Source organism: Pseudovibrio exalbescens DSM 16456, assembly GCF_000422785.1.
Taxonomy (GTDB): domain Bacteria; phylum Pseudomonadota; class Alphaproteobacteria; order Rhizobiales; family Stappiaceae; genus Pseudovibrio; species Pseudovibrio exalbescens.
Genome location: NZ_AUGS01000017.1, coordinates 1 through 87,347 on the forward strand (window position 1 = coordinate 1; position 87,347 = coordinate 87,347).

75 protein-coding genes are annotated in these 87,347 nt (G+C 53.3%); 36 read left to right on the forward strand and 39 right to left on the reverse strand.

Going from position 1 to position 87,347, the window contains the following annotated elements:
• Together G512_RS20955 and G512_RS0112055 are read left to right on the forward strand one after the other, a co-directional pair.
• Window positions 1–405: IS5 family transposase (locus tag G512_RS20955; protein WP_028481941.1), on the forward strand; the 405-nt coding region annotated here is incomplete at its 5' end.
• A gap of 36 nt (window positions 406–441) precedes the next feature.
• A complete protein-coding gene (locus G512_RS0112055) occupies window positions 442–1,323 on the forward strand; it encodes a Dyp-type peroxidase (protein WP_028481942.1) in 882 nt (293 codons plus the stop codon).
• A gap of 42 nt (window positions 1,324–1,365) precedes the next feature.
• Here G512_RS0112055 and G512_RS0112060 read toward each other — a convergent pair whose 3' ends face one another.
• The gene (locus tag G512_RS0112060) at window positions 1,366–1,929 is read right to left on the reverse strand and encodes a hypothetical protein (RefSeq protein WP_028481943.1); all 564 of its coding nucleotides are present in this window, start codon (window positions 1,927–1,929) and stop codon (window positions 1,366–1,368) included.
• A 740-nt stretch (window positions 1,930–2,669) separates the two neighbouring features.
• Between G512_RS0112060 and G512_RS0112065 the strand changes: the two genes are divergently transcribed.
• From G512_RS0112065 to G512_RS20965, 7 genes are all read left to right on the forward strand, one after another.
• Entirely contained in the window at window positions 2,670–7,244 is a 4,575-nt protein-coding gene (locus G512_RS0112065; protein WP_028481944.1) for a beta strand repeat-containing protein, read from the forward strand.
• A 78-nt stretch (window positions 7,245–7,322) separates the two neighbouring features.
• A complete protein-coding gene (locus G512_RS0112070) occupies window positions 7,323–9,266 on the forward strand; it encodes a hypothetical protein (RefSeq protein ID WP_143181360.1) in 1,944 nt (647 codons plus the stop codon).
• Window positions 9,267–9,484: 218 nt separating this feature from the next.
• Window positions 9,485–11,290 (forward strand): type I secretion system permease/ATPase, encoded by a 1,806-nt coding sequence (locus G512_RS20960; protein ID WP_051269295.1) that lies wholly within the window; start codon window positions 9,485–9,487, stop codon window positions 11,288–11,290.
• Entirely contained in the window at window positions 11,287–12,627 is a 1,341-nt protein-coding gene (locus G512_RS0112080; protein ID WP_028481946.1) for an HlyD family type I secretion periplasmic adaptor subunit, read from the forward strand. Before G512_RS20960 ends, G512_RS0112080 begins: the two co-directional genes overlap by 4 nt.
• A 229-nt stretch (window positions 12,628–12,856) precedes the next feature.
• Complete coding sequence (locus tag G512_RS0112085; protein WP_081657469.1) at window positions 12,857–15,313, forward strand: heavy metal translocating P-type ATPase; 2,457 nt, start codon at window positions 12,857–12,859, stop codon at window positions 15,311–15,313.
• A gap of 62 nt (window positions 15,314–15,375) precedes the next feature.
• Window positions 15,376–15,762: a Cu(I)-responsive transcriptional regulator gene (gene cueR, locus G512_RS0112090; RefSeq protein WP_028481948.1), complete on the forward strand. Its 387-nt coding sequence runs from the start codon at window positions 15,376–15,378 to the stop codon at window positions 15,760–15,762.
• Between the two features lie 166 nt (window positions 15,763–15,928).
• Window positions 15,929–16,639 (forward strand): hypothetical protein, encoded by a 711-nt coding sequence (locus G512_RS20965; protein WP_051269288.1) that lies wholly within the window; start codon window positions 15,929–15,931, stop codon window positions 16,637–16,639.
• A 9-nt stretch (window positions 16,640–16,648) separates the two neighbouring features.
• On the opposite strand, the gene G512_RS0112100 is transcribed toward G512_RS20965, so the two are convergent.
• The 3 genes from G512_RS0112100 to G512_RS0112110 all read right to left on the reverse strand — a co-directional run bounded on the left by G512_RS0112100 (window position 16,649) and on the right by G512_RS0112110 (window position 19,983).
• A complete protein-coding gene (locus G512_RS0112100; protein ID WP_028481949.1) occupies window positions 16,649–17,908 on the reverse strand; it encodes an Hsp70 family protein in 1,260 nt (419 codons plus the stop codon).
• A gap of 168 nt (window positions 17,909–18,076) precedes the next feature.
• Window positions 18,077–19,258, reverse strand: coding sequence for a glycoside hydrolase family 108 protein (locus G512_RS22160; RefSeq protein ID WP_081657470.1), 1,182 nt, complete (start codon window positions 19,256–19,258; stop codon window positions 18,077–18,079).
• A 71-nt stretch (window positions 19,259–19,329) separates the two neighbouring features.
• Complete coding sequence (locus G512_RS0112110; protein WP_028481950.1) at window positions 19,330–19,983, reverse strand: TetR/AcrR family transcriptional regulator; 654 nt, start codon at window positions 19,981–19,983, stop codon at window positions 19,330–19,332.
• Between the two features lie 244 nt (window positions 19,984–20,227).
• Between G512_RS0112110 and G512_RS0112115 the strand changes: the two genes are divergently transcribed.
• From G512_RS0112115 to G512_RS0112130, 4 genes are read left to right on the forward strand one after another with little or no spacing between them, the layout of a single operon-like run.
• The gene (locus G512_RS0112115; RefSeq protein ID WP_028481951.1) at window positions 20,228–21,016 is read left to right on the forward strand and encodes a 3-ketoacyl-ACP reductase; all 789 of its coding nucleotides are present in this window, start codon (window positions 20,228–20,230) and stop codon (window positions 21,014–21,016) included.
• A gap of 26 nt (window positions 21,017–21,042) precedes the next feature.
• Window positions 21,043–21,894, forward strand: a complete 852-nt coding sequence (locus G512_RS0112120; RefSeq protein WP_028481952.1) for a sugar phosphate isomerase/epimerase family protein — start codon at window positions 21,043–21,045, stop codon at window positions 21,892–21,894.
• A 14-nt stretch (window positions 21,895–21,908) separates the two neighbouring features.
• Window positions 21,909–22,688: an enoyl-CoA hydratase/isomerase family protein gene (locus G512_RS0112125; RefSeq protein ID WP_051269290.1), complete on the forward strand. Its 780-nt coding sequence runs from the start codon at window positions 21,909–21,911 to the stop codon at window positions 22,686–22,688.
• Window positions 22,689–22,714: 26 nt separating this feature from the next.
• Window positions 22,715–24,244 carry an acyl CoA:acetate/3-ketoacid CoA transferase gene (locus tag G512_RS0112130; protein WP_028481954.1) on the forward strand — a complete coding sequence of 510 codons (1,530 nt, stop codon included), beginning with the start codon at window positions 22,715–22,717 and terminating at the stop codon, window positions 24,242–24,244.
• Between the two features lie 68 nt (window positions 24,245–24,312).
• Here G512_RS0112130 and G512_RS0112135 read toward each other — a convergent pair whose 3' ends face one another.
• Window positions 24,313–25,776 carry a Na+/H+ antiporter family protein gene (locus G512_RS0112135; RefSeq protein WP_081657471.1) on the reverse strand — a complete coding sequence of 488 codons (1,464 nt, stop codon included), beginning with the start codon at window positions 25,774–25,776 and terminating at the stop codon, window positions 24,313–24,315.
• Window positions 25,777–26,022: 246 nt separating this feature from the next.
• Entirely contained in the window at window positions 26,023–26,370 is a 348-nt protein-coding gene (locus tag G512_RS0112140; RefSeq protein WP_028481956.1) for a RidA family protein, read from the reverse strand.
• A 238-nt stretch (window positions 26,371–26,608) separates the two neighbouring features.
• Here G512_RS0112140 and G512_RS0112145 point away from each other — a divergent pair, with 238 nt between their 5' ends.
• Genes G512_RS0112145 through G512_RS0112160 form a run of 4 tightly spaced genes read left to right on the forward strand, consistent with a single transcriptional unit; the run spans window position 26,609 to window position 30,711 of the window.
• The gene (locus G512_RS0112145) at window positions 26,609–27,388 is read left to right on the forward strand and encodes a glycosyltransferase family 2 protein (protein WP_028481957.1); all 780 of its coding nucleotides are present in this window, start codon (window positions 26,609–26,611) and stop codon (window positions 27,386–27,388) included.
• 5 nt (window positions 27,389–27,393) lie between these two features.
• The gene (locus G512_RS0112150; protein WP_028481958.1) at window positions 27,394–28,218 is read left to right on the forward strand and encodes a hypothetical protein; all 825 of its coding nucleotides are present in this window, start codon (window positions 27,394–27,396) and stop codon (window positions 28,216–28,218) included.
• Window positions 28,208–29,116 carry an ATP-grasp fold amidoligase family protein gene (locus G512_RS0112155; RefSeq protein WP_028481959.1) on the forward strand — a complete coding sequence of 303 codons (909 nt, stop codon included), beginning with the start codon at window positions 28,208–28,210 and terminating at the stop codon, window positions 29,114–29,116. Before G512_RS0112150 ends, G512_RS0112155 begins: the two co-directional genes overlap by 11 nt.
• The gene (locus G512_RS0112160; protein WP_028481960.1) at window positions 29,113–30,711 is read left to right on the forward strand and encodes a glycosyltransferase family protein; all 1,599 of its coding nucleotides are present in this window, start codon (window positions 29,113–29,115) and stop codon (window positions 30,709–30,711) included. Before G512_RS0112155 ends, G512_RS0112160 begins: the two co-directional genes overlap by 4 nt.
• 50 nt (window positions 30,712–30,761) lie before the next feature.
• Here G512_RS0112160 and G512_RS0112165 read toward each other — a convergent pair whose 3' ends face one another.
• The 7 genes from G512_RS0112165 to G512_RS20975 form a co-directional block, all read right to left on the reverse strand.
• Window positions 30,762–31,601, reverse strand: coding sequence for a glycosyltransferase family 2 protein (locus G512_RS0112165; RefSeq protein ID WP_028481961.1), 840 nt, complete (start codon window positions 31,599–31,601; stop codon window positions 30,762–30,764).
• A gap of 11 nt (window positions 31,602–31,612) precedes the next feature.
• Entirely contained in the window at window positions 31,613–32,665 is a 1,053-nt protein-coding gene (locus G512_RS0112170) for a glycosyltransferase family 4 protein (protein ID WP_028481962.1), read from the reverse strand.
• 165 nt (window positions 32,666–32,830) lie between these two features.
• Window positions 32,831–34,048 (reverse strand): serine hydrolase, encoded by a 1,218-nt coding sequence (locus tag G512_RS0112175; RefSeq protein WP_028481963.1) that lies wholly within the window; start codon window positions 34,046–34,048, stop codon window positions 32,831–32,833.
• 153 nt (window positions 34,049–34,201) lie between these two features.
• On the reverse strand, window positions 34,202–34,540 hold the full coding sequence (locus tag G512_RS0112180) for a TIGR01244 family sulfur transferase (protein WP_028481964.1): 339 nt from the start codon (window positions 34,538–34,540) through the stop codon (window positions 34,202–34,204).
• Between the two features lie 137 nt (window positions 34,541–34,677).
• Window positions 34,678–35,082: a YeeE/YedE family protein gene (locus G512_RS0112185; protein WP_028481965.1), complete on the reverse strand. Its 405-nt coding sequence runs from the start codon at window positions 35,080–35,082 to the stop codon at window positions 34,678–34,680.
• Window positions 35,083–35,085: 3 nt separating this feature from the next.
• Entirely contained in the window at window positions 35,086–35,562 is a 477-nt protein-coding gene (locus tag G512_RS0112190; protein ID WP_228130508.1) for a YeeE/YedE family protein, read from the reverse strand.
• A gap of 67 nt (window positions 35,563–35,629) precedes the next feature.
• On the reverse strand, window positions 35,630–36,826 hold the full coding sequence (locus tag G512_RS20975; RefSeq protein WP_051269291.1) for a benzoate/H(+) symporter BenE family transporter: 1,197 nt from the start codon (window positions 36,824–36,826) through the stop codon (window positions 35,630–35,632).
• 135 nt (window positions 36,827–36,961) lie between these two features.
• Here G512_RS20975 and G512_RS0112200 point away from each other — a divergent pair, with 135 nt between their 5' ends.
• The gene (locus tag G512_RS0112200) at window positions 36,962–37,288 is read left to right on the forward strand and encodes a hypothetical protein (RefSeq protein ID WP_028481967.1); all 327 of its coding nucleotides are present in this window, start codon (window positions 36,962–36,964) and stop codon (window positions 37,286–37,288) included.
• On the opposite strand, the gene G512_RS22575 is transcribed toward G512_RS0112200, so the two are convergent.
• The 5 genes from G512_RS22575 to G512_RS0112225 all read right to left on the reverse strand — a co-directional run bounded on the left by G512_RS22575 (window position 37,285) and on the right by G512_RS0112225 (window position 40,720).
• Window positions 37,285–37,422 (reverse strand): hypothetical protein, encoded by a 138-nt coding sequence (locus G512_RS22575; protein ID WP_155943657.1) that lies wholly within the window; start codon window positions 37,420–37,422, stop codon window positions 37,285–37,287. The genes G512_RS0112200 and G512_RS22575 overlap by 4 nt on opposite strands.
• Window positions 37,419–38,909, reverse strand: coding sequence for a BCCT family transporter (locus tag G512_RS0112210; RefSeq protein ID WP_028481968.1), 1,491 nt, complete (start codon window positions 38,907–38,909; stop codon window positions 37,419–37,421). The genes G512_RS22575 and G512_RS0112210 overlap by 4 nt, the downstream gene beginning before the upstream one ends.
• 141 nt (window positions 38,910–39,050) lie before the next feature.
• Window positions 39,051–39,512: a preQ(1) synthase gene (queF, locus tag G512_RS0112215; protein WP_028481969.1), complete on the reverse strand. Its 462-nt coding sequence runs from the start codon at window positions 39,510–39,512 to the stop codon at window positions 39,051–39,053.
• A 26-nt stretch (window positions 39,513–39,538) separates the two neighbouring features.
• Window positions 39,539–40,108, reverse strand: coding sequence for a VUT family protein (locus G512_RS0112220; protein WP_028481970.1), 570 nt, complete (start codon window positions 40,106–40,108; stop codon window positions 39,539–39,541).
• 165 nt (window positions 40,109–40,273) lie between these two features.
• A complete protein-coding gene (locus G512_RS0112225) occupies window positions 40,274–40,720 on the reverse strand; it encodes a MarR family winged helix-turn-helix transcriptional regulator (RefSeq protein WP_028481971.1) in 447 nt (148 codons plus the stop codon).
• Window positions 40,721–40,797: 77 nt separating this feature from the next.
• Between G512_RS0112225 and G512_RS0112230 the strand changes: the two genes are divergently transcribed.
• On the forward strand, window positions 40,798–41,331 hold the full coding sequence (locus G512_RS0112230) for a cytochrome b (RefSeq protein WP_028481972.1): 534 nt from the start codon (window positions 40,798–40,800) through the stop codon (window positions 41,329–41,331).
• Between the two features lie 47 nt (window positions 41,332–41,378).
• Here G512_RS0112230 and G512_RS0112235 read toward each other — a convergent pair whose 3' ends face one another.
• Window positions 41,379–42,146, reverse strand: a complete 768-nt coding sequence (locus G512_RS0112235) for a hypothetical protein (protein ID WP_028481973.1) — start codon at window positions 42,144–42,146, stop codon at window positions 41,379–41,381.
• Between the two features lie 122 nt (window positions 42,147–42,268).
• Window positions 42,269–43,303, reverse strand: a complete 1,035-nt coding sequence (gene gntR, locus G512_RS0112240; protein ID WP_028481974.1) for an HTH-type transcriptional regulator GntR — start codon at window positions 43,301–43,303, stop codon at window positions 42,269–42,271.
• A 160-nt stretch (window positions 43,304–43,463) separates the two neighbouring features.
• On the opposite strand from gntR, the gene G512_RS0112245 reads away from it, so the two are divergent.
• The 4 genes from G512_RS0112245 (at window position 43,464) to G512_RS0112260 (ending at window position 48,312) form a co-directional block, all read left to right on the forward strand.
• Window positions 43,464–44,495, forward strand: coding sequence for a TRAP transporter substrate-binding protein (locus G512_RS0112245; RefSeq protein WP_028481975.1), 1,032 nt, complete (start codon window positions 43,464–43,466; stop codon window positions 44,493–44,495).
• 82 nt (window positions 44,496–44,577) lie between these two features.
• Window positions 44,578–45,141: a TRAP transporter small permease subunit gene (locus G512_RS0112250; RefSeq protein WP_028481976.1), complete on the forward strand. Its 564-nt coding sequence runs from the start codon at window positions 44,578–44,580 to the stop codon at window positions 45,139–45,141.
• The gene (locus tag G512_RS0112255; protein WP_028481977.1) at window positions 45,141–46,463 is read left to right on the forward strand and encodes a TRAP transporter large permease; all 1,323 of its coding nucleotides are present in this window, start codon (window positions 45,141–45,143) and stop codon (window positions 46,461–46,463) included. Before G512_RS0112250 ends, G512_RS0112255 begins: the two co-directional genes overlap by 1 nt.
• 37 nt (window positions 46,464–46,500) lie before the next feature.
• Window positions 46,501–48,312 carry an IlvD/Edd family dehydratase gene (locus tag G512_RS0112260; RefSeq protein ID WP_208975013.1) on the forward strand — a complete coding sequence of 604 codons (1,812 nt, stop codon included), beginning with the start codon at window positions 46,501–46,503 and terminating at the stop codon, window positions 48,310–48,312.
• Window positions 48,313–48,425: 113 nt separating this feature from the next.
• On the opposite strand, the gene G512_RS0112265 is transcribed toward G512_RS0112260, so the two are convergent.
• From G512_RS0112265 to nrdD, 6 genes are all read right to left on the reverse strand, one after another.
• On the reverse strand, window positions 48,426–49,169 hold the full coding sequence (locus tag G512_RS0112265; protein WP_028481979.1) for an amino acid ABC transporter ATP-binding protein: 744 nt from the start codon (window positions 49,167–49,169) through the stop codon (window positions 48,426–48,428).
• Complete coding sequence (locus G512_RS0112270) at window positions 49,166–49,840, reverse strand: amino acid ABC transporter permease (protein WP_028481980.1); 675 nt, start codon at window positions 49,838–49,840, stop codon at window positions 49,166–49,168. Before G512_RS0112270 ends, G512_RS0112265 begins: the two co-directional genes overlap by 4 nt.
• A 53-nt stretch (window positions 49,841–49,893) precedes the next feature.
• On the reverse strand, window positions 49,894–50,637 hold the full coding sequence (locus G512_RS0112275) for an amino acid ABC transporter substrate-binding protein (protein WP_036489704.1): 744 nt from the start codon (window positions 50,635–50,637) through the stop codon (window positions 49,894–49,896).
• Window positions 50,638–50,947: 310 nt separating this feature from the next.
• Window positions 50,948–52,927, reverse strand: coding sequence for a hypothetical protein (locus tag G512_RS0112280; protein ID WP_036489706.1), 1,980 nt, complete (start codon window positions 52,925–52,927; stop codon window positions 50,948–50,950).
• Between the two features lie 99 nt (window positions 52,928–53,026).
• A complete protein-coding gene (nrdG, locus tag G512_RS20980) occupies window positions 53,027–53,587 on the reverse strand; it encodes an anaerobic ribonucleoside-triphosphate reductase-activating protein (protein ID WP_208975012.1) in 561 nt (186 codons plus the stop codon).
• A gap of 21 nt (window positions 53,588–53,608) precedes the next feature.
• Window positions 53,609–55,729: an anaerobic ribonucleoside-triphosphate reductase gene (gene nrdD, locus G512_RS0112290; RefSeq protein ID WP_028481983.1), complete on the reverse strand. Its 2,121-nt coding sequence runs from the start codon at window positions 55,727–55,729 to the stop codon at window positions 53,609–53,611.
• Between the two features lie 584 nt (window positions 55,730–56,313).
• Here nrdD and G512_RS0112300 point away from each other — a divergent pair.
• Entirely contained in the window at window positions 56,314–57,477 is a 1,164-nt protein-coding gene (locus tag G512_RS0112300) for a helix-turn-helix transcriptional regulator (RefSeq protein ID WP_028481984.1), read from the forward strand.
• A gap of 320 nt (window positions 57,478–57,797) precedes the next feature.
• Here G512_RS0112300 and G512_RS0112305 read toward each other — a convergent pair whose 3' ends face one another.
• From G512_RS0112305 to G512_RS0112315, 3 genes are all read right to left on the reverse strand, one after another.
• Entirely contained in the window at window positions 57,798–59,807 is a 2,010-nt protein-coding gene (locus tag G512_RS0112305; protein WP_028481985.1) for a BCCT family transporter, read from the reverse strand.
• Window positions 59,808–60,185: 378 nt separating this feature from the next.
• Complete coding sequence (locus G512_RS0112310; protein WP_028481986.1) at window positions 60,186–61,124, reverse strand: DMT family transporter; 939 nt, start codon at window positions 61,122–61,124, stop codon at window positions 60,186–60,188.
• The gene (locus G512_RS0112315) at window positions 61,121–61,708 is read right to left on the reverse strand and encodes a TetR/AcrR family transcriptional regulator (protein WP_028481987.1); all 588 of its coding nucleotides are present in this window, start codon (window positions 61,706–61,708) and stop codon (window positions 61,121–61,123) included. Before G512_RS0112315 ends, G512_RS0112310 begins: the two co-directional genes overlap by 4 nt.
• 596 nt (window positions 61,709–62,304) lie before the next feature.
• Here G512_RS0112315 and G512_RS0112320 point away from each other — a divergent pair.
• The 3 genes from G512_RS0112320 to G512_RS0112330 all read left to right on the forward strand — a co-directional run bounded on the left by G512_RS0112320 (window position 62,305) and on the right by G512_RS0112330 (window position 65,369).
• Entirely contained in the window at window positions 62,305–63,336 is a 1,032-nt protein-coding gene (locus tag G512_RS0112320; RefSeq protein ID WP_028481988.1) for an ABC transporter substrate-binding protein, read from the forward strand.
• Window positions 63,337–63,919: 583 nt separating this feature from the next.
• The gene (locus G512_RS22580) at window positions 63,920–64,132 is read left to right on the forward strand and encodes a hypothetical protein (protein ID WP_228130507.1); all 213 of its coding nucleotides are present in this window, start codon (window positions 63,920–63,922) and stop codon (window positions 64,130–64,132) included.
• 238 nt (window positions 64,133–64,370) lie between these two features.
• Window positions 64,371–65,369 (forward strand): alpha/beta hydrolase family protein, encoded by a 999-nt coding sequence (locus G512_RS0112330; protein WP_051269292.1) that lies wholly within the window; start codon window positions 64,371–64,373, stop codon window positions 65,367–65,369.
• 734 nt (window positions 65,370–66,103) lie between these two features.
• Here the strand turns inward: G512_RS0112330 and G512_RS0112335 are convergent.
• Entirely contained in the window at window positions 66,104–67,009 is a 906-nt protein-coding gene (locus tag G512_RS0112335) for a LysR substrate-binding domain-containing protein (protein ID WP_028481991.1), read from the reverse strand.
• Between the two features lie 256 nt (window positions 67,010–67,265).
• Between G512_RS0112335 and focA the strand changes: the two genes are divergently transcribed.
• Entirely contained in the window at window positions 67,266–68,741 is a 1,476-nt protein-coding gene (gene focA / locus G512_RS0112340) for a formate transporter FocA (RefSeq protein ID WP_036489708.1), read from the forward strand.
• Window positions 68,742–69,140: 399 nt separating this feature from the next.
• Here focA and G512_RS0112345 read toward each other — a convergent pair whose 3' ends face one another.
• The 5 genes from G512_RS0112345 to G512_RS22425 all read right to left on the reverse strand — a co-directional run bounded on the left by G512_RS0112345 (window position 69,141) and on the right by G512_RS22425 (window position 73,076).
• Entirely contained in the window at window positions 69,141–70,109 is a 969-nt protein-coding gene (locus tag G512_RS0112345) for an SLAC1 anion channel family protein (protein WP_028481993.1), read from the reverse strand.
• Window positions 70,110–70,254: 145 nt separating this feature from the next.
• A complete protein-coding gene (locus tag G512_RS0112350; protein WP_143181359.1) occupies window positions 70,255–70,896 on the reverse strand; it encodes a hypothetical protein in 642 nt (213 codons plus the stop codon).
• Window position 70,897: 1 nt separating this feature from the next.
• A complete protein-coding gene (locus G512_RS0112355; protein WP_028481995.1) occupies window positions 70,898–71,392 on the reverse strand; it encodes a hypothetical protein in 495 nt (164 codons plus the stop codon).
• Window positions 71,389–72,561 carry a hypothetical protein gene (locus tag G512_RS0112360; protein ID WP_143181358.1) on the reverse strand — a complete coding sequence of 391 codons (1,173 nt, stop codon included), beginning with the start codon at window positions 72,559–72,561 and terminating at the stop codon, window positions 71,389–71,391. Before G512_RS0112360 ends, G512_RS0112355 begins: the two co-directional genes overlap by 4 nt.
• A 104-nt stretch (window positions 72,562–72,665) precedes the next feature.
• Window positions 72,666–73,076: a helix-turn-helix domain-containing protein gene (locus G512_RS22425; protein ID WP_073833071.1), complete on the reverse strand. Its 411-nt coding sequence runs from the start codon at window positions 73,074–73,076 to the stop codon at window positions 72,666–72,668.
• Between the two features lie 398 nt (window positions 73,077–73,474).
• Between G512_RS22425 and G512_RS0112370 the strand changes: the two genes are divergently transcribed.
• From G512_RS0112370 to G512_RS0112395, 5 genes are all read left to right on the forward strand, one after another.
• Entirely contained in the window at window positions 73,475–73,825 is a 351-nt protein-coding gene (locus tag G512_RS0112370) for a TM2 domain-containing protein (RefSeq protein ID WP_051269294.1), read from the forward strand.
• The gene (locus G512_RS23145) at window positions 73,822–74,253 is read left to right on the forward strand and encodes an NINE protein (protein WP_028481998.1); all 432 of its coding nucleotides are present in this window, start codon (window positions 73,822–73,824) and stop codon (window positions 74,251–74,253) included. Before G512_RS0112370 ends, G512_RS23145 begins: the two co-directional genes overlap by 4 nt.
• Window positions 74,254–74,452: 199 nt before the next feature.
• Window positions 74,453–75,184: a SpoIIAA family protein gene (locus G512_RS0112385; protein ID WP_028481999.1), complete on the forward strand. Its 732-nt coding sequence runs from the start codon at window positions 74,453–74,455 to the stop codon at window positions 75,182–75,184.
• A 359-nt stretch (window positions 75,185–75,543) separates the two neighbouring features.
• Complete coding sequence (locus tag G512_RS0112390; protein ID WP_028482000.1) at window positions 75,544–78,222, forward strand: TonB-dependent receptor plug domain-containing protein; 2,679 nt, start codon at window positions 75,544–75,546, stop codon at window positions 78,220–78,222.
• A 51-nt stretch (window positions 78,223–78,273) separates the two neighbouring features.
• Window positions 78,274–79,254: a ChaN family lipoprotein gene (locus G512_RS0112395; protein WP_036489712.1), complete on the forward strand. Its 981-nt coding sequence runs from the start codon at window positions 78,274–78,276 to the stop codon at window positions 79,252–79,254.
• A gap of 117 nt (window positions 79,255–79,371) precedes the next feature.
• Here the strand turns inward: G512_RS0112395 and G512_RS0112400 are convergent, their stop codons facing one another.
• From G512_RS0112400 to G512_RS0112410, 3 genes are all read right to left on the reverse strand, one after another.
• Window positions 79,372–80,316 carry a hypothetical protein gene (locus G512_RS0112400; protein WP_028482002.1) on the reverse strand — a complete coding sequence of 315 codons (945 nt, stop codon included), beginning with the start codon at window positions 80,314–80,316 and terminating at the stop codon, window positions 79,372–79,374.
• 496 nt (window positions 80,317–80,812) lie between these two features.
• Window positions 80,813–81,826 carry a 2-oxoacid:ferredoxin oxidoreductase subunit beta gene (locus G512_RS0112405; protein ID WP_028482003.1) on the reverse strand — a complete coding sequence of 338 codons (1,014 nt, stop codon included), beginning with the start codon at window positions 81,824–81,826 and terminating at the stop codon, window positions 80,813–80,815.
• Window position 81,827: 1 nt separating this feature from the next.
• Window positions 81,828–83,717: a 2-oxoacid:acceptor oxidoreductase subunit alpha gene (locus G512_RS0112410; protein WP_028482004.1), complete on the reverse strand. Its 1,890-nt coding sequence runs from the start codon at window positions 83,715–83,717 to the stop codon at window positions 81,828–81,830.
• Window positions 83,718–84,210: 493 nt separating this feature from the next.
• Between G512_RS0112410 and G512_RS0112415 the strand changes: the two genes are divergently transcribed.
• On the forward strand, window positions 84,211–84,420 hold the full coding sequence (locus G512_RS0112415; protein ID WP_028482005.1) for a cold-shock protein: 210 nt from the start codon (window positions 84,211–84,213) through the stop codon (window positions 84,418–84,420).
• A 100-nt stretch (window positions 84,421–84,520) separates the two neighbouring features.
• Here G512_RS0112415 and G512_RS0112420 read toward each other — a convergent pair whose 3' ends face one another.
• Window positions 84,521–85,180 carry a type 1 glutamine amidotransferase domain-containing protein gene (locus G512_RS0112420; protein ID WP_028482006.1) on the reverse strand — a complete coding sequence of 220 codons (660 nt, stop codon included), beginning with the start codon at window positions 85,178–85,180 and terminating at the stop codon, window positions 84,521–84,523.
• Window positions 85,181–85,287: 107 nt separating this feature from the next.
• On the opposite strand from G512_RS0112420, the gene G512_RS0112425 reads away from it, so the two are divergent.
• Together G512_RS0112425 and pdxY are read left to right on the forward strand one after the other, a co-directional pair.
• Window positions 85,288–86,184: a LysR family transcriptional regulator gene (locus G512_RS0112425; RefSeq protein ID WP_028482007.1), complete on the forward strand. Its 897-nt coding sequence runs from the start codon at window positions 85,288–85,290 to the stop codon at window positions 86,182–86,184.
• 126 nt (window positions 86,185–86,310) lie between these two features.
• Window positions 86,311–87,168 (forward strand): pyridoxal kinase PdxY, encoded by an 858-nt coding sequence (gene pdxY, locus G512_RS0112430; protein ID WP_028482008.1) that lies wholly within the window; start codon window positions 86,311–86,313, stop codon window positions 87,166–87,168.
• Window positions 87,169–87,347: the final 179 nt, after the last annotated feature.

The window sequence follows — 87,347 nt, forward strand, 5'->3', positions numbered from 1 at the left end:
ACGAAAATCCACGCCCGAACGGACGGTCAAGGACGCCCTCTCGGCTTTGTCCTGACAGGCGGTGAAGCATCCGACTACAGCGCCGTTCCCGCCCTACTGGATATGCCTTTCCGCAAGCCACGGCTGTTCCTGGCTGACAAGGGATACGATGGCGATGCAGTGCGCCAAAGCCTGCTGCTGGCTGGCATCAGCCCTGTCATTCCGCCAAAGTCAAACCGCAGGGAACCGATACCTTGCGACTTCCGGGCCTACAAGGACAGGAACCGGATCGAGCGCATGTTCAACAAGGTCAAACAGTTCCGCAGGATCGCTACACGATACGATAAAACCAAAGTGTCCTTCGAAGCTTTCCTCAATCTCGCGGCTGCACGTCTCTGGCTACGAAACTTTGTCAACAGAGCCTAGGGAAGGGCAGAAACACCCGCAGAGAAGAACACAGTAATGAATACCTGCCAGCCTGGCATCGTTGCACCCTTGCCTGAACACGCAATTTACAGTGAATTCCGTTTGGAAAAGGACGCGACGGTGTCCGCCGGGCTGGATGTGCTCGCGGTCCTTCGCATTGATCATGGTGTTATGGCCGGTTTGGGATCCAAACTTATGGCAAACGCGCGATGTGGACTGATCTTATGCCTCTTTCGGCCTCAGACTGGGACCGGAGCATCTGTTCCTGAAACTCAGGAGGATTTGTGGGTTCGGGTGTGCGGCGCGAACCAAGAACAGTTGGCCGATCTGCAGCAACGCGTTTTGCATCACCTTTCCGGGACCTTTCGACTAATCCGCTCAACCTCTGCGTTTTTGCGCGGTGGAGAGCGTAATCTGGCAAGCCATAACGAGATGGCTTCAAGTTCTTTAGATCATTCTTCCGTATCGCGGGTGTTGGTATCTAGCCTCAACCCGGCTTTGGACCGAGGTAGTTTCGTGGCTGTTCAAAGTTGGCTTTACACTGGTTCGCGACAGAATGGGCGCTCGATAAAGAATATGGATGGTATCTTTGCAGGCCGGTTGACGACCGAGAGGAGCGGTCCGAAGAGCACGATTGAAATTGACATTGAGCGCATTGGCCTAGTCACCAAGCCGGAGGAGGGCTACATGCTGCGGCGTTGCCTCGCGTTTGGTGAAAGGTATGGAGAAGCAGGCCTTTATTCTGTCGCCTATGGGAACTCACTTCTGCTCTATGAAGCTACACTGAAATGCATGGTTGGTCAGACTGATGGTGTTTTGGATCCGCTGTTTCAAGTTTCCCGACCCATAACCGGCGGATATTACTGGTGTCCGCCCATCAAGCCAAATGGTCAGCTCATCCTATCCGCGCTCAATTAAGCGTTGTAGCTCTTTTTGGGGCGACATTCTTAGGCTTCCCCCTTATGTGCATTCCGTGTCATCCATCGCCTGCCGCAGCATGGGAAGGAACTGCCAAATTTCTCGATTGAGCTTGACCATCTTCTTTATGGCCGCGCCCATGGCCTCAATTCTTTGTTGGTCTACCGGCTTCAACTCTCCCAGATGCAGTTGACCATTGCGGCGCTGAATGCGCATAGAATGAGTGTGAGTAATCGCTCCTTCAGAGTCTGTCTTGAAAACAGAATGATTGAACTCATTGCGTAGTTTTGTGCATTCGTTGAAACGCCGAATGATACGCCGAAGCTGCGTTGCTGCGTCTTTGTCGGCCAATTTGGCTTCAGCCAGTCTCTCCACCAAATCTATTCTGGCACGGGTAGTGTTCAAAGTACCAAATATTATCGTTGCTGTTATCTCGTCTGTGCGTATCAGGTACTGCAACACGTATATGAACATGCTTTCATTGTTGGACCAGCAATAACTCATGTTCCCGATCAGGGCGAACAACAAATTTCTTTGACCTGCTTTCTCCTGAGCTATGCGCTCAAGAGCCTCAAAATCAGGTTGGACTGGATCGTCTGCGCTCATAATAATCCATGGTTAGTATGATTAGAGTGCAGTTTAGACGATTTGTCGCCACGGAACGCTCCCTGCTTTCGTCGGGCTGCGAGTCAAATCCCACTGACTAGAACCACGTTTTGGCATCAGCAGTGCGTTCGCCGGAATAAAATATTGGGTCAACCCGCTAGATTTAATGTGAAAAGTTGGAGCTAGCGTTGTCCGGATATGTATGCGTCACTACCAGGAAAATGTAGTCGTTTGATCAATGCCTTTTATAGAATTTGATGTATGAAGCATCAATTGAACTATGTTTTGATAATATTGGACGCGCTGAGAATTTTTGAGTTATTTGTTTATTTTTAAGTGCGTGCCCTTCTAAAGGGTGATTTCGCAAGAAAATACATAAAACACCTACAGATAAATCGCCCAATATTAGTTGTGGGTCTGTTTTTGGAGTTTGTCTGGCACCCCAACTATTGTGTTTATTGAGGCCGCTTCGGTGCCAACGCGCCTTTCTGCCGGGGCCGTCCTTCGTGGCGCAATCAAAACAAAACCAAGTGCACCAAAAAACAACTGTTTCCACCTCGATCCTTGGATGGATTGAGGCATGGGAACGTGTGTTTGGAAAGTGGAGTTGGTTTTGGAACATGACGAAAGGCCACTTGCAACGACTGTTGCAGGGAACCCGCGGTGCAGGACAGCTGATCCGACGACGTAGATGATCGTTGTTTTAGCCGATCCGACGCCGCACGTTTGGAGAACACGTGATGTCAGTGAATTCAGATATCAATGATCTGAAAACGCAGATCGATAATGCGATCGATGCGAATGATAATGGAACTCCGATTCCAACGCCGGGCAGTTCAGGAAATGACAGTGGGATTCAAGCTGCGCAAAACAACAGCTTGGGTGACCAAGACCGGCTTGTTACCCCGTCTGTCAATAACGCAGCCGACCCATGGCAAGAAGTTCAGGTTGATGGCGGTTCAGCTGCAGCAGGGAACGGCATTGTCGATGTAAACCTGGCGCGGGGTGCGGGAGACGATGCTAGCTTCTCGGGTACCGCTGAGGCATCCGCGGACGCTGTCGGCCGTGCCGACATGTTCACCCAGAACCTAGAGATGGGTAACAATACGCAGTCCAATAGCATTTCAGGGTCCGTAACCGCCGGTGATTATGACGCAGCTGCCTCCAGCGGACAGGGCGCCAATTTCAACAATGGACAATCTTCGCTAGCGCAAGAAAGCGTAAATGGTCTTGTTTCCGCAAGCCAGGGGAACACTCTTCAAGAGACCGATAGTCTCCGTGAGCCGACGATTGTGAGTGAAAGCAACATCGCTCGCCATCCAACGCAAAAGGTGGACGTAAATCAAAGTGACCCAGCCTCATCTAGTGCCGGCGATGGCATCAATGGCACGGCTGGCGGATCTGGTTCCCTCGGCGCAGGTGGCCGCGTTGGCGATGATTTGTCAATAGATGGTGCCTCCGTGGCAGGATCAGATGCGTCGGGGGTCGCCTCGGCTGCCAATCAGGTGCTTGCGACTGGTGATAACGTGCAGTTGAATGTTGCTCAGCTTGATGTGACGGGCACGGATGTCAACACGGTATCCGGCGGCGGAGCTGGTGCAGCTGCAGGTGGTGCGGCTTCGTTGGCGTCGACGGTTTCCCCTGCAAATGGCGAAGTAAACGCTCAAGTTGCTGTCAATCAAGGCAATGCCCTCAATGATGGTGGTGGCCAAGACGGTGTCGAACTGGTCGATACCCCAAGCGTTACCAATGCTAGCCAACTCACTCAGGGTGTGAATGTTGATGGGGGTACGGCAAGCGCATCTGATGGTATAGACATCAATGGTTCTGTTGGTGGTAACAGCCGTGTTGATGGTGATGCCTCCATTGTCGGCAGTGCGAAGGCTTCTGCAGACGCGGAGGGTATGGCCGTGGCTTTTACCCAAGACGTGTCCATGGGGGGTAATCAACAGGCCAATGTTGCAGATGTGGCGTCCGTAGCAGGGTCCGTTAATGCTGCCAGTGCAGCTGAGAACCTCGCGAGCATTGAAGATGGTGCGGGGAATCTGACGGCTCCAACTGGTAGCTCCGATCAGGCCATCGGTGTGCGTCAGACCAACTCCATGGATGATGTTGATCGCATCAAAGATGCAGCGGTCACAAATGATGGCACGGCACGGGCGAGCGAGGGTATCGCAACGCAGTCGGTCAACGTAAATGGCGGCACTGCTGAGGCCGGTAACGGTCTGGCCGCTGATGGCGTTGTAGGCAACGGCCGGGTTGGCAGCGACTCCGATGTTGAAGGAAGCACAACGGCTTCCGCAAGTGCATCAGGCCTTGCCTCCGCTTTTAACCAGGCTCTCGGAGCAGGCGGCAACCTGCAACTGAATGAGGCTGGTGCCGAAGTTATCGGCGGCAGCACAGCTACGGCTACGTCCGGAGAAAATGGCGCTGGCGTTGGTGACTTGGCTGATACGGCTTCTGGTGCAGAAGTATCAGCGGAAATCGATGTGAAGTCGGCCAACGTTTTGGACGATACGGATGCAATCCTGTCGCCAACCGTGACCAACAACCCGTTTGCTGGAACAACACCTGATCCAATCACGAATGTTGATCAAGATGTAACTGTTGATGGTGGAACCGCAACGTCTGGCAACGGCATTTTCCAAGATGATGGCGTTCTTGGAGATGTATTAAGCGTTGGTGACGATGCCTCTATTTCGGGGCTCTCATCAGCTCAAGCCGATGCGTCAGGTACTGCATCTGCCTTCAATCAAAGCTTGGCCATGGGCGGCAATACTCAGCTGAACCAAGCTGAAACCTCGGTGACCGGTGGCCACAGAATTTCTGCCAGCGCAGGTGAAGATGCGGCCGTTGTAGGGGCCTTGGATGCAGATGCAGATGGCCTCGCGGACATTAGCGCTGACATTGGTGTGGATCAGGACAATACAGCGTTTGATGGTGATAGTCTCAACAATCCGCAGGTCACGAATGCTGATGGTGGCATTGTTGAACAGACTGTTGCCTCATCAGGGGGCACTGCTTCAGCTGGAAACGGCATCCAACAGGATAATGGTGGTGCCATCGGTGGTAATGCCCTGATCAAGGGTGATGCATCGTTTTCAGGTGAAGCTTTTGCATCTGCGGACGCGACAGCCAAGGCATCTGTCTTCAATCAAGCAATTGAAACCGGTAGCAACGCTCAGTTCAATCAGGCAGATGCGAAGGTTACTGGTGGACATGCCGTTTCTGCTGTCTCTGGCAGCAACGATGCCGTGATTGACGCATCGGACGGTGCCGGAACAACGCCAAAGATTGATCCAGTTGTTGCTCTCGATCAGGACAACCGGCTGGATGATGCAGATAGTGTCAGTGCAGCTTCTGTCTTGAACAATGGGTCAGTCAACCAGGATGCGACTGCCTCTGGCGGTTCTGCGCTTTCGGAAGATGGCATCAGCCAGGTTGACGGTGGAACGCTTGGTGCCGCCAATGTTGCCGGTGATCATTCGATCGCAGGTTCGGCTATTGCATCAGCAGATGCAGCTGCAGGTGCCTCCGCTTTCAATCAAACTATCGATACCGGTTCGAATGTTCAGGTGAACGAGGCGTCTGCCTCCAGCGTCGGCGGAGATCGGATCACAGCTGTGGCCGGTGAAAATGATGCTACGATAGGCGCGTGGGAAACTGCTCCATCCGACATTGCTGCAGATTCAGATGCGCAGATTACCCTGAGCCAGACCAACGATCTGCTTGATGATGCTGATCTGGTAACCAACGCATCGGTTGTAAACAACGGTAGTGCTACCCAGAATGTGAGTGCAGACAATTCGGCCTCACAGGCCATCAGTGGGGATGGTATCGATCAATACTACACTGACCCCGATGGTGCAGATCTTGGGGGTTCAGGCGTCGGGGATGACTCTGAGATTGCCGGTGCTTCAAGTGCCTCGTCTCAAGCAACCGCTGCTGCAGGTGCTTTTGATCAAAGCATCGAAGTGTCAGGAAATGGCCAGCAAAATACACTTGAGGCTTTGGCAACAGGTGGGGATTCCTTGGTAATGGCGACGGGAGAGGATAATTCCGAAGCTCTCGGTGGCAATATTCCGGCGTGGCAATTGGCAGGTGCTCCTGCAACGCCGCCGCTCTCGGCTGAAACCACGATCGACGTATCCCAACGCAATGACCTGGATAATAAAAGCGATCGCATCACTGACGCTACGGTACTCAATGATGGGACCTTCTCTCAAAATGTGTCCGCGCAAGGTGGCGCTGCAACATCTGGGTCTGGTGTCGTCGGCGATGGTGGGTCTGGTTTGTACATGGACGGCCCCGATAGTGTCGGTGATGATTCTTCGATTGCAGGATCAACAAGTGCCGAAGCCGACGCGGTTGCGCAGGCTTCTGCATTCAACCAGTTCATCAGAACTGGCAATAACGTGCAGATCAACAACGGCACTATTGAAGTCACGGGCTCCAACGCCAATACGGTGTCCGTTGGAGAGGACGCAAGTGGTCTTGGTGGAACACTTGCCTCGGGATATCTTGCCGGCAATGCGGACACTTTGATTTCCGCAAGCCAGCGTAACACCATTGATGACGAAGGTGACCAGATCCTGGGCGCAACAGTCACCAATGCGTCTGGCAGCAACGTTGAGCAATCTGCCAACGCTGTCGGCGGCTCTGCTACAGCTGGTAACGGCATTGAAGATGCTGGTGCTAGCTACTTCAGTATGGGTGGTACAGTCGGCGACGACTATAGCGTTACGGCCGAGGCGCTCGCCTCGGCAGATGCCGCAGCTGAGGTTTCTGCTTTCAACCAGACCTTGTTGTCTGGTGGTAATACGCAGGCCAACGCCATGGATGTGGATGTTGTTGGGGGCAATGACACGCTCCTCTTTACTGGCGAAGACGACAGTATGGAGCTGCAGGTCACACCAACTGGCGGACAAGTCGCAGGCAGCTCTGCCTTTAAGAACGGTAGCGATACTGTCTTCACAGTGGAGCAGGCAAATAGCCTCAGCGATCAGGACTTGATCTCCAATCCTCAGGTCATCTCTGCCAACGGTACCAACATGGATCAATCCGTTACGGTTGATGGTGGGTCTGCGAGCACGGGAGATGGCATTCTGGATGCTGAAGACCTGTTTGACTTCTCTGCCGGTGATGATCTGTCAATCGCTGCAGCGACTTCTGCAACTGCGGATGCCATGGGCGTTGCATCGGCCTTCAACCAGACCATTGTGATGGGGGCCAATGTTCAGGCCAACTCTCTGGATGTCTCGGTTGTTGGTGGATCTTCAACCGTCGCGGTCATTGGCGAAGACGACATGGCTTGAGCCCAAAATTGATAGTGAACCTGCGCGGGCCCGCTCGCGCAGGTTTTCGCATTTCCGGCAGAACCCAAGGCGATTTTCATGCTGTCCCAATCCATTAATGAAATCACATGGCATTTTCTAGGTTATTTGAAACTAAGGGAAGACTTGGCCACTACAGCTGTGCGGTACGAGCACGCACCACAGGGGAGTAACGATGCGCTCGTAGAACAGATGGTCGATGTAAAGCCCCGACGCGACGAGGAGCCTGAAACTCAGTCTGATATGCGTCTGGACGCAGTGTCCCTGAATTCTGGAGATGCGGACTATTCATTCAAGCTTCCCCTTTGGAGCTTTCCCGCCCCCAACACCGCTCTTGGCCCGCTGTCTCAAGCGTCACAAGCGCCCCTTGGCACCTTGGGCAACCCTTCGCCTGGAGACGTCAACATCCAGATTCCTCCGCCTGTATTGATTTGGGAGTATGACGTCATAGCCAATTACTCGGAGATCAATGCTCCCGAGAGCTTCGGCATTATCCATCAGCATAACACCATGATGGACGATGATACTTTAATTCAGGAACATGTGGCTTGGGAACAAACAGGCAGCGAAATGCCTGCGCCGATGATCCTGGAAACCATGCTGGATGTTGCGAAGGGTGTGACGGCGCTGGACCTGCCGCCTGAAAATTTTCTGGCGCAAGAGGAGTTTGCCAAAGAGGTAGCAGCTGCGCAAGGCAGCCGATCGCAGGAGGGAAGCAGCAAAGTATCTTTGCAATTTGGAGAAAACACCGGGGCTTATGATCCAGAAGAATTCGAGAACGAGCAGGATGATGATAAGGCCGAAGAAGCGCATGGTGCGATGGTTCCGGAGCATATGGTTTCGTTGGGCGACAACGAGGCGACCAACGTTGCGGTCATTGCGGACCTGATTGAGGCTGAAACCTCGGTTGTTGTCATGGGTGACTACTACGCTACCAACGCGATCTTTCAGACCAATATTTTCATGGGTTCTGGCAATGATGTAGCGCAGTTTGCGGGGGGAGCGACGCAATATCCGCAAGATACATTGATCAACACAGGTGGGACCGAGAAAAGTGGCGAGGTGTTGATCCCTTCTTTCGTGTCAGGTGCAACCAGCCTTTACAGTTTCGACGTGGATGTTGCGCATGGTGACTACTTTAATGTCACCGCACTACAACAGTTTAATTATCTTTCCGACAACGATCATATCCAATATGAACTCAATACCGGTGGCAGTTTCATCTCGCTGGGTGACAACACCCAGGTCAATGCGGCTCAGGTGATCAAAGACGTTTCCGAATACGATATGATCATCACGGCAGGCGATTATTTTGATTTCAACTACATTTCCCAGAAAAACATTCTATTGGATGCGGATGAAGTGCTTTGGGATGCAGAGGCTTTGACAGGCTCTGGTGAAGGTAATGCACTGATCAACGATGCCCGCATCTCCAACGTGGGCGGTGGTACGCTTTTCAAGGCAATGGGGTCAGGTGAGCAGGCCTTTTTTGAGGCGCTCAAACAACAGGATGAGAGTTTTAGCTTTCGGCCATCCGACTATGAAAATGGATTTCCTCAGATTGGTTCATCCGAGTTCAAAGTACTTTACGTAACTGGCAACAGCTATCACATGAATGCCATCGAGCAGATCAATGTGTTGAGCGATTTGGATAGTGGCCGTGTCGTTGGCAATGATCCTTCTTTGATCGAAGACGAAGACATTGAGAATTTTGGCTCGGGTGGAGGCAATCTCGCGCGCAACAAAGCGGAGATTATCGATTATGACAGCCAATCTGCCTTTCAGTATCTGGGTGGTAGCTACTCAGAAGAAGAACTTCAAATACAAGTAAACCTCAACATGGATGATGATCGCTCCGTACTGCAACACGGCAATGCTGCGAGTGATCTGGTGGCCGAACTGGTCGCGTTCACTCAGCAAGATAGTGAGGCCGGCCCTCAGTTTGATGGCGTTGCTCTGGCTTCGTTGCAGACCGGCGACTTGTTTACCGACTTGTTGACTTAAGGTGGCTCGAAGTAGCCAAAGCAGGTTTTATGACTTTTTTAAGTGTTGGAAACGGTTTTTCATCTGCTCGCCGTCGAGTACCAGGTGGCCGATTGAGAGCGTTTCGGTTGCGTCTCAGGGTGATGGCGCGACGGAACAATAAGTGGCGCACCTTTCAGACGACATGGTTCGTGCGTTGGTGGAACAGTGTAAAGCTTCCGGCTGCAGTGAGCCGATGGATGCCTTGGCTACGCTCGCCGAACGCCTCGCGTGCACTAGGTGAGGCTGGTGACAATGCAGATCTGGACTTTCGCCAAGTGCTTCACTCGGTTCTTAGTCGCGCAAAGTTCCACCTGCTGATTGTTGCTTTCTTTTCCTTCGCCTCAAGCATTCTGGTCCTTGCGCTTCCCATTTACCTCTTCCAGATTTCAGATCGGGTGCTGACCAGTCGTAGTGTCGACACGCTCGTCATGCTGACGATAATTGTCGTGGGGCTCATCCTTGCACATGTTCTGCTTGATATGTTCAGACGCTATATGTTGATGCGCGTCGCCGTGGATCTTGAAACGCGTCTCGGTGCACCAGTACTCAGCGCTGCGGCGCGGGCGTCACATCACGGATCCAGTCGCGAGTTTCAGGCATTAGGTGACTTACAGCAATTGCGAAGCTTTTTGACCGGCTCCGTCCTGTTGACCATGCTGGATGCACCGGTGGCGCCGATCTATTTGCTGGCTGTCTATCTGGTACACCCGCATTTGGGATTGATCGTGACGGGGACAATTCTTGTCTTGCTGGTAATAGCTCGCATCAATCAACGCTTTACCGCCATACCGTTTAGTCAGGCTGGTGCGTATAGTGCGCGGGCCAATCTGCAGGCGGACGCAATGGCACGGAATGCCCAGGTGATCAATGCAATGGGCATGATCCCTGAGAGTGTCAGGCTTTGGGGCAGAGAAACAGCGTCATCTTTGAAAGCCCATGTAGCTGGTCAGGATCGAAATGTTGTCTTTGCCGGCATTTCAAAGTTCATCCGGCTGTGTACACAAATAACGATGCTGGGATGGGGGGCGTGGTTGGCGCTCAATAACGAGATTACCGGTGGAATGATCATCGCTGCTTCCATCATTGGCGGCCGAGCGCTTGCACCGGTAGAGGGCACCATCGAGGGCTGGAAGAGCTTTATCGCGGCAAGGGCATCTTTTGGACGAATTCGTACGCTGCTGCAAACCTCTCAGCTCAATGTCCGGCGCCTGCAGTTACCGGCTCCCAAAGGGGCATTGAGCGTTGAACGGATCCTTTATGTTCCGCCACCAGATAAACGTGTGATCCTGAATGGCGTGTCCTTTTCCCTGGAGCCGGGCGAGGCCCTCGCAATTGTGGGCGCTTCCGGTTCTGGCAAGTCCACGTTGGCGCGCATGTTGGTGGGCTCCATTTCGCCAACGGCCGGAAGTGTTCGGCTTGATCACATGGACCTGCGAAATTGGGATCCCCGGCAACTTGGAGAAAATGTGGGATACCTGCCACAAGATGTTCAGCTGTTCCCAGGAACAATCAAGGCAAATATCGCCCGTATGCGGGAGGATGCGTCCGACGCGGAGGTATTTAGGGCTGCTCAAATGGCGGACATTCATGAAATGGTCTCGCAGTTCTCACAGGGCTATGAGACAGAAGTCGCGATGGATGGGTCGCCCCTTTCAGGAGGGCAAAAGCAAAGGATAGGACTTGCGCGCGCGTTTTTTGGTGCGCCGCGCCTTGTCGTGTTGGATGAACCGAACTCGAACCTTGATACGGTGGGGGAGCAAGCGCTTGGAGAGGCCATCGCACGCGCCAAGACTGAAGGGATCACAGTGGTTGCCATCACCCAAAGGCCCCAGCTTTTGAGATGCGCCGACCATATACTGATGTTGAAGGATGGTAGCGTTCATGCCTTTGGTGTTCGTGATGAAGTCCTTCCGTTAATAACAGGTCGCCGGCCACCGAGCGCACTTGCCCAGACGCTGGATCAAACTGTCGCCAAGAAACCGCAGCTGGAGCCCACATCATGACGACTCGTAGCCTTATACTGGACAGCAGTTGGTACACGGATGTGCCGCGCAGCACGATTTTCCCTGTGGTGGCCAGCTTGGTCGTTGTTGTCGTCACGTTTGTTGGTTTTGGGGTCTGGGCCGGGACCGCGCCCATGGCAGGTGCTGTTGTTGCGTCCGGATCATTTGTTGCGACCGGCCAGAACAAGATCATTCAGCACCTTGAGGGCGGCATCATCGAGGAAATCCTGGTTGAGGAGGGCGATATTGTCGAGCCCGGTGATGTTCTCGTTCGATTGGATGCCACGGCACCCAAAGCCAATCTGGCGCGCCTGCAAATTCGTGAGGCGCGTTTGCAGGCTGTGCAAACACGTTTGCTCCACGAGGGGCAAGGCATGACGAAAATCGCATGGCCGGAAACGCTGGAGAGCCGACGGGAAGAGCCGCATATACATCGCATTCTGCTCAATCAAGGTCTGACGTTTCAGGCGCGCGCCAAAAAACTGGAGAGCGAAATCGATATTCTTCGGCAGTCCATTGATGCCCTCAAGGAGAAAATCCGCGGTGGCAAGACTCAACGAGTGGCTGTTCAGGAACAGATGGCGTTGTACAAGGAGGAGTTGGACACAAAGAAAACCATGATGGAGCGCGGGCTAATAAAGAAGTCCGAAGTATTGCGGCTTGAGCGAGCGGTAGCGAACCTTCGTGGTGAAGTGGGAAGGATAACCGCTGAAATTGGCGATGCGACCGAACGGGTCGCGCGTACTCGTGCGCAGATCACCCGTGCGCGCAATGAGGTATCACAACGTGCTGTCGATGAACTACAGGCAGTGAATGCGGATCTTGATGATGTGCGCGAACAGATATATGCCGCACGAGACGTGCTCAAGCGGATTGAGATCAAAGCGCCCGTGCGCGGGGCGGTCGTTCGCATGCGATATCATACGCCGGGAGGTGTTGTTGAGAGCGGCAAGGATTTGATGGAAATTTTGCCCCTGCAGGATGACTTGCTGCTTGAGGCCAATATTCACCCCGCCGACATTGACAATGTGCGGGAAGGCCAAAAGGCAATGGTTCGGTTGAACGCCCTGAACCAACGGATAACGCCGATGTTGCCCGCAAGGGTGGTTTATGTTTCGGCTGATGCGCTTCCAGATGAGCGTCCTAGTCTTGCGTCTACCGATGTTTATGTCGCGCGCGTCAAGCTGGATCCTGAAGCCGCGGCGCAAGCGTTGGAATATCGGCCAACACCGGGCATGCCGGCGGAGGTTTTCATTACGACACGCGACAGAACGTTTTTCGACTACCTAACCGAACCCTTGAGAGACAGCATGGCCCGGGCTTTTCGAGAACCGTGATGACATGCGTGCGATAGGCGAGTCGGGCTGATCGGGTGGCGCTGGTGTTTGTGCTATTCTTAGCGGAAAGGCAGGTACGATTGATCCCGTCCGAGCCTGCGGTTAAAGCATTCACTTACCTATTGAAAAGCGCTGCGCTACCGATACAGCTCCAGCTGCTATTAATCTCTTGACCTTCCAGTGACTGGAAGGATTAGGCTCGCCTTCAACTACGCAAATGAGGTGTGCCATGAATAAAAAACCTGAGACGACACCCGCTGTTGATCAGCCGCATGAAGCTTGTTGTCACGGATCCAGCGATACCAGCCAGAAGAATCCCGCCGCTGAGGCGAAGACAACGAGCAGCAACTGCTGTGGATCGGACCATGGGGCGCCCGAGAGCACTGACCATGACGACACGGCAGTTGATCCGGTCTGCGGCATGACCGTGAATGTGAACGCGGGCAAACCAAGTCTTACGTACAAAGGTGAAACCTATCACTTCTGTAATCCCAAGTGCCATGATCGCTTTGAGGCAGATCCGTACTTTTATCTCTCTGGCAATAAGGCCAAACTAGCCGAGAAGCAGGACACCAATTCCCTTTATACCTGCCCGATGGATCCCGAAATCGTTCAGGAAGGGCCGGGAACTTGTCCCATTTGTGGCATGGCGCTTGAGCCAATGGACGGTGTGTCTGATGAACCAAACCATGAGCTGATCGATTTTACTCGGCGCTTTTGGGTCAGTGTAGGAGCTGCCATTCCGTTGTTGGTTTTAACGATGGGGCCCATGATTGGGTTGCCAGTTCGGGATTGGCTGGGCGAAACGGTGGCTATCTATCTTGAGCTGTTCTTGGCGGCCCCTGTGGTTTTATGGGCGGCGCTTCCGTTCTTTCAACGTGGCTGGACATCCATAAAGACGCGCCATTTCAACATGTGGACCCTGATCATGTTGGGGGTAGGGTCGGCCTTTACTTATAGCGTCGTCGCCACGTTGTTTCCTGGCCTGTTTCCCCAATCACTACAGATGGCCAGTGGGCACGTCCCGGTTTATTATGAGGCGGCTGTGGTGATCATCGCACTGGTGTTTCTGGGTCAGGTTCTGGAGCTACGTGCTCGTGAACGCACGGGTGATGCCATACGGGCGCTGATGGATTTGGCGCCCAAGACTGCCCGTCGTGTACTGCCAGATGGTGATGAGTACGATGCACCTTTGGAGAACATAGTCGAGGGTGACAGGCTGCGTGTGCGTCCCGGCGAAGCGATCCCCACCGATGCTGTGGTGATTGAAGGAACGACATCGGTTGATGAGAGCATGATAACTGGCGAACCGGTGCCTCAGGAAAAAGGTGCTGGAGATCATGTTACCGGCGGTACCTTGAACAAGTCCGGTAGCTTGATTGTTGAAGCAGAGGCTGTCGGAAACGATAGCGTTTTGGCGCAAATCGTTGGGATGGTTGCAAATGCGCAGCGGTCCCGTGCTCCGATCCAGGGGTTGGCGGATCGCGTTGCATCGTGGTTTGTGCCAGCGGTTGTGCTGGTTGCGATTATCGCCTTTTTCACCTGGTTGTTTGTCGGCCCCAGTCCCGCGTTGGCCTATTCAATCGTTGCGGCCGTTTCGGTTCTTATAATTGCCTGTCCGTGCGCACTGGGGTTGGCAACACCAATGTCGATTATGACTGCCACCGGGCGTGGGGCACAAGCCGGTGTATTGATCAAGGATGCCGAGGCGCTGGAGCGCATGGCGAGAGTGGATACGTTGGTTCTTGACAAGACCGGCACGATAACCGAAGGCAAGCCCAAGCTTACGGATGTTGTTCCATTGGATTTCAGGGAAAAGGCAGACGTACTTCGGTTGGCGGCCGCATTGGAGCGGGCATCTGAGCATCCATTGGCCGAGGCCATTGTAGCCGGTGCGCGCGAACGAAACCTTGATGTTGCACAAGTTGATGGCTTCCAGGCGATCACGGGTAAGGGGGTTGCGGGCCGTGTTTCCGAAAATGACGTCCTGCTCGGGAACGCTGCACTCATGGAAGCTTATGGTGTTGATGCGGCTGATGCACTTGAAAAAGCGGAGGATCTGCAACAGGACGGTAAAACCGTGATGCTGCTGGCTGTTGACCAAAAGGTGGCCGGCCTCGTGGCTGTCGCTGATCCCATCAAGGAATCCAGTGTTGAAGCTATCAAGAGCCTGCATGCCGCAGGTTTGAAAATCATCATGGCAACGGGCGATAATGAACGTACGGCGCGCGCGGTTGCCCGCACTTTGGGTCTTGATGATGTGCGCGCAGGTGTACTTCCGGCAGACAAGAAAGCCCTTGTCGATGAGCTGCATGCCCGAGGGCACAAGGTGGCCATGGCAGGGGATGGAATAAATGATGCTCCCGCCCTTGCTGCCGCGGAAGTTGGCATTGCCATGGGGTCTGGTGCGGATGTGGCTGTCGAAAGCGCGGGAATCACTCTGTTGCGTGGGGATTTGTCTGGCGTCGCTCAAGCGCGTACCTTGGCATTGGCAACACTGAGGAATATCAAACAAAACCTGTTTTTCGCCTTTGTTTACAACTCCGCAGGTGTCCCAATCGCTGCTGGTATTCTGTATCCGGTCACGGGTGCATTGTTGTCACCAATGATCGCGGCAGCGGCCATGAGCCTATCCTCCGTTTCGGTTATTTCAAATGCATTGCGGTTACGGCAATTAAAGCTGTAAACTGAAGGTAAGGCTCGCAAGTTTGCGAGCCTTCCAAAGATTCCCGTAGGAGGCGTAGCAACATGAATATCGGAGAGGCATCGCGCCGTTCTGATTTGGCGGCCAAAACAATTCGCTACTACGAGGACATCAATCTGATCAGCCCGGTGCGTGCAGAAAACGGGTATCGTGATTACTCGGAGCGAGATATCCAGCGTCTGCAGTTTTTGCAGCGGGCGCGCAGTCTTGGTTTCTCAATTGATGAGTGCCGATCTCTTTTATCGCTTTATGATGATGACGAGCGTGATAGCGCCTCCGTCAAATCCATGACGTTAGAGAAGATTTGCGAAGTGGACGAGAAAATCAGGTCGCTTCAGGGATTGCGTGCGACATTGTCGGAGCTTGCTGATACGTGCCACGGTGATGGGCGACCGGAATGTCCCATCATTGATCAGTTGGCTCGCCCGTAAGTTTTTGGGTGGAACGGCCCGAATCTTTGGAAACTCGCAGATTTTGGGGGACCACAGCCCACACCTGAACTGGTAGCTCTACTATATCTGTTTGCCTCGGTAAGGCAGCTGTGGGTGGAGGAGCAGGGCAATCGGGATCCCAAGACGGAGCCGCTATCCGATAGGTATGGAGATCTGTCGTCTGATCAGATCGGCGGTCCTTGCTTCTTGCCTGTTTTTCGCCGCTCCAAGCAATGTTCTATCCGCGGACAAGCAGACAGATGCATCGGATCAGGATGGCAGTCAAACCGAGGGGGCTTTGCCGCCGTCAGACTTTGGTCTGCGCTGGTATGGTGTGTTTACACCCTGTGCGGGGCGCTGTGCCATATCGGTATACAATGGATCCTATGTCAAGGACGGCATGTATCAGATCTTTACAGAAGGGCATCCACCCCACACTTGGGACTACGATGACGATTATATCGTCGCAGGAGCTGCCTCCAAACGTATCTTGTCGCTTTGGGACATGTTCCATATCGAGCCGGAAATAGGTATTGCCCGCCGCTATGGGCAACAGCACGTTACAGAGGTTTGGGCGGCCGCGTATTTGCGGTTCGATGGCTTTCCTTGGAACAAGTATCTGTATACCTCCATCGCTGTCTCCACGGGTGTCAATTATGCTGACAAGATTACGGAGCGCGAAGAAGCGCGAGGGGGAGAGGCGGGGGGCGACAGGCTGTTACATTTTCTCGCGCCTGAAATCACCTTTGCATTACCTGACTATCAAAACATCCAGTTGATGTTCCGATTTCATCACCGGTCAGGCGCTTACGGCTTCATCAGCGATACGGATGGGGGCGCGCATTATGGCTCTGTGGGTCTGCGTGTCTGGTTCTAGCCTAGACATTCAGTTTCCGAATTTGCGATGAGCATCCAGAGCCAGACCTGTACCCACTGCACCAAAAACATCACCCTCAATGACACGCGCGTTCGGAAACTTTTTTCGAAACAAGGATTGCAACAACGGCACCCGTGTTGTGCCACCGGTCAGAAACACACAATCCACTTGGTGTTTGGCAATCTGGGCCATGGAGAGAGCAACATCTATTTGCGCCGTCAAGCGATCTGCCGCCTTTACAATAGCGGCGTTCAGTTCCTGACATGTGACCGTCAACTCCAGAGCGCTATCTGTCAACGGTAGTTGAAACTGAACGCAATTTTGTTCGGAAAGGTCGATCTTCGCTTGCTCACACTGTCCTGCCAATGCATGCCCTTTTCGGTGAGTGACAATATCCATGAGGCGATTGATGCGGTCAGGCATTGCTGCTTCTCGGCGGACTTCCGTTAGTTCACGCAGGGTTTTGGCGTCATACAAGCGGTTGATGCTATGCCAGGTTGCAAGCTCGAAAAAGTACTTGGACGGAAGCACGCGGGACTTGTCTTTCGTCAAGGTTTTGTAGCCCAACTCCGGCATCACCTTGGCCATCGAAAGCAACTGGTCAAAATCCGTTCCGCCTATGTGAACGCCAGTGGTTGAGAGAATGTCGTCAAAACGTTCAGAGGCGCTCGCGCGCTCCGGAGACACCCGCACGATGGAAAAGTCTGAAGTACCGCCCCCAATATCGACCACCAGCACAACCTCCTCTCGGGCGACGTGCTGTTCATAAGCCAATGCTGCGGCAATTGGTTCATACTGGAAGGAGACGTCGGCGAACCCCTGTGCTCGCGCCATTTCCTCAAGTGTGTTCTGCGCTTGACGGTCGGCTTTTGGATCATCATCGACGAAGAAGACCGGCCGCCCCATAACTACGCTCGAAACATCACCCCCTGCATGGTTTGAGAGTTTGCGTTTCAAATGCCCCAGAAATATGCCGATTATTTCCTTGAACGGAACAGACCTATGAAGAATGGGAGTGCGTTCCTCAATCAATGCGGAGCCCAATACGCTTTTCAGTGAGCGCATGAAACGTCCCTCAAAGCCATCCATATAGTCGGCTCTGGCCTGACGTCCGAATACGGTTTCCTCTTCCTCAAAGTTGAAGAAAATAGCGGTCGGGATGTCCAAAGCGTTGCCTTCAAGAGGCACCAGCTTCGGCCCATTTCCTGCGTGGATACCAACGGTGGAATTGGACGTGCCGAAGTCAATTCCGGCGCAAGAAATCGTCATGGAGCCTCGCAGGGTCATGGAAGGGTGGCAGAGAGGGGTAAGCGTGCCTACACAATTGTGACCATCTGGTCCAGAGGCGCTTCTGATATTTGACTATTACAAAGGGCAAAGAGAGCAAAGGGGTCCGGGAGCCTCTGAGAACCCCGGACCTTTTGCGCGCTACGTACTTCAGCGGATCATGTTGATTGCAGCACGACGTGTAAGCTCTGTGCGACGTTTCCATCCATTCCCGAAGCTCTGGAAATGAGGAAGTTGCTCATAGTACCGAAGCCGTGCAGTGCTGTAGCGATCAATGAGTGTCGGTATCGGTTGCTCCTCAACAGCTGCGATGGTTTCGGGTCCGATGACACCATCAACTTGCGTCCCAAGCAAACGTTGAAGCATTTTGGGGGCGCGTGAGGGGCCTGCATTCACACCAAAGTCAAACACAACAAGATCCATTCCTGCTGGAAGCGCATCGCAGTTCATTGCTTGCCAATAGCGGGCGCGGTAGATGCTTCGTGCTTCTTTGGCGGTGAGGTCTCTTACGTCCTGCGCTGTTATACTGGCATCGTCTCGCCAAGCGCGCAGGGTCTCCAGCGTAATGCCGAAGTTGGTTGCTCCGCCCGGATCGTCTGGGTGATTTGCAAAGCCGCCCTCGTGTTCAAATACGATATCCATACAGGCATCGAATCTCGAAGGATTCAAATCCATGGTGTTTGTACCTTGTGGTCCCGTCGGCAGGGGAGGCGATGGATTCATTGGGGTTGGCTGTGGGGCGCCGGGGTAAGCGGCCAGACTGGCATCTTTTGCTCGAGAACCTTGGGAGGATCCAAGCCAAAAACTAATGACAGTTGCGAAGCCGGCGGTCAATGCACCGATAGCAATGTTCAAGAGTTGAAAGGCTTCACGATTGCTGGCCTCCATGGGAGTGCGCCATAAAACGAGAAGCCCTGAAAGAATGCCAAAAAAACCGAGTGTTACAATAAGAGAAACCACAACGGGGCCCCATGCGAAAGGACTGTTCAGAGCTGCCAGAGACGAAAATGCAGTTCGCGCCTCCCGCTGATCCTTCAAGTGCCGATCAAGCTTGGACAAGGCAGCTTGTTGGCTTTCTTTCGCGTGGTTGACTTGTGCCGTGAGGCGCTCTCGTTCCAGATCTGTTTGCAGCGTTGCCAAGGCCAGCTTCAAACGTGCTTCTAGTGCCATGTCTGCCTGAAGTGCCTGACGGATGGACTGTGGCTCCGCACTACCGGATACGCTTTCGACCACCCTGGCGATTTTCTTACTGGTGGTTGTATCCGTGGTGTCATCTAAAAGCGAAATTAGGTCGGGTAGTGTCGATAGCCCTATGGAGACCAATGGATGCATGACGCGCCTTTCTGACCTGAGAACAAGGATCAGTTCAGTCTATGGGCGACGAGCAGGAGCGGGGATAGCCCTTAGTGTTGCCGAACGACCCAACACCGGATCGTATCCTTCATCACCCGTAGCCGCTCTGCCAACTCATCCGGGCTCATAAGATCTCGCTGATAGACGGTCGATAGAGTGTGTTGGTTGATGAGATAGAAAAAGCCGAGCGCCGCTATTGAAATGTTGAGTTGCACCGGATCAATATCGTCTCGCAATGTGCCGTCCGTGGCCCCCCGTTTCAGTATCTCTCTCATTCGATCCAAGTGTGTTCGGTTGATGTCGTTCGTCTCTGCCGATGATTTGACGTGACGCCCTTTTTGCTGGTTCTCCGCGTTGAGCAAGCGGATGAACTCAGGGTGTTTCAGGTAGTAATCCCAAGAGAACTCAACCAGTGCCATAACAGCCTCTGGTGCTGGCAGGTGATCGAGCTCCAGGGCCGCTTCATTCTGGCGGATGTCCCGGTACGCGTCATCCAAAACCTTGGAGAATAGCGAATCCTTACTGCCGAAATAGTGGTAGAGCATATTTTTGTTTACGCCTGCTCGGTCGGCAATGCGGTCGACCCGCGCTCCTTCAAACCCGGCTTGGGCAAATTCTTCTTTCGCAGCGGAGAGAATTTTGCGGCGTGTCGCCGCAGCATTGCGGCGGGGCTTTTTTTCTTCGTTCTGGGGCTCTTGGGTCATGGATCTGGGTCGAAACGTCTCTTTTTTGTCGTGTCCGTTTAAGATGTTAGCGTCTGGTCATGGTTTTGCGTAGGCGCCATGGGGGACCGCTTCCATATGCACCTCTATCGATCCCGACAGCTCCTCTGAAAAGCTGGGGCATCCTGAGTGAACACCCTTTGAACGGCTATTCGTAAAATTCCTGCTTGAACTAACTAACCAGATAGTTAATTAATTGGCAATAGAGATTAGTGGAGTATCACCGATGACTGTTTCCGATCGTCCCGTCGCTCTAATTACAGGTGCCGCCCGTGGCATAGGCAAGGGGTGCGCGTTAGCTCTTGCAAAAACGGGCTATAATGTCCTGCTCAATGATCTGGACGGAGCAGAAGATGTCGCGCTTCTTGAGAAGGCCGCCGAAGAGGTGCGCGCCTTTGGTGTTGAGGCCCATATTTTCCCGGCTGATGTGGGCGACTTGGACAAACATTGTTCGCTTGTTGCCGCTGCCATTGACACGTGGGGCCGGTTGGACGTGCTCATGAACAACGCGGGTGTTTCAGTGAAAAGCCGCGGTGACCTCCTTGATGTGGAAGTGGACAGCTACGATCGCAATTTGGCCGTCAATACTCGCGCGGTCTTCTTCCTGACCCAACGTGCCGCAAAATACATGGTTACGCAGGGCCAGATTGGTGACCAACATCGCGCAATCATCAACGTTACCTCTTGCAACGTTGTCGCGTTTGCCTTGAACCGCGGTGAGTATTGTGTGTCAAAGGCTGCGTCCAGTATGACAACCAAGCTGTTCTCTCTGCGTCTGGCCGAAGAGGGCATTGGTGTTTACGAGATTCAGCCCGGCATCATCGAAACCGAGATGACACGGCCGTCTAAAGCCAAATATGACAAGCTTATTTCAGAAGGCCTGGTGCCGATGAAACGGTGGGGACAACCGGACGACATTGCGCGCTATGTCGTCAGCATGGCGGAAGGTCAAATGCCTTATTCCGTAGGACAAGCGGTTCTGATTGATGGTGGTTTGACAATGCCGGCGTTCTGACGCAGGCCGCTTTGGAGGTGAGGGGCATGCGTACCCTTAAGAAAAATAGTGCTCTTTTGAGCCTGAACACCGCTACTTTGGGTCACCGTAGTCCCCTTGAAAAGGTTGTAGACGCTGCAGCACGTAAGGGCTTCGGCAGCATTGTTCCATGGCGTCGGGATCTGGAGGGGCGTAGTGTCGAAATGCTAGCGCGCCATATTCGCGATGCCGGATTGAACGTCAATGCGTTGTGTCGGTCCACCTACTTCCCACAGCCGACGCCGGAACTGCGCAAAGACGCTCTGGAAGACAACAAGAGAGCTTTGGAAACAGCAGCAATACTGGGCGCCGATTGCTATGTTCTCGTGGTTGGGAGTTTGACAGGGGGCAGCAAGGATTTGGCAGGCGCGCGTCAACAGGTCAAGGATGGGGTGAGTGAGCTTCTGGATACAGCTGAGAAGCTGGGCGTGCCCTTGGCGCTTGAGCCGTTGCATCCGATGACTGCGGGCGACCGCTCTTGCCTGAATACGCTTGGACAAGCATTGAATTGGTGCGATGAGCTTGATCCTGACAATCGTGGATGCCTCGGTGTTGCCGTTGATGTCTATCACCTCTGGTGGGATGAAGGTTTGGAGCGGGATATTGCTCGAGCCGGTATGAATAACCGCATCTTGGGCTATCATGTTTCGGACTGGCTTGTTCCAACCCTCGATCTGGTCACAGACCGCGGCATGATGGGAGATGGCGTAATCGATCTGCCCGGCATTCGGCGCTGGGTAGAGCAGGCGGGATATCAAGGATCTGTCGAAGTCGAAATTTTCTCAAGTGAAAACTGGTGGCAACGGGACGAAGAGCAGGTACTTGAAACCTGCATAGACCGTATAACCCGGTTGTGCTGACCGGGAGGTGATACATGAAACTGAGTGACCAAACCCTTTGGGTGCGCCATGAAGCGCATGGCGAAATAATCTTGAACCGGCCGGATAAAGGCAACGCGTTAACCTACGAAATGTTGGAGGATATCTGGCAGATTTGTGAGGTGGCACGTAAAGACCGGGACCTACGGGCTATTGTTCTGCGTGGGGCAGGGGAACGTTTTTTCTGCACGGGTGGAGATATTGAGGCGTGGGGCAGCCTAACTCCGCATGATATGGGACGGGACTGGATTCTGTTCGGTATTGAGGTTTTTGAACGACTGCGGAAACTGCCCCAACCAATCATTGCTGCAATTAATGGCCACTGTCTTGGTGGTGGTCTCGAGCTGGCAATGGCTGCAGATTTGCGTGTGTGTACTGCCCGAGCCAAGTTTGGAACGCCGGAAGTGACACTTGGCATGATCCCAGGTTGGATGGGGGTGCGCCGCTTAGCCGAAATCGCCGGTGTTTCCCGTGCCAGACATTTGACGTTGCTGGGTGCGCCCATCACCTCGGATATTGCTGAGCATTGGGGATTGGTGACTGCTGTTGCTGAAGATCAGGCGGCGTTGGATGTCAAGGTTGCCGAATGGCTGGATCGACTGGCGGGCAACGGCCCATCGGCAATGGCTATCGTCAAGGGCTTGCTTGAATCCATGCATGAAGACATGGCTCAGCACCATGCCAGCGCTGTCGCTCAGGCTGCAGGCACAGAAGATTGCAAGGAAGGCGTTCAGGCCTTCATTGAAAAACGCAAACCTACCTACAACAACCGCTAGGGCGGTCTCATTCGGGATCTTGATAGATGGCAAAAACAAAATTCTTGAGCGCAAAAGACGCAGCCGCCCTGATCAAAGACGGCGATACTGTAGCGATTTCCGGTAATGGCGCCGGGATGATTTCTGCGGAAGAAATTTTCGAGGCCGTTGAGGCTCGGTTCCTTGAGACGGGCCACCCCCGCGACCTGACTTTGGTGCACTCACTGGGTTTGGGGGATCGGGATCAGCTCGGAACCAATCGTTTTGCCCATGAAGGCATGGTGAAGCGGATCATTGCAGCGCATTTTACGTGGTCACCGAAGATGCAGCAGTTGGTGCGTGAAGAAAAACTGGAAGCCTATTGCTTCCCGGGGGGTGTTATTCAGCATCTTCTGCGCGAGATAGGGGCTGGCAGACCGGGCTTGTTCACTCACTCTGGCGTTGGCACTTTCGTGGATCCGCGTCAACAAGGTGGCAAATGCAACACACGCACGACCGAGGATCTGGTTGAACACCTGACAATCGATGGAAAGGATATTCTACGCTACAAACCGTTCAAGGTGGATGTTGCGATTGTACGGGGCACTTTCGCCGATACCAAAGGTAATATCAGTCCGGAAGAGGAGGGTATCGACATGGATGTTCATTCCATGGCGCTTGCTGCTCACAACTCGGGTGGACTGGTTTTGGCGCAGGTTCGTCAAGTGGTCGAGTCAGGGGCTTTGCATTCGCGCCATGTGCGCATTCCAGGCATCATGGTGGATGTGGTTGTTACAGCGTCTGAGCAACCACAGTTTTATGGACGGCCCTATGACCTTACCGTGTCTGGTGCAAAGCGTGCCTATCTTGGCGAGATGACGGCGGATATACCCGCTAAACTCGAACGGCGAATTATCGCCCGCCGGGCTGCGTTGGAACTGGAAGAAAATGCTTCGTTGAACTTCGGTTTTGGTATTCCGGGCGGAATCTTCGGTGTGGTTGCTGAACAGGGCACAGGCGAGAAGCTTTGGATGAGTCTGGAGCAGGGCATTCACAATGGTCGCATGCTGGACGATGCCTTGTTTGGTGCGGCCTGCAATACGGATGCGATCATCCCGTCGATAGAGCAGTTCGACTACTACTCTGGCGGCGGCATTGACGTCACTTTTTTGGGAATGGGAGAGGCGGATGCCGCGGGCAACGTCAACGTTTCTCACTTGGGTGGCAACTTGATTGGACCCGGTGGCTTCATCGAAATTGCTCAGAATGCGAAAAAGGTCGTGTTTTGCGGCACCTTTGATGCAGCCGGCGCCAAGTTGGCGTTTGAAGCCGGCCAGTTGAGTGTTTTGCAACCGGGCAAGGTGCGCAAGTTCACACAGCAAGTTGCGGCCATCACATTTTCTGGCGCGTTTGCTCGCCAGTCCGGGCAGGAGGTGCTGTACATTACCGAACGGGCCGTTTTCCGGCTGGCAGATTCCGGTTTGGAGATCATTGAACTTGCTCCGGGTATTGAACCAGAGCGCGACATTTATCCATACATGGATTTCAAGCCAGCTTTGAACGTTCAACGTACCATGCCTGAGGAATGCTTCCTCTGATGTGTTTAATCCAGGATGAAGACGGGCGGTGTCCGTCTTCATCCCGTTTTGGCAAAGCGGCACGTTCCCTACAAGATCATGGCCGCGATCCATGCCATGGCCACCATGCCGAAATTGGCATGAATGAAGGTCGGAATTACTGAATCTCGAATGTGATCGTGCTGCCCGTCCGCATTCAGTCCCGATGTTGCACCAAGCGAGATTGTTGAGGCAGGGGATCCTGCATCTCCCAGTGCGGCCGATGCACCGAGTAGAGCGACGGTTGCCAAGGGTGAGAACCCGAGAGTGAGGGCAAGGGGAACATATATCGGTGCCAGAATTGGGACGCTGGCAAAGCTATCTCCGAAACCAATCGTGATGAACAAACCAACCAACAGCATAAGCAAAGCGGCGATTGCCTTGTTGCCACCCATGAGCTCGGCAGAAGCTTGAATGAGAGGTTCGATTTCTCCCGTTGCCGTCAGCACGCCAGCAAACCCGGAGGCGATGGTAATAATCACGGCGATCTGCACCATCATCCGCATGCCTTCTGTAAAGACATCATCCTGCTCAGACCATTTGAACACGCCCGAAGCACTGAGGATGAGAAACCCGACCATGCCTCCAATGAGCAAGGAGTCATAGAACAACTGACAAGCCAAGGCGGCCGCCAGAGCAGCTACGGTTGCGAGCAATTGAGCGGGTTTGAGCGTTGCAGCATTTGAGGGGTCGAGGTGGTGCGCTGCCTCTGAGGTTGTAATGTAATCTCGTGGCTTGCGATAGGATATGAACACGGCAACCAGCATACCCAGCACAATGCCAAGAACAGGCAGTGCCATGGCCTTTGGGGCATCACTGTTTCCTATGACGAGGTCGTAGGCTTGCCCCACTTCATTGACATTGGGTACAAGAATTTCATTCAGATAAATGGCCCCAAAGCCAGTGGGAAGCAAAAGGTAGCTGCAACTGATGGAACAGGCCAGAATGCAGGCTACGGCGCGCCGATCGACGCGCATCTTGTTTAACACCACGAGAAGCGGTGGGATCATCACTGGAATAAACGCAATGTGAACCGGGACCGCATTTTGTGACAAGATTGATGCCCCGATGAAGATGCCAAACAGCATCCACTTCACGCCGGCCAGATGGTGGCTTTCTCTGCCACCGACGGTACCAGCCACCCACTGCGCAAAAACGTCCAGAATGCCGCTTCTTGACAATGCAACTGCAAAGGCGCCGATCATGATGTAAGTCATGCCGACTTGTGAGCCCACCAAGAGATTGTCGTTCAAGGCAGAAATGGTCTCGGGCATGGAGAGGCCCGCATGCAGACCGCCTGCAATTGCTGCGGATATCAAGGCAATCGCCACCGGAACCTTGATGAGGCAAAGAACGATCATGACGCCGATTGTGAGCAAGACGGCATTGATATGAATGCCGGCAAGTAGAGAAAGGGCATAAAGGATGGCCAGAAGACCGAGTACTGGATAGACGCGAGTACTTTTGTACCCCGCTCCGCTAGAAGCGCTGGATGAAGAAGATGACACCGACATGACCGCAAAACTACAGATTGGATGAGTGAAACAGATCTGTTGCTCTATCCCGTATGCGGCCGCAAGGCAATTAGAGACCTCTGTTAAATTATTGTGGTCTTCTCATGCATTGTTCGGTCAGTTTCAGGTTTGGGTGAGTATATTTGGGTCGTCACGTGGGGCATCACAGGTGCGCCCTCGTGATTCAAAAAAGGGCGGACAGCAATCACTGCCCGCCGTATTGTCGCTGGTTCAAGTGAACTCGTCTCAGCACGCTGCCGTGATGATGATTTCGACCTTCAGTTCGGGGGAGGCGAGCTTGGCTTCACCACAGGCGCGTGCCGGCGCATGTCCTTCTGGAACCCATGCGTCCCATACACTGTTCATGGCATCAAAATCGGCCATGTCAGCAAGCCATACGATGGCCTGAAGAATTCGCGTACGGTCGGTGCCAGCCTGTTCCAGCAGAGCATCAATGCGGCGCAAGCATTCCTTGGTCTGCTCTTCAATGCTATCGCCGCGGTTTCCAACCTGACCACAAAGATAAACCGTTCCGTTGTGCTTCACGATCTTGCTCATGCGCTGCTTGATTTCCATGCGCTCGATATCAGCCATCCAAGTCTCCCAGAGTTTGAGCTGTCAGAACGGTCTGTATAGCTAAATTTGCGAGATTCAAAACAGTGTTTCTTCAGATATCCCGTGAGTTATCGCTGATGAACGAAATATGGTTTTGTTAGGTCCTTGTATCAGTTGCATTTGTTTTCAACGGTTCTTCACATGGCTCATCACGAGTGCTCTTGAAGCGATGTTGGGTTCAATGTACGCAAAGATTAAACCAAGGCATGAAGACGCGATGTGCACACAGCAGAAAATTCCGGTTTCAGTATTTATCATCGCCAAGGATGAGGAAGATCGCATCTGCGATGCGATCGACAGCGTCAAAGAGTGGGTCGAAGAAGTCATTGTGATCGACTCCGGATCTTCGGACCAGACGGTTAAAGTCGCTGAGGAGGCCGGTGCGCAGGTCGTATTCAATGAGTGGCCTGGCTACGGACTACAAAAGAGGTTTGGCGAAGACTGCTGCAAGAATAAGTGGTTGTTGAACATTGATGCCGACGAGCGCATCTCAGCGACCTTGGCCAACGAAATTCAAGATGTTTTTCGTCGTGGGCCAGACGCCGATATCTACAAGGTGCATATCGTGGATGTCTTCCCACACGAGAAAACAGCCAAAGCTTGGGCCTACGGGTATTGGCAGTATCGCTTGTACAATCGCGAGCATGGACGTTTTTCTGACTCAAGCGTTCATGACACTGTACGACCCGAAAAATCTGCCACTATCAGAAAGCTCAAGGGGAAAGTTGACCATAGGTCACAACGATCGATTGCCTTCACTGTAGATAAGCTGAACCGGTACTCCGACATGCAGGTTGAAGACATGCAACGGCGTGGTCGCAGCATGTCGCGTATACGTCTTTTGACCGAGTTTCCAATTGCATTCTTGAAGAGCTATTTCATCCGCCGAGCCTTCCTTTACGGCTGGTGGGGGTTGGTGATCGCCCATAACTACGCTTACTCGCGGTTCGTGCGCGTCGCGAAGTATTACGAAACAGGAATAGTATCTCGGGACTAGAAAACATGCCAAAAAGTCTGTCAACCCTTTGGGTAGATGGTACGCTCTCATACATTGAACATATATGTCTAAGATCAATGCTAAGTTGCGGGCACGAAGTTAAACTCTACACTTATGGGGCTGTTTTTAATGTCCCTGATGGCATCGAGATACTTAGTGCAGAGGAAATTCTTCCAAAAGAGAAACTGATACAGCACAAGGCAACAGGAAGCTACGCACTAGGATCAAACCTCTTTCGATATCAACTATTAAGAAGGAAAGATACTATCTGGGTTGATACAGATGTATTTCTTCTTAAGAAAATTCCGGATTCAGAGTACATATTTGGTTGGGAGAGTGGACAGATTATAAATGGAGCTGTCCTTCATATGCCAAAGGACTCAGATCTCCTTTGTGACCTACTGAATTACTGTAATGCGAGGGTTTTTATTGCTCCCTGGTGGCCTCTTTCAAAGAAAATCAAAATTTTAATTCGCAGTTTCTATGGGGCTGACAAAAAAGTCGATACCGTCGAATGGGGAGTTTGGGGTCCTAAGGCCATTACTTTTTTCGCAAATAGGCGAAATGTTGCGAAGTTCGCACAACAGCAATCTGTATTCTACGCTATTCCGATTGAGAGGGCTGAAGAAATATTCCAGCCGAATGCAGATGTTTCGAGTCTGATCACAGAGGATTCTCTTGCTCTTCATTTTTGGAACGAAGCCATAAAGAAGCGAAAAAGTGAGATGCCGCCTAAGGACAGTTTAATCCTCCAATTATGCAATCGCATAGGTTTAGACGCAGCCGACGTCCAGCAGATTCTGATTAGGAGCAAAGCTAATGACGATTAAAAATACCAGTTCCTTGAGAGAATTAGTAAGAAAAGCATACTATCAAAAATTTGGCTGCTATCCAGACTTGGAGAATCCAACAAGTTACAATGACAAAATACAGTGGTTGAAAGTAAATGATCAAATGTACGAACATGTAATTTGTTGCGATAAACTATTAGTAAGAGGATTGGTTTCAAGTATAGTTGGCGAGGGGTATCTACTTAATATTTATCAAGTTTCTAGATCTACTTATGGATTGGATCATGATAAATTGCCAGAGTTTTATGTTCTTAAGTCTAATCACGACAGTGGTTCTGTTCATATCATCAAATCTAAGCGTGATTTTGAAGAGGCTGAGAAAGTAATAAACCGAAAGCTTAATCACGTTTACGGAGCGACTGGAGGCGAATGGGGCTATTCTCACGTCTATCCTTATGTCTTTGCCGAAGAATTTATGGAAGGAGACATAATTGATTTTAAGTTTCACTGTTGTAGCGGCTCAGTGAAGTGGGTCCAGATAATATCTGAACGCCATACCGGCAAGGCTGTGGAAGTAAATGTTGATGTAGACTATAAGCCAATTGGAATGCATTTGGATTCAAATATGACTTTCTCTTTGAATCCTCCACCTCGCCCTGAATGTTGGCGCGAAATGATAAACCTTGCTGAGCGACTTAGCGCCAAATTCAAATACATCAGGGTTGATCTATACAACCATAAAGGGAAGCCCGTGGTTGGTGAGCTAACCTCATGGCCCTATCAAGGGTTTTATACTACAGACGACAATATGAAATTTGGAGAGATGCTTGACTTCGACATGACATCGACGCGAATGATGTTACACGATCAAGTCAGTTATCAGCGAAGGAAGCCCAGCTTTCGCAGGCGCGTTAAGAACTGGTTGAGCTCAAAATGAGGGTACTTGCTCTAACTGCAAATTATGATGGATGGATTGCCGATACAATTTATCGTGAACAAGTGGCTTTAAGGGAAGCCCTTCGTAAAGAGGGAGGCGAGCTACACTTCTATGGGCCCGGTTTTCGCTACAATTCTAATTATGTCCCTCAAATCATAAAAGAGTTTTCTGATGAAGGCATAACTTTTGATGCGCTAATCTGTTATAGCAGTCCATTGGATCTGCTCAAGAATGGTGTGATAGATTTGGCTGTAGCGGATCGATACAGCGTTCCTGCTCAACTGCGGTCCTTCCCGAGAGGCCTAGACCGAGTTACCTGTGTTCCAAAAATTTTCTGGATGAACGATTATTGGCAAATCTCCGCCAAACGATGGGATGAAATCCTCCTAGGAAATGGTTTCTCAACCGTACTCTCAGTTTACACTCCTTTCCATACAAGTTCGCAAGAACATGAAGCAACCTTTTCTTCTCGTCTTCGGCAGAAGGTCAAATTCATACACAGTCCAAGAGCGCTGGATCCAGATTACTTTTCTGGTAACCTGGATAGGGAGCGTGATATCGATGTAACTCTTCTCGGTGCCATATCTTCCGAGACCTATCCCTCAAGGTTCTATTTTAGCGAAACTCTAAAAAGGCAGTCTGGACTAAGTAAATTTCTGAAAGATCATCCAGGATATAATTTCAACCAGATTTTAACTGGTGGAGTTACCGGAGATGCATATAGAGAGGTATTAACGCGCACGAAGCTTTTTGTAACGTGCGGAACAAAACGTCACCTTCCGCTCATAAAAGTATATGAAGCAATGGCCTCAGGTTGTGTTTTGTGCATTGATGGAATTAATGGCGCTGCAGAGCTTCATATGGAAGAGGGTAAGCACTTCAAGATTATCACTACCTGTAACTTCATGGCGGAAATAAGTAAATTGCTTCGCGATGAAGAAAAGCGCCAAGAGATAGCGTTCAATGCCTTTGATTTGTTTCGAAATAAACATACCACTGGTGTAAGAGCTGAGCAAACACTGCAATCAATCAGAGATTCTGTAATCGAGTTCCAAAATAGCGCGAAGCCAAATCGCCTGCACTACTTGGCAGATTTATATTCGTCGAAAGTTGCCAGCGAATTGAAGAATTTGAGATCAAAGCTGGCAAAGGGAAACCTTGTGGGTCGCGAGGAAGCTAATAGTAAGCAAGAAGAAGGGAAAAGAAAGTACAGCGCTCTTGATTGTAAGAACATAGTCGCCTTTTCTCATTTTAATGAATGGGATGTACAGGCTGATGATAATCAAAGAAATTTTCTAGATAATTTAATAGCTTCTTTGGAACGCTCTTGCTCTTTAAAGGCGTCCCTTTTGTCCGAAGCGGAACTTGGTACCGGTGCCAAGCCTAGTTCAGATGAGCAATTGTTTGTCATCGACAACGTTGATGATGAGCACGTTGCCTTGGAAGAGCGGGTTTCTTTGTATCTATCTGAGAGCAATCAGTTTGGGCATCTTGTTTCGTTCTCGCCCAATGCCCACAAAGTCTTGATCTTATCCCTAGATCCTGTTTTGTTGGAGAAGCTGCCCCCCCTCTCGGCAAAAATAAGCTGGACTTGATAGCGTCCTTGCTTTTTATCTATTTGCAAGGACGCCCTCAATTTTCAAAACTACCTAGCTAAAATTTTCGTAATGTATTTTAGCCTCTGAGGGTAATACTTCAATTTGTTAAAAAAATTGTACGGCTTTCCCACAGTTATCTCTTCAATTATACCGTGTTTTCGCAGGTAGTATGCCTCGAAAGATTGGCTTCTCTTTCGGAAGCCGGTGTAATGTTGACTGTATACTGGCCTATGGTGGATAAATGATTGTTTTGAAATTGTTACTTTTAATCCAGCATCTTTGGCGCGCAGAAAGTAGTCACCGTGTTCTTTACCGATCTTAATTGTTTCATCAAACTTCAAGGTGCCAGCGGTTGATGTGCGGGCAATATAACAGTTCAACACAATGTCATAAAGTGGATAGCCTTCCAAATACCCTCTGTTTTGATCAATGTAGTGATATAAAACTCCGTCCTCTTTTTCGAACGTACCTGCGTAATGCAGTTCCCCTCTACAGTAGTTCTTGATCGGGCGGTAGTCTAACATGCGCATCGCAATAATGTCGAATGTTGTGGCGCTAATGAGTTCTACAAGCCCGCTTAGATTTGCATCTCTTTCAAAACAGTGATCATCGTCGATAAGCAAATAGTATGGAGTTTCAACTAGCTCAATAGCCTTATTTCTGCCTTCAGATATTCCAGTATCGGGCGGAAGCTTGAGTGTATTAGTGTAAGGGTCGCTAAGAAATTCGGTGGGTTCGAAGCTGTCATCGGCAACAATGGCGCGGGTTGTGGGATAGTATTCACGCAGCGAATTTATGCAACGCGTTACCATGTCTGGGCGCTCGAACGTCTTGACAACAACCGTTAGATTTTCTGCTACGATGTTATGCCCTTTCAAAGGAGGCATGGGATATTCCTTTAAACAGAATCCAAGATAGATAGGTATTTTGTTGTGTGGGATCGTTTATCCAATTTGCTCACGGCATGCTCTCGTGCTCTGGCACCCCAGAGTACTGCATCGCTTGGTTGTCCGATGAGTTTGCTCAGGGCTTCTTTTATCGTGATTGGGTTAGCGTCTTCCAATAGTATTCCAGCATCTCCGACAGCTTCTGGAGTTCCCCCCGAGTTGGTAGAGATTGTAGCGCATCCGCATGACATAGCTTCAACAACTGCTCGCGGAAAGCCTTCTTTTACGATTGAAGGTAGACATGCTATTCGCGAGCTGGCAAATACTTCACGGACCTCGTGGGATTTGAGGTTTATGCGGAGTTGAATTTGATGCTCATCTGAAATGTATCGAATTAGTTTTCTCAGAAACGCCTTTTCTTCTTCAGTCTGTACCGCGAGAGCAAGTGTTAGGGTCCAGTCTTTTTTTTGTAGATCGAGAAAAGCGGCGACTAGTTCCAGAATGCCTTTATCTTCGCGAGCACGCCCAGCAAAGCTAATCGTATTTAATTTTCCAACTGCAGGCCGCCACACGGTTGTGTCAACTGAGTTGAACAATGTTTCGCACTTGTTTGATAGTTGAGGAAATTCGTTTAGGAAACTTTCTCTTATAAAATCACTGACAAATATTATCTTTCTAAGAGGAATGAAAAGCCTCTGCTTTACAAGTCTTGATAATACGTTCCTATTTTTTCTTAATAAACCGTGCCTGTAAAGTACTACAGGTATTGCCGGGAATTTCTTTGCTAAGTAAGCTGCGGTCTGAGGATATTGATGGACTACAATGACATCTGGTAGATCCATACTTATATGTTCTTCAAAGCCAGAGTTAAGCAGCTTCTGAGTATGCCCAACTACAGATCTAAAATCGAAACCAGTAAATGGCTTCTCGGTTTTCGAACCAAGTACGTAGCTGTCCACGGAACAACGTGTACTTTCAATCTGATCCTTAACTACAAGATCAATGGAAGTAGCGCCATTCTCCGAGAAAACCATACCCCGGGGTAAAACAATAGCCACTTTCATTGTCATCTTCCGCTAACCAAACATTGTATAAGCCTCTGGCGTATTGTTAAGGCCGATTCAAAAGAACGACAAGGCTTAATGCCTGCCCAAAGCCAGACTGTGGAGTATTGTGGTACATATGAAGTCAGAAAAGTAGAGAGAATAGTGGGCATCTTGGTATGGCGGCTAAGCGACATTCACCTTCAACCCCTCCAACAAACTCGCCATGAGGGCTAGGGCCTTGGGTTCGTTGATGGGGGTGCTATCGTTCCAGATGGCGGTGAAGCGGTAGCGCGTGCCGCCTTTTGTTTCAAGATCATAGGTGAAGGACAAAGTGCCGATTTCACTACCACCTTTATAGGCGACGTGGTGCCAGTCAGCCTTTTCGGCACTGCCCAAGAAGAGCTTCAGCGCCGGGTCTTTGGAAAGGTGCCCCATTGTCTCGCAAAGTTCTTCAGCGCTGGCGTACCACCCGGCGCCTTCTTCGTGCGGCTCACGGACCTGGCTGACATAAGGTAAAGGGCGATTTTGCAGCTCCTCCAGGATCTCCAGTCGCGTTTCAATCGGTCCAAATCCATAGCGTGCCGCAAGCTCTGGGTCGGCCTTAAGCTTGAAGAACTCGCGCGTTGTCAGGAACGGTGTGCGTCCTGCGGCGCCGTCGAGACTGCGCGGCCCCAACAGGTTCATGATCAGGTCCGTTGCGGATTTGTCCGAGTTGGCAATCATCTGTTCCGCTACCGCCTTGACGGTTTCCAAGGCGTTCACCTTGCGACCACTGATGATCCCGGGCGGGATCGACACGAACTCTTCCGAAAGGCGCATTTTTTGCGAGAGTGTTAGCTTTCGATCCGCCACTCTTTGCCGCAAAGCCTGCAAGACAAAAAGATTTGCCGCTGAACCTATCGCCAACGGGTCTGAAGCGTTGCACGCGGCCACGGTCTCATCATTGCACGTGAGAAGGTGGCTATGGCGCGGCGCGAGTGCTTTCATCGCCGCCAGAATCTCCTCGCGGCTGGTGAGCCTACTGCGTGGTGACTTGATGAAAAAGCCCGATGCTTGCCCCGACCGTGTTCGATCCATAAGAACCGGAAGCACATAGTCTGATGTGGTGACCAGATAGCCGCGTCCCTTTGGATCTCGGCCAACGGTTTCGGCGGGGCCATATGTATCGCGCGCTTCTTGCAGAGATTGCTTTATGGCTTCTGGTTCTACAACTTCCTTGAAGCCTGCCGAGAACATGGAAATGTCGTTGTAGTCGGCAGACCAGATCCGCAAGATAAGGTCTTCGGGTGTCATGGCGCGCAGCGCCATTGCTTCCGGCGTCATACGCTGAGCGGGAGAGAGTTTTTGCAAGTTGGCCTGAATTTTTTTCAGGCCTTGAACCACTTCCTGAAGCAAGCGCATAAAACGGCGTCCTGTTGTGAGGCCAGACTGTTTGTTGCTGTTGCTTTAGCGTGAATGTGAGTTCTGCACCAGTGCGGGCTTCAGATTCCTCAGCGTTTTCCTGCCCGCGCGCGATACCCTGTTGAAACCTCCGCCGGTTTTACAAGGGGCCCCTCAGGTTTGGATGGATTGCGCTGCCTGAAAAAGGGTTGTGCTACGGGCACCGCTGCGACAATAGGCCAGCACGGGGGACGGCAAGTGTTTCAGTGCATCGGCTGTGCGGGTCGCAGCTTCATGAAGGTCTGAACTGTGGTCAACGGGAATGAAAACCAACTCCAGCCCGATCTCCTCAGCTGCTTTGGTGACCTCTGCAACTGTTGGCTGGCCAGGCTCCTCGCCATCAGGCCGATTACAAATGAGGGATGCGAAACCGTGCTCTTTTAGAGCCGGAACGTCTTCTGGCGTGATTTGACCCGCGACAAAAAACTCGGGTGTAAGCTGACGTATGGACATGGAGCCTCCTCCAGTCAGGGCTGCAATCAATCTGAAAATATACTTAAACATGTGGATGTGATATCTCAAGTAAAAGACCCTGTTGCGCCGGTGGATGTCGCAACAGGGTCTTTGAGTTTACTAACGGAAGCCGTTGGCTAGGCGCGGCGGGCAACTGCCATCCCTATGATCATTGCGGCAACAAAAACAAGCGCGCTTGTTGTTGCAAGTCCGGCGGAAGACAGGGCAGGTCCTGGACACAGGCCGCCTAAACCCCAGCCAATGCCAAAGATTCCGGCCCCAAGAAGCAAGCGTTTATCCAGAGCACTTTTGGTTGGCAGATGAAAGCTTTGATCAAGAATAGGCTTTTCCAACTTCTTGAAAAGGAAAAACGCGGGCATGGCGACCGCGATCGCACCGCCCATGACAAAGGCAAGGCTGGGGTCCCAAGTTCCGGCCAGATCAAGGAAGTTCTGTACTTTCGCTGGGTTGTCCATGCCGGACAGCGCCAGCCCAAAACCGAAGACCAGGCCGGAAATCAGGCCGAGAACAATACGTGCCATGGGTTAGCCTCCAATCAGATGACGCAGGACGAAAACGGTGATGAAGCCGGTCGCCATAAAGGTCAGTGTTGCTGCAATTGATCGAACGGAAAGACGGGAAATGCCGCAGACCCCGTGTCCGCTGGTGCAACCATTGCCGTAAACTGAGCCAAACCCAACCAGCAGGCCCGCTACTGCTAGAAGGGGCAAACCGGCTGTAAAGGTTTGTAGTATCGGCCCTCCGGTCAGGACTTGATAAAGCAGGGGAGCAGCCACCAGTCCAATGATAAAGGCCGCTTCCCAGCCGCGATCTCGGGCGCTGCCCGACGGTGGGAGGAGACGGCTTGCAATGCCGCTGATACCAGCTATACGGCCCAACCCGGCGTATAGCATGATTGCCGCACTGCCGATCAATATGCCGCCTGCGAAAGAAGTGAGAGGCGTAAAACTCGTTTCCATGGTCCAGTCCGAGGTTGACGCTGCTTTTTGGGAACAGCGGATAAATATGGCTTATTAGGTAAATCTAATATAATGTCGCAGCGTGGCGGTCAACACGCGACTTTCGTCACTATCGATTATTTTTGGCAGGTTCGCCGTGTAGTCGTTGGGAGCCCAGACCATGGACGGCCACCATTGCACACCCGGCAAGCAGCGCCCAGAACGCACTGCCGATACCGAATGCGCTGACACCTGACGTGGCAATCAGGAAAGTTAACATGGCTGCCTCGCGGTTTTTGGTGTCTTGCAACGCACCGCTCATGGAGGCCGTCAGCGCACCAATGAGAGCCAGTCCGGCGACTGCTTCGATGAGGATCGGGGGCGACAGGGATATGAAGGCGACGGCTGCTGCTGCAAAAATGCCTAGAAATATGTAGAGGAAACCGCCAAATACTGCCGCCCAATATCGCTTGTCTGGATTGGGGTGAACGTCGTCACCAGCGCACATGGCGGCAGTGATTGCGGCCATGTTGACGGACAGTGCACCAAAAGGCGCGCCGACAAGCGTTGCGAGGCCTGTTGACCCGATGGTGGGCCCAGAGCGTGGCTTGTACCCGAAGCTGTTGAGTATTGCCATGCCCGGTATGTTCTGAGAGGCCATGGTGACGATGTAAAGGGGAATGGCTATTCCAACGAAACCGGCCCATGTGAACTCGGGGGCAACAAAGAGAGGTTTGGCGATCCAAGTTGCGCTGCTCATCTCGGAAAGGTCAGTTGTCATGGCAATCGCAATGGCGGTTGCAACAACAGCGGCGGGAACGGCTGCGATCTTGTTGATACGACCAACAATCAGCCAGACCAGGATTATGGGCAGCGCAAGCATAGGCAGTTCACCGACTGCCTTGATAGGGGCAAGACATAGCCCCATGAGAACGCCCGAAAGCATGGCCTGCGCGATACTGGTGGGAATTGCGGCAATGAGGCGTTCCAATGGGCGAAAGAAAGCGGTGGCCATGACAAGAACACCGACAACTGCAAAAGCACCGGTTGCCACCGCGAATCCGCCATCAAGCGGCGCAGACGATGCCAACAGCGCGGCACCGGGAGTGGACCATGCGATGCTTATAGGCATCCTTTTTTTCAAACTCAGTATAACGGCCAGACCACCCATCAATACGGCCAGAGCCATAAGGCCTGACGCGGCTTCTGCCGGAGTGGCGCCAACTTGCCTGAGCCCCTGAATGACAACGGCAAAGGAACTGGCAAAACCAACAAAGGCGGCCAAAAAACCCGCCAGAATTGCCGAGGATGAAATCGATTTAACCATGAGAAACCCGAGTCAGCATGTCCTAAGTCAACTGTCTTAGGGTAAGCATCGAGCTTGCTAAGTAAATACCCGATGTGTGGCTGGCTTGGTAAGCCCGTTATAGTGACCTTGCAAAAAGGGCGGGGGATTTCATCGATGACAAAAAGTGTGCCGAACAAGGTGCGCGCCAACTGGCAGATCTACGCTGTCTTCATCAACGTGGCGATTCCGGGCCTGTACATGGTCGCACAGCATACGCTTTTTGAAATTCCGCATTCGGTATTTGCAGCGGAGTTGCCGGGCAGCGTCGGTCTGGCGCTTTTCATGATACTCACCCTTTGCAACATGTATTTGGCCATACTGTTGGCGGGTTGGCAGCGCTGGTTCATTCTTTCCATAATGGTATTGAACGCTGCCAGCCTTGTGCTGCTCAGCATGTTGTCTGCATTCAATGCCCTGACGCTGATACCGTTGTTGTTTTAAGAGCCATCGCTCTCTTTGCCATCTCGTTTTCGGTTGGGGCTTTCCACACCAATTGGCGCGAAATAGAGCCAAACCAGCAACGCGATGAACGCGAACACTTCAATGTTCATTATTGTATCCAGAAGGTCGCTCATGTTGTCTTCTCCTCAGCTCTCAGGGTTTTGAGGAACGCCACAACCAAAAGGCAAACAATAAAGACAAAGGGTAGCGCGCCAAGTGCGATGATGGTTTTCACTGTGGCGACATCTCCTGTGAGGATCATCACAAAGCCTAATCCGCCGAGCAACAGACCCCAGATGAGCTTGATGCGTGCTGGTGGATCAACGTCTCCTTCACAGGAAAACATGGAAAGGACGAAGGCGGCACTCACAACACTGGTTACGATGAAGAGGAATGTTGCAACGATCACCGCAATGCTCGTGAAAACGGGATAGGGAAACATGTTGAGCACGAAATAAGTGACAGCATCAAGGTTCGTACGTGTGATCTCCAGAATCGGGACCGTATCCACGAGGGCTGCATGAAAACCGACGCCACCGAAAACGCCAAACCATATGATTGAAAACGCTGTTGGTACCAGCACTACCCCGCAGAGAAACTCACGAATGGTTCGACCCCGTGAAATGCGGGCAATAAAAACGCCAACAAATGGAGCCCAGGCGAGCCACCAGACCATGTAGTTCAGTGTCCAGGCTTGGAACCAATTGTTTACGGTTTCATCCATGAACGTGAAGGTGCGAAACCCGTGCGGCACAACATTCGAAAGATACTCGCCAAAGGATTGGACTAATCCTCCCATTATGTAGTGCGTAGGTCCGGTCAACAGCAGGAATAGTAGAAGGCCAATTGCAATCGCCATTGCCAAGTTTGCTAGCAATGACATGCCTGAGCCAAGGTCCACCACCAGCGCTGGAAAATAGCAGAGGCAAAGGAGCGCAAATACAATCACGGTGACGCTCATGCCAGAACTCTCCATGCCGAACATGATGTTGACACCTTCTTGAACCTGAAAGACACCCATGGCCACTGAGCCGCCCAGCCCAATGGCGATCGCAAAAATGGCGAGAAGGTCGCTGATCCAAGCCACAGCTTTCACCAGCGGGCTGTTGCCGAAGCCGTAGCGAATGGGTGCCCCGATTACACTTGGTTCGCCTTTCCGGAACCCAAAGTAAGCGATGACCAGCCCCGTCATGGCATAGACGGCCCATGCATGCAGGCCCCAATGAAAATTGGTCACAAACAGAGCCTTGTCGGCGGCAAAGTTCTCGTTGGTTTGCTCGGTTAGGGTCAGGAAATGCGTCACGGGTTCAGCCGTCGCCCAGTAGAGCAACCCAACCCCCATCCCGGCCGAGAACAGCATGGTAAGCCAGGATATGACGTCAAACTCAGGTTCATCGTCGTCCTTGCCGAGCTTTATGTTCCCATAGCGGCTGACTGCGAGCGTAAAGCTGATAATGAGCAAGAAACTCACTGTCAGCATAATAAACCAGCCACGTGAGGTGAACTGTATCGCCACCAGTTCAGAGGCGACAGCGGCAAGACTCTTGACATCGTAGAGACCCCAAGCCGAAACAAATGCGGTCAAGGCTAGCGCAATCAAGAGTTTGGGCTTGGCAAACATCTGGCATCCTTCTCGCTCGGAAGAAGACAAGGTTACGGGCCAAGCATACTGTTTAATGGTGAAGGTGTCGTTAGGGGAAAGCAGTCAGGGTGCCCTGGCGTATTTGTGCCAGTGCACCCTTTGCTTTTTCAGCCTGGCAGTTTACCCGCGGCCACGGTAGGGCTGAACGCCTTGGTCAGGGACCCAAGTGCCTGAGGGCACCTCGCCGTGTTGCCAGAATACATCAATCGGCATGCCCCCACGTGGATACCAGTAACCCCCAATGCGCAACCAGCGGGGCTCGATCAACGCAACAATTCGCTTGCCAATGGCAACGGTACAATCTTCGTGAAATGCGCCGTGGTTTCGGAACGACAAGAGGTAGAGTTTCAAGCTTTTGCTTTCGACCAACCATTTGTCGGCCACAAAGTCCAGCACAAGATGAGCGAAGTCGGGCTGACTAGTAACCGGGCAGATCGAGGTAAACTCCGGCATTGTAAACCGGGTTACATAGTTGGTGTCCGGATGAGGATTTGGCACGCGTTCCAGCACGGCTTCATCGGGACATTGCGGCAGGGCGCTGGCGGCGCCGAGTTGGCTTAGGCCTTGTTCGGTATGAGACATTCTGTTTCTTCCTTGTTGGGACCGGATCACGCGGGCTGAAGGTTGCGGCGTTCATCATGGCGGCGCAGCAGGGCTACCAGTGGCAGGGTTGCCAGAACGATCCACGTCTTGCCGACCATCTGCTCAACCAAGAAATTCAGGTTGCCAAAGGCAAGCTGCAGGAAAATCAGGCTGTCCAGAACAAGGCCGACCAAGGAAGACAAGAAAACAGCACGTACCAAGCCGCGCCGTTGAAGCGGGGTGAACACCGCCAGATCTGCAAGCTCTGAAAACAAGAACGCCACAACGGAGGCAGCTACCAACGCTGGCGGAGCCACCATCCATGAAAGCAGTGCGCCGATGGCAATGGCAAGGAAGGCCCAGTTCAAGCCGAGGCGTCGTTGAACCAGATCGCGGAAAAGCAAGGCTGCGCCCACTACAACAACACCACTTGGTGCCATGAGGCCAAATCCGATGGGGATAAGGCACGGCCCATTGGCCGGGCAAACGGTTCCAATGTTTGAGAGCATCCAATTGGAAAGGGGAATGCAGGCAGCAAACAGGGCAAGAAAGATCGCGCCCTCAAGGTGCTGCCTTGAGATACGTTGGGTCGTCATCAAGAACTCCTCACGCTGACAGGCAGAATAGGCCTGGGCGTTTGTAGGTGTCGGGTTCATGCGCTGACAGGCGAAGCAGCCTGGGCGCTATCGTGGCGTTCTAACTGCTTTTCCGGGAATCACCAGCCTTTTTATGCCACGGGTCCGCACATAGGTGTGGGCACTTCAGGAAGAGCGTTTGTTTTGCTCCCGCATGGTTGTGATGGCTTTTCGCATAAGGTGCAAAAACTGCTCTACTTCCCCAGGCGAGAAGTCTGCCAGAGCCGCGCCATTCTGCTCGTTCGCCGCAGTGTAGGCGAGTTGACGGATTTGTTTTGCCCGTTCCGTCAAAAACACTTGTTGTGCTCTGGAATCATCAGGATGAGGTTTGCGACAAACAAGGCCATCACGTTCCATGCGCTTGAGTGTGGCTGCCATGGTTGCTTGCTCGACATCTGTAGCCCGCACCAACTCTGCTTGAGTGAGGCCGTCCTTTTCCCATAACGCCAGCAGGGCAGGGAACTGACCAGTCGTGATGCCAAGTGCTTGAATACGCTCTTGAAGGCCCTCGGCGAACAGGCGTGCCAACTGGTTGGCGAGATAACCCGCAGAATGATCCTTTAAAAAAGTCATGTGCCCTTCTAGCATAGAAATGAATAGCATGCTATGTATATGATCAATAGCATACTATGTAAATTCATGAGGACGGCATGAAAAGCACTTCAACTCAATACGGGACCATTGCTGTAACTTTGCATTGGCTTAGCGCCGCGGTAATCGTTGCGCTTTTGGCTTCAGGTTTTTTGTCGGGCGCTGCTACAGGTGAGGTAGGGCGTAAAACCATTCTCGCAGCTCATGTGCCCATGGGACTGGGTGTTTTGGTTCTTACCGTGCTAAGGATTCTTTGGTGGCTTGTGGCGGATCGCAAGCCGCTCCCGGGCTCTACTGCAAATATGTGGCAGCACAGGCTGGCACAGATTGTCCATGCACTAACCTATGTTCTCATTCTGCTGCTTTGCATTAGCGGCATTGGTATGATGGCGTTAACGGGCGCCGCTGGGGTGCTGTTCGATGTTACAGCTGGCCCTCTTCCAGATTTTACCGAGGTTGCGCCGCGGGCATTACATGGTTTGGGTGCGCGTTTATTGATGGCCTTGTTGGCCCTTCATGTTGTGGCGGCGTTGTACCATCACTTCGTTCGCCGGGATCAGCCGATTTCTCGCATGTGGTATGCGCAGAAATGATACTCGTCAGAGCTGTTGTCCATCATCAACAATGCGCGGGCCATGCGTTAGGATGAACCGGTGGTTTGTATGTCAGGCGTGATCAGGCATGATCGAAAAAAGTCTGGGTTCTCACTCAAAAAGTCGGGGGAGTAGTAGCGTTTCACGGCTGCTGCTTCCGATGCTGACAATGCAAACCTTGTTTCGCTGGTAAGAGTGTGTCGTTTGCCGTCTTCGTCATTCCAGATCGTATTCAGTGCAATGACGTAGTTTCCAGGCTCAACCCAATCAATCAAAGGCTGGTAGGCATTGCTCAGTGCAGAAATCAACTCCGGGTCGATGTCGTACTCTTCCTCGATGTCGAAAGAAAAGCCGCTGTAACCGAGGGCGTCGTCGAGACGAGGCAGCAACACACGCATGGCTTCGATGTTCTGATTGGACCAATCCGGATCAAAAACGGCGCTCGCGACCCAGTGTTCGGTTGGAGCTATTGCCTTTCTGACAAAGGGTTCGAAAACGGGCCGCATCAATGCGTCGACCTTTTTCTCCGATTGCACTCGTGGGTCCTGGAAATCCGCCACGAGGGTGCCTTGTTGGTCCCTTAATTTCAGGCGAATTGAAAGAATGGTGGCGTATCCATCGCCAACATTTTGGTAAGGCACTTTGGTTGTTAAAAATACGCCTTGCTTGCCGCAGCGAAGGGCGAAGTCGGCGATTTCATCCTCCACGACCTCACCAGACTGGAAGTAAGTATAAAGCGGCGGAAATTGGCTCGCGACCAGCGCTGCCAATGCAATAATCGTCGCCCCAACGGATGAGATGCGTTCAATATTCATGAAAAATCCAGAGTTTGAAATTTTTACTACGCCAAGAACACCAAAAACGAGAGTAGCGTAGCAATGGATATTTTCAATTGTACTTGTGATCGCGTTTGCGTCTCATCATCGCGTGAAACAAGTTAGCGCCGTCTCGCTGTTGATTGTCGTGGAACCAATTCAAAGCCCACATCCTGATTGCGGTCAGCAACGGATCCTGGCTCTGCAATTTCATCCAGAATCATCTGAATGGCACGCCGTCCGATATCATAGCGCGGGGTGGCAACGGAGGTGATTTCCGGCATCATGTTGCGGGCGATATCAATATCGTTGAAACCGCAAATGCCCAGATCATCCGGCACCTGAATGTTACGGCGTTGTGCTTCGGTCAAGACGCCGATTGCAAGGTCATCATTGTTGCAAAGAATGGCGTCAACGTCCGGGGTCTTCGCCAAAAGCGCCTCAAACAGTTGCCGTCCCATGCTGACGGATGACGGCTGCAGGGTTGTAACTATGCGCTTTTCATCCAGCTTGCCTGCGTCCTTGCATACGTCCTTGAACCCCTCATAGCGGGCCTGCGACCGCGGATCCATTCGGGCTCCAAGGAACCCAAGTTTTGTATATCCTTGTTCCAAAAGATGGCGGGTCGCGGTTCGGGCAGCCTCTTTGTGATCAAATCCGATCGCCATGTCTGCGGGCTGAGGGCCGATATCCATGATTTGCACCAGAGGGCAGGGGGCGTTTTTCAGCATGCGTGTTGCTTCTTGGGTCTGATCAAAACCTGAGAGGATCAAACCAGCTGGTTTTTGCCGTAAGAATACCCGCAATAGTTCCTGCTCTTTCAGTGCGCTATACCGAAAGTTGCCGATTTGGACGAAAAATCGGGTTTCTTCAATCCCATCGTAGACTCCGCGCACAACATCGGCGAAAACATTGTTTGTAAGGGATGGTACGAGCAGGCCGATCGTCGTCGAGGTCTTGGATGCCAGTGCAGATGCGGCCGGATCCGGTGCATATCCCAGTTTGGCAATTGCCGCTTCGACTTTCAGGCGCGATGCCTTTGATACCTTCTCAGGACTCCGGATGGTGCGCGATACAGTGATTGCGCTAACACCGGCCTCTCTGGCTACATCACTCAGTGTCGGACTGGCTGTGGGTGAATAACTTCCTTTTTTCATAGCTTTAAATATGTCTCTCAGGTTTCTTTCGCAGAATCTTACACGAACTTTTTGACAAATGATAGCGCTAACATTAGTGTTATATCACTCGCTTCGATCACTGGGCAAGAGCAGCCTTCCCAGGTCGATGTTGGGCTAATCTATTCCCGGGAGGAAAGAAATGACGTTTTCCAATATTCGAGTTCTACTTTTGGGCGGTGTTGCAGTCGGCATGATGGCAACAAGCGCCATGGCGCAGGAATACACTTTCCGCATTCAGTCGTCTGACCCTGCAGGTAACACCAACTTCCTTCTCCAAAAAGAATGGGCCGAGATGGTGGAGAAGAAGACCGACGGTCGTGTCGAAGTCGAGATGCTCCCGGTTGAGACCATCGTCGCGCATAGTGAGACCCAGGATGCCGTTGCAGCGGGCATCATTGATGGTCACTTCACCGATACCTCCTACTTTGCGGGCAAGGATCCTGCCTTTGGGCTGATTGCGAACCCGGTAGGTGCGTGGGCGTCGCCGCAGCAAATGTTTGACTTCATGTACAATGGCGGCGGTGCCGAGCTGATGAATGAAATGCTGAACCCCTATGGTTTGCAGTTCCTTGGCGCGACAACACCGGGTCTTGAAGCATTCGTTTCCAAAGTGCCGCTGGATGGGGTGGATGACCTGAAGGGGCTGAAGCTCCGGGCGCCAGAAGGCATGGTGCAAAAAGTGTTTGCGGCAGCTGGTGCAGCTCCGGTGAACCTGCCGGGTTCGGAAGTCTTCACAGCACTGGACAAGGGTGTGATTGACGCGGCGGACTACAACACCTTCTCGACCAATGAAGCGCAGGGTCTGCACGATATCGCCAAGCATCCGGTCTATCCAGGTTTCCACTCCATGCCGCTTATCGAGGTAAGCGTGAACAAGGTGAAGTGGGACTCGTTGCCAGAAGACCTGCAGAAGGCCATGTCCGAGAGTGTTCAGGAATTTGCCCAGTACCAGGCTGAAACTGTTCACAAACATGACCAGGAAGCTGCAGAAGCAGCGGCTGCAAGCGGCAAGGTCACCATTCACGACTGGTCGGATGAGGAACGTGCCAAGTTCCGTTCAATCGCCCGCACTCAGTGGGAAGAGGCCGCATCTGCATCCGCCAATTCTCAGAAGGTCTACGACACGCTGATCTCCTATCTGGACGCCAACGGCTTGTTGGCCAAGGACTGATCAACCCCTTCTGAATTCTCACCTCCCGGCCCATCGCCGGGAGGTCCGTCCTCGGACACACTAACTGGGGGGATGGCAGGAAATGTCCGAAACTGAAAAACTAAAAGAACTTCAACATCAAGTGGCAGATGGCGCGATCCCTGAAGCTGGGCTTCTGGGCCGCTTGGTGGTGAAACTCGGGATGGTATTTGCCATCGGCATTGTGCTCTCGGCGTTGATCCTCTTTTACGAGGTGATCATGCGCTATGTCTTCAACTCCCCAACCGTTTGGGCGCACGAAACTGTCGTTTTTTTGAGCGCAATTGCGTTCATTTTCGGTGGTTTGTACGCAGCTGCGCTCAACCGGCACATTCGGGTCGTACTGATTTACGACACGTTGGGACCGCGGTTGCGGCGTGCCTTTGATGTGATCATCTCGGCAGTCTGCATGATCTCATCCGGCTTTTTCGCCTGGGCGTCCTGGCAGAGCGTCAAGCGTGCTGTTTGGACACCGACGGGTGACATTCACATCGAAACAAGCGGAAGCGCATGGAACCCGCCCTATCCGGGCATGATGAAGGTGTTCCTGCTTGTCATTCTGGTGGTTTTGGCGGTGCAGTTTTTCGTCCTCGCGATCAACTATGCCCGGCGCAAGGTTGAAGACTGATGGATTTCTCTTTCATTCCTGACTTACAGGCCCTCGGAATTGAGGGGGCCACTCTGGCGATGTTCATATCGCTGCTCGCCCTGTTGCTGACGGGCATGCCGCTGGCGTTCGTGACGCTGCTCGTCGCGCTCATTTTCGCCCTCGGCTGGTTCGGTCCCATGGCCTTGCCACTGATCACAAGCCGTATCTTCAGCTTTGTGAACTCATTCGTATTCGTCTCTGTGCCCATGTTCGTGCTGATGGCGGCCATTCTTGACCGCTCAGGCATAGCACGCGACCTGTTTGATGCCATGAAGGTGCTTGCTGGCCGTATCCGTGGCGGTGTGGCGATCCAGACCTTGATGGTGGCCGTTATCCTTGCAGCCATGTCCGGCATCATCGGCGGTGAAGTGATCCTTCTGGGTCTGCTGGCCCTGCCGCAAATGCTGCGCTTGGGGTACGACCGACGGCTGGCCATTGGCGTGTGCTGTGCCGGTGGTGCTTTGGGAACCATGGTTCCGCCATCAATCGTGTTGATCATCTACGGTCTGACGGCGAACGTGTCTATCGGCGAACTGTTCACCTCCGCGTTCCTGCCTGGCTTCATGCTCGCCAGCTTTTATGCAGCCTATATCCTGTTCCGGGCCTACATGAACCCGGAGATGGCCCCAATTGCAACGCCAGAGGAAATGACCACGCGCGAGAAACTGCGGTTGCTGAAGGGTTTGTTCCTCCCTGTGCTGGTTGTGATCTTTGTTCTCGGATCCATCTACGGTGGTATCGCTTCGGTTACGGAAGCGTCGGCAATCGGCGTGATCGGGGTGACGCTCTCTACCGTGATCCGTGGCGAGTTCTCCAAGGATCTGATTATAGGTGCGGCCAAGCAGACCCTTAGAACAGTGGGCATGATCGTGTGGATCGGCATCGGTGCCTCTGCGCTGGTCGGTGTGTTCAACCTGATGGGTGGTATCACGTTTGTTTCCAACCTCATTCAGGGCGTCTCTGAAGAACCGATTATCGTGATCTTGTTCATGATGGGCATCCTGTTCGTGCTTGGGATGTTTCTCGACTGGGTTGGAATTGCGCTGCTGTGCATGCCGATCTTCGTGCCGATCGTGAGGGATCTTGGCTATGACCCGGTATGGTTCGGCGTTGTGTTCGCCATGAACATGCAGGTCAGCTTCCTGTCGCCGCCGTTTGGACCGGCCGCCTTCTATCTCAAGTCGGTGGCGCCTGACGACATCTCTTTGGGTGAGATTTTCCGCTCGCTGTTGCCATTCATCTGCCTGCAGATCCTCGCTCTGTTCATCATCATCATGTTCCCCGGCATCACCGGACACTAGGCCTGCCATCGGCAGGCCCCCGCCCGGGGGCTGGACACTGGAGAAAGCCATGACCAAAAAAACGCCCAAGCGGCCTCTACGCTCAGAGGCGTGGTTCAACGATCTGAGTGATCCGGAGATGACGGCTCTTTACGTCGAGCGCTATTTCAATTTCGGTTTGACACCGGAGGAGTTGCGCTCGGGGAAGCCGATAATCGGGATTGCTCAAACTGGCTCCGATTTATCACCGTGCAATCGACATCACCTTGAACTGGCAACGCGGGTGCGTGACGGCATTCGCGAAGCTGGCGGGGTGCCACTTGAAATTCCGGTTCACCCGATTCAGGAGACCGGCAAACGCCCCACGGCCATGCTCGACCGCAACCTGGCCTATCTGGGGTTGGTCGAGGCCTTGTTCGGCTATCCCATTGATGGGGTGGTCTTGACGATCGGCTGTGACAAGACCACGCCAGCTCTGCTGATGGCGGCGTCGACTGTCAACATTCCGGCTCTTGCGTTTTCAGTTGGTCCCATGCTGAACGGCTGGTACCAGGGCGAGCGTGCGGGTTCGGGATCGGTCATCTGGAAGGCGCGGCAGAAACATGCGGCTGGCGAAATCGATGGCGAGCAGTTCCTGCAAATGGCCTCTTCCTCAGCGCCATCGGTTGGATACTGCAACACCATGGGGACTGCCTCCACCATGAACAGTCTGGCCGAAGCCCTTGGCATGCAGCTGCCAGGGTCGGCATCGATCCCGGCACCTTACCGGGAACGGTCGCAGATGGCCTATTACACCGGTGAACGTATTGTTCAGATGGTGCATGAAGACCTCAAACCTTCTGACATCATGAGCCGAGAAGCGTTTGAAAACGCCGTTGTGGTCAACTCTGCCATTGGCGGGTCGACAAATGCGCCCATTCACCTGTCTGCTGTTGCACGTCAGTTGGGATTGGAGCTGACCAATGCGGACTGGGAACGTCTGGGCTACGAGGTGCCGTTGTTGGCCAATGTGCAACCGGCTGGAGAGTACCTGAGTGAGGACTTCCATTTGGCGGGAGGATTGCCTGCGGTCATTGGCGAGTTGCTGCGCGCCGGCAAGATACCACACCCCAAGGCGGTTACGGCCAGTGGGCTCCCATTCGAGGATCTCTACAAGGAGTGCCAGATTCAGGATGAGGATGTGATCCGGCCATTGTCCAATCCATTGACCCCTCACGCAGGCTTCCTGAACATGACGGGAAACCTGTTTGATACCGCGATCATGAAAACTTCGGTCATCAATGACGAGTTTCGTAACCGCTATTTGTCCAATCCGGATGATCCAGAGGCCTATGAAGGAACTGCTTTTGTCTTCGAAGGACCGGAAGACTTTCACAAACGCATTGACGATCCGGCGTTGAACATAACCCCGCAAAGCGTGTTGGTCATGCGAGGGGCGGGCCCGAAGGGCTACCCCGGAGGAGCGGAAGTCGTCAACATGCGGCCACCGGCATATTTGCTGAAGCAGGGCGTGACGACGTTGCCTTGCATTGGCGATGGACGCCAGTCGGGGACATCGGGATCCGCTTCCATTCTCAATGCCTCACCCGAGGCGGCAGATGGTGGCAATCTGGCTATCCTGAAGGATGGGGATCGCCTGCGCGTGGACTTGAAGAAGCGTCAGGTCATCCTGCTGGTTTCCGATGAAGAGATCGCCGCGCGCCGTAGCGCACTGGAGGCAGCGGGTGGCTTCCATGGACCTGAAAGCCAAACACCCTGGCAGCAACTATTCCGCCAGCATGTGCGCCCGTTCAGTGAAGGGATGATCTTGGAAGACGCCGACAAGTATCAAGACATAGGCAACTCCAAGACGCCTCGGCACAGCCACTAAAGCTGTATGACTTGCGGAAGGGTCGACCATTTCCTCCTATAGGGCCGGCCTTGACGACGAAGCCTCCACGTGTGTGCGGAACTGGCGCGTGGAGGCTTCTTTTTTCAAAATCGCTAAAGGGCGCTTGGCAGCACTTTGCGCAGGAATGCCTTGGTCCGATCATCCTCCGGTGCAGAGAAGATCTTTGAGGGCGGGCCTTGCTCGACGATCCGGCCGCCTTCCATGAAGATTACCCGATCAGCGATGTCTTTGGCAAAGCTCATCTCGTGGGTAACGATCAGCATGGTGCGGTGCTGGTCGGCAACCCGTTTCATGAGCTGCAGCACTTCCTCCACCCATTCCGGGTCGAGCGCGGAGGTCGGCTCGTCCACCAGCATCAGGTCCGTATCAACAGACATGGCGCGTCCAATGCCAACGCGCTGCTGCTGACCGCCCGAAAGCGCGGCAGGATAGGCGTCCGCCTTGTCTGCGAGGCCAATGGTGGCAAGGATCTCATCCGCCCTGTTCAGTGCCTCCTCACGGCCCCACTTGCGCACGGTATAAAGACCTTCGGCAATGTTCTCGCGGGCGGTCTTGTTGGCAAACAGGGCGTAGTTCTGAAACACGAAGCTGGTGCGCAGGCGCAGGCGTTGAATGTCCTTCGGGCTGGCCTTGGTCACGTCGATGGTTTCATCATCGAAGATGATTTCTCCGCCATCCGGCGTGTCGAGAAAGTTCAGGCAGCGCAGCAGCGTCGACTTGCCTGTGCCTGAAGGGCCAATGATGACAATGCGTTCGCCCTTTTCGATATCCAGATCGATGCCGTTCAGCACAGGCATTCCATTATAAATCTTAGTGAGGCCGCGGATCTTGATCATCGTACAAATGCCTTCGACAGTCTGCCTTCCAGGCGCTGCTGGAAGAGGGAGAGCGCTTCAACGATCACCCAATAGAACACAGCGACCACGATGAAGGTTTCAAAGTAGAGGAAGCTGCCCGCCGCTTCCTTCTGGGCTGCGCCCATCAGCTCGGTCACCCCAAGTGTGAACGCCAGCGAGGTGCCCTTGATCAGGTCGATGAAGTAGTTGACCAGCGTCGGCGCGGCCACGCGCGAGGCCTGAGGCAGGATGATCCGGCGCATCATCTGCGCCATGGACATGCCTATGGCCTTGGAGGCTTCCCACTGGCTGCGATCCACGCCAAGGATAGCGGCGCGAATGCTTTCTGCCATGTAGGCGGCGAAATGCAGGGTGAGGCCGATGATTGCGGCGGTCACACCGTCCAGCGCGGTGAGGACCGGAACCAGTTGGGGCAAGCCGTAATAGAACAGGAACAGCTGAACCAAGAGCGGTGTGCCGCGAAAGAAGGAGATGAACACCCGCGTGATGCCATCCAGAACCGGAATGCGCGCCACGCGGATGATCGCAAGCAGAGAGGCCAATGCGAGCGCCAGTGCCATCGATACCGAGGCCATGCCAAGGGTGAGGGGCACGTATTTCAGGAGCACGGGCACGAGCCCGAGCATGTACTCAATATCGAGCGCTCGCATCAGTATTCTCTCTGCGCTTGGGGCCTTGCTGCTTGGGGGAAACAGAGGGCCGTTTATTTCTTGGTGATGTCCGCTTCGAACCACTTCTGCGAGATTTCGGCGAGCTTGCCGTTTTCCTTCAGGGTGGTTATGGCAGCGTCCACTTTTTCTGCCAGCGCCTTGCTCTCCTTGTCGGAGCGGAATGGCAGTGCGTTACGGATCTCGGAAAATGGCTCGCCAGCAAGGGCCAGCGGTAGCGGGGTTTCCTTGATCAGCTGTGCGGCGCTCACACGGTCCATGACGAAGGCATCAACACGGCCCAGAGCGGTTTCCTGTGCCAGATTGCTCTCATAGGTCTTGATGTTGATTTCGTCTGCATAGGGCAGCTCGCGCAGAAGCTGCTCGAAGTTGGAGCCCAGATTCACCGCCACGGAGCGCCCTTTTAGGGCCTCAACGCCGGTTACTTCGTCCTGATTACCATCTTTCACCACGACCTGCGCCCCGTCATAAACGTAGGGCTGGGTGAAAGTGAACTTGGCTTCGCGTTCTGGCGTAATGGTGATCTGGTTTGCAATGGTATCGATGCGGCCGGCTTCCAGCGCACCCACAAGGCCGGAAAAGCTCATGGTCACGAACTCGATGTCATCGCCGGTGACTTCGCCAACAGCGTTCATGACATCCACTTCAAAACCCTGAAGCTTGTCCTGTTGAACAAAGGTGAATGGGAAATAGCCGCCGGACATGCCAACGCGGATGGTCTCAGCCTGAGCTGCCGGGATCGCGGTCAAAAGAGCCGCTGCTACAACAAGAGCACGCATGATTAAACCTTGATTGCTTGAGGGGTGATCGTGTTGGTTCCCTATATAACGGCTATAGAAATAAATTCCCATAGATCAGAATAATTGAAGGGTAAAAAAGAAGTAGAACCTACTTCTGAAGATAATAATAGAATTGAATTCTATTCAGTGCTGAGTTGAATAAACTCATGCTCGTTTGCTTCAAGCTTGGGCGAGTTTTTTCCGCTCTTAAGGGGTCTGCGCGGACAACCACTCCGAGAAACCGGAGGGACCGGAACAAATTTAAGGTTATTTCGGAGCTTCAGGTATATCACATCGGCCTCTTTTCATGTCATGGCCGGCGCGTTTGACCCACAACAGGTGTATGGACCGGGGTGGCGATTCCATAGATGACTGCAATGCTGCCTCCGCCCCGCCAAATCCTGCGCGGTGCCGTTAAAGCATCGTCGTCCGACAGGCTGTTCAGGCCGGCCCATGTGTTGGCAATCCATAGGTTCCCGGCTGTATCGGTGGCGACATCGCTGACGTTCTTGATGCTGCCACTTTGAAAGCTATGGAGTGGTTCGCCCAAAGCTGTTGTCAGCGAGGTTTCGGCCCGTTGAACGCCGGCGAGCAAAACGACGCTTCTGTTCCACAAGCTTGCAACCCACACATCATCATTACCATCAACAGACAGGCCCCAAGGCACATCCAGGGCACCTGCTGCGGCAAACCCTTCCTCGTTGACCAGCGAGGCATCGGGGCGGATCAAGTAAATCTGGCCCTGTGGTTGTGCGGGTTCCTGCTGTTCCAAAAGGTATGAGACCAGTGCTTCGAAAGTGGCCAGAGGCGGGGCATCTTCCGGTGTATCCGGGAGTGTGGTTCCGGCAGACAACGCACTGGCAACCCAAATATTTCCCTGAGAGTCCAATGACAGATCGCGAGGTGCGCGCGGCACCTTGATTGCCGTTGTGGCACTAGGGTCGCTTGCGTTGAAACGGATTACGGTATCTCCGGCCGCATTGGCGACCCAAACTCGATCTTGATCATCAACCTCAATGCCATGAGGCCAGTTTAATCCGTCCACGACAATGATCTTGCCGTTTCTGGTATCGCCATTGCGAAACAGAACCAGTTGGTTGCCGGGGCCATCTGCCAACCAGACATCTTCACTCGCAGCGGCCGACAGACCAGTGATGACTTGCAATTCACCGCCGAGGTTTGAGTCCGCTGCCGTGCCGACCGGTTCTCCGGCCCAGTTGAACTTTACGATCGTGCCATTAAGTGCGCCTGCCCAGAGGCCGTCATAGGTAACTGCCAGTCCCCAGTCCACGCCGTTGAGCGTATCCGCCGTCCATCCTGTTGGTGCTGGTGAAACCGCTTGTCCATAAGGGCGCATTTTGGCCACGCCACCGCCGATCCCTTGTCCGGGTGAGGAGAGTGAGCCCGGCATCCATATTTGACCGCTCCAGACATTGCCCCAACGGTCGATGGCGAGGCGGGCTGGTGCGTCAATGCCACCACCGGCAAAGGCAAGGATCATGGCAAAGTCGCGGGGCGGGAAATCAAGGTAAGGCAAGAAAGGCGTTGGGCGCGGCTGGCCGTCCCCAGGTGCAGGATAGGCTTCATCAAACAGCTTGAAGGCCTCATCTGCGTTTTCCCATGGCTGTTTGGCCAGTGCAGCCAGCACATCAATTGTTGTCGGCGGTGCAGATCGGTCCTGCTGGTTGGGGCGGGCGAGTTGAAACAGCCGGGTTTGCCAATCAGGGTCGGCGTCACGGGCGAGGCTGGTAATGAGGCTTGCCAGCGTATTGAGTCGGGCGAGGGTCTGGTTCTCGCCGGTGTTCAGAGGGTCAAGAACTACAGATCCCCAGCGTCCGGTGGTCGGGTCTACCAGGTTCGGCGTATTACGCGCGGCAATCAGCAGGCCTAATTCGTTGCCGCGGATATCCGTGCCATTCATGAACTGCGCGTGGGTGAACACCGTAGCGACGGTGGTCAATTCGTTGAGAACCACTTGCTCTTGCAATTGAGGGCCGATGGCGGCCATCAGAACCAGTTGCTCGTTATCCACCTGCGAGGCCGTCAGATAAAAGAGGCCGTTTTCGATCGCGCCTTCCAGTTGGGAGAACGAGAAGGCGCCTTGGGCATCGGTAACCGAGGCTGCGAGTTGATCAGCCCCTGCTTCGCCATTGGTCTGCCAGAGGACCACTGGCGCTCCTTCCAGTGGCTTGCCATCCAGCCTGACCTCACCTTGCAGTTGGGCTGCCACCAGTGGTTCTGTCAGCAGGGCAAGAAGGGCGAGGGCACCGAAACACGCAGTGATCTTCATTGGCATTCTCCGGCCTTTTTAACAGGCACTATAGCGCGGAGATGGCAAAAAGCATCAAGCGGTTTGTAAAAGGGTTTACGTTACGCAGGTTTGACAGTGTCAATCAGGTAATGCGGCGGGCAATCGCAAACCCTTGGGTGTGGACAGCAGACCCTCATCGGATGGGGTGTAGGTGCAATCGGGGATGCCCTGACAATGCACGTCGATGATGCGCTGGTTCGAACTCCCGCGCCATTTGAGGCGAGGATCATGCAGGGCTTGCACGAATTTGCCGTCAATCAGGACGTCAATGTCATGCAGAACTTCGCGTTGAGCGCTGGTCATGCTTTCGAACGTGTAGCCAGTCCAAAGCCAGATATCCTTGCCTGGAGCTTCTCGGCGAACCCGCGCAACCAAACGAGCGATGGCCTCGACATTTCCCGGAAACAGCGGGTCACCACCCGAAAGCGAAAGGCCGCGCCGCTTGATGATTGGATCCGTGAGGTCCGTGATGATCTGATCTTCTGCGGCCTCGGTGAAAGGCAGTCCGCTTTCGGGCTTCCATGTCCGTGCGTTGTAACAGCCCGGACATTTGTGCACGCACCCGGACACGAAAAGGGTGCAGCGTGTACCGGGACCGTTCACCACATCAATCGGGTAGTACTGATGGAAATTCATCATGACCTCACTGACCAGAGCGGCTCAAAGGTGCTTGACGCGCCTTTTGACTTCTTCCTGCTTGCCAAAGTTGAAGGGGCGCGCATCCGGGTTGCCCAGATAGCCACAAACCCGACGGATCACAGAGACACGGCCCGGATTTCGATTGCCACAGCTGGGGCACTCAAATCCTTTGCTGGTGCAGGTAAATTCACCAGTGTAGCCACAGTCATAACACTCATCGATTGGTGTGTTGGTGCCGTAATACGGAACGCGCTCGTAGGAGAAATCCCAAACGTCTTCCAGCGCCTCCACGTTGCGTTGCATGTTTGGAAACTCGCCGTAACAGATGAACCCGCCTGAAGCGAGGGCCGGATAGGGCTGCTCAAACATGATCTTGTGGTAGGGCGAAACCTTCTTTTCCACGTCCAGATGGAACGAGTTGGTGTAGTAGCCCTTGTCTGTGACCCCATCGATCATACCAAAACGCTTGGTGTCCAACGCACAGAAGCGGCTGCACAGGTTCTCCGAGGGAGTGGAGTAAAGGCTGAAGGCATAACCGCTTTCCGCTTTCCATTGGTCCACGGCCGCCTTGAGCCTGCGAACGATGGAAATCGCTTTCTGCTGCAAGGCGTCGTCGTCATAAATGTGCGCCTTGTTGCCATAAAGCGCGTTGATCGCTTCATGAATGCCGATGTACCCAAGCGAAATGGACGCGCGACCGTCCTTGAAGATTTGAGAGACGTCATCATCTGCTTTGAGGCGAACGCCGCACGCGCCTTCCATATAAAGGATTGGGGCCACGCGTGCCTTCACCCCTTGCAGGCGTTCGATGCGGGTATTCAATGCCCGGTGGGCCAGCTCAAGCCGCTTGTCCAGTAGCTCGAAAAACCGATCCTCATCGCCTCCAGCCTCCAGTGCGATGCGTGGCAGGTTCAGGCTGACAACGCCCAGATTGTTGCGTCCATCATGGACGAACTCACCATTCTCCTCAAAGGGATTGAGGAACGACCGGCATCCCATCGGTGCCTTGAAAGAGCCTGTGACCTCCACAACGCGATCGTAATTGAGAATGTCGGGATACATGCGCTTGGCGGCACAATCCAACGCCATCTGTTTGATGTCGTAGTTCGGGTCACCCTCGCGCAGGTTCAGCCCGTCCTTGATGGTGAACACCAGCTTGGGGAAGATTGCCGTCTTTGCATTTATGCCCAGACCTGCCACCCGGTTCTTCAAGATGGACTGTTGGATCATTCGGGATTGCCAACTGGTGCCAAGGCCAAAGCCAAGAGTTACGAATGGTGTCTGTCCATTGGCCGTGTGAAGCGTATTGACTTCGTATTCGAGTGACTGGAAGGCGTCATAGCATTCCTTCTCGGTTCGCTCTTGTGCATAGGCTTCCGGGTTCCGAATGTCCCATTTGTGCGCAACGGCCAGATGTTTGTCGTAGCTCGCAGTGACATATGGAGCCAAGACCTCATCGATGCGGTTGATGGTCGTTCCGCCATAGATGTGGCTGGCCACCTGCGCGATGATCTGCGCTGTTACCGCCGTGGCCGTGGAGATGGACTTCGGGGTGCCGATCTCCGCGTTGCCCATCTTGAAGCCGTTGGTCAACATGCCTTTCAGATCAATCAGCATACAGTTGAACATCGGGAAGAAGGGGGCGTAGTCCATGTCGTGGTAGTGGATTTCGCCACGTTCATGGGCCTGTGCAATATCCCTTGGCAGGATGTAGCGCTTTGCGTAATGCTTGGCGACAATCCCAGCCAACAAGTCGCGTTGGGTCGGAATGACCTTGCCGTCCTTGTTGGCATTTTCGTTCAGTACGTCAGCGTTGCTCTGATCGATCAGGCCGCGGATTTCTGCATTCAGGTGGCTGGTTCGCTCTCGAGCAATATCTCGATCATGGCGGTACTCGATATAGGCACGAGCGGCCGACTTGTGAGGTCCGGCCATGAGCAAGTCCTCGACAGCGTTCTGGATCGCGTCGATATGGACTTCGTCCGTATCCTTGAACTGCTCAGTTACGGCATTGGCTACATCTTGTGCGTAGGCCGCTCCCATTCCTTCTGCGGCGGGGGCAGCGTTTAACACAGCGTCTTTGATCCGGGACGGGTCAAATGACACACGGCATCCGTCACGCTTGATGACTACGGGTCTCACGAACAGCTCCAAATGCGGGTAAATTTCAGACGCGCTCTTGTTCGCTCGTTTTGCCGTTGGATAACAATATGTAGTAGATACTAACCGACCAAAACCCTAGATCTTATGCGGATTGCGGCGGAAATTTGTCGTGGATTGAGCTCTGTCCAAAAAACGTGCTTGACGCTGATCTGCGCTTTTTGGGTGTGCGTTCAGATCGTCTTGCGGCTGCCAGCGGTGCCCATGGAGAAACCGGGATCGGCTTATACGCTGAAAACAAAAAGGAAACCACGATTCCTTTTGATGTTCTCCCCAAACATCCCCCCAAGGGGTGATTTGCAAATCACCTGCTTGTCATGTTGCGCCCATTAATCCAGCAGGTTTTGAACGAGCATGGGAAGAGCCATCTACCATGGGTGCTCTACACATTTGCGCAACTTGCCATATGTGGTTCGATGCCAACACTGTTTGATCAGTGGTCATTGCGCACAATTCGAGTTACAACAGTTCAAGGGTTTCGTTGAGGGGCATCAAAACGGAGCCTTACTGCCGGAATGGGGCTGTGGCAGTCTGGAAAAATTTGGGTTCAGTTTGACAGGGGTAGAATGGACCAATTAGCTGCCGAGATCGTGCAACAGATCTATGCATGCCTGATGAATGGGGATCCGCTTAAAGAGGCACTTCGGCCCTTGGCCGCGCGGCACAGCGAGGTCATATTTGCATTTCGTGTTCAGCGACAAGGCGGCGATGGTGCAGAGTATCCCTATGTGGAAACGTTGAACGCTGATCCTTCGTTTCTCGAAGACTTCAATCGTGTTGCGAAGGAAAATCCCAACAACGATGTATTGCTGAGTGCTCCTGTTAACCGACTGATGCGGCTTACAAGCTACAAATCTTTCTCTTCGGTGGAGAACACGGCATACAATCACGAGTTTTTGCGAAACCACAACTGCATCGAAAATTCCTCCTGCATCATCCTTAAACGGGAAGGAAAGGATACTGCGCAAATCAACGCCAACATGCCGCGCGGCTATGGTGGTTCCTCCCTGAACTCCCTTGAACACACGATGGAGGCAATCCTGCCGTTTGCGCAGTCTGCCTATGAGTTGTCGCTGCAGCAGTTCAGGCGCCGGGCGCAAGATGCCCTCAGCCATGCCGAAGCGTTTTGGTTGGAGCAGCAGCCCACGCCATCCATTATTGTGGGGCGCGGTGGGCGCGTCAAAGTGATGAACAAGCGCGCCATACACTACCTGAAACAAAGCAGGCAGTTGGTGCTGAGCACTGCGAATGTACTCGGTGCCGCGCAAAGTTCAGATCAAGTGGCGTTGGATGGTCTTATTTATCAGACCTTGGAAAAGCGCTTGCCCGCAGGGCCTTTGATCCTTTCCAACGAGAACGGGCCAGGCCTCATGATGTCGTCCTTGCCCCTCCATTCCTATTATGAAGCGCCGGATTATCACCGTTTCCTGATGGTGGAAGGGGAATTGGCACTGATATCGCTTTTCGACCCAACAGACGTGCCGAGGGCCAATGAGGATTTGGTACAACAGGTTTTAGGGGTCACAGCCAAGCAGAGTGCGTTGATACTCGGTCTTGCCAATGGCGACAGCTTGCGCGATAGCGCTCGCAACCTGAACATCAGCTACAATACCGCTCGAAACCATATGCAGAATGCGATGGGGCGAGTCGGCGCTGGATCCCAAACTGAAATTGTGCGCCTTGCAAGCACGATCATGGCGAATGCGGCGCGGTTCGATAATCGAGGCTAATCGTATAATCATCCTAAAGTATAGTGAAAAAGCAATAATAAACGAGCCGTATTAGTGCAATTGCATCATGCGGCGCAGCACCAATTTGCGGTATGCATTTCCCATATTCGATGGGCATTTTTTTGGAGCCCAGCCCCACGGACGGGTGACGCCTATATTACAAGGCTTTTAGCTGCACACGATCAAAGATCGTTTCGCACTACTGCACACACCCGTCTTCCGCCACAGAAGACGGGTGTTTTTTGTGGGATGCGCCACTTCCACAAAAAAGCCCGGATCAGAAGATCCGGGCTTCTTGGTATCGGAAGGATTTTTGAGGGTTAGACCAGTTCGGCGTGTGACAAGTGAAGGTACTGCAAGTACCGCTCGTACTGGGTCACAACGTCAGCGATGATCTGCTCTTCCGTGTATCCCATCACGTCGTATTCCTGACCACCCTGTTCCAAGAATACCTCTACGCGATAGTAGTAGGTGCCATCGTCCTGTTCGGCGCGGGCCTCTTCTTCCTCTTCCGTTTCCTCATCAACCACGAGTTCCCCCGGTCCCATGGCCAGTGCGGTTGTAAAGTACCGCTTACGCAACGCATATACGAAGACGCTTTCATCGGATTGGGAAATCTCGAGGCGCAGGTTGGTGATGCCTTTGAGAGAGACCTTGAAGCCCTGTTCTTCGAACTCCGAGCGCACCTTCTCAAGAGCAGGCTTGGCAACCGTGCGCAGGTAATTGTTCACGTCCCGGCGCGTGGGTTGCGCATTCAAGGTGCGAATGCGAGTTTGCCAATCCACGGAGGTCTTGCTGTATTGAACGGTTGTGTGGTGCATCTGAACATTGCGCATGCGCAACGCATCATCCTGCAAGGCTTTATAAAGGCCAAAACACATCACCATCATGACCAGCACGAAGGGCAAGGCACTCACGATCGTTGCCGTTTGCAAGGCGGCAAGTCCGCCGGCCCACAGCAACACAATAGCCACCAAACCCTGCAGAAGGGCCCAGAATATGCGCTGCCACACCGGTGCATCGGTTACGCCGCCCGAGGTCAGGCTGTCAATCACGAGAGAGCCGGAGTCCGAGGATGTCACAAAGAACACCACCACGAGCACAATCGCTATGCCGGAGAGAATCTGCGTCAATGGCATGTATTCAAAGAACTTGAACAGAGCCACGGAGACATCCGTGTTTACAGCCTCTGCCAGTTCTTGGGCGCCATTGTTCATGATCAGGTCGATCCCGCTGTTGCCAAAGACGGTGAACCAGATCAACGCAACGCCCGTTGGGACAAACAGGATGCCAACGAGAAATTCTCGGATGGTACGACCACGGGAAACCCGGGCGATAAAGGTGCCCACGAACGGCGACCACGAAATCCACCAACCCCAGTAAAGCAGGGTCCAACCGCCGAGCCAGGCGTCCTTGCGGTCGTAGGCGTAAAGGTTGAAGGTCTTGTTGACCAGATCACCAAGATAGGAACCGGTGTTCTGGACCAGCGTTTGCAACAGGCTGACGGTTGGTCCCACAATCAGGATCAGAAGCAAAAGGCTGAATGCCAGAGTCAGGTTGAGTTCCGACAGTTTTTTGACGCCGCGATCCAAACCGGAGAACACGGAGGCGGTTGCCATCAGCGAGATCACTATGATCAGAACAATCTGCACATTCACGCCAATCGGCAAGCCGAACAGATAGTTCAGGCCGGCGTTCACCTGCATGGCGCCATAGCCGAGTGAGGTCGCAACACCGATCAACGTACCGATGACCGCAAAGATATCGACGGTGTGACCAATCGGGCCGTAAATACGCTCACCAATAATGGGGTAGAGTGCCGAGCGCGGTAGCAGCGGAAGCTGATGGCGATAGGTGAAATAAGCCAAGGACAACGCGACAACCGCATAAATTGCCCAAGCATGCAGACCCCAGTGGAACATGGTGATCTTCAAGGCTTCCCGCGCCGCTGCGATGGACTCCGGGTCTACATCAGGCGGTGCCAGAAAGTGCATGACCGGTTCGCCAACACCGAAGAACACCAGACCAATGCCCATGCCAGCGGAAAACAGCATGGCAAACCAACTGGTGTATTTGTAGTCCGGCTCCGCGTGGTCCGGGCCCAGTTTGATATCGCCAAACCGGCTCATCATTACAAAGACAATGAAGATGAGAAAGATCGCTACGCCGAGGATGTAAAGCCACCCGACATGCGTTTCGATCCAGGTTTGTATCGACTGATAGAACGACTGGGATGCATCAGGCCATACGGCACCGGTAATCACCAGCAGTGCAATCATAAGTACAGAGCCCACGAACACGGGTGGGCTAAACTTATAGTGAATTTTCATTGGGTTTCGCCAAGTAATGTCGCTCGGCCACGCGACGGTACCAAGTATGTCTAGGTTATTTTGAGTATTTCCGGGGCTTTACCTTGGCCGAGGCTGGTTACATAAGCAGCACCTGCCTAATGCGGTATCCGCATGCTTACGTATCCCGGAGCGTTCCGACAGATTTCAACGGGCTGCAATGCCCCGCGCGAATGCCTAGCTGTTTTTCGTGCGGACCGTCCTGTTGGTTTCGGGTTCTCAATGCTCAGGCGTTCATAAATCGCGCGCTTTTTACACGAATTGCGCGCTCGGTCCAACACAAAAATGCATCTGGCAAATGATGAATCTTCTTGGCGCCGCGAAGAATGTTTGAAACCAATGAGGTAGAGCTGGTGCGGATTAGTGACGCAAGGAGATATTTTTTCTAATGACCCGAGTCAGGCGATGGGCTGGTGTTGTGATCCAGACCAGACAGAGGGTCACGAGGCCAATGCCCAACCAACTGGCCAAGGACAAACGTTCTCCTACAACAATTACCGCAAGGAGCGTGGCGATAACGGGTTCAAACAGTGTGATGGTCGTTGCTATGCTGGCCTCCACACGGGCAAGGCCATATCCAAAGGCAAGGTAGCCAAGGAACATGGGGACCACCGCCATGTAGAAACCCGCTGCCAGATTGGTCCAGGATTGGAAGAAGGGCGCACCGGTTGCCATCAGGACGGGCAACAGCATCAGGCCGCCACTGCCGAATAGCGCTCCCATGACGGTGCGGGTGGGAATGTGATGCAGCATGAGGCGGCGGGCGACCCAAGAATACAGTGCGTAGGTTAGGCCGGCCCCAAGGCCCAGCCCAATTCCCAAACTGTTTGTGGCGAGAGGGGGGCTAGCTGCAGGTTCGTGTCCCAAAGGAGCCATCAGGGCGATGCCGGCAACGCCAAGGGCTGCGCCAATCATCCATCGGCTCGTCAGCCGAGACCCATCAAAAATCATCTCCAACAGGGCGGCGAACAACGGTGCGGATCCAATTGAGACCACGGTTCCGATGGCGACCCCGGCAAGGCGCATGGACGCGTAAAACGCCAAGGGGTAGACCGCCACAGCAAATCCGCCCAACACCAACAGCGGGAGGTGCTGTCGTAGGTGGTTCCACGCTGGAATAAGACCGGGCAGGGCAACCGCCGCTTGGAGCAAGCCTCCGCCGGTCATGGCCGCAGCGCCAATTGCGATGGGGCCGACAGCAGGGGCAAAAGTCGCCGCCGTCCCGGTTGTGCCCCAGACGAGGGCTGCGAAAAGAATGCTGGCAATGCCTTTGGTAAACGGAGAAGTGGGTGCGCTCATGGGGTATCCAGTAGGCTGCTGGCCATGTCGCGCGCTTCCATGACGCTGGCATTGGAGCCCTCCAATCCTGCCCGGACAACCGCGCCTTCCAGTAGAAAAGCAAGTTGGCGGGCCAGAGGACGGGCGTGATCTGGTGCAGTACGGCGATGGTCCGCAACATGCTCGCGAATAATGGCTTCAACAGCCTCCTTATGCTGTCGCACTGCTTCGCGGACCGGATGCAGCTTGCTCAGTTCAGCTGCTGCATTCAAAAGGCCGCAACCACGAAAGCCATACACATAAGCCGCCGCCGCGTGGTCCGCATAGGCATCGAACACAGCGAGCACTCTATCCTTGGGCGTGGCCGCCGAATTGTATCTGGCTTCATAAAGAGCCAACCATTCGGCATGTCTGGCTTCTATATAAGCGCACACCAAGTCCTCCTTGGAGGAAAAGTTGTTGTAGAGGCTTTGCTTGGCTACGCCCGCCGTTTGCGTAATGGTGTCGATCCCAGTGGCTGTGATGCCGTGCTGATAAAACAGAGACGCTGCAGCTTCGAGCAATCGCTCCCGGGCAGTTCTGGAGGGAGTGGTGGGTTTGGGCATTTGATCCCTGCTCGTTTTTCGAAGCTCTAGGTAGACCAGTCTACCTAGAGCGGTCTGCCTGCCAATCCTACTATGGGAGGAGCTGGAACGGCATTGGGCTTGTGTGCACAGGGGGAGGTCGGCTTTTGTTAAAGGCGTGGGCCCCCGTCCGACTGCTACCGGAAATCTCAACTGTCCTGAAGCCCACGCTAAAGACGACCTTTGCGTTATGATTCAACGCTGTTCCTGTTATAATTGTAGGTGGTTTTGTGTTTCTTACGCTTCGGCATATGAGCGAAATTTACACGTACCATGAAAAATATTAGTGCTTTGATTAGCGTTCTTTTCCAAGTTATTGGAGGTAATGGGTTCCCTGCAACCATGGAAAAACGAGCGATATCGGTTCATGTTTTTAAACAAAACAAACATATTTCCATAAATTTAAATTTGACGTTGTTGTTTACTTTGATAATGACTTCAATTTATTTCCTGTCTAATGAAAATAAACGCTCATAAACTTTCAGGGTTCGCTGTTCGTTATTTGGGGTCGTTTTACAACATTACTTGTATGGTGTATAACAGCGCCGTTTTTCAACGCTTAAAGGAGAAGTTATTACATGAGATCTATTCAGGTTGCTGCCGCGGCTTTGGCGATGTCTGCTGCTTTCGCCATGCCTGCTGGCGCCGCAGAGGCGCAATGTGAGATTGACCGCCCTGTCGTCTTTGCAGGTCTCGATTGGGACTCCAACGCGTTCCACAACTCCGTAGCTCAGTTCATCCTTGAAAAGGGCTATGGCTGCGAAACGGATTCCATCCCTGGCTCCACAATTCCGCTGTTGAACGGCATGGTTCGTGGCGATATCGATGTCACCATGGAAGTTTGGAAGAACTTGCTGGGCGATGCTTTGCCGCCGGTTGAGGAAGCTGGACAGGTTGTCAATCTGGGTGTCAACTTCCCGGACGCGGTTCAGGCTTGGTTCGTGCCGAAGTACCTGGTTGAAGGCGAAGATGCCCCTGCAAAGGGTCTGAAGAGCGTCTTTGATCTGCCAAAATACAAGGACGTATTCGCTGATCCGGAAGAGCCCGGCAAGGGCCGCTTCTACAACTGTATCGCAGGGTGGGGCTGTGAAGTCGTCAACACCAAGAAGCTCCATGCTTATGGTCTGGCCGATGACTTCGTGAACTTCCGTCCGGGTACGGGAGCGTCTTTGTCTGCTGCGATTGAATCCAGCGTGATGCGCGAAAAACCGATCGTTTTCTATTACTGGGGCCCAACCTGGGTTCTGGGTAAGGTTCAGGACAAGCTTGTCCAGCTGGAAGAGCCGGAATTCGATCAAGAGGTGTTTGATGCCTTCAACGCGGAAAGTGATCCAACTCAGGTCGAAGCCGCGGTGGCAACACCTTTGACCAAGATCTATACCTACGCGAATTCGGATTTTGTCGAGGAAGCACCTGCCATTGTTGAGTTCTTGAAGAACTACGAGACCAAGAGTGCAGATATCTCGAAGGCTCTCGCATACATGCAGGAAACTGGTGCTTCGACAGACCAGGCTGCAATCGAGTTTCTGAAGAACAATGAAGACCTTTGGTCAAACTGGGTACCGGGTGATGTGAAAGATCGCGTCGCAACGGCTCTCGAGAACAGCTAAGCGTTCATTGCCTATGCTTTACCGGTGGTCCCCGAACCCCGGTTGAACCAGACGACAGAGCCCGGGCCGTCAGGCCCGGGCTTTTCTTTTTGCTTGCAAGTCCCGCTCGTTTTATGGCGTGGCCATCTGGATGGTTTCGGCGCTGCGAATCCATAACGAGGTAGACTTGAAGTGCGGAAACGGTTGTTTTGCCGCTTAAATGCCTGATACTTCAGGGAAAAGTAGGCGCATAGCCCTGCGTTTATCTGATGGTAGATCTGCGTTTCATGCAAGGCGGCTGGCCTTTGGGCGGAAAAGCGTCCTACAAGGTGCCGGCACTTTAGGGTGTATGCCCACATTTCAACCTGTTTGCCCGCACCCATTTTCTTACTAAGTTATTGTTATTACAATATTAAACGATTTAACTCTGCCTGTAAGCTATGCAAATTGTGACAAATTTTTGCAGATGAGCTTTTGAGTCATGCATGAAACGCATGACGGAATTGCGTTTCCGTCTGTTTTTATTCGTAGGCCATTCACTCATATTGAGGCCGTAAACAAAACGGCGCTGCAAAAGGTGCCTCACTTCAGAAGGGAAATTGAAATGTCTGTAACGACTGTATTTGACGGTGCTTTGAACACCAAGCGTAGTGGTAAGTCTGTTGTTGCTCGCTTTTTTGCTAATGTAATCCGTGCACGTGAGCTTCAGGCTCAGCGTCAGGTCGCTGAAACTCTGTTGAAGCTGGACGATGCTTCTTTGGCCGCTATCGGTCGTGACCGCGCTACGCTGCGCAAGGAACTGGCTGCTGCGAGCTAAGCAGACCAGACAGGATTTTGTGTAAACGGCGACCAGTAGCCCGATCAGGGCCAGACAGCCTCAAAAAAACCTCGGCTTCCCTGCAAGGCTTAGATGGCCTCCCGGAAGCGGAGGTTTTTCTTTTTGTACTTTCTCTTTCAGTGACACAAAGAGAACCCGGCGCTGTAATGACTGTGTCGTGCCTTTCAGATAGACCCGACGTGTACTCGCTTTTAGCGGCTTTTGAGAGGTTTCCATCATGTTCAGGTTCTTTGGCCTTGTGTCGGCTGCATTGTGTGTTGCCATATCGCTTGCAAAAGCGTCACCCAAAGCGGTGGACTATGAAGCCGGTATCACACAGTTGGTTGTCCGTTCTGATGGTGAAGACCTGTCAACGTTGGTCTGGTATCCGACGAATGATGTGCTGGCGTCATGGACGATGGGGCCTTTCAAGGTCAATGCGACCCGGCAGGCGCAAGCGGCGGCAAAGGAACGTTTCCCTGTTCTCTTGCTATCCCACGGTCACCAGTCAGATCCTTTGGCCCATCGAGATCTGGCTGCAACATTAGCGCGTCATGGTTTCATCGTAGTGGTTCCAACGCATACGGGTGATGCGTTTGGTACCCCCATGCAGTCTTTGGCTACAGTAATGAGGAGCCGACCAAAGCAGGCCAGCGCCGCCCTTTCCGCTGTATTGCGCTCCGAAACGTTCGCCCGCCACGTTGATGCTGATCGAATTGGTGCAATCGGCTATTCCGCAGGCGGATATACCGCCTTGATCCTGGCGGGGGCACAGCCGGACTTTAAGCGGGCTGCTGCGTACTGCTCTGGTGAGGGAGCGCGGGATGTGGGTTCATGCCTTCAGAAGGGGGCGGCTTGGTCCAGTCCGGGGATGGCGGATCTGCAGTCATGGCAACCGGCAGCAGACGCCCGCATCAAGGCGTTGGTGCTGCTTGAGCCCCACGCGATTATGTTTGATATCGCCGGTTTGCAGGAAGTGGAACGGCCCCTGCTGCTTGTTGGGGTGCAGGACGATAGCCTTATGCCGGCAGCCCTGAACACGGATCATGTGGGACAGGCCCTTGATGTCACCCCTGTCGAGATGCCGGGCGCTCATTTCGTGTTCGTTGACCCATGCCCGTTGGCCCTGATCGAGAAGGCTGCCGTCATTTGCAAGGATGCGCCGGATGTTGACCGTGAGAGCGTGCATCGCGAATTGACGAGCCAGATCGTCGAGTTCTTCCAAGGCCACTTGTAGAACAACTGCTTGTATGGCGCATGGTGAGTGGTTTGCGACTAAAGTAGGCCATTCATCACAAAGACCTGAAGGTAAGCTTCAAGGTTCCTTATGAATTGCAGCGGGCATCCGGCAAATGCTGCGGCCTGGTTCATCAACAAGACACATGGTGTACGCTGCCTCCCTACAGATGATTGTCTGCTCCGAATCTCTCAGTTTAAACAATATGTTATGGGATCAGGGTCAATCTATCGACTTTGCTGATGCATCCTACCGCCGGCCGCGCAAAAGATTTTTGCAATCTTTTTCGAGAAAGGAGGCGGCTTGTGCTGCGTATTTATCCTAGTTATTGCGTGAAAAGGCCTAGGGAAAACAACGGCTTGCAAAGGTCGCCCTGTTCATGAGCAGAGGAAACCCGTTTCAATTTTTCTGATAGGTCTTAGGTTGGCGGCGCTGACGTTAAGGGCATATCCGGGAGATTCTACCTAGGAACAAAAATATCCTTCTATAACAATGATATAGGTTTAATTACAGGAGTTGAATGGCGTCCTGATCTGCGACTTTATCGCGTGCATTTCCCATATGAACAGACCGGTAAGTCAATAAAAATGCCCCCTGAAAACGATAGTTCAGGGAGCATTTAGTGTTATATTCCAGATATTTATGAGATCTTCTCTGATATCATCAATTTGGTATAGATATATCAATCAAATCCATGAGCCTTGTATCAGGACATCTGATAGAATACGCGCCTGTCACATCTTGATGCGGCTGTGTTTGATCATCCGCTTGGCCTCGCGAATAATCACCTCTTTCAGGGGGTTTTCTTCCGCATTTGTGCGCCAAACAAATGACAGAGGACGTTCGATCTGAATCTCTGGAACGTTCAGCGCGACGAACTCACCACTTTCAATAAACTTGATGACATCCAGATAGGGCAAGCAACTGATATAGGGGCCGTTTGCGATCAGGGAACGCAGCACGGGCACGTGCTCGTATTCTCGCCAGACATCAAGGTCATCAATGACGCCGAACAAGGCCGCATCAAAGATGGCGCGCGTGCCTGATCCCGGCTCGCGAAGTACCCATTTTGCTTGCTCCAGCTGCGTCAGGCTGACCCGTTCATAGGCCGCGTAGGGGTGGTGCTTTGAGGCAACGATGACAAGGTGATCGTGGCACCAAATGTCTTGCTGCAATCGGCTGTCGTCACACCGGCCCTCGATGATGCCCAGGTCATAGCGGAACTCGCGCACGCCTTGAGTGACTTTTTCCGTATTATGGACCTCCACATTGATGCGGAGCTCCGGAAATTCCCTATCAAGATTGCTGATAAGATCTGGCACAAGGTGCTCAGCGCCGGTCTGACTGGCGCCGACGGAGATCTCCCCGCTGATAAGGTGTTGATCATAAAAGCCAAGTTCGATTTCCTTGGCATCGAACAAGAGCTGTTTTGCTCGCGGCCGGAGCCAATGGCCCCAGTGCGTCAGTACCAGACCGCGTCCCTGTCGTTCGAACAGGGGGCGTCCCAGCGTTTTTTCCAACTGCGACAACGCCATGCTGGCTGCTGACTGGGTCAACGCCAGCTTATCAGCTGCCTGACTGACGCTGCCGCTGCTTGCAACGGCGTCAAATACCGCCAATTGCTTCAACGAATAGCGCATTTATTTGTTTTCCTAAGTGCCCGAGTGAGCTTCCGATACGAGGCAGAGCGTCGGATCCAATGTTCGCATGGTCCATCAATTCTACTGAAACCCTTCTAAAAAACAATCAATTTTACTTGCCGGTCGGGTTCGGGCTTAGTGGGGTCATCCCAAGCGCAAACGGAGCGCTAACCCGAAGGAGATCAACGAGTTATGCACGCAGCTTTTCATAAGTCCAAGCGTCGCTTCGGCTCTCTGAGACAGAAAGGAGAGCTGTATGGCATCTGAACTGAAAGTGGTTGAACTCACGCAGTTCAGTCCGTTGGAGATGATGCAACAAGCCGAGCAATACGCTTCCTCCAAAACCTCGAAGCCTACGGCCATGACCCTCGGACTGGCAGTCATGGCTGGCGTATTCATCGGCCTTGCATTCGTCTTCTACATCACCATCACCACCGGCAGCGACGCTGTTGGGTGGGGGCTAAGTCGGGTCGCCGGAGGTTTTGCCTTTAGTATGGGCTTGATACTGGTGGTCATCTGCGGAGCCGAACTTTTTACAAGTTCCGTCCTCTCAGCGATTGCCTGGGCCAACCGACAGATTTCGACGGCCAAGATGGTGAAGGGTTGGATGAAGGTCTATGTCGGCAACTTCTTTGGAGCCATGCTACTACTCCTATTGGTTGCATTGGCTGGCCTTCACCAACTCGACCACGGGCAGTGGGGTTTGAATGCCCTCATGATTGCTCAGCACAAGCTGCACCACACGCCGATCCAGGCATTTGCCCTCGGCATTCTGTGTAACATGCTGGTTTGTCTGGCAATCTGGATGACGTTCAGTTCCACGCAGATGCTGACGAAAGCCATGATGGTGATCCTCCCCGTGGCCATGTTTGTCAGCACCGGTTTCGAACACAGCGTTGCCAACATGTTCATGGTTCCGCTGGGGATCGTAATTCAAAACTTCGCCACCCCGGAATTCTGGGAGGCGGTCGGGGCCACACCCGGACAGTTCAGCGACTTGACGGTCTACAACTTCATTGTTGCGAACCTGATCCCTGTGACACTCGGCAACATCGTTGGGGGCGCGGTACTGGTCGGCCTCAGCAACTGGCGGATCTATCAGTTCGCCAAACCGAAATATCCTGAGACGCAGATCATGCGCCTTTTCGACAAGCAAGCCGCACCGACTGGAGAGATCAAGATGCTTAAAGATAACCTGCTCATCGAAACCATCATGCAGAACGAGCCGATCACTCTGGCTCCCGACCTGGCAGTTCGCAACGCATTGGACCTGTTGCTTGACGCCAACCTGAACGGCGCCCCTGTTGTCGACAAGGACAAGCAGTTGCTCGGCTTCTTCTCTGTCCAGGATGTTCTGGTTGAACTGTGGGTCAACGACTACATGCCGGAAGCCGACCGTCAGGTGCAGCATCTGATGCGTCGGGAAGTGGAAACCGTGGAAGCTGATGACAGCGTTCTGCAACTGGCTGAATACCTGGCGGTTGACAAGGAAACCCTCTACCCGACCACCGGCATGGGTTATGCCACTGCAATGACCAGCCTGCCTCTGGCAGATCGTGCGAAAAAGGCCATTGTAAGCCGGCCGCACCAGTATCCGGTCATGAAGGGTGATACGGTTGTGGGTGTTGTGACCCGGATGGATGTCGTCAAGGCGCTGCGTCCGGTCTACGGCGAAAAGATCAACGTTCTTGAAGATGCCCACGAACCAAAGAACAAAGCCATTGCTGGCTAAAAGAGATCCTCTGGTTCCTCCTGCCCAAGTCTCCACATAGAGGAACCAGAGGTGCTTCGCCACGGTTTTGGAAGGGCCGTGGAATGAAGGTAACCCCCCGGTTGGAAGGTCCGGGGGGTTATTTCGTTATATATATCATCGCTCAGATAAGCGTGCCGCGCCACCTATCATAAGTAGAATGGACGGCAATGCGTCCGGATGAAGCAGTCCCTCAAAAAGACTCAGGTCATTAGACCCGATGTGTGCTCACTTCTTCTTGTTTTCAATATAGTTTTCCGCTTTTTATCTTGCCCGATCGTCGGTTCCACGGCGCGCAGTTGTACTTATTATTGAATGCGGGATATCTGCCCTGTTTTGCTGAAGAGGCCCCGCGACCGTGATGATGAAGTAGAGTGGTTTTCACTCAGGAACACAGATCTGACCTCGAGCCATTGCGCGCAGGGTCAGACCAAGCAACAGCGCTATCAGTGCCGTGAGCAGAACAATCAACCCACTTCCCAGCAGCACAAAGATCGTGTGCCCATGAAGGTGACCCATTTTGATGGTGGCGATAGTCAGTGCTGCAAACGGGAATGAGTAGGCCCAGGAAGACAGGAAGAACGGCAACCGAATGAACGTGCTTGCGCTGGTCAACAGGACCAGAGCGATGAAAACGGCGCTGTAGTAAAGCACGCGGGCGAAGATATCCAGTTCTCCGACCATGCTGGTATAGGCGACGAAACCAATTGACGGAGGCGCCAGCAAGATGAACAACATTGGCGTTAACTTGGGTGTCAGTGGCTCATGGAAAAAAAGGCGGTACAGAACGACCGTGAACAGAACGAGCCAGAACAATAGCCCGATACTGAAAAAGAACCAGCTAATCTCCATGAAGCCGAGATGGCTGCCCGTGATTGGGGCGATGATGTTGCCGACAACGGGAATGAACCAACTGGGGTTCACGTGATCCATGGTGTAGTGCGGCTTGTGGATCCAACTGCGCATGACATAGAGGGTGAGCACGATCTGAACGACGGCGCCCGCCGTCCAGAGGCCGAGCGATAAGGCTGGCACGCTTTTCCAGAGGATCGATAGCAGAAGGAGGCTTATGGAGAACGCGGGAAAGAAGTTGAGTTTCACCGGATGGTGTAGTTCCGCGGTCACATGGGCCGGATAACGTAGGATTTTGGTCAGATACAGGGCGGAAACAACAATAAAGACGCCGGAGGCGAGAGCATTCCAGATCCAGCAAATTGTTTCGGTCAGCGGCCAGCCAATGGCATGCCATGAAATGGCAAATCCGCTGAGGCCCATTACAACGGCAAAAAACGAAATCGGGAAGTGCGCAAGCCGTCCTTCGGAGGGGGCGGAGTGGGGTGCGACAGACATGGGAGCTCCAAAGATGCATATTAGATTAATCTAATATGGCGACAATGCTCCTGATGCCAATGAGTTGCAACTTGACTGTTTATCTTACGTGATACCACGCACGCGCGGGAGTGAAGCCCGGCGACGTGTCGCCGGGACTTGGCTGTCAAACGGGATGCTGGGCACCGGCGCCGAGAAAGTGTTCCAACTCGCTGATGCCGGGTAGATGATCCAGATCTTTTTGCAGGGCAGGCTCCTGAAGTAGTTGCGCCAGACCGTGCAAGATCCCAACCAGCACGGCTTGCAAATACGGTGAAAGATGCATTTTACCAATCAGCATACCGGCAAGCTTGCCAAGCAATGGCAAGGCGAAGTGCAGGATCATGTTCTCCGATTTCACGTTATCGAGGGCTTCTGAGATGATGCTTTCAATGGACGCCGGTGGCTTTTGACGGCCTGCAAGGGCTTGTGCCAATTGCTGGTCTACATCCGTGCAGATATCGCGCAGGGCCAACAAAACAGCAATGGTGATTTCGCGCGCTTCACCCGCCGGCACAAGCTTTGGAACGATGGTCCACGCTTCGTCAAGGACGCTCTTGGCCATGTCCAGATCGTTTTTGATTGACCGCCATTCCTCTACGTTCGGGCTGGAAGAGCTGTTCGTCGCCTTCTCATGGACAGGCGTTCCGATCGACGGAGTACCATCATGTCGAGGGTTTTTGCGGGTCTCCTCCGTATGGGCGGCGGTGTAGGGATCATAGCCCGTTTGAAACTGAGAATGCATTCGGGGTTGTGATTGTGGTTGCATGTCAAACCTCTGGCGTTGTTGTTGGTTTTGGTGGAGGTTGGTCGGCTCCGCCGTGCGGCGGTGGAACAAGGCCACGCGCGAGGGTGCGCGCGGCAAACAGCGGTTCGATCCGCCGCATCAAACCCTGTTGAAGGGCGTTTGTGGCGGCGGAGCCGGAGTCAGGTGCCAATGAATAAATCAAGGCTGTTGCACCCAGCTTTCCGAACGTGACGGGCCGCAAGTTGCGCGCCATGCTTTGGGCGAGCTGGTGCGCTTGCTTGCTGCAGGCCTGCAACTGTTGAAGGGTAGGGCTGGTTGGGGCCGCAGATTGGAGCAACGGATGGGCCAGCAAAAGGTCCCGTTCCGTGCGCAGCCGTGCCATGCCGATCGGCGTTTGGATATTTTGGCTGGACACAAGAAACGCAATCCGGATCAGGCCGTTATAATAGTGCCGAATAACCTGTCTTGTTTGCTGCCGGTCTGGAGATGTAGCTGCGGGGCGTGTGGTGCGCGTCATGGGTGCCGCCTCCGTGCCTGTGCTGCACTCAGGGCTGCGCCATGGGGGGCGGATGTCAATTGGGCCAGCAACAAGTGCCAAAGCTCTTGCGGGGCACGGGTTACCGGATCAAGGTCGGCTTGATGAAAGGCGTGTTCAATGACTTGCCAGCGACGATGGGCGGTGCTGGCCTGTTCTGGCGTAATGTTTTGCTGATGGGCTTGCAGGCCCGACAGGTTTATGGACTTGAGGGCAACCTCAAGGGGCGTAAGATCCAGCCACCTTAGAACGTCATGTTCGAGTGGCGCTAGGACATGACGTTTCAGAGCAGAAGGGATCAAAGCCCCCATCTTCTCAGTTACCCATTCGGCACCGTCTTCAATCCACTGTGACAGTTCCGCGCCGCCAGGGATGGCGTTTTCTGCAGCACGAAGGGGTTCGGTGAGTTCTTTGAGCTTGCCAAGAAGAGTGTCCAGATCCTGCTTTACGGCCAAAAGAGCAGGCTGAACCTTGTTCAGATCATTTCTCAAGGTTGCGCTCAAGGGGGGCAGTGCGCGAGAAAACTGTCCGATTGCCGATGCCAACGGCATCAGGTCCGTATTGGTGAGCCGCAATGCGGTCCCAATGGTGCTTTCGAAGTCGGCAACGCCAGCAGGCAGGTTGCCGACACCGAAAAGATGGCCGATGTCCATAAGGACAGTTTCAACCAGTCCGATTAAGCCGTAGGCCTGTGCGAAGTCACCTGCGAAATCTGCGGCATCGTCCACAAAGTCAGCAAGAATATCCAGCGCCTTGGTCAGAGCATCAAGAACAGCTTTAAGCGGAATGACAATGGGATCAATGGTGGCCGTCATGGTTTCAGTCAAGCCATCGATAGTGGCGGTTATTTCCGGCAGAACACCCTGCAACGCAGCGGTAATCTCGCCAATTACCGGCACTTCGTCTGCCAAACTCAAAAGACTTTCAATGCTCGTCACTTCACCAGCGATATGCCGCAGTTGCGCGGAGATGGCGGCAATGTCGCTGGTCACCCCTCTGAAAGTCTTTACCGTGTCCGACAGTGGCGGCAGCAACATCTGCAAAGGATGCAGGTCGTAAGGTAGCTGCTGTAAGTGCTGGTACACTACTGGATTGTAGTAAGCGGGTGTTTTTGCGGGCACAGCGGTGTCCTTGTTATTGTTTTTTCTCATGACACCACCACAAGTGGCAAAGGGGAACCATAAAACGCTTGCGTTTCACGCAAACCCATTGCGTGAAGCACTATTAAATTGCGGATAAAAAGCGCGCTTTGCCGCTAAGGTGATTGCTGGTCCGCATTTTGGGGGCATGCGGGGCCATAAGCTTCCTGCTCGCATCGGTGGTTGGTTGGTGTGCCTCTACCAAGAACCAACCAGTCCAGAGAAACGTCTAGTAATGTGCTGAGCTGGATTAGATGATCTAGTGAGATTTGCCCGCCTTTGAGCCAACGTGAGACTGTGCTCACGTCAACGTTTAACGCGCTCGCCAGCGATAACTGCTTGGTCCAGCCTCGTTCGCTGGCAATGGCATGCAGCCGTGTGCCCCAGTTCGGTGATGAGTAGTCATGGGACGAAGACTTCAGATCAGTGGGCTCCTCTGGAGCAGAGGAGTGGTTTGTAATGTGCTGTGAGGTGCGACTGCGGGCTATGGCAGTGTTGGAACATGAGGCCGTCTGGTTCGGGGTCATCGGTCATCTTGGTTTTGCCGTGGGTTATTGAAAAGACGCCGACCGAAACAATTGGTGAAAGACACCTGAGCAGAATGTGGCTCGCGGGGCCAAATTGAACGAATAACCAAAGAAATTCGATTTGGTTTTACGCCCCAATAAATCTATCCAATTTTAAGTAATGACAAGGAAACAACGGTAGATGATGGAGCGCTAATATAGGTTAGCCGCACGATTCGTGCTTTGATTGTACTTTTCAACTGATATATACCGCTGGGATATCCAGCTTTTTGCAGGGTTTGGCCTCCATTGCCTCGTCGCTGCGTCACTTCGCGCTTTAGTAGGCGAAAACCCTATGGTAGCTAGCGCGGATCAGGCTCTGCTGGAGCGTATTGAATATTTCGATTGGAGTTTTCCAAATGATCAAGGAAACCGAAGAACTGTCCGAAGTGGCAGTGGCTGCTGAAAACATGATTTATTGTAGTACTTGTGCACATAAAATGGCCCGTACGGCCCCGTCTTGCCCACAGTGTGGTGCGCCCAACAGCCTCGTTAGTGAGGGTACCTCTGAAAAGTCCATGGTAGCAGCTGCATTGCTCTGCTTCTTCCTTGGGTTTTTGGGTGTTCACCGCTTTTACGTCGGCAAGGTCGGCACCGGTATTCTCATGATCCTGACACTTGGCGGTCTGGGTATTTGGACACTCATTGACCTGGTCATGATCATTGTTGGTTCGTTCAAGGACAAGCAAGGCTTGCCGCTGAAACGATGAGCTATTCAGGACAGGCTCCAACCCATTCTGGTTGGAGCTTTTGCACCTATTGCGGTCACAAGATCGCGTTTACGGCGCACACATGTCCAAAATGCGGTGCCCCTCAGCCAAAAGCACAGGGGCATTCCCACAATGGAGAAGCTGTCAGTCCAAAAAGATATGGGGTAGCTGTTTCGCTTTGCGGCGTGTTTGGCATGATAGGACTGCACCATTTCTATTTGGGCAACATTCTTCACGGTCTGTTCGATCTTTGCCTCTTCCTTGGTTGGACCATAATCCTGTTTGGTATGCCGGAGGCGTCGTCGGGGTTGGTGGTGTTGGCGATGGCCTTGTTCGTCATCGACATGATCCACACATGTGTTGTCTTTATCCGCCTGATTTGCGGCAAGGAGCGAGACAGTCAAGGGCGCGTGATTGCCGTACCTTGATGGCTGAGCCGTCTGAACGCCCTTTGGCCGCATTCCGCCGGGAGCTTTTCCGCGAAATGCGGCCAACGGATATCAAAAGGGTGCAACCTGACGTTCACCTAATTCTGCACCATCTTGTTGACGATATGGAAGATTGGTGCTTCTGCTAAGGCGAAGGCCCCAGAAGCCCAACACGTATAAGAGTGCAGGACCTCGCCCCATGATCACGCAGCAAGAAGGCCGCCCGGAAGGGACACTTGAGTTTCACTTCACCGGGAAAATAACTTCCGAAGACTATAAAAACACTCTGGTGCCCGCGATAGAGGACGCTTTGGCCGAGCACGAGCGTGTCAAACTTCTATGTGTGATGGGCGATGAGTTCGAGGGCTATGCCTTTGAGGCAGTTTGGGCAGACACCAAACTGGGGCTCGACCATTGGAAAGGATTCGACCGCATCGCTGTGGTCACCGAAATTCCTTGGTTGCGCGGTGCCATCAAGGCGATTTCGTTCATGTTCCCGTGCCCTGTCATGATGTTTGACCTGAACGAATTGAACGATGCCCGGCGCTGGCTCTCCGAAAGCCTTGGATCCATCCATCTGGACCCGCTTGGCGGTCCCGTGCTCCATGTATCCCTGATTGGCAAGCTCGAGCCCAGTGCCTACGAACACGCAGAGGAAGATCTCACCCGCTTTATTGCCGAGCACGGCAAAATACGGCTCTTGGTTGATTTGAGCGAGTTTGACGGTTGGGAGAGCCTGAGCGCTCTGGGCCAACATGTGAGTTTGCTCCGTGAGCATCGCCATGCACCGGAGAAAGTCGCCGTGGTAGGGAATGAGGCATGGCAACGGCTGGCGCAACGTATCTTTGGCCGGTTCACCAAGGCCGAGGTTCGTTTCTTTCCGACATCGGACCTTACCAGTGCCGAAGACTGGGTTGCGCAAAGCACATAATAACGCTCGATTGCTGTTTTCGGGATGATGTAAAAGGTGAGTCGGATTCAGGTTCGCACGTCTTTAAGTGGTATGCGCATAACCTTTGCCGTGCTTGGCAGTTGTCCGGAATTTAAAAATATTCCATTAAAACAATATATTATATGGATGTATCGATACAGCCAGATCGACTTTTGCCACATTATTGGCAAATTTTCCCAGTTTAAAACTTGAGTAATTAATTCAGGTATTATAGAACGTCGCCACTGAGCCAGATCGGGGTTCTTGGCTGCGACACGCAACCTGCAATCATGACCTCTCCAGCTATCTCCCTTTGACACCATGCAGCTTGCCTGCACGTAGCCAATTGAGAAATAAGCATGCACTTCGGTAGCCCCTACTACCGTTGGGCACAGGCTCTGCTGTGCTCGACGATCCTGTCCATCCCGTTTCCCGCTCATGCCGAGCAGCCCGATGAGGTTCAACTGGATCCTATTGTGGTGCGTTCTGATCTCTCCGGATTTGAAGACCTGATCAGCTCTGAAAAAGGCACCGGAACGACCTCCATGAATCGGGAGCAGATCGAAATGCGCACTGGCGGCTCGGCAGACATCAACGAAGTCCTCAAAACGCTGCCAAATGTGCAATGGCAGGACCACACCAACGACGATACGGGAACTTCCAATTTCAGAGAACAGGATCTGCGGCCAGCCGAGATATCCATCAGTGGAGCGCGTCCAGACGATAACAACTTCATGCTCGACGGCATTGAGATCAACACGGCAGGACGCGGGCAGGAAAACAACGGCGGTACTCTTGAAGATCAGTATATGCCGGATTTTGACGGTCTTTATAACCTGCATTCTCAAAGCATTTTCGTGCCGTCCTCCATCATTGAAAGCGTCGAAGTGCAAACCCATGACATTTCTGCTGAACATGGGCGTTTCCAGGGTGGGGTTGTTCGACAAACAACCATGACGCCCAGTGCAAGTGAGTGGACAGGTGGCGTGGAGGTCAATGGCACTGCCTCCAGTTGGACGCGCTACAAGGTCGCTACTGAAAGCGGCGAGAACACCTATGGTATAGCAAAGCCCAATGCGGAGAAAATGGATGCCGCGGCCTATCTGTCCGGGCCTTTGGCCCCTGACATTTCGGTTCTTTCCAGCTTCGCCTATCGCCATGCCGGCACTTCCGGCCCCCGTGATCCGCAGTTTGTGGATGACAAACTGATAGAGACCAGCACCGATCAGTATACCGGCCTGTTCAAGGTTCAGATGGACAAGGATTGGGGCGTGCTCACCCTGCAATCCACCAATACCCTTTACGCGAATGAGACCGACCTGCGCCGCTCAAAGATGAAGCCGACTTATGGAGACGGCATCGGCAGTACCAATCAGGTCAATTTCGAAAGAGAATTTGGTAACTTGGGGCTCTTCAAGAATACCAGCGTTACCGCAGATGCTTACTACACCTACTCTCGTCAGGGGCGGCGGGACGATGGGGATGGCATTTCCATCCATCGCTACAAGTCCTTCAGCTACCTGGACACCAGCATGTCCTCCCAAACCTATGTGAGCCCTGGCGTTGAAGACTGTCGTGATCTAGGCAACAACTCGACCGTCTGGTGCATGACCGGTAGCACCGGAGATCTTCTTCAGTATGAACATCAGTACGGCGCCAAAGCAAAGGTAACCGCAGATCTTTGGGGTAACGCCCTTCAAGGTGGCGTTGGAGTGAAGCAAACCCGAGCCAGCCGACGGCGCGATACAGACAGCCAGAACTACAGCTCGCCAAAGTTTTATGCGCCGGACATGAATGATCTGTTTTATTCGTACTTCAAGGCATCGGGGCCGTTCGAGTGCGCCAGTTCCGGCGATCCCTACTGCTACGACGACGATCAGTTTGCCCAGCATTTGGGGATGCGCCGCGCCTTTGACACGACCGTTGATGTGACGAACATTGATGGCTGGTTGGAGTATCAGATCGACCTGGACAGATGGAAGCTCACGCCCGGCGCTCGCCTTGACTATGATGACTACTTCAACAACCTCAATATCTCACCGCGTCTGCATGCCAGCGTGACAGTACTACCGGACGTGACGCTTTCTGCCGGATATGCGCGATACTATGCTGACAACAATCTGGTTTACGCCCTTGCGGACGCCATGCCTGATTTCGTCATGTACAAGCGTGATATCGTGGATGGCAAAGTCTATGACGAGTTTTCCGATCGCGGATGGACCGAACATAGTACCAGTGGTCGTTCAAAATATACCGCCTCGGACTTGAGTACCCCTTACAACGACGAGTTCTCGGCCGGCCTTTCTGCGGTGGAGCCACTGTTGGGTGGTAACATTCGCCTCACTTATTTGCACCGGAAGGGGCGAGATCAGTTCACTCGCAGCAAAGAGGATGGGTACGGCGAGTATACGCTCTCCAATGATGGAACCAGCCAATATCAGTCCGTCAGCATTGAGTACGCCAAATTGTGGAGTGGCCTCGACTTCGGGCCGATGAACTCCTTTGGCTTGTCAGCTGCGGCTACTTGGTCGGAACAAGAGCGAACCTCCAGCTATGGCCCCGAAGATTATTTCGATGAAGGCAATCTCGATCCGAATGACCGTGGTGCCTACTACAAGGGTCGGTTCTACGAGCCTTGGGAGTTCAATGAGGTGACGGGTAATCTGGATATCCCGATCCGCGGCAATGTCACCATGCAAAGCCGCTTCCTCGATGATGACCTGACCATTTGGTCGCGCGCCAACTTTTCTCTTGGCTATGAAGGTGTGCGCACAGCACAGGAAAATGGGTCCGACAAGCGTATTCCGCATCCCGATACCGGCAAGGAATACAATGTGAAAGAAGACTACTTCTATCGCCCGGTTGTCACGGTTGATGCCGGCCTGACCTACAAGTTGCCGGAGACCCAATACGGACAAGCCATTGTCGAGGCCCGGGTTAACAATCTGCTCGGTGAGTTGGGCAACGGGTCCGCGGGGAATTTTCAGCCCTATAAGAAAACACAGAGTTTTTGGCTCGGCCTGAAAGCAACATTCTAGGAAAACACAAAAGCAAGACAAATATGTCCTGCGTAGAACATGGAGAAACAAATGAAGCGCTTACCTGCCCTTATGATGGGGGCCTTATTGAGCAGTGCCGTGGTTGCTCAGGCGGCCGAGCCGGGAACGGAAAATCTGCTTCTGACAGATCATCCTCTTGCCGAAACAATCTGGGACGTGCGCGCAGGCGAGCAGATCAGTCTGGATGAACTGAAGCAGCGGATTGCAGACAAGGATCATGTCTTGCTCGGGGAGCGCCATGACAATCCACGCCATCACCGCATTCAGGCCGATCTGATTGCCAGTCTCGGGGATAGTGGGCGAGAGATGTTCGTGGTTTTCGAAATGCTGGAGCCCAAGCAGGTGAACACCTTGTCTGACGCGACACTGGATACCGTTGGTGATCTGGGAAAGGCGCTTGATTGGGAGGGCCGGGGCTGGCCCGATTGGCAGATGTATCAGCCCATAGCAGAGGCGGCGCTGACCCATAATTTCAAGATGATCCCCGGTGGCCCTCCTTATGAGCTGTTGGTGCGTGTGGGCCATGGTGGCGAACCGTCAGAAGAAACCGCGCAGCGGATGCGCTGGGATCAAGAGTACCGCCCGGACCAGTTGGGCAGTCTGGAAACGGAACTGGTCGATGCTCACTGCGGTATTTTGGGACGCGAAAGCGTTGCACCGTTGGTGTGGATGCAGCGACTGAAGGATGCCTCAATGGGGCTGTTTATGCGCATCGCTCAGGAAAACGACAAGGGATCCGTATTGATTGCTGGCACTGGTCATACTCGCCAGGATCGGGGGGTCCCTTATTTTCTAGAGGATACCAGCACCGTAGTCAGTGTTGCGCCGGTTGAGGTTCAACGGGATGTGGCCGAGGTGACGGACTACGCCATGTTCGATCCAGCGCTTTATGATTATGTCTGGTTTACCGGCCGTGTCGATGAAGTCGACCCCTGTTTGAAGTTCAAGGATCAGCTTGATCGCATGAAGGGTACCCATGGCAGCGAGGAAGAAGCTGGCACGGACGGGTAATCTTACCGCGCCAGTTTTATGCCAAAGGTGATTTTGCGACCTTTTGGTCAGCAAAGTTTCTGTTTGGAGCTTCCCCGAACCGGCCCGCAAGGCCGGCAGGGGAAGCTCTTGAACTGCTTATTTCCGATTGAAAATCAGGACAGCTCTGTCATCAAAACTGACGTTGTCCCCTTTGATGCCTTTTGTTGATTTGGAGATCTTCTTCATCAGAGGGTCTTCCTTCAACAGTTTGGCCAGATCAGCCTCATAGCTTTCGATGCTTGCTGCTTCTGGATATCTATAGCCATCGGAGCTCAGTTCGATAACCTCAGGCTTTTCGTCAAATTCATAGACCAGAAGCTTGTCTTCCGGCACTTCAAAGCCATCGATCGCCCAGAACTGGAAATGCTCCGGCGCATCGGGGTTGTTCTGGAACTCGAACTGCCGCTTCAACAACGGCATGATGTAGTAACGACCCCAGTCGTTTTCACGGATTTGATCATCGGAGAGTTGGAGTTTTTCGATCACGTAAGCGCGCAGATAACCGTTGAGATCATCAACCAGCTTGGAAGGTTCGCCGTATTCTTCACCGTCAATGCGTGCCTTGGAGTCGCCAACGCTGACAAGCACATCATTGTCCAGATCATAGTACGTCAAAGTTGAGGTTGGGCGGTAGATCTTGTCGTTCTTGTAGTCAATATCCGGATGCTGAGCGTAGAACTCGGCATAGGCTTCGTTGATCTTCGCCAGAACTTCCGTGGGAGCGGTGTTGGGTGGCAGGGTTTCGAACACACTGAGAATGATGTCTCTGGCAACGCGGCCGCCTTTACGCCCGTCATACTTTTTGCCCGCTTTGTCAGTCGCGCCATCGAAGACCGCCAGGTAGTGATCATTGAAGAACAGCCCGTCTTCACAAGCCTGATTGCCCTTTTCGCTGGGGCCTTTCTTGCCTTCAATAAAGTAATCAATGCTGCCCACTGAAATGGAGGCTTCCGAGGGCGTGCTATAGCTCAGATCGGAAGCGAAGGCGGTTGTTGTCATCAAAAGGGCAGCGACCGTGATAAAGGAGCTTTTTATTTTCATTCCGAACACCGTTTTTCTGCGGCAATAATATTTTCATTGAATGCCGCGTGTAACTTGATCAAAAAACCGCATGCCAAAGACCTCATCAAAGGGACGGTATCCCAATGATCTTTTTTACTTCGCGCACATCAGATAAGAGCGAAGAAAGAGTATATCGATACTGTGATACGGTCAGACTGGGTTTTCTGAAACTCGGCGACAACATGAGGTAGTCCTGGCGGACGGTTTGTGTCATCGCTAGGTGTAGTATAACGCGTTTAATGAAATTGGCTCACCAATTGGTTGCAGATTCCTCGGAGTTTCGCGCCAATTCCTCCTAATTAGAGATATATCAATATAATGGGCGTCCAATTCCGCTTTTTCTCGATTATAGATTATTAAAATTAAACAAAAACAGCGTTTTATGCAATTAAATGGCATCATGGCTGAAGATAATAAAAAGAAGGCCCCTTAGCATGGGGCCTTCTGATCTCTTCTTTGGTGAGCCGGTTCGATGTCACTCTACTCGCCACGTCTCCGCCGTGCGGAGGGTCGCGTTGAGGCGGTTGAGCTTTTCATCGCGAGATAGTGGTGTTTTTGGCAGCCCGTGACGGGCGCCTTCAACAAACTCGTGTTTTCCGTGGCGATACAATACACCGATCACAACGGGTTCACCGTCGTTTTCGCCGAGAGCGGCCAAAGCCTGTGCCAGATGAACATTTTTCTCATCGTGAACCAGCAGGTCTTCTTCTTTTAAGCCGTCACCAAGAGTTACGACTTCCAGCCCAAAACCACTCTTGGCAACACGCAGTCCCTTGTCGCGGTTGACGCCGAACACCATCGGTTTGCCGTGTTCCACATGCAAGGTATGGTCAGGGCCCGTCTTCTTGTCCTTCAGGCCATCAAAGATCCCGTCGTTGTAAATCACGCAGTTCTGGAGCACCTCAACAAAACCGGTTCCTTTGAACGCCTGCGCAGCTTCCAGAACGGGTTGCAGAACCTTGGCCTGCGTATCGATGCAGCGGGCCACGAACTGCCCTCCGGCGCCGAGTGCATAAACACAAGGGTTCAGTCCGGTTTCCACCGAGCCGCCCGGTGAGCTGGGGCTTTTGGTGCCCTGTTTGGATGTCGGTGAGAACTGGCCTTTCGTCAGGCCATAAATCTGGTTGTTGAACAGCACGACCTGCAGGTCAACATTGCGGCGCAAAACATGCAGAAGATGGTTGCCGCCAATCGACAATCCATCGCCATCGCCTGTGACCACCCACACGTCCAGATCCGGGTTGGCCAACTTGGCGCCAGTTGCCAGTGTTGGGGCGCGGCCATGAATGGAGTGAAACCCATAGGTCGCCATGTAATAGGGCAGCCGCGATGAACAGCCGATGCCAGAGACGACCAGTGTGTCTTCCAATGTCGAGCCGCCATCTGCCAGCGTCTTTTGCAGGGCTTTGAGTACTGCATAGTCGCCACAGCCCGGGCACCAGCGCACATCCAGATCAGAAGCGAAATCTTTTACCGTTAGCTTGGTCATGTCAGCCTCCGATCACGTCATTGATGATGTCGGTTATTTCGCGCACCAGGAAGGGGCGCCCCTTTACGCAGGAAACCCCAGGTACAGGCCGACCCAGCTCGGCCCGCAACAGGGTGGCCAGTTGGCCATTATTCATTTCCGGAACGACAATCTCGTCAAAGCCTTCGAGCAATGCTTTCAGGTTTGGTGGCAGCGGCCAGATATGCCGAAGATGAACATGAGAGACCGGTTTGCCCTTCAGGATTGCCCGGCGTGTCGCCACCCGGATCGGTCCCCATGAGGATCCCCAACCCACCAGAGCCAACTTGCCTGATGTCCCGCCTGAATCGACTGTTTGCGGTGGGAGGTCGCGGGCAATGGCGTCCAGCTTTGCCGCCCTGATTTCGGTCATGCGTTGGTGGTTGTCGCCATCATAAGAGATGTTGCCGCGCCCTTCTTCCCGTTCCAGCCCGCCGATACGGTGCATCAGGCCCGGTGTTCCGGGAACAGCCCAGGGGCGGGCCAGCGTCTCGGGATCATGTTTGAACGGCAAAAATCCGTCGGGGTCTGTTGCCTTGGTCACAGGAAACGGTGCGTAGTCGCCTTCACCCAGATCAGGCAGGCGCCATGGGGCTGCCGCGTTGGCAATATATCCATCAGACAGAATGAAGATCGGTGTCATGTGTTTGGTGGCAATTTTGACGGCCTCTACCGCCACGTCGAAACAGTCACCGGGATGAGACGCTGCGATCACGGGAATGGGAGTATCGCCATTGCGCCCAAAAACGGCTTGAAAGAGATCCGACTGTTCCGTTTTTGTTGGCAAGCCCGTAGACGGACCGCCACGCTGCACGTTGACAACGATCAGGGGCAGTTCGGTCGCGACCGCCAAGCCAAGGGCTTCGGTCTTGAGTGCGATGCCGGGGCCCGAAGAGCCCGTAATGCCGAGATGGCCCGCATACGAGGCGCCAATGGCAGAGCCAATGGCGGCAATCTCGTCTTCTGCCTGAAAGGACAACGCCCCCAGTTCCTTCAACTTGGCAAAGGTGTGGAGCAGGGGTGAGGCGGGCGTGATGGGATAAGAGCCATAAAACGCATCAAGGTCTGCCAGTGTTGCGCCAGCATAGAGGCCATAAGCCATGGCTTCGTTGCCATTGATGGTGCGGTACTCGCCAGAGCGCAGCGGAGCGGGCGCGATGTGGTAGCGGGAAATCTCTGCGGGCAGCTCGGCGACTTCGCCGTACATGTGGCCAGCGCGCAAGGCCAGCAGGTTGGCCTCCGCAATTTCAGGCTTGTTGGCGAACTTGTCCTTCAGCCACGATTCAACACCGTCGATCTCCCGTTCGAACAGCCAGTGAATCAATCCCAAAGTCCACATGTTCTTGCAACGCTTGGCATCTTTGGTGCTCACGCCGCTTTCCCGCAGTGCTGCGGTCGTCAGCTCGGTAATGTCGATGGGCAGCAGGCGAAAATCACTCAACGTGCCATCTGCACGGGGATCTGCCGCGTAGCCGGCCTTTTCGAGCGCGCGCTCCGTAAAGCTGCTGCTGTCAATAATAAGAAGGCCGCCGATCTTCAACTCGCCGATATACTTCTTCAACGCAGCTGGATTGAGCGCTACCAGCGCATCGGAAACATCGCCAAAGGTGAGGACCTCGGTTTCCCCGATATTGAGGGAATAGGCTGAGACCCCGTAGATAGTTCCCGAAGGCGCGCGAATGTCCGCCGGAAAGTCGGGGAACGTGGCAATGTCGTTGCCAAACCTTGCGGCACTTTCCGCAAGACGGCTTCCGGTGAGCTGAATGCCGTCTCCAGAGTCTCCTGCGATCCGGATGCGGACGAAATCTACTTCGGGGGTCTGGGAAACGGGAAGGTCGGCGAGGGCCGTTGCTTCCTGTGATGTTTCGTGCATCCTTGCGCTCCGTGGTTCTTGAGTTCTTTAGCAGCGTCTAATGGACCCGCTGTTTGCTCCTACATTTCTTGACTGTGCCTCGATAAATCTAGTGGGGTTTCCCCCTATCCCGATGCTTTTGATCGGTTTTCGGCCCTGTCTTGCCGTGGAAGCAGTGGGCTTTCGCTGCCGCCACGGCATTTTCTGAAAGCTCAGCCTAACAAAAAATAAGGTCTGCGCCGAGCCGTTATGAAAGGAAGAACTCGCTGCGGGAAGCTGCTATTGGACAAACGCATGCCACTGTGACGTGAGCGTCACCACGAAAAAGGCGCCCAAAAGTTGTTCTTGATATCGTCACGATTTCGGACTAAAGGTTCCACATCGATTTTTTGGCATTGCCGTTATTATGCCTCGCGCCTCGTGCGCTAGCTGACGAAGCTTTCTTCCAGAATTCGATCGGAAAGTGACCCGGTTTGGTCACCGTCAACACGCGCACTACAAAGGATTCGCGACTATGGCAACAGGTACAGTTAAGTGGTTTAATCCCACCAAAGGTTATGGCTTCATTCAGCCGGACGAAGGCGGAAACGACGTTTTCGTTCATATCTCTGCAGTAGAACAGGCTGGCATGCGTGAGCTGGCAGACGGCCAGAAGGTTTCTTACGAAATCGTTCAGGACCGCCGCTCTGGCAAGTCCTCCGCAGGCAACCTGCAGGCTGTATAAGACACTTTAGTTTGGCCCTTGAGGCCAACTGAAGAGAAAAGGCCGGGCTGATTGCCCGGCCTTTTTGTTTTTACGCGCTGGATTCCCATCGTGAGTGGGCTCAGGCAAGCGCTTTCTTGATCAAAGCCGCAACCGCCTCTGATGACTGCGGGTTCTGGCCAGTGATCAGGTTGCCATCACGCACAGCCTTGGGCTGCCAGTCGTCGGCGCGTTGGTGGATGGCGCCCAGATCCTTGAGGCGCCTTTCCACGAGAAACGGAACATTCTCCGTCGCACCGGCCTGTGCTTCTTCGCTGTCGGTAAACGAGGCGAGGGTGCGTCCCTTGACGAATGGCACGCCATCAGCATCCCGCATGCCGCCGAACACCGCTGGTGCATGGCACACACTGGAGACAATCTTTCCTGCAGCGTCAAAGCTGTAGATAAGTTCATGCAGTTTTTGGTTGAATGGCATGTCAAATGACGTGCCATGCCCTCCGGGCATGTAGATGGCGTCAAACTCTGGTGCATCAAAACTGTCGAACGGGGGCGTGTTGTCCAGTTCGGCAATGGCGTCAGCCCACAGAGACTTTTGTTCGTCCGTTGGCGCGCTGTTGGGATCAACCGGAACGGTCCCGCCGGCGACCGAGCTAACGGTAATGTCGAAGCCGGCCTGTTTCAAAAGGATGTAGGGGGCGGCATATTCTTCTAGCCAGACCCCTGTGGGGGTTCCATCCAGCATGTAATTGTGACTTGTCAGTACGAACAGGATCTTCTTCATGACGACCTCCTTCCAACGGGTCTGTGGTGGTGGTGTGCATGTAAGAAGGCCATAGGTATTCATCAAATAGGCTGTTCTTATTTCAGATATTCAGATAAATGATATTTATGCGATATGATCTGAATGCCTTGCGATCTTTGGTGGCCTTGATGGAAGAGCGCAGTGTCAGCCGCGCCGCAGAGCGCCTGGGCATCAGCCAACCTGCGCTCAGCAACAGTTTGAACCGGTTGCGTCTGCTGTTGCAGGACCCTTTGTTTGTACGTGAGCGCTACGGCATGCGCCCTACTGAAAAGGCACAGATGATCGGCCCGATTATCGCACAGGCCTTACAGCAGATTGATGCCGTGGTTCAGGAACAGCAGGAGTTTGACCCTGCGCATGCCAAACGGCAGTTCATCATCGCAGCCAATAGCTATGTGGAATTCATTCTGATCCCGGAACTGGTTGTCAGGTTGCAACAAACGGCTCCGGGCCTCTCGATTCGGGTTGTTCCGTTTGGCACGAGCATTACCGAGAGCGGTCTTGTTTCTGGCGATACGGCCTTCGCTTTGGGGCGCGTGGTGGATCCGCCGGACAATGTGGTTGTGCAAAAACTTTTTGATGACGGGCTGCACTGCGTCGTGCGCGCCGGTCATCCATCAGTGAGCGATCCAATGACCAAAGACCAGTTTGAGCAGTTGAAACACGTCAATGTCTTGCCACCGGGGCATTTGAAGGCCGGCTTGTTTCAGGCTCTGGATCGGGTCGGATTGAAACGAGATCTGGCCGTGTCGCTCACCCATTTTTTGTCGGTACCGGACCTTATTGCGGAGACGGACTATTGCGCAACGTTGCCGAACAGAGTGTGCGCGCGTTTGGCGCAAGATCCGCGCCTCAAGCTGGTGGCGCCGCCCGCTGATCTGGGCAGATTTCCGGTGGAACTGGCTTGGCATAGCCGCTACCGCAACGATCCGGCTCACGCATGGATGCGTCGCTTGCTTCGTGAAAGTTTTGGAGAACTCTGACTTCGCGGTAATTTTACTGAGCAAGATCGACTGGTATTTCAGCTGGAAAGCAGATAGGACGAAACTCTCGTAGAGAGTCTTCTCGGTTCCTCTGAGAAGCCAAGGAATAATAAGGGGCTATTTTACATGAGCATCCTGTCGATTCAGTCGCACGTGGCATACGGCCATGTTGGCAATGCTGCCGCTGTCTTTCCGCTTCAGCTCATGGGGCAAGATACGTGGCCGATCCATACGGTTCAGTTCTCCAACCACACCGGCTACGGCGCCTGGACCGGACGGGTGTTTGATGGTGAGATGATCCGTGAACTGGTTGATGGCATTGAGGCGCGTGGGGCGCTGCCGAAGTGCGATGCTGTTCTTTCCGGTTACATGGGCGGCGCGCCGATCGTGGAAGCGGTGGTTGATACCGTTGCCCGCGTGCGCAAGGAAAACCCCAAAGCCATTTATTGTTGTGATCCGGTCATGGGTGACGTGGGTCGAGGCATTTTCGTTCAGGAAAGCATTCCTGATCTGATCAAGTCGCTGGCGATCCCGCAGGCCGATATCATTACGCCGAACCTGTTCGAGTTGGAACTGGCCTCAGGGCGTACGATCAAGACACTGGCAGAAGCGCTTGAAGCCGCGCACGTAATGCGCGCCATGGGGCCAGAAACCGTTGTTGTCTCGTCTTTGCTGGTGCAGGAAACCGCAGATGACAGCATCAACGTGCTTGTCGTGACGGGCGAAGGCGCCTGGATTGTCAAAACTCCGATCCTGCCGCTGCCGATTGCGCCGAACGGCGCGGGCGACATGTTGGCCTCGTTGTTCCTTGGCAATACATTGCGTGGCTACAGCGCCGATCAGGCCTTGAGCCGTACCGTCTCTGCGCTTTATCAGGTGCTCAAGACAACGCTGGATGAAGGCACACGCGAACTTCAAATCGTCAAGACCGGCCAGAAATTGCTGGAACCTGACACGCTGTTCGCCGCTGAAAAGGTCGCTTGATCCAGCCAAACGGTACATTATGCAAGGCGGGCAGGGGAGCGCTTTCCTGCCCGTTTTTTGTTTTAACTAGGCGGCGTAATCGTAACTGAGCTACCTCCCGAAAATCGGACACTGACGTAAGCTACGATTTGTTGTCTGCTGGTCTTCGAGAAAAGGAGATCAGATATGTCGAAACGCAA

Excerpts from the sequence above, each read along its gene's own strand:
- G512_RS0112120 (WP_028481952.1), top strand. The coding sequence starts at position 21,043 with ATGCGTACCCTTAAGAAAAATAGTGCTCTTTTGAGCCTGAACACCGCT.
- G512_RS0112200 (WP_028481967.1), top strand. The coding sequence starts at position 36,962 with ATGACAAAAAGTGTGCCGAACAAGGTGCGCGCCAACTGGCAGATCTAC.
- G512_RS0112360 (WP_143181358.1), bottom strand. The coding sequence starts at position 72,561 with ATGAGAAAAAACAATAACAAGGACACCGCTGTGCCCGCAAAAACACCC.
- G512_RS20975 (WP_051269291.1), bottom strand. The coding sequence starts at position 36,826 with ATGGTTAAATCGATTTCATCCTCGGCAATTCTGGCGGGTTTTTTGGCC.
- G512_RS0112115 (WP_028481951.1), top strand. The coding sequence starts at position 20,228 with ATGACTGTTTCCGATCGTCCCGTCGCTCTAATTACAGGTGCCGCCCGT.
- G512_RS0112155 (WP_028481959.1), top strand. The coding sequence starts at position 28,208 with ATGACGATTAAAAATACCAGTTCCTTGAGAGAATTAGTAAGAAAAGCA.
- G512_RS0112255 (WP_028481977.1), top strand. The coding sequence starts at position 45,141 with ATGGATTTCTCTTTCATTCCTGACTTACAGGCCCTCGGAATTGAGGGG.
- G512_RS0112315 (WP_028481987.1), bottom strand. The coding sequence starts at position 61,708 with ATGCCCAAACCCACCACTCCCTCCAGAACTGCCCGGGAGCGATTGCTC.
- G512_RS0112185 (WP_028481965.1), bottom strand. The coding sequence starts at position 35,082 with ATGGCACGTATTGTTCTCGGCCTGATTTCCGGCCTGGTCTTCGGTTTT.
- G512_RS0112125 (WP_051269290.1), top strand. The coding sequence starts at position 21,909 with ATGAAACTGAGTGACCAAACCCTTTGGGTGCGCCATGAAGCGCATGGC.
- G512_RS0112265 (WP_028481979.1), bottom strand. The coding sequence starts at position 49,169 with ATGATCAAGATCCGCGGCCTCACTAAGATTTATAATGGAATGCCTGTG.
- pdxY (WP_028482008.1), top strand. The coding sequence starts at position 86,311 with ATGAGCATCCTGTCGATTCAGTCGCACGTGGCATACGGCCATGTTGGC.
- G512_RS0112270 (WP_028481980.1), bottom strand. The coding sequence starts at position 49,840 with ATGCGAGCGCTCGATATTGAGTACATGCTCGGGCTCGTGCCCGTGCTC.
- G512_RS0112335 (WP_028481991.1), bottom strand. The coding sequence starts at position 67,009 with ATGCGCTATTCGTTGAAGCAATTGGCGGTATTTGACGCCGTTGCAAGC.
- G512_RS0112070 (WP_143181360.1), top strand. The coding sequence starts at position 7,323 with ATGCTGTCCCAATCCATTAATGAAATCACATGGCATTTTCTAGGTTAT.
- G512_RS0112055 (WP_028481942.1), top strand. The coding sequence starts at position 442 with ATGAATACCTGCCAGCCTGGCATCGTTGCACCCTTGCCTGAACACGCA.
- G512_RS0112355 (WP_028481995.1), bottom strand. The coding sequence starts at position 71,392 with ATGACGCGCACCACACGCCCCGCAGCTACATCTCCAGACCGGCAGCAA.
- G512_RS0112100 (WP_028481949.1), bottom strand. The coding sequence starts at position 17,908 with ATGACGATTTCTTGCGCCGGAATTGACTTCGGCACGTCCAATTCCACC.
- G512_RS0112405 (WP_028482003.1), bottom strand. The coding sequence starts at position 81,826 with ATGACCAAGCTAACGGTAAAAGATTTCGCTTCTGATCTGGATGTGCGC.
- G512_RS0112165 (WP_028481961.1), bottom strand. The coding sequence starts at position 31,601 with ATGCCTCCTTTGAAAGGGCATAACATCGTAGCAGAAAATCTAACGGTT.
- G512_RS0112130 (WP_028481954.1), top strand. The coding sequence starts at position 22,715 with ATGGCAAAAACAAAATTCTTGAGCGCAAAAGACGCAGCCGCCCTGATC.
- G512_RS0112250 (WP_028481976.1), top strand. The coding sequence starts at position 44,578 with ATGTCCGAAACTGAAAAACTAAAAGAACTTCAACATCAAGTGGCAGAT.
- focA (WP_036489708.1), top strand. The coding sequence starts at position 67,266 with ATGGCATCTGAACTGAAAGTGGTTGAACTCACGCAGTTCAGTCCGTTG.
- G512_RS0112345 (WP_028481993.1), bottom strand. The coding sequence starts at position 70,109 with ATGTCTGTCGCACCCCACTCCGCCCCCTCCGAAGGACGGCTTGCGCAC.
- G512_RS0112230 (WP_028481972.1), top strand. The coding sequence starts at position 40,798 with ATGAAAAGCACTTCAACTCAATACGGGACCATTGCTGTAACTTTGCAT.
- G512_RS0112235 (WP_028481973.1), bottom strand. The coding sequence starts at position 42,146 with ATGAATATTGAACGCATCTCATCCGTTGGGGCGACGATTATTGCATTG.
- G512_RS0112395 (WP_036489712.1), top strand. The coding sequence starts at position 78,274 with ATGAAGCGCTTACCTGCCCTTATGATGGGGGCCTTATTGAGCAGTGCC.
- nrdG (WP_208975012.1), bottom strand. The coding sequence starts at position 53,587 with ATGATGAATTTCCATCAGTACTACCCGATTGATGTGGTGAACGGTCCC.
- G512_RS0112425 (WP_028482007.1), top strand. The coding sequence starts at position 85,288 with ATGCGATATGATCTGAATGCCTTGCGATCTTTGGTGGCCTTGATGGAA.
- G512_RS22425 (WP_073833071.1), bottom strand. The coding sequence starts at position 73,076 with ATGACCCCGAACCAGACGGCCTCATGTTCCAACACTGCCATAGCCCGC.
- G512_RS0112310 (WP_028481986.1), bottom strand. The coding sequence starts at position 61,124 with ATGAGCGCACCCACTTCTCCGTTTACCAAAGGCATTGCCAGCATTCTT.
- G512_RS0112160 (WP_028481960.1), top strand. The coding sequence starts at position 29,113 with ATGAGGGTACTTGCTCTAACTGCAAATTATGATGGATGGATTGCCGAT.
- gntR (WP_028481974.1), bottom strand. The coding sequence starts at position 43,303 with ATGAAAAAAGGAAGTTATTCACCCACAGCCAGTCCGACACTGAGTGAT.
- G512_RS22580 (WP_228130507.1), top strand. The coding sequence starts at position 63,920 with ATGTCTGTAACGACTGTATTTGACGGTGCTTTGAACACCAAGCGTAGT.
- G512_RS0112370 (WP_051269294.1), top strand. The coding sequence starts at position 73,475 with ATGATCAAGGAAACCGAAGAACTGTCCGAAGTGGCAGTGGCTGCTGAA.
- G512_RS22575 (WP_155943657.1), bottom strand. The coding sequence starts at position 37,422 with ATGAGCGACCTTCTGGATACAATAATGAACATTGAAGTGTTCGCGTTC.
- G512_RS23145 (WP_028481998.1), top strand. The coding sequence starts at position 73,822 with ATGAGCTATTCAGGACAGGCTCCAACCCATTCTGGTTGGAGCTTTTGC.
- G512_RS0112245 (WP_028481975.1), top strand. The coding sequence starts at position 43,464 with ATGACGTTTTCCAATATTCGAGTTCTACTTTTGGGCGGTGTTGCAGTC.
- G512_RS0112400 (WP_028482002.1), bottom strand. The coding sequence starts at position 80,316 with ATGAAAATAAAAAGCTCCTTTATCACGGTCGCTGCCCTTTTGATGACA.
- G512_RS0112410 (WP_028482004.1), bottom strand. The coding sequence starts at position 83,717 with ATGCACGAAACATCACAGGAAGCAACGGCCCTCGCCGACCTTCCCGTT.
- G512_RS0112320 (WP_028481988.1), top strand. The coding sequence starts at position 62,305 with ATGAGATCTATTCAGGTTGCTGCCGCGGCTTTGGCGATGTCTGCTGCT.
- G512_RS0112085 (WP_081657469.1), top strand. The coding sequence starts at position 12,857 with ATGAATAAAAAACCTGAGACGACACCCGCTGTTGATCAGCCGCATGAA.
- G512_RS0112280 (WP_036489706.1), bottom strand. The coding sequence starts at position 52,927 with ATGAAGATCACTGCGTGTTTCGGTGCCCTCGCCCTTCTTGCCCTGCTG.
- G512_RS0112225 (WP_028481971.1), bottom strand. The coding sequence starts at position 40,720 with ATGACTTTTTTAAAGGATCATTCTGCGGGTTATCTCGCCAACCAGTTG.
- G512_RS20960 (WP_051269295.1), top strand. The coding sequence starts at position 9,485 with ATGCCTTGGCTACGCTCGCCGAACGCCTCGCGTGCACTAGGTGAGGCT.
- G512_RS22160 (WP_081657470.1), bottom strand. The coding sequence starts at position 19,258 with ATGCATCCATTGGTCTCCATAGGGCTATCGACACTACCCGACCTAATT.
- G512_RS0112305 (WP_028481985.1), bottom strand. The coding sequence starts at position 59,807 with ATGAAAATTCACTATAAGTTTAGCCCACCCGTGTTCGTGGGCTCTGTA.
- G512_RS0112170 (WP_028481962.1), bottom strand. The coding sequence starts at position 32,665 with ATGAAAGTGGCTATTGTTTTACCCCGGGGTATGGTTTTCTCGGAGAAT.
- G512_RS0112145 (WP_028481957.1), top strand. The coding sequence starts at position 26,609 with ATGTGCACACAGCAGAAAATTCCGGTTTCAGTATTTATCATCGCCAAG.
- G512_RS0112140 (WP_028481956.1), bottom strand. The coding sequence starts at position 26,370 with ATGGCTGATATCGAGCGCATGGAAATCAAGCAGCGCATGAGCAAGATC.
- G512_RS0112060 (WP_028481943.1), bottom strand. The coding sequence starts at position 1,929 with ATGAGCGCAGACGATCCAGTCCAACCTGATTTTGAGGCTCTTGAGCGC.
- G512_RS0112150 (WP_028481958.1), top strand. The coding sequence starts at position 27,394 with ATGCCAAAAAGTCTGTCAACCCTTTGGGTAGATGGTACGCTCTCATAC.
- G512_RS0112390 (WP_028482000.1), top strand. The coding sequence starts at position 75,544 with ATGCACTTCGGTAGCCCCTACTACCGTTGGGCACAGGCTCTGCTGTGC.
- G512_RS0112065 (WP_028481944.1), top strand. The coding sequence starts at position 2,670 with ATGTCAGTGAATTCAGATATCAATGATCTGAAAACGCAGATCGATAAT.
- G512_RS0112275 (WP_036489704.1), bottom strand. The coding sequence starts at position 50,637 with ATGCGTGCTCTTGTTGTAGCAGCGGCTCTTTTGACCGCGATCCCGGCA.
- queF (WP_028481969.1), bottom strand. The coding sequence starts at position 39,512 with ATGTCTCATACCGAACAAGGCCTAAGCCAACTCGGCGCCGCCAGCGCC.
- G512_RS0112330 (WP_051269292.1), top strand. The coding sequence starts at position 64,371 with ATGTTCAGGTTCTTTGGCCTTGTGTCGGCTGCATTGTGTGTTGCCATA.
- G512_RS0112080 (WP_028481946.1), top strand. The coding sequence starts at position 11,287 with ATGACGACTCGTAGCCTTATACTGGACAGCAGTTGGTACACGGATGTG.
- G512_RS0112110 (WP_028481950.1), bottom strand. The coding sequence starts at position 19,983 with ATGACCCAAGAGCCCCAGAACGAAGAAAAAAAGCCCCGCCGCAATGCT.
- G512_RS0112210 (WP_028481968.1), bottom strand. The coding sequence starts at position 38,909 with ATGTTTGCCAAGCCCAAACTCTTGATTGCGCTAGCCTTGACCGCATTT.
- G512_RS0112180 (WP_028481964.1), bottom strand. The coding sequence starts at position 34,540 with ATGTCCATACGTCAGCTTACACCCGAGTTTTTTGTCGCGGGTCAAATC.
- G512_RS0112175 (WP_028481963.1), bottom strand. The coding sequence starts at position 34,048 with ATGCGCTTGCTTCAGGAAGTGGTTCAAGGCCTGAAAAAAATTCAGGCC.
- G512_RS0112350 (WP_143181359.1), bottom strand. The coding sequence starts at position 70,896 with ATGCAACCACAATCACAACCCCGAATGCATTCTCAGTTTCAAACGGGC.
- G512_RS0112385 (WP_028481999.1), top strand. The coding sequence starts at position 74,453 with ATGATCACGCAGCAAGAAGGCCGCCCGGAAGGGACACTTGAGTTTCAC.
- G512_RS0112415 (WP_028482005.1), top strand. The coding sequence starts at position 84,211 with ATGGCAACAGGTACAGTTAAGTGGTTTAATCCCACCAAAGGTTATGGC.
- G512_RS0112420 (WP_028482006.1), bottom strand. The coding sequence starts at position 85,180 with ATGAAGAAGATCCTGTTCGTACTGACAAGTCACAATTACATGCTGGAT.
- cueR (WP_028481948.1), top strand. The coding sequence starts at position 15,376 with ATGAATATCGGAGAGGCATCGCGCCGTTCTGATTTGGCGGCCAAAACA.
- G512_RS0112300 (WP_028481984.1), top strand. The coding sequence starts at position 56,314 with ATGGACCAATTAGCTGCCGAGATCGTGCAACAGATCTATGCATGCCTG.
- G512_RS0112220 (WP_028481970.1), bottom strand. The coding sequence starts at position 40,108 with ATGACGACCCAACGTATCTCAAGGCAGCACCTTGAGGGCGCGATCTTT.
- G512_RS20965 (WP_051269288.1), top strand. The coding sequence starts at position 15,929 with ATGGAGATCTGTCGTCTGATCAGATCGGCGGTCCTTGCTTCTTGCCTG.
- G512_RS0112135 (WP_081657471.1), bottom strand. The coding sequence starts at position 25,776 with ATGTCGGTGTCATCTTCTTCATCCAGCGCTTCTAGCGGAGCGGGGTAC.